Origin of the sequence: Sphingorhabdus contaminans (assembly GCF_007280415.1) — a bacterium.
Classification (GTDB): domain Bacteria; phylum Pseudomonadota; class Alphaproteobacteria; order Sphingomonadales; family Sphingomonadaceae; genus Sphingorhabdus_B; species Sphingorhabdus_B contaminans.
On the sequence record NZ_VKKU01000002.1, the window covers coordinates 1 to 115343 of the forward strand.

Below are 115343 nucleotides of genomic sequence, written 5' to 3' on the forward strand. Positions count from 1 at the left end.
CCCGCCTTGGCCGCAAGCAACGCCTGGTTTGCCGAAAAGCACAAGGTCACATTGACCATCGTCCCCTCGCCCGTCAGCGCCTTGCACGTCTTCAGCCCGTCAATCGTCAGCGGCACCTTGATGCAGACATTGTCCGCAATCTTGCGCAGTATCTCGGCCTCTTTCATCATCGTCGCATGATCAAGCGCCACAACCTCGGCGGACACAGGCCCGTCGGTCAGCGCGCAAATCTCCCGCGTCACTTCGATAAAGTCCCGGCCTGACTTTGCGATCAAAGACGGATTGGTCGTCACACCATCCAGCAATCCTGTCGCCGCCAGTTCCTTGATGTCGTCAATTTCGGCTGTGTCGGCAAAAAATTTCATGGGCAGGATACCGTTCCGGTTGCTGATGTTCCAAGCGCTATGCGTGAGATGGACAAGTCGAGTTTAGCCGATGTGCGAATGCTCAATGGTATCTGGGCTTTGGACATTTCCAAGCCTGCTTTCGCAAAACAACTAAGGGCAATGGACATTGTTTGCCATCCCTTGCCTTTTTCTGCCTGTAGTCGGGACGACACATCCATACCGGCACCTGCCGGTTTCAGGCCTGCACCATATCCTGCTATTTTGACCGGTCCTTCGCCAATCGCATCGACGCGATAATCTATTTCTATCGACACCGCGCCATTGGTTTCACGGCTCAAATCGAGTGGCGCATTCGCAGCCAACGCAACTGTCGCTTCACCCGTGCCGGTCCATAGAAACCGCCGGGAATCTTCTTGACGGTTTCGATCTACGGCAAAGCTACGCACCACGTCACCATTGGTGCCGATTCCATTGTGCAGTTTTTCGAGGTTATTTGCATCAAGGCGGTAAAAATCGAGCGACTGCGCGGTCTTGCCGCGCTCAAACCAAGTTCCAACTGGCAGTTCGGCTCCCGCGGCAAGGCCGCTGACTTCGTTCACTCGCCCTACTTTCCCCGGTTTTGCATAACTCAAACCATAGCCGTATGCGAATAGCGGGTCATAGTCTTTGTCACCAAAGTTCAGCACAAATTGCGTTGCGTACTTTGGCCAGCTAAAAGGCAATGTGCCCTTAAAGTCGCTTTTTCCGAACACAACATCGGCAACACCGCCGCCTTCCGACCCGGGCAGCCATGCTGCAATGAATGCATCCGATGCGTTGAGATGATGGTTTACCCAAAGCGGACGACCGGACAAAAATATGGCCACGGTTTTAATTCCAGCGGCCTTGTACTTTCGCAAAAGTTCAAGATTGTCTGACTTGTCGCGAAAAAGGAGATCGGGGACATCTCCCTGAAATTCGGCATAAGGATCTTCGCCAAAGATGACTACCGCTACATCGGGCTTTTCTCGATATTCGCCGTCTTTACTAAGGACGGCGTTCTGGCCGCCCGCATCCAGCAACGCTTTTCCAATTGTCGTGGCACCGGGAAATTCAGAGTCCGGTAAGCCGGTTCCTTGCCAAGACAATGTCCAGCCGCCGGACTGCTTCATGTAACTGTTGGCACCATCACCCGATACCAGGACCTTCTGCCCGGATTTAAGCGGAAGCACCGCATTCTCATTCTTCAATAAGACGAGTGATTCCCGCACAGCCTGACGCGCAATCGCACGATGCTCAGCCGCGCCGATTTTGGCGAAGTCACCTGCCAAAGGCCGCGCTGAAGGCCGACCAGCCTCAAACAAACCGGCCCGCAGTTTAACTCGAAGAATACGGGACACTGCTTCATCAAGCCGGGCCGTTGATATGGTGCCATCCTTTACTTGTGCTAGCGTATTGATCCACAGATCTTTCCAGCTGTCAGGTGCCATAAAAAGATCGAGACCCGCATTAAAGGCCGCCGGACAACTTGTCGTTTTACATCCGGCAACCTGACCATGTCCGTTCCAGTCGCCGACAGTGAATCCACCAAAGCTCAGCCTTCCCCTTAGCACATCAGTAAGCAGAGATTTGTTTCCATGCATTTTCTCACCGTGCCAGCTATTGTAACTTGCCATTACGGATTGAACGCCAGCCTCAATTGCCGGGCGATATCCGGCAGCCTGAATGTCACGCAGGTCCGTTTCGCTGCTGATATTGTCGCCCTGATCCTTGCCTCCATCCGTGCCACCATCGCCGACAAAGTGTTTAGCGGTCGCGACAATATGGGCGCCTTTCAGCCATTCCTTCGTGCCGACTTTTCCTTGCAAACCTTCAACAAGCGGCCTCGCATAACTTGCAACCACCTCAGGGTTTTCGGAATAACTTTCATAGGTGCGCCCCCATCTGTCATCCCGAACGACAGCCAAAGTCGGTGCAAAGGTCCAATCCAAACCTGTGACGCGCATCTCTACTGCGGTTACCGCACCGATTTTTCGCATCAATTCCGGATTACGCATTGCGCCAAGACCAATATTATGCGGGAATAATGTGGCACCGGTCACATTGTTATGCCCGTGTACCGCATCGCTTCCCCATGTCATGGGTATGCGTGGGAGATTACCGTTTGGACGCATGGACGCATCATAAAAGCGGTCGGCGTCGGCGAGCCATTCAGGTGCCGGTGCCCATTGTTTTCCGCCTGGAGCACTATTGCCGCCATTGAATACGGATCCGAGGTGATATTTGTACATATCTTCAGGAGTTGTGCTTGCCAAATCGCCTTGGATGATCTGCCCAACCTTTTGTTCAAGTGACATTCGACTCAAAAGGTCTTTGATTCGCGCCTCGATTGCTGGGTCTTCGGGGACTGGATTTTGCACTTTTGGCCACAACGAAGGAGTTGCCACACTACTGCGTGAACGTTCACTTTGCGCTATGACTGCAGTCGAAAACGCTGCCGTGCACAGCAATGCTGTTGCCAAAATTTTACGCATTGAACCTCTCCCGCTTCTTGTGGTAGCGCTATCACAATCGAGGAGGGCGTCAAGACCCTTGCGCAATAGCCCGCGATAGAAATGACGTGGAGAGGACCTGAATAGTATGAAGCATCACCTATTTTTTGCGGCGCTGATGGCATCGGCGATGACCGCACCTGCTCTTGCGAAGACGGACAGCCTTCCCGTCGGCCGCTGCATCAATATGGGCAATAGCCTTGAAACACCAATCGAGGGTGCATGGGGTGGCAAAAAAATAGATGCGGCGGACTTCACTCGAATCGCTAAAGCCGGATTCAATACCATTCGTCTGCCGGTACGCTGGTCAACCCGAACCGATACGGATGCTCCTTACAAAATTGATCCCAAGTTCATGACGCGCGTTAAACAAGTAGTGGACGATGCAAGGTCGGCCGGCCTGAATGTGATTCTGAATAGCCATCATTTTGAGGAAATCCATAAGGACCCTAGCGACGACAACATTGCAAAGCTTGCCGCCATGTGGACCCAGATCGCCACACAATTCGCGGATCAACCGGAAGCGCATCTCTGGTTCGAAATTGAAAATGAACCGCACAACAAGTTCAACGATAGCAACTTGTTAAAAGTGCTGACACCGGCGCTGACCGAAATCCGGAAGACCAATCCGACGCGCCCGGTCATTATCGGGGGAGAATTTTGGAGCGGAATCAATTCGCTTAAGACTTTAAAGTTGCCCGATGATCCCAATATCGTTCCAACATTTCATTACTATGATCCCTTCAACTTCACACATCAGGGGGCAAGCTGGGTAGACCCCTCGCCACCATTGGGTCGCACTTATGGTGGCCCCGAGGATCAAAAGTTATTGAGAGACGACGTCCGGAAAGTGCGCGATTACATAGCACGCACAGGAAAGACGCCCTTTATGGGAGAATTCGGCGCGCACACGACGGCTTCGCTGGATGAACGGGTAAAATATCAGAAAGCTGTCCGGGTTGCCTTTGACGAAATCGGAATTGGTATGTGCGCATGGGCCTATACGAACACCTTCCCGCTCTGGGATCAGGATAAGAAAGCGTGGGTTCCCGGCATGCGCGATGCAATGGGTCTAAAGGAATAAGTGCCAATGATTAAACCGCACTTCTTTGCAGCTTCAATGCTTGTGCTATTGTGCGATGCTCCAGTCATTGCATTCGACGACCAACCTACTGCCGAACTGCAAGCACTTGATGATGCGCTGCCTGGTAGTTTGATTAATGACCCGACAAGGCTCGATTGGCAGATTTTTGGAACCGGCCAAACAAGCAAGCCCGTTAAAGGCGAAGAAATTCCCGGCGGAAAGGCAGCTTTGAGGTTCACGGTACCAAAGGCAGGCGCAACCTTGTTTGAAGTTGGTGCAAATGCGCCCATCACTACCTCAATCAAAGCAGGAACGGACATTGTCGTCGCCTTTTATGCCCGGACCGTTACGGCCGACACAACAGATGGAAAAGGCCGCATCGGTGTCCGAGTACAGCAGAATGGCCCGCCTTACTCGGGTTTCGGCGACGCCACACTGATTATCGACAAGGATTGGAAGCTTTACGAAGTTTCGGCGAAAGCTACTGTTTCCATTCCACGAGGCCAAGCCGTTGTCGGCTTCCAATTGGCTGGCGCAAAGCAGATATTGGAAATAGGACAAACAATTGTTGTGGCGGGCGCCACATCCTTGACGGCAAGGTCCAGCAAGATGACGCAATCCGCAACAACAGATTTGCTGCCGCAACTGCAAGGCAAGGGCAGGCTCATCAATAATCCGTCCAATAAAGATTGGACCGTATACGGAACCGGTGCAACTCATACCACAATAGCTTCACCCAATATTCCGGGCACGGGGGGAACAGCACTGCGTGTCACCACGTCGGCTGCAGCACCCCATCCATATGATATCGGTGCGGCGATACCGATATTGGAAGAGATAAAAGAGGGCGATATCCTTTTGATCGGCGTATTAGCCCGCACTGCCCCAGTCGGATCCGGCGATGGGACCAGTAAGTTGGGAATTCGGGTTCAACTGAATGAGGAGCCCTACACGGGGTTCGGTGATAACGTCCTCACCTTGGGACCAAACTGGAAGTTGATCCAATTGAAGACTCAGGCATCTACAAATATCGCAACTGGCACAGGCGCTGTCGCATTGCATTTCGGCGCTGCTGCACAAGCAGTTGAAATAGGCCAAGTCTATGTACTCAATGCATCCGAGCCTGTTGCAATTAGCAATGAACAATAGTCCGGAAACACTCCATCTTCGACACGGCTCGTCCGAATGCGTAATCTGCCCCGAAATTGGCGGTACCATTGTTGCCTGGGCTGTTGATGGCCAGAACATGTTACGACGCACGGATTCACAAGCACTTCATTCGCGCGACCCGTTGCGTTTTTCATCCTTCCCGCTTGTTCCCTTTTCCAATCGGATAGGATTTGGACTTTTTCACTGGTTGGGTGAAGAAATTGAAATTGATCCCAATTTCAGTCCAGAACCCCATGCAATTCACGGCATCGGCTGGAAGTCCGTCTGGGATGCGGAAAGGATCAGTGAAGCTGAAATAGTGATGCGATATCACCACAAAAGGGACAGCCGCTGGCCTTGGTCTTTTTCTGCAACTCAACATGTGCGGTTGGATGGTGAACGTCTGTATTTGAAGCTTGAAGCGTTCAATTTATCAGAAGAGTGCGCACCACTGGCCTTCGGACACCATCCCTATTTTGATCAGCACGGTGCTTTTCTGCAATTTGACGCCAAGCATGTCCTGATGAACGACCATCTTGGGTTGCCTACCCATATGCTCTCACCCGAAGGTAGTTATGATTTCCGTGATGGAGAGTCGGTGACGGGGAAAAACATCGATCATTGCTATGCCGATTGGGGCGGCGTGGCAAAAATATTATGGAATGATCGACCGTTGGGCTTGCACATCGAATCAAACATGCCTGCGGCCGTTCTTTACATTCCGCAATATGGGGAATCATTTTGTTTCGAACCTGTTCCCCATATCAACAATTCCCTTAACCGTCCCGCAGAGGAACCGGCGATGCCGACGGTTCCATCAGGTGGGAGTTATCGTTCGCACATTACCTTGTCGGCAGTGCCGGCTCATTCCCTCTGACAACCGAAATCGGAGAGCACATGTTTCGCAAAATTCTGCCTGTTGCCCTTGCATTAGCGTCGGCCTCTTCCGCCATGGCGTTGCCGGGAAACTCGGTCGAATTCCAGTCCATTGAATATGAGGGCATTAACCCGGATGAGGATGCTCTGCCGATATCTGATGACGAATACCGCAACCCCATACTGCCGGGCTTTGCACCGGATCCGAGCATCGTCCGCGTAGGAAAAGACTTCTATATAGTGAATTCGTCATTTGGCTGGATCCCTGGCTTGCCAATTTACCACAGCCGGGATCTAGTGAATTGGACACAGGTCGGTAACGCAATTTCGGATAGCACCGACTTCAAATTGCCCACCGTCGGTATCAATCGGGGAATTTTCGCCCCAACCATACGTCACCATAAGGGTCTGTTTTACATTATCACGACGTGCATAGACTGCGGCGGAAATTTTATCATTACGGCAAAAGAACCAAAAGGTCCGTGGAGCAAACCCATTTGGCTGGACTCGGTTACCGGAATCGACCCCGATCTTTTCTTCGATACAGATGGGCGGGTTTGGATAACCAATAATGACGAACCACAGGGGCCGGCCCAATATGAGGGCCATCGCGCCCTGTGGCTGCAGCAATATGACCCCGTAAAGTCAAAAGTGGTCGGGCCACGCACGGTGCTGGTAGATCGCGGGGTAAAGCCTGACGAAAACCCGATATGGAGCGAGGGACCACATATCTTTAAAAAGGACGGATGGTATTATCTGACTGCAGCCGAAGGCGGTACATCCGACGATCACCGCCAAACCATATACAGGAGCAAAACAGTCACCGGTCCTTATACGCCTGGCCCCGTCAATCCAATCCTCACACAGCGTGATCTGGATCCGGCACGGACCCTGCCCGTTTACGCAACTGGCCATGCCGATTTTGTCAAACTTCCGGGCAACAAATGGTGGGCTGTTTTTTTGGCTACACGACCATATGAGCGCAATCTTACCAATTTAGGGCGTGAAACATTTTTGCTGCCTGTGAGCTGGAAAAATGGCTGGCCGGAAATATTGCCCAAAGGCAAGACAGTGCCATTACGGGTAAAGCGACCAGAATTGCCACGCGCACCCCAAAGGACTGATTATTCAAAATGGGTCGAAGACTTTGACTCCTCCAACCTGGGTCCTCAGTGGCTGTCGCGGCAAGCCCACACGCCTGATTGGCTTAGCCTGACTGAAAAGCCCGGAAGTCTGATATTGCGGGGAACAGGTCCGCGCTTTATCGGTCAGCGCCTGCGACACCGCGATGCCATTATTAGCACGAAAGTCGCACTTCCACCTGCTGAGCAACATGGTCGCGCCGGACTGGCTGCCATTGCCGATGAAGGACACCAGTTTTTCTTTGGTATCGAAACTTCTGCCGAAGGCCGAAAGCTAGTTGTAACGGCAACAGGCCTTAAGGGTACGGGCGGCGCGAATGTGGTGCTGTTTAGCAAGACGCTCAAGCTTGAACCCCACGCTAATGTCCGATTGAAAATCCGAATCAATGGAGCTTTGGCGGACTTTTCCTATGCCGACGATAATGGCGACTGGACGTCCGCTTTGGTGGGTGCCGATGCCCGGTTGCTGGCGACCGAATATGACATACTGCTATTCACCGGTGCGGTTGTCGGCCTCTACGCGAACGACGCTAAGATGTCGGAGGGGCATCCGATTCACGCCGTACAAAAGTAAAATCCAGCATACGATCTTCTCGTGCGGTAGCACGGCCCGACCTTTTAGCCCGGATCCGATCCACCAAGATTTCGACGGCAGCGCGCGACATATCCGCAATGGGCTGATGAATGGTTGTTAGCTCCGGCCAGATCGACAACGCGAAGTCTGTGTCGTCAAAACCGCAAATGGTTACATCCTTAGGAACATCCAGATGTCGTCGGTGCGCAACGGTGATTGCTGCGGCAGCCATATCGTCGTTGCTCGCAAATATGGCCGTTGGCGGCCGTTTCAAATCAAGCAATTTATCCGCCGCATCCAGACCGGAGCGGTAGGTAAAGAGTCCGTCCACAACCAATTCGGGATCAATTGGTATACCGGCTTCGGCCATCGCCAGTTCAAATCCCTTCAACCGCTGATGGCTGGCCTTTTGTTCTGGGTTGCCCTTAACGAAGGCGATACGCTTATGGCCCAAAGACAGAATATGTCGGGTCATGGTAGCCGCTGCCTCGACGTCGTCGATATAGACAACAGACATTTTACCCGGCGGACACCAGTTTGCGACAACGACACATGTGACATCGGTATTCTGGATGAGATCCAGCATTTTAGGTGAATCGCACAGAGGCGGTGACAAAACCACTCCATCCACGCCACTTTCGATCAATTCTGCAAAAACATCGTGGATGTCCTGTCCCTCATCGCACTGTTCAATGACGAGTTGAACATGACTTTTGCGTGCTTGCTCCAAAGTGCCGACCAGCAATCGGCTCAAATAAGCAAAGCTGGGATTTCCGTACAGCATGGCAATCCGGGTCTGTTCCGCGCCGGCCAAGGTGCGTGCCGCTAGATTGGGCGAATAATTGAGCTTTTCGACGGCCTCCATTACGGCATCGCGCGTCGAATCCTTCACATTCCGCTCGCCATTGATGACGCGCGAGACTGTCATAGGTGAAAAACCGGACTCGCGAGCTACGTCGGCAATCGTCGCTCCACCTTGCTGCGCGCGCGGTGATTTTTGGATCCTTGCCATATTCCTATCCATTCCCCCTTACATGTGACGCCATGCCACGCTTTGCGGCGCTTTTCCAGTATGATGCAATGATGCATGTCAAAGATTGACGAGTGTCGCACAATCGTTCATGGTAGCGCTAACATTAAAGGCGGCCATGATCGCAGTAAGAGGAGAGAAGCGATGAAGTTATCTGCACTCATGTTATTGCTTTGCGCGGCATCCGTGCCTGCTACAGCCATTTCATCGAGCAATGCATTTGCACAGACTGCAGTACCTGCAACGGCAACTTACAAAAATCCAAACGCACCTATTGCAGCGCGTGTAGATGACCTGCTGGGGCGGATGACTCTTGAAGAAAAAATTGCGCAGATCATAACCATCTGGGACAATAAGCCAGAAATTTTTGATGATAACGGCGAATTCGATCCGGCGAAAATGACGGCGAAATTCCCACATGGCATCGGGCAATTCGCTCGTCCATCTGATGCCAAAGGACCGGCATCACCGCGCATTGCTGCCGGGCGAAATGTGCGCGGAACCGTCCGTCTGGTGAATGCCATGCAAAAGCATGCAATAACCAAAACACGGTTGGGTATCCCTATTTTGATGCATGAAGAGGGATTGCATGGTTACGCGGCACTCGATGCCACCAGCTTCCCTCAATCGATCGCTCTGGCATCCAGTTGGGACCCCGACTTGCTGCGGGAAATCAATGCCGTCATTGGACGTGAGATTAGAGCACGTGGCGTCCATTTGGCTTTGTCGCCGGTCGTTGATGTAGCACGCGATCCGCGTTGGGGTCGGATTGAAGAAACATTTGGCGAAGATCCTTATCTGGCGGGGGAATTGGGCGTTGCCGCTGTTGAAGGATTGCAAGGTGAGAACAAGGCGTCGGTCCTGGCGCCAGATAAAGTCTTTGCGACCCTGAAACATCTTACCGGCCATGGCCAGCCCGAAAGCGGTACTAATGTGGGACCCGCTTCAATTTCCGAACGCGTCTTGCGCGAATATTTCTTCCCGCCCTTTGAACAGGTTGTGCGGCGCACGGGTATTCAAGCTGTGATGGCATCGTACAATGAGATTGATGGTGTACCCAGCCATGCGAACAAGTGGCTGCTTAAAGATGTGTTGCGAGGCGAGTGGGGCTTTAAAGGCGCAGTAGTCAGTGATTACTATGCTATCGACGAACTGGCCGGCAGACATGCTATTGCCAAAGACAAAGCTGAAGCCGCCATTCTCGCGTTGGCGGCAGGGGTCGATTCCGATCTGCCTACTGGCGCATCTTTCTCGACCTTGGCCGAGTCCGTGCGAAACGGAAAGGTATCCCAAGCCGCCGTTGATCAGGCAGTGCGCCGGATGCTAGAGTTGAAATTCCGCGCCGGTCTGTTCGAAAATCCCTATGCCGATGCGGAAGCGGCCTTAAAGATAACGAATAACGCCGAAGCTCGCGCATTGGCGCTGAAATCAGCGCAGCGTTCAATCACGTTGCTCAAAAATGATGGAACATTACCGCTTACGCTGGGCAAATCAAAACCGACAATTGCAGTTATTGGCCCCAGCGCAAATGTTGCACGTCTCGGTGGCTATTACGGCCAGCCCCCCGTAACCGTACCGATCGTGGAAGGCATCAAGACCAAAGTAGGGACAAGCGCAAAAGTCCTCTTTGCCCAAGGCGTAAAGATTACAGAAAATGACGATTGGTGGGCAGACGAAGTAAAGCTTGCCGACCCCGCTGAAAATCGCAAGTTGATTGCGGAAGCCGTGGAGACAGCAAAAGGCGCTGACCATATCATTCTCACGCTAGGCGATACCGAGCAGACGAGCCGTGAAGGATGGGCCGAAAACCATCTCGGCGATCGTGACAGCCTTGATCTGGTAGGGGAACAGCAAGAGTTGTTTGACGCACTACGTGCACTCGGCAAACCTATCACCGTTGTCCTGATCAACGGGAGGCCGGCTTCCATCAACAAGATTTCGACGGAGGCCAATGCAATTCTGGAAGGGTGGTACCTTGGCGAACAAGGCGGCAATGCAGTGGCTGATGTGCTTTTTGGCACGGTAAACCCGGGTGGTAAACTGCCCGTAACATTCCCACGAAGTGTGGGACAGTTGCCATTCACATACAATCATAAGCCAACTGCGCGCAGAGGTTATCTCTTTGCGGACAAGTCACCGCTTTATCCATTTGGCTTCGGCCTCAGCTATTCGACATTCGAATTGGGCGCACCCGTCCTGTCTAGCTCGTCCATTCCCCGCAATGGATCAGTCACAGTCACTGTATCGGTGAAGAACACCAGCAGCCGAACAGGCGATGAAACTGTTCAGATATATGTACGGGACAAGGTGAGTTCAGTTACAAGGTCTGTCATGGATTTGAAAGCCTTCCAGCGGGTCACGTTGGCGCCAGGTGAATCACGCAACGTTTCATTCACGCTTGGCACGGAGGCGTTCCATTTCTGGAATGACAAGATGGAGCGCGTTGTCGAGCCCGGCGACTTTGAGATCATGGCCGGGAACAGTTCCGCCAATGTAAAGAGCACCACGCTGACGATCACCGAATAATAGGAGATGAAGATGGATCTCACACGGCGGGAAACGCTTGCCTCCATGATCGCCATGGCGGGCGCAGTCGGATTTGGCAACGATGTGGCCTGGGCACACGATCATGGCACCGGATTACATCACGCCGCCAAGTCCAAACGGATGCGTTTCGGCTCCGCGGTCGGTGCAGGTAATGAGCTATCAGGATCTTTTCGCAATCCGCAATACGCTAAATTGTTGCAGCGTGACTGTGGCCTTCTTGTCGCGGAAAACGAAATGAAATGGCAAGCTTTGCGTCCTGGTCCGGATGCATTCAACTTTGGTCCCTTTGATGCCATTGTAGCCTTTGCAGAGGAAAATGCCCTTGCCATTCGTGGCCACACGTTGCTCTGGCACAGACCCCAATGGCAACCTGCTTGGTTGGAAACGTACGACTTCGGCGCCACCCCCATTCGCGAAGCAGAACGTTTGCTAACCACCCATGTCAGGACCGTAACCGATCGCTATCGCGGCAAAATTCTGAGTTATGACGTCGTCAACGAAACGGTGCTCGAAGATTCAACTTTGGCACAAACAGCGTTGTCCCGCGCCATAGGCGGTACCGAAACCTTGGTAGATTTAGCGTTCCATACAACGCGTGAACAGCTACCCGACGCCCAACTGGTCTATAATGACTATATGAGTTGGGAACCCGGGAATGAAAAGCATCGTGCCGGCGTATTGAAGCTGCTGGAAGGATTTAGAAGGCGCAATGTTCCTGTCGATGCACTGGGCGTGCAGTCACATATCCGGATCGACACTTACGATCCATTGACGGGTACCGGCCCCAAACAAGAGCGTGAATGGCGTCAGTTTATCGATGAAGTTATCGCCATGGGCTACGATCTTCTGATAACGGAATTTGATGTAAATGATCAGGCACTGCCGGTGGACATAGTAGCGCGCGACCAATCTGTCGCTGCTTATGCCAAAGGTTATCTTGATCTCATGTTCGATTATCCGCAGCTGAAAGATGTGCTGGCATGGGGAATGTGCGACAGTTACTCATGGCTTCAGCAGTTCCAGCCGACGCGCACCGATGGCCAGCCCAAAAGGCCCTGCCCTTATGATAGCGGGTTTAAGCCGAAGCCCTTGCATGCCGTCCTCGCCAAAGCCTTCGCATCAGCGTCCATGCGATGAAAATCTGACTGGCGACATAGCATTGGGTGGCGCGAATGCGCTTTGAACCTTCCCCGGCGTCGCGCCTTGATATCCTGCAGATTGGCATGGAGGAATCATCTCTCGTCCTGATTGACAATGTGCTTCAGGATCCTTCCTCATTGGTTCGATATGCAGTGAGTGAGGCAAAATTCGATGCCGTGGATAGCAATTTCTACCCAGGAATTCGCGCACCGATGCCGCTCGATTATGTGGAAGGCATAACCCGTGCTCTTGATCCCGTTATAAGACAGACCTACCGGATAGAAGGCGCGAAACTAGCAAGGACGGAGTGCTTTTTCTCGATCGTCACCACGCAATCCAAGGACCTGCAGCCGCTACAAAAAATTCCGCATATAGATACGGCCAATCCACTGCATTTCGCCGTAGTCCACTATCTTTTTGACACACAACTTGGCGGCACTGCATTCTATCGACAAGATAGGACCGGGTTTGAATCGGTAAGTCCTGACCGTTGGTCGCGCTGGGTCGAGGAACGAGATGCGATGCTTGCACATATCCCTGAAAATTCGGGCTATATGTCTTTATCTACGCCCGGCTATTCGCAAATTGCGCATGTCGAAGCACGCTTTGACCGGCTTATCCTTTACCCGAGCAATCTGCTTCATTCGGGCGTCATACCTCCAGACATCATCCTCAGTGATGAACCAAGCGTCGGCCGACTAACTGCAAACCTGTTCATCGCGTACCGCCGCGTATAAAAATGCCGCCGCCTTTTTCAAGGCGGCGGCTCAGGGAGGATTTAGTCAGGACAATTAGAAATTAAAACGGACAATCGCGGTGTAGCGACGGTCATTGACGTACCAACCGCGCGGTACGAGGCGGATTTCCCCGTTCTGATCTTCTACTGCAGCAGAAGTTTTCGTGACGGAGTTAAGCAGGTTGACGCCCTGGATACCGACCTTGATATTGTCTGTTACCGACCAAGTCAGCGAGGCATCCAGTTGCCCATAGGATTCCTGGAATATCGGGTCGAAGGGCGTGATCACATCGCGCAAGGTCAAGAGATAACGCGAACGCCAGTTATAGGATGCACGAGCCGACACAGGTCCAATGTCGATAAATGGCGTAATATTGAATTGATGTTTCGACAGGCCTTGCAACGGGAAGGACGAACCTCCGATTGTCGGCTGCCGACCGGCTGCAACATCCGGATCGGTCGCCGACAATGTGCTTTGCGGCACGCCCTTGCTCTTCACATAAGTATAGTTCGCCTGAATACCTAAGCCCTTTAAGAAACCGGGCAGAAAGTCATAGACCTGCTGGTAGGACAGCTCGAGACCACGGATTGTTCCTACGCGGTCGGAATTAACCGGCGATGTGATAACGGCCGAATAGGTTGAGCCATTGTTACTCAATTCTGTTCGAACAATATCGTTCGTCAACACCCCATATAGACGCTTCGCGAATACTGACGCCGTCAACTGGCCTACCTGCGAGAAATACCATTCGGCCGTAAAGTCGAAATTGTCGGAGGTGGTGGGCTTGAGTAACGGATTACCTGCTACAAAGTTGCTCTGGAATCGTGCACCTGCTGTATTGATGGCACCTGTTGGACTTACAGTAGGCACAATCGCCGAACCATCGGGATTGGTGTCGGTAATGGTGTCCAGATTTACAGGGAAGTAATTGCGGACATAGCCAAATTCCGGTGGAGCAACCCCTTTGAAATAGGCAGCCCGCAGTTGCAGTCCGTCACCCAGCTCCAATTTCGCATTGAAGCTTGGAAGTACATATTCATAATCCAACTGGACAGTGCTTGGGACGAGCGCCCCATTCAGGAAGTTGCGCGCCTGTTGCCGTTGCGCCGGGGTAATCGCACAGAAAGCACTGATTGACGCAGGCTGGCCGCTAAGCTGTGCTGCTGCGGTAGCTGAAGCGATTTGCGTCGCGCAGGATGCGTCATCCACAAATCCGGAAACACCAAATTCACGGAAACCTTGGGAATCGCGTTTGGTCTTTGAATAGCGCACGCCGATATTGCCGGTCAGTTTTGCGCCGCCTTCAAATTCATGACCGTAGCGCAGCATAGCATATGCCGCGATGTTGGTTTCGCTCTGGTCATTTATTTCGCCGGGGCGATAGGGTGTGCCCGCAATGACTCCAGGACGTGTTGCGAGCGAAGTCCAACCGCCGCCGCCGCCCGTTTGCGGACCGGCTTTCCATTCGTTTACGATATTGTTGGCATAGGCCACATAGGCATCATAGTCTTTGACCGTATTTCCGGAATAGAACAACCTGCATGAACCGTTGAGCGGGTTTTGAACGGCACCACGGAAGAAGCCATCGAAACAGAATTCTTCATAACCTTGGGGAGGTGTGCCACCGGTTCCGCCTTGGATACCATCCACATTTTCATCCAGCCACACAGGGCCTTGGTTGCCCCATTGCTCGCTAAGCACGCCCCAGTTGTATACCGAGAAACGCGCGGTTTGATCACGATCGGCATAGCGACCACCTACTCGTAATGATTTCAAAAAGCCGTCTTCCGGGAACGACAATTCTCCGTCGATTCGGAAGGCATCGCTGTTGCCATCGCTGTCCTCAAAATGGTCCATTGCCGACCGGTAGAAACTGTTAAACGGATCGGAAAAACTACGATGCGTTCCCGTATAATATGCCGGATACTCGTCGTCGTCGTTGAAGAATACGGTTCCCCCCGCGCTTCCTGGCGTTCCGGGGCACGGGATGACCGTGCAATTTTGTGGTGGTTGGAATGCAACTGTCGGGAATTTGGATCCGTTAAGTTGAATGGACGCGTCCTGATAAGTCGAAACCCAAAGCGTATTGTCGCGTACCTTCACGAATGAATCTACATGCTGATAATCGACATTAAGAGCGAAATTGTCTGTTACATCCCATTTGAAGTTGAAGGCATAATCCGATGTAACTGCACGGTTTTCATTGTCGCGGCGAATATTGTTTGATTGCAGACCTAAAATAGGAGTCCGCAGCGAACCGTCAACTTGACGGTCATCTCGCCAGCCGGTGGGTCCGGTGATTACACCGCTGGAGAACAATCCGCTGTCGTCAAATAAAATGGACGTTCCGGCTACGGCGCGGGAGTCACCGTTGCTCGCCACATTGTCAGTCGCGATTTCCATCGTCCTTTCAGTCCAAGCCTGACGGGCATCTGAGCGAAGAAACTGGAACGTCGCCTCCATGTCACCGTCATTGCTCCTCCATTGTGCGGCAGCGGCATAACCGTAACGCTCACGATCGAATTCCTGAGTTCCCAACACCGCACCACGCGGGAAAATTCCGCTGCCCCGTTGTGTCGCACCTGTGAAAGGAACAACGTCAGTCCGGGTTCCGTCGGAGTAGATCGGGCGCACGCGGAAACTCGACACCTGGAAGCGATCCGCGCGGGAGAAGAGCTGCGAATAGGAAACGCTGGCGAGCAAACCAATCTCACCAATACCCGTATCCCAAGTGTTGCTGACGACCAAAGCCCCCGTGGGCGATTCTTTTTTCGCAAAATCGCCGTAGTTCAGTTCAAGCGAACCGGCGACTACCAAACCCTTTTTGTCGAAGGGCAAGCGGGTGCGCAGGTTTACGACACCAGCAATACCACCCTCAACCCGATCGGCGGAGGGGCTTTTGAAAACATCAACGCCACCGAGCAATTCGGAAGGAACGTCGGCAAAACCGAGAGCCCGACCGTTATTTGCAGTGAAAGCTTCGCGGCCATTGAACTCAGAGCGGACATAAGTGAGACCGCGTACGACCACGCCAGAACCTTCTACCGAGAAGTGGTCGGGATCGACGCCTGCTGCAAAGCGATTGATCGAGATGCCGGGAATACGCTGGAGGGTTTCGGTAACTGACCGGTCGGGTAGTGCACCGATATCTTCGGCCGTAACCGAATCGACAATCGTATCTGAGTTCTTCTTGCGCGACTGTGCGCTTTGGAGCGACTCGCGGAAACCTGTAACAACGATGGCATCTTCGGCCGCATCACTTTGCGGTGCCGTTTCGGCAGCGTCCTGCGCAAATGCGGGCATCGAAGCCAGTGTAGCAAAAAGCGCGAGCCCTGAAGCACCAGCGCGAAGCGTGGCACGCAAATTTATGTCAGACGACAAATGTTGTGCCGCAGCAGCAGAATTCCGAATCATGAACCTCTCCCAATTCCTTGCGCCCAATTTACGGTAGCGCTACCATTATAGTGCGCAATTCTAACGGTAGCGCTACCATAATTTTTGGAGTAGTGCATATTTGTCGCTTTCGCAAGAATGAAAATGCTACGTCTTGCAGATTGCAAAGAATGACAAGGATGGAGAGGTTCAGGGTTGATATGCCAAATCGGCCGATTGAAAACATAGTCATCGTAGGCGGCGGCACCGCCGGCTGGATGACCGCTGCGGCCTTGTCGCATATGCTTTCGGGCCAGAAATTCGCGATCCAACTTATCGAATCTGAAGAGATCGGAACGGTTGGTGTGGGCGAGGCAACCGTTCCGCATATCCGTTTTTTCAATCAGAAACTTGGCTTCAATGAAGCTGACTTTATGGCTAAAACCAAAGCCACGTTCAAACTGGGAATCGAATTTTGTAATTGGGGCCGTAAAGGCGACTCGTACATTCATCCTTTCGGGGCATTTGGAGAGAGCATTGGCGGCGTAGCTTTCCACCAACATTGGTCGCGGATGCATCGGTCGACTGGCATCTATCCTATAGAAGAATATTCTTTGCCGGTCATGGCCGCGCGTGCAGGACGTTTTGCATACCCATCGGCCGATCCAGATTCGTTGCTTTCCACTTATTCCTACGCGTTCCAATTCGATGCAGGACTATATGCCAAATATCTGCGTTCTTATGCCGAAGCACGCGGCGTAAAGCGTATCGAAGGTAAAATCACAGATGTTGCGCTCGAATCCGAAAGTGGATTTGTCCAGTCCGTGCAAACCAACCAGGGCGATTCAATATCTGCCGATCTTTTTATTGATTGCTCAGGGTTCCGTGGATTGCTGATCGAAGGTGCACTGCAGACCGGGTATGATAACTGGCAGCATTGGCTACCTTGCGACCGCGCCGTTGCGGTACCCTGCTCCATCGCCGGACCGCTGACACCCTATACGCGTGCAACCGCGCAGGACGCAGGCTGGATTTGGCGTATCCCGCTGCAGCATCGTGTCGGCAACGGGCATGTCTATTGCAGCAACTATATATCGGACGATGCTGCGGCCACAGCCCTGCTGGGCCAGCTGGAAAGCGCACCTTTGGCGGCCTTGAACCAATTACGCTTCGTAACGGGTAAGCGCCGTAAACAATGGTCGAAAAATGTCGTCGCCATGGGGCTATCGGCCGGTTTCCTCGAGCCGCTGGAATCCACCAGCATTCACTTGATCCAGCTTGCAATCGGCCGCCTGCTCGAATTCTTCCCGGATAAAAGCTGGGATCCTGCGCTTGCGTCCGAATATAATCGGTTGATGGATCTGGAATATGAGCGTGTTCGCGATTTCCTCATCCTTCACTATCATGCAACCGAACGCGACGACACGCCGTTCTGGAATTATGTGCGGACGATGCCGGTTCCCGACACACTCGAACATAAAATAGAAATGTTTCGCGAGCGGGGCATTGTCGTGAACTACCGGGACGGCATGTTTCTCGATGCCAGCTGGATCGCAGTGTATCTTGGGCAGCGCATCATTCCGCAGAATAACGATCCATTAGGCAACGCAATTGCAGAAGCCGATCTGCAAGTGCAACTCGAACGCTTGCGGTCCGACTGCCGGGCTGCGGCTGAGGGACTGTCGTCCCATGCGGATTTTATACGGCAGATCGGCGCCCATGCCCATTGATAGAATTGTTATTGTTGGCGGCGGGGTGGCAGCATGGCTGTCTGCACTGGCGCTAACATTAAAGGTCACCGGCATGATCATTGTGATCGACACGGAAGGCATCGATGATTCCCTCGGTATTCCGCTCGCAATCGAGCCTACCCTTCCTTCTCTGGCCGACTTGCATGCACTCATCGAAATTGACGAAGACAATTTAGTGGTCCAAACCGGAAGTAGTTTCGGTCTAGGCAGGGCGTTGAGCAATTGGGGGCCATCCGAGGCTGTTGCCTTTCATCCCTATGGCGAGATTGGTGCAAATCTCGGTCCCGTGGCGTTCCAACATCTGATTGCGCGGATCCGGGCAGACGGGGGTACAGCAAACCTAGCAAACTATTCGGTGGCAGCACTTTGTGCGCAATCCGGACGTTTTGCCCCTTACCGAGGCAATGCGCGCTCGGTTTTGTCGACCATGTCACATGGTCTGCATCTTCAGATTGATCGCTATCGGCACTTTATCAAAAATGCAGCATTGCAAAATGGCGCATCGGTTGTTGTGGGGATTCCCGAAGAGATACATGTCGACGCGAAAAATCAGATAAGCTCGATCCGATTGTCTTCGGGTCAAATTGTAATGGGCGACTTTTTCCTCGATTGCAGCGGCCCCGCGCGGTTGGTGTCAGGCAAAATGGCAGGCTTTTCATTTGAAGACTGGAGCGAATGGCTCCCCAACAACGAAGTGAAGCAGTCTGTCACGCCTTCAACCGCCCCTCCCCCATTATATGCCCATGTGGAAGCCCATGATCAAGGGTGGCAGCGATTTGTGTCCTGCCAGGATCACGTCGAAGAGCTTTTCTTTACCCGTCGCGCGCAGATGTACGACGCAGGAGCCTATACCTTTACCAATGGCCGTATCCGCACACCGTGGACAGGCAATTGCCTGGCGATTGGTGGAGCAGCAGCAGTCATTGAGCCCATCGCATCCACGCAATTGCATCTCGCCGCATCGGCCATCTCGCGCTTGCTCGACCTGTTTCCTCACAGGCGGGACTCCTCTGTCGAGGCGATCGAATATAATCGCCGAACGATTGAGCAACTGGAAAATGCCCGCGATTATGCGATACTTCACTTCGCAAACCAGCACCAATCTAAGCATCGGTTCCCCGGGCGTCTTGCCAATCGTCTTTCTGCTTATCAAGCGAGTGGACGGGTTGCGTTATATGACGAAGAAACGTTCGAAACATGGGACTGGATTGCACTTTTCGAGACGCTCGGTATCGCCCCGCGACGATATGATGTCGTGGCAGACGGCATTTCGCGCGGCGCCATTGCCGAGCATGTCGAACGCGTGCGTTCAGTAATGTTAACAGCTGTATCAACCCTGCCCACCCAACAATCTTATCTCCATACGCGAAGGGACGATTTGGCATGAACGATGCGGGTCCCGTCCGTAACGTTGTTATTGCTGGCGGCGGAACCGCGGGCTGGATGGCTGCCGCGGCGCTTTCAAAAATGCTGCCAATGCACGAAAGCACCATCACACTGGTTGAGTCTGACGAGATCGGCATAGTCGGCGTTGGCGAAGCGACTATCCCCCCGATCAAAACCTTCAACGGCATGCTCGGTATCGATGAGAATGAATTTGTCGCGGCAACCAAGGGATCGTTCAAACTGGGTATCGAATTTGACGGATGGCAACGCGCTGGCGAAGCATATCTTCACCCCTTCGGTCCCTATGGTCACGATATCAATGGTATTAAATTCCATCATTTCTGGTTGAAGCTTCAGAAACTCGGCTTCGCTGTTCCGTTGAATGAATTTAACATGTCAGCTGTAGCAGCGCGCCATTATCGTTTTGACCGGCCGGAACATCTTCTGGCTCCCGCTGGAGCGGCGCTGGATTATGCCTATCATTTCGACGCCGGGCTCTACGCAAATTTTCTACGGGCTTACTCCGAATTACGCGGAGTTGTCCGCCACGAAGGCAAGATAGAACGCGTCGAACAAAATCCTGCGACAGGGTTTATTACTGAGTTGATTTTAGACAATGGCACCCAAATTGAAGGCGAACTGTTCATCGATTGCACGGGATTTCGGGCCCTATTGATAGAACAGTGTCTGCAAACAGGGTATGATGACTGGTCCCATTTTCTACCATGCAACCGTGCGTTAGCCGTCCCGACCGAGCGAACAGAGCCACTAATTCCCTACACGCGTTCCACAGCACGGGTGGCAGGATGGCAGTGGCGGATACCGCTGCAACACCGGACGGGGAATGGTCTCGTTTACTGCAGCAGCGAGTTGTCCGAGGATGAAGCCTCCACTATTCTAATGGAGAATCTCGATTCACAACCGCTTGCCGAACCGAGACCCCTGAAATTCACGACCGGCCGCCGCAAGCTGGCCTGGAACAAAAATTGCGTGGCCTTGGGATTGGCTGGGGGCTTTCTGGAGCCTCTTGAATCAACCAGCATCCACCTGATTCAGGCTGGCATATCAAAGCTGTTGGCGTTGTTCCCCGACAAAGATTTCAAATCACATGAACGCGATGAATATAACCGGCTAACCGCATCCCAATGGGAGCATATTCGTGACTTTCTTATTCTGCATTACAAGCTGAACGAGCGGCCCGAACAATTCTGGCGGCATTGCGCGGCGATGGATGTGCCTGAAAGCTTACGACGTAAGATCGATCTTTTTGCAGGGCGAGGCCGCCTGTTTCGCTACGAAGACGAACTCTTTACCGATACCAACTGGACCGCAGTCATGGTCGGCCAGGGCTTAGTCCCGGCAGGATACGATCCGCTGGTCGATGCCATACCCGACGGTCCGATGAAGAAGTTGCTCGCCGGTATCGGGCAATCTTTCCGCCAAGCCGCAGACAGAATGCCAACGCATGCGGACTATATCATGCACAATTGCAGGGGAGTTTGAAGTGACCGACAACCGCATTCGTAGCATCGCAATTGTCGGTGGTGGCACCGCCGGGTGGATGACCGCATCTGCGCTTTCAAAGGTACTAGGGCGTGACTATGCCAAGATCACGCTGATTGAATCCGATGCGATAGGGACTGTTGGCGTAGGCGAAGCAACCATTCCACAGATCAACATCTTCAACCGGATGCTTGGTATCGACGAAAATGATTTCGTTCGCCGCACCAAAGGCAGTTTCAAACTGGGTATCCAGTTTGTCGACTGGGGTCGTAAAGGACACACATATTTCCATCCCTTCGGTAAATATGGTGTCGACATGGAAGGTGTATCCTTCCACGCCTACTGGCAACGTCTTTATCAAAGTGGCCTCGCCCCATGGATCGATGAATATTCCATTCAGGCAAAAGCCGCCGAATGTGGGAAATTTATGCGGCCAATCGACGCTGGCAACTCGCCCCTGTCACAGATTTCCTACGCCTTCCATTTTGATGCCGGCCTATATGCCCTGTTCCTGCGCGAATATGCCGAAGCGGCGGGCGTGGTAAGGCATGAAGGAAAGATCACGCGCATTGTTCAGCATGGTGAGAATGGGTTTGTCGAGGCAGTCGAACTTGAAGATGGAAGCCGCATAGAGGCAGATTTGTTCATAGACTGCTCAGGCTTTCACGGATTGCTGATCGAAGGAGCGCTCCAGTCCGGTTATGTTGACTGGTCAAGATATCTTCCGGCCAACCGCGCCATGGCTGTACCCTGTGCAGGCAAGGAAGATATTACTCCCTACACCCGATCGACCGCGCGCGACGCTGGTTGGCAGTGGCGCATCCCATTGCAGCACCGGATCGGCAATGGTTATGTCTATTGCAGCGATTTTACCAGCGACGAAGCTGTTTACGATACTCTGCTTGCGAATCTTGATGGCGAACCACTGGCGGAGCCGAGGATCATAAAGTTTACAACCGGGCACCGGAAAAAATACTGGGTGAAGAATTGCGTAGCCATTGGCCTGGCTTCCGGCTTTATGGAACCCTTGGAATCAACCAGCATTTGGATGATCCAGAGTGGCATTGCTCGGCTGCTTTCCAATTTTCCGGACCGCAGTTTCAACCCCGTCGATATTGAGCGCTATAATCGCGTAATCACTACAGAAACAGAAGAAATCCGCGACTTCCTGATATTGCACTATAAAGCAACAGAGCGGAGCGATACGCCCTTCTGGAATTATTGTCGCACAATGGAAATCCCGGAACGGTTGGCCGAAAAGATTGCTGTATTCGAAAATAGCGGTCGTTGCTTCCGCGAGAATGAGGAACTGTTTAACGATACCAGTTGGTTCGCGGTTATGACCGGCCAACTTATGAAACCTAGGACATTCGATCCTGTAGCACAGCTACTGTCTCTGGAGGAAACACAGTCCCGCCTAAAACAAATCCAGACGGCAGTGACCAACTCGGCTGATTATATGCCCAAACATCGGGATTTTATTCGCGATAACTGCGCCGCATAAGAAAAAGGCCCGCTGTTGAGGCGGGCCTTCTTTTTCCATCGCGCAAGGAAGATCAGCCTTCCATTTGTTCCAATTCCTTGCCTGCGGTTTCCTTGATGAATGCTTTGACAAGGAAAAAGCTTATCAACGCACAGGCACCGTAGAAACTGTAGCTAATTGCCAGACCCAAGCTGGCGAGCATGATGGGAAACGCTTGAGTAATTGCATAGTTGGCACCCCATTGCGCCAGACCGCATACGGCCAGCGCACTTCCGCGAATTTGGTTTGGAAACATCTCGCCCAGCATTACCCACATGACCGGGCCCCAACTTGCGTTGAAGAACATTACATAAAGGTTGGCCGCAACCAGTGCGATCACGCCATCGCTATCCGAAAGTTGAAGCTTTCCTGCGCTGTCGAGCGTACCGTTCGAAAATGCGTAGGCCATTGCGAACAGTGTAACCGCCATTCCCAAGGAGCCAATAAGTAACAGCGGTTTGCGGCCAATCCGGTCAACAAAGGCTGCTGTGAAGAAACAGATCGCTATCGACACGACTCCCGAGCCGATGTTGATCAACAACGATTGGTCTTCCGTAAACCCGGCTGACTGCCACAAGGTGGCGCCATAATAGAAAATCACATTGATGCCGACGAGCTGCTGGAAAACTGCGAGCAATAATCCCGCCCATACAATCGGCCGAAATATCGTACCCGACGCCATGACGTCACCAAGGCGCGGGCGATGATCTTCGTTGAAGCTGGCGCGAATGTCGGCAAGCTTGCTTTCAGAAGCCGCCTGCCCGAACAACCGGCCCAGAACTGCTTTCGCTTCGGCATCACGACCTTTGGAAACCAGATAGCGCGGGCTTTCAGGTATGAAGAATAAGGCCGCTAAGAAGACTGCCGCCGGAACTGCTTGCATCCAGTACATCCAGCGCCAAGCTTCATATCCGCCCCAGAAAATCTCAGTCGATTTTCCCGCGCTGTGCGCGAGGGCGTAATTTACTACGAACGCAGCCGTGAGGCCGGTGATGATCATAATCTGTTGGATTGTCGTCATGCGTCCGCGAATATTTGCGGGCGCGACTTCCGATATATAGGCAGGTGACAGCACGCTTGCAGCACCAACCGCCATTCCGCCCATGAACCGGGCAATAACAAATATTAGCTGCTCATGCGCAAAGCCTTGGATGATAGCACCGATGAGGAACAATATTGCCGCCAACATCATAACATTGCGGCGGCCTAATGCATCCGCAAGGCGTCCGGCCAGAAAAGACCCGGCCATACATCCGAGCAGCAATGAACCAACGGTAAACCCCAATCCTTCGTCGCTGAGTTGGAAAGCTGATTTCAATCCATCCTGGGTTCCGTTGACAGCGCCGCTGTCATATCCAAATAACAAACCGCCGATCGTCGCGACGGCGACAATTGCGGCCACGAAAGGCAGATTCGTCTGCTCTCCTGACTTTTCCGTCATCAAAAACCTCTCCCGATAAGCCGGCATGCAAATTCCGGCAGTTCCCAAGTGCGCCTTATGGTAGCGCTACCGCAACAGGTGTGCAGTTAAACCGCGCTGCTGTCAATGGCGAGACTTTACGGCATTTATAAAATACAGCGCAAATCTCTCTTACGCTAATTACGTTTTCCCGGTTCACTTTTTATATTTCAACTTTTCAGAGCTTTACGCGCAGCGCTAAAAAAATGTTAGCGCTACCTTTTTTCTCCTGATAACGGTTGCAACGACGTGGGAGAGGGTTTGAGTCTATGTATTTGGGAATCGACATCGGCACGTCCGGCGTCAAAGCGGTATTGATGGATGAAGCTGGTATGGTTGTGGAAATCGCCACTGCCGCTTTGTCTGTCTCCCGCCCGCATGACCTATGGTCAGAACAGGATCCTGCCGATTGGTGGGCAGCAACCAACAGCGCCGTCAGCAACCTCGATCTAAAGAAAAGGCATGCGGTAAAGGCTGTTGGCCTATCAGGTCAAATGCATGGCGCTACTCTTCTAGGTAATGACGACAGGGCGTTACGTCCGGCGATCTTGTGGAATGACGGCCGCAGTGCTGACCAATGTGCAGCGCTGGAAAAAGATGTCCCCGATCTCGGGCAAATCACAGGTAACCGAGCAATGCCTGGATTTACCGCACCCAAGCTACAATGGGTCCGGGAGAATGAACCTGGCATATTTGCACAGATTAAGACGGTTCTCTTGCCCAAAGATTATGTCCGATTGCGCATGACAGGTGAACGCGCCTCCGACATGTCGGACAGTGCTGGCACATTGTGGATGGATGTCGGCAAACGCAATTGGTCCGATGTCATGCTGGACGCAACCGCCCTTAATCGAAGCCACATGCCCAAATTATATGAAGGCAATGAAGTAACGGGGCATTTGCGGGCTGAACTCGCGGAGGCTTGGGGCATGGCGCGTGTTCCCGTGGTCGCAGGCGGCGGTGACAATGCGGCGGGCGCCGTCGGCGTTGGCGTTGTCCGGCCAGGCGACGCATTTCTTTCGCTCGGCACATCGGGAGTTCTGTTTCTAGCAAATGGTGGCTACACGCCAAATCCCGCTGGCGGGGTACACAGTTTCTGCCATGCCTTGCCGGGTCGCTGGCACCAGATGTCAGTTATCCTGAGCGCGGCCAGTTGTGTCGACTGGACGGTCCGCTTGTGCGGATTACCCGATGCAGGCTCATTATTTGCCGCTATCGAGGCACGCGGTGAAGCGGCTTCTACTGAGGTTTTCCTGCCCTATCTTTCTGGTGAGCGCACCCCCCATAATGATCCCAATGCAAAGGGCGTCTTGTTCGGACTGACCCATGAAAGCGACGCAGCAGCAATCGGGCAGGCTGTGCTTGAAGGTGTCGCATTCGCATTCCGCGATGGTATGGATGCATTGACCGACAGCGGTGCCCACATCGACAGTATCACCGTCATCGGCGGTGGAGCAAAATCCTATTATTGGGGCAAAATCCTGAGCTCTGTTCTGGGCCGGCCGCTTGTTTACAGAGATGGCGGAGAGGTTGGACCTGCCTATGGTGCGGCGCGTCTTGCGCAGCTCGCCGACACCGGTGGTGCCGTTGAAAAAATTTGTACCGCGCCGCCCATTTTGCATGTCGAGGAACCCGACGACCGACTGGGCGCGCTTTACGCAGAACGGATGCCAAAATTCCGTTCACTTTATCAAAATCTGATGAAATCTTTTTAGGAGAAACCACCATGGCAGCCAGCTATTTTGCGGATATAGAGCCCATCAAATTTGAAGGGACAGATTCAACTAATCCACTCGCTTTCCGCTACTATGACAAGAACCGCGTAGTGATGGGCAAGACAATGGCCGAACATCTGCGGATGGCGGTTTGTTACTGGCACACATTCTGCTGGGATGGATTCGACGTTTTCGGCGCTGGAACGTTCAACCGCCCATGGCATGGCGGACCGGTCGATCAGGTACGTGCGGATCACAAACTGGAAGAAGCATTTGAATTCTTCACCCGGTTAGGCCTGCCTTATTTCTGTTTCCATGATGTCGACGTGATGGCGCAAGCCGAAACTATCGATGAGCATGTCAGCAATTTCGCGATCATGGTCGATAAGATCGAAGCCAAAATGGCTGCCACAGGTATCAAGTTGCTATGGGGCACCGCAAATATGTTCAGCCACCCGCGCTACATGGGCGGTGCCTCCACCAACCCCGACCCCGATGTTTTCCGTTTTGCAGCCACGCAGGTGCGGCATTGTATAGAGGCAACACATCGCTTGGGCGGGGCCAATTACGTGCTTTGGGGTGGCAGAGAGGGCTATGACTGTCTGCTCAACACCGACCTCAAACAGGAAAAGGCACAGTTTGGGCGCTTCCTGCAGATGGTGGTAGAGCATAAGCATAAAATTGGTTTCAAAGGGGACATCCTGATCGAACCGAAACCGCACGAACCGACTAAGCACCAATATGATTTTGATGTCGAAACCATCTACGGCTTCCTTCTCGCCAACGGGCTGGAAAAGGAGGTCAAAATGAATATCGAGGCTAATCATGCGACCCTGTCCGGACACAGTTTCGAACATGAGATCGCGAGCGCTATAAATCTCGGAATATTCGGTTCGATAGACATGAACCGGGGTGATCCTCAAAATGGATGGGACACGGACCAGTTTCCAAACGACATTCGGGAAATAACCACCGCCATGTATTACATCCTCAAAAATGGCGGGTTCCAAAATGGTGGCAACAATTTCGATGCAAAAGTCCGCCGCCAGAGTATTGACCCGGCTGACCTGTTCCATGGTCACATCGGTGGAATCGACATACTTGCGCGCAGCTTGCTCAACGCCGCCGCAGTGATCGAGGGCGGCGAAATTGAGGCTCTGGTTACAGAACGCTACGCCGGCTGGCGAAGCGCGGATGCGCAGGCAATGCTATCAGGTGGTTCATCACTTGAAGCCATTTCCGACGCCGCAGTTGCGGCCAAGATTGACCCGAAACCGCGTTCGGGCAAGCAGGAATATGTCGAAAACATCGTAAGCCGATACATCTGATCGACAAGCAGGACCGGTTAGCGAGGTTTAAACGCGACCGGTCCCAGTTTTGATCGAGGTAACGCGCCGCGGGTGACAATCAATCGCTGGATTACAACTCCGCGATCCACGGCCCAAATACGAACGCGCAGTTTACCGGCTGCTTCGGCGTGGTGTCTGGTTATGGCGACACGGATGTTATCAGCGACCGCTGTACTCCAGACATTCGCATCACCCTTCATGAGATCGGCAATGACCGGCGTACCGTCGTTGATCGAAACGGCGTAACGCAGTTCCCCAGAGCCGAGCACATCGAGCGAGGGTGACGCATAAACAGCCAGGTTGAACTCGCCGCCTGCACCCAATGCAATATCATAGTCGAGATATGGCCCTGTCGTCAGGGTAAAGGATTCGCCCGACTGTGGGAACAAAGCCACGCCTCCTGACCAATGTCCTAAGTTGGGAATTATGCGCCATTCGGTAGCACCTGCCGCACCGGTACGCGTAAATGAAGGGGCATCGATAACGATGAGTCCGTCATCCTCCAGAAACATCGCCTGGTCTTTCACGGGGATGGCACGAGGTCCGCTACGAACTTTTCGGTCTGGCCGCCATGAAACTGGGTCGGGCAACACGTCCTTTTCGGGCTGCTGCCATCCCGTATAACTAATGTGGGTCTGGCTCATCATATCCTGCCATTTCCCGTTTTCGAGTGCCTCATATCGCTGGCGTATCGCATGGTCATTCGCAAAAGCGAGCTGGGCGTCATGCATGCGGCCTTCTGCAACGGAGCGGTACATTTTGTGCAGATTCGCCATGGCTTCGATAGGGTGCTGCACCAATTGGTAGAAGGCGCTCTTATATTGCGGACTTAGCTCTCCGGCAATTTTCTGGGCACGCGCATCCATGTCGCGATATTCCGACGCGATGCGCTCTGCTTCATCATCATCGTCTGTTCGGTAATAGTAAGCATCAATCAATTCGGGTTTGCGCCGCGCATTAATCCGGCTGCTGTCGCGTAAGAGCGAGGCGATGTCTTCCGCATGTGCAGCGCCAAATTGTCGAGACGCCCAGCGGCGATAATAATGGGGGAGCACTTCCAAAGGAATTTGGTCGGGATCCCAGGCAAACTCCAGAAAAAAGCTGATCGGGAGCTCCATCGGTTTGATGTCCCCGACATTAGCAATCCAAAGTGTATCGGCACCATGGGCGCGAGCCATAGACATCTGTTCCCATACACGTTCGATCTGGGTGTTATTCAACCATTTGTAGTTGCGCGGATCGCCTACATAATCGAAGTGATAATAGACACCGAAACCACCCGCGCGGCGCTGCCCGGCTTTGGGCAACCGACGGATATTGCCCCAATTATCATCGGCAAAAAGCAGAAGGACATCATCCGGAACCTGCATTCCTTGATCATAATAGTCCTGCACTTCTTTGTATAAAGCCCACATCTGAGGCGTTTTTTCCGCAGGCAGTCCGGTCTCTTCGGCAATCATTACCCTTTGGTCCGATACAATCCTTTCCAGCAAATTTATGGCGGTTGTTTCCGACATAGGCTCGTCGCCATCGCCGCGCATACCGATAGTAACCATACGGTCCTGACCATTGGACCGGGTTATGCCGTCCCGCCAAAACCGCTGCAGAACTTTGCCATTGGTCGCGTAATCCCATTTTCCCGACTTCGCACGCTCCCACTCGACATGCGCGCGCATCATCGGTTCGTGGTGGGAGGTGCCAAGTATAATTCCCATGTCATGGGCGAGTTGGGCGCTTTGCGCGTCATCCTGCCAAAGCGACTTGCCCCACATCGCCGGCCAAAGATAATTGGCCTTTGAACGCAGCAGCAAATCAAACACCTGCTCGTAAAAATCTGCGTTCACGCCACCAAATTTTTTACGCGCCCAAGTGCCGAGCGCTGGTTCTTCATCATTGATGAAAATACCTCGATACCGCACTTTCGGGGCATCGGCTCTCCGTCCGGCCGTCACATAAAGTTGCCGCCGCTTTTGAACAGGAATGTCAGCCCACCAATGCCATGGCGACACCCCGATGCGAGCGGATATATCATATATCCCATAGACCGTACCTCGCCGGTCAGCCCCGGCAACAATCAGTGCGCGCTGAACTCCGCGCATCGGGTTGTCAACGACCTGCTGGACATAGGCCTCCCATTTCCCTTCGACCCCTGAAACGTCCAGTTTGCCTTCTTTAACCAGTGCGTCAATCAATGCACTTTGTCCGAGCGTTCCTACCAATATCGGCATGGGTCCGGCTCTTGGCGCGGGGTTTGCCGAAACGCGTGCGATATCCTTTTCTAGATTTGCGGCAGCCCGCTTGACTGCCGGATCCCCCGTAGGTTCGGCAATGACTTGTGCTGCGATACTATCTTCAACAAGGACAATCCCATCAATCTGATAATCCGAAACGACTTCCACTTGCTGCGATGGTTCTGCCTGTGCAGTTCCGCAGAACAGCAACAGCAGAACCGCCAGCAACCGGATCATTGTATCCCGATCTCAAAAGGTCCTGCTGGCAAACCGGCACTGTCGTAAAGATTACAGAGCGGCGCATCGCCCCAGCAATAACGGACGCGGTCAATGTTGCTGTCCGGTGCTTCGATTGCCACGCTTTCACCCTGAACCGCTGCTTCAGCAAAACGACAAACGCTGGAGCCTGTCGTGCAGATTTCAAACGCGATCGGGGCCAACGCACTGTGAGTTACCAATTGGCCGTCAATGCCTGCAAACTGCACCAAGATTTGATTACCTTGCCGAATGGCCGAGGTGGGGACCGGGCCGTTCGCGGTAACGGGCTGCTTGTAGATGTGGTGCCGTGCTAGACGAGCCAAACGCTGACCTACAATCTGCTTGTTTGGCGGATGGATATCGTCATTTTCCCCGACATCGATGGTAATGGCCAGTCCCGAATATTTGTCATCGCGTACTGCAAGACGCTGCGCTTCGCGTAGATCGGACCAGCCTGAATTGCCGGGCGCAGTTACTGGCTGGCCAAAATTGGGAAGTTGCACGACAAGAAATGGCAACTCGGCATTCTGGAACTTTGCCCGCCAATCCGCCATCAAGGTTGCGAGCAATTCCCGGTAAGGCTTTGCATTTCCCGCATTAGACTCTCCTTGATACCAGAGCACGCCGCGCAATCTGTAAGGCGTGAGTGGTTCGATCATTGCGTTGCCGATCGTCGTTAGGCCACCAATTGCAAGCCAAGGCGCGCGGGGAGGATCACCTGCTCCCTTGGGTGCCTTGCGGAAAAGCCAGCCGTCACCCAGGCCAATCTTGCTTCCATCTTTTAATTCCAAGCTGATGACTTCTGCAGGTCCAAACATCCCACCCATGTCCCAGCCGCTATAGATGTTGGTCACAATATCATTCTGACCGGCTTTCAACATTGCAGCCGGAACGACATAGTCGCGGTTCGTTCCCCAACCAAAGCTCTGGGCCAGCGGTTTGCCGTTCAGCCAGGTCATGTCGATCTCGTCGATCTGGCCAAGATGCAAAACAGTTCCGGACTTTGCCTGCTCCGGTGTCAATGTGAAGGATTTGCGGTACCACAGCATACCGTTGTGCTGCGCGAGTTCGCTATCGCCCCATTTCTTCCAATCGCGCATGGGCGTTGGTGCTGCTGTCCACCCCGACGGGTTCTTGTCCAACCAAGGATTTGGTTCTTGCGGAAAGCTGCTTTTCCACCATCTTTCCCAGCTTTGACCGAACGCCGTTTGGGCAAGCTTTTCATCCATCGCATAGCTGCGCAGCAATGCCACCTCCGGGCCCTTGCCTGTCTTCGCCAGGGCATCAGCACCAATCCAGGATTCGATCGCCGAGCCTCCCCATGATGCGCTGATGAGACCGACAGGCACCCCGATATGCGGCTGCAGCTCGCGCGCAAAATAATAACATGCCGCCGAGAAATCGCCTGCATTTTCAGGGTTGGCAGTTTTCCATGCCCCACCTTGCGGCAACTCGGCAACGGGTGCAGGTGAACTTGCCCTTGGAACGGTGTAAAGACGAATTTCCGGATAGTCTGCACGCCGAATTTCCGCGTCGGCATTCATTGACGCCTTTACTTGCATTTCCATATTCGACTGGCCCGAACAAAGGAAAACGTCCCCGAAACTGATATCGTCCAATTGTTGCACTGTGCCGCTGTCACTGGCGACGCTCATTTTATATGGCCCACCAGCCTTCATAGGAGGCATGGACACGCGCCATTTGCCACGGGCATCTGCGGTCGTTCGAACAGAATGATCTGCGATCGTAACAATGACAGCTTCCGACGGTTCTGCAGTACCCCAAATGTCTATTCTCTGATCTCGTTGCAAAACCGCATGATCGGTGAAAATACTGTGAAGGGCGGGCTTGGCGATCGCAGCTGGCGCTGTGGCCGAAAAGCACATCGCAGCGCAAATCGACAGATGGCATCGCGTCATAATCATGGAAAACCCTCTCTTCTCCGACTCTGTTGGTAACGCTACCATTTTCGCTTTTTGCTGTTAAGTGATTTTGAACAGGAGCAAGATGTCCGCATGGTAAACCACCCCACACCGGTAGCATTCCGTAAAAATGTGACGAGGCACATTTTCGAGGAGGAGATTCTGCCACATGGCGAGCCAATGATCCTCAAAGGATTGGTCGCCCAGTGGCCCATCGTCCAAGCGGCACGTCAATCCCATCGCCATCTGGGCGGTTATATTAAAGAATATGATAGCGGCATTGCGGTCGAAACATATGTTGGTCAGCCCGCGATGAATGGCCGCTATTTTTATAATGAAGATACGGACGGGTTTAACTACGAAAAGGGCGAGACGACATTTTCCCATATTGTCGACCAACTGCTGCTGACGGCTGACGGGCCCCCGCCATTGATGATCTATGCCGGTTCCGCACCATCAGGCGCGACGATGCCGGATTTCAACGGGCAGAATCCTATGCCGCTTCTGAACGCCAAAATTGAACCGCGTTTGTGGTTAGGTAACGCATCTCGGGTTGCCGCACATTATGACAATAGCCGAAACATCGCATGCTGCATCTCTGGCACCCGACGCTTTACTTTGTTCGCGCCTGAACAAATCCGTAATCTTTATGTTGGCCCGTTGGAATTCACCATGGCCGGTCCTCCGGCAAGCATGGTTGATTTCCACGATCCCGATTACGAGCGTTACCCGAAATTTCGCGAAGCAGAAAAAGCTGCTCTGGTTGCCGATCTGGAGCCTGGTGATGCAATATATATACCTTCGCTTTGGTGGCACCATGTCGAAGCAAGCGGTCCGCTTAACATGCTCGCAAATTATTGGTGGATGCCCTCGGGCGCAGGTCAGGCATTCGAAGCCGTGCTGTTGGCGCTGATGACCATCCGAGACCAGCCGGAGCCCGAAAAGCAGGCATGGCGTTCATTTTTTGACCATTATGTTTTCAATGCCGACGCAACACATGTTGCAGACCATTTGCCGAAAAGATGGCAAACTGTAACCGGCCCCAAGTCGCCTGGTCGGGATGAGTTTATACTAGACTATATTCGCAAACAGCTCGGTTAGCTTCCGCCAGGTCGCCCCGGCGTTCAGAGTGTCTTTATAATCCCGGAAAAATCCATTCCGCCGGAACCGTCTCGGGCAAATGCTTCGTACAGCGAGGCCGCTTTTTCGCCCATCGGCACTATGGCATCGACCGAGGCGGCCGCTTCCATCGCGAGTTTAAGGTCCTTCAGCATCAATGCTGCGGCAAAACCGCCTTGATAGCCATTGTCCGCCGGACTTTGGGGACCGACGCCGGGTACCGGGCAATAGCTGGTCATCGACCAATTCTGGCCCGATGCCTTGGACGAGATATCGTAAAAAGTCTGGAGATCGAGGCCCAGTTTTTCGGCCAGTTTGAATGTTTCGCACGTCGCAATCATGGAGGCACCCAGCAGCATGTTGTTGCATATCTTTGCCGCCTGCCCTGCGCCGCTAGCGCCAGCATGGATGACTGCTTTACCCATGGCAGCCAGTATCGGCTCTGCCCGTGCAAATGCGTTGTCCGTGCCACCTACCATGAAGGTCAATGTGCCGCCATTCGCAGCAGCAATACCGCCCGATACAGGTGCGTCGACCATTTCGTAGTCCGCGCTTTCCGCCGCTTTCGTTACCTTGCGCGCAGTGTCGACATCAATTGTGGAGCAGTCGAGGAATAACGCGCCTTGCGGGGCATGGCCGATTACATCCGCGCCATACACAGCGTCGACAATGGCTCCGTTGGGTAACATCGACACAACGGCTTCGGCATCGGCGACCGCTTCCTGCACTGTGCCGAACACAGCGCAACCATTGTCCTTTGCGCGGTCCAGAGCCTCGGGCGAAAGGTCAGATGCGCGGACTTCATGTCCGGCTTTCACAAGGTTGGCGGCCATTCCGCCGCCCATGTTACCGAGTCCGATAAATGCGACTTTCATGCAATTTACCCCATTGTCGGAATGATAAAGGCATTGGTGCCGTCCGGTGAACCATCAGGCCAACGGGCGGTAATTTTCTTGACCTTGGTCCAGAATTTGATGCCTTCCATGCCATATTGGTCGGTGTCGCCAAAGCCGGAGCGCTTCCATCCGCCAAAGCTGTGATAGGCGACCGGAACAGGGATAGGTACGTTGATACCCACCATCCCCACATTTACCCGCGCCGCAAATTCGCGCGCTGCGTGACCGTTGCGGGTAAAGATCGCAACGCCGTTTCCATATTGATGCTTGCTCGGCAGCGCGAGCGCCTCTTCAAAACTGGACGCACGCACCATTTGCAGCACTGGACCGAAGATCTCTTCCTTGTAGCTTTCCATATCCGTGGTGACATGGTCGAAGAGAGTCGGGCCGATAAAATAGCCTTCTTCATGCCCCTGCAGTTTGAAACCACGGCCATCAATAACCAGCTCACCGCCCTCGTCGACGCAGGTTTGAATCCAGCCCTCTACTTTCGCCTTGTGCTGAGCAGTGACAACCGGTCCATAATGGGCGTCGGCATCGGTAGAGATGCCCACACGCAATGCTTCAATCGCGGGAATTAGTTTTGCCTTCAGACGTTCCGCGGTATCGTCACCCACGGGGACCACAACAGGCAACGCCATGCACCGTTCACCGGCCGAACCAAATGCTGCGCCTGTAAGATCGTTGACCACCTGATCGAGATCGGCGTCGGGCATCACAATGCCGTGGTTCTTTGCGCCGCCCATGGCCTGCACACGTTTCCCCGCGGCCACACCTCGATTATAGACATAATGGGCGATGTCCGAAGAGCCCACGAAGCTGACTGCATTTATCGCCGGATGATCAAGGATGGCATCAACCATTTCCTTGTCGCCATGCACAACCTGAAAGATACCAGCAGGCATACCTGCTTCCAAGAAAAGCTCGGCCAACCGGTTTGGTACACTCGGGTCACGTTCGGAAGGCTTGAGGATGAAAGCATTGCCGACACTGGTCGCCACGGCACCCATCCATAACGGGATCATTGCGGGAAAGTTAAACGGCGTAATACCTGCGCCAATACCCAATGGTTGGCGCATCGACCAGACATCGATGCCTGGCCCTGCCCCTTGTGTATATTCACCCTTCAGCACATGCGGCAGGCCGCAGCAGAATTCGACCACCTCAAGGCCACGCTGAATATCGCCCTTGCTGTCGGCGATCACTTTCCCGTGTTCGGCGCTCAACATATGTGCAAGTTCGTCCATATGCTTCTCGATTAGCACTTTGAAATCGAACATCACGCGGGAACGACGCTGAGGATTCATTGCTGCCCACGCAGGTTGCGCTGCTTGTGCGGCGGCTACCGCGGCATCCAGCACGGACCGGTCACCCAGCACAACCTGCGCCTGAACGCCTCCATTATTGGGGTCCATGATATCGGCAAAACGCGTCCCTGCCACGCCTGCTCCGCCATGAATGAAATGATCGACCTGCCGCATATGCTTCCTCTCTCGAATTAATCCCCCACTATGTGAGCCATTCTAGAATTGCAGACAACCTGTAATATTGCTACCATCACCTGCAATTATGCAGGTCAATGACTGGAACGATTATCGCGCGTTTATCGTCGTAGCGCAAACCGGGCAAATCGCACGGGCGGCGAAGAAAATGGGCGTCGATGCCACAACCGTAGGCCGCAGGATCCGAAGGCTCGAAGGCCAGATTGGCTATACTTTGTTCGAGCAGACCCGCGAAGGGCAAGCGATAACGCAGGCTGGCGAAAAGCTCCTCAACGCCATCGAGGTGATGGCCGCGGCAGCCGATGCGGTCCAGCCAACAGCTCCAAGAGGAAGCGGTCTGAGCGGAACCTTACGGATCAGTGTTTCAGAAGGATTTGGTTCTTGGTTCCTGACCAGGCACGTCCCTCAATTTGTAGAGCGTTATCCTGAACTCCAACTTGAAATTGTTGCCAGCAGTGGCTTCCTCAGCCCGTCCAAACGCGAAGCCGATATTGCGGTTGTCCTTTCGCGCCCGAAGGCGGGACATGTGATCGCACAGAAGCTGTCCTCTTATCAGTTAAGGCTCTATGCAAGCAAAAGCTATCTGGCGCGAAACGGCCAACCGGCGCGGTTAAAGGAACTGGGCAATGAACATCATTTGATCGGTTATATCCCCGATCTCCTTTATGCGCCTGAGCTAAACTATCTGGACGATCTGGTACCCGGATTGACGCCCGATATCCGCTCGTCCAGCATCATCGCCCAACATAGGCTTGTCGCGGTAGGGGCAGGCATTGGCGTGTTGCCCTGCTTCATCGGCGACATGGATGATACACTTACTTCGATTTTTCCGGAGACCAGCATCAGCAGGAATTTTTGGTTGGTGACGCACAAGGACAACCGTTCTCTCGAGCGTATAAAGGCGGGCAAAAACTGGCTGATGCAGATCACTCGCCAAAATGCCGACCTTCTCAATCCGGCCTCTTCTGCACTTGGTGACCGTATTTGAATGTTTAGCGGCCTGTTCCGGGCGCCTCGGCGACTGCTTTTTGCCAGGCCTCAAACAACGGCGCATTTGATCCTGTCCCGAAGACATATCGGTCGGGGCGCACGAGCACGGCCTCGGCATCACGTTTATCAAGCCATTGGCTCAGTTGTTTAGCAAAGGGAGCGAGCGCCGGATCGTTAAGTCTGTCGCGCCCAATCAGCCAGTGTTCGTTGCCCAGAACTTCATCGATACGCCCTCCATTTTGCGACAAGAACTGGGGAAAATATCGACCTGCATCAGGGCTACCAGCCAAAAGGACCCCTTCCGACATCGGCGGATAGGCAGGCGGTCCATCAGGAAGTTTGCCCAGCATTCGTCCGAGCTTGAACTTCATATCGCGCAAAAGGGCAGACCATTTGTTCGTTGTGCAGACCATTCGGCCCATCATGATTGCCATGTCGATTGTCGCACGCAGATGCGGCTCACGCTCTTTCTGGTAACTTTTCAAAAGCTCCACATCAGCCCCACCCTTAACGACCGCAGCCAGCTTCCACGCGATGTTCGCGGCGTCGCGCAGGCCCGAACACATTCCCTGTCCGGCAAATGGCGGAGTCTGATGTGCGGCGTCCCCGGCCAAAAGCACCCGGCCCTTTGACCAATGTTCGGCAATGCGTGCGCGGAACGTATAAACGGCCTTGCGTTCCAAACGCACGGCGCCCCTCACATTCCAAGGTTCAAGCAACTGTTCGATGAAGGCATCGTCGCTCACCTGCTCCGCCGTTTCATTTGGCTTGATCATGAATTCCCAACGGTGCCGGCCCTCGCCCATAAGCACGCAGGTTGTCGGCCGTTCGGGGTTGCAAATCTGCAAGTTCGCCGCGGGTAGCCTCGAATAGTCGTCCACAAGCATATCGACAACCAGCCATGGCTCTTCAAAACGCAGATCATCAAACCGGATACCAGCGCCTTTTCGGACTGGCGAACGCGCACCGTCCGCACCGATGAGAAACCGCGAACGGATAGTCCGTTGACCCTCCGGTGTAGTGATATGTGCGGTTACAAAATCTCCATTGTCTTGGAATTCATCCAGTTCCCATCCGCTGTGAAATGTCGCCGTTTTCTCGCCGGCCAAGGCTCGGCGTAGCGCGGCTTCGACGCTGGGTTGATGAATCATGTTGGCGCCGGGCCAACCGCCGGGCCCTATCCTGTCCGATCCTTCAAACCGAAGGAGCAAGTCTCCTTTTGCATTGAGGAAGTCATATCGGGCAACACGCCTGCTTGTCGCCATAACATCTTCGGCAACCCCTGTTTCCTGCAGGATACGCATTCCTTCATGGTCTATGTGCGCGGCACGCGGAAGAGGATAAATGTCCGCCTCCTTCTCCAGAACAATGACCGAGACGCCGCGTTTGGCGAGCAAAACAGCCAATGTCACGCCCGTCGGACCACCGCCGACTATCAGCACATCGCAATCGAGCGCCATCGCATCAGGCTTCCGAGACCATGGTGCCTTCGATGTGACCTAATCCATCGATCTCGCAGCGCACTATATCCCCTGATTGCAAGAACTGGCGGGGATCCATTGCCGCGCCGACACCCCCCGGTGTACCGGTAAACAGACAATCACCGGGTTCCAGTGTCATACCAACAGAGAGATGTTCGATCTGGCTCCAAATGTTGAAAACAAGATGTTTGGTGTTCGATTGCTGCCGCTTTTCACCATTAACGAAACAGCGAAGGCTGAGATTATGGGGATCACCAACTTCATCAGCCGTCACAATCCAAGGCCCCATTGGCGCATGGGTATCGAAGCTTTTACCCAGCGACCATTGGGGTCCCCCATGCTGCCACATTCGCTCGGTTACGTCGTTTCCAACACAATATCCGAAAATGGCATCGGAAGCGGCATCCGCACCGATATGTTTGCCGCCCTTTCCAATGATGGCCACCAGTTCGACTTCATAATCATTGGTCATCGTCCCTTTTGCGATCTCGATATCGTCATAGGGACCATTGACGCTCGTCTGCGCCTTGGTGAACCAGACCTGTCTTTGCGGTGTTTCCATTTTGGATTCAGCGATATGGTCCGCATAATTCAACCCGATAGCGAAGATTTTACCCGGTCGCTGCACAGGCGCTTCCAGCCGCACCGACGATAGCGGAACACCCCCGCCCGTGGCGGCTTTCGCGTCAAGACCGGGCTTCAGGCTATTCCAGTTCCGGATCAAGTCGACCATCGTTCCTGGAACTCCGCTGTCGATAATCATATCGCCAACAACAATGCCGGTGCGGGTTTGGCCTTGGGCTGTATAGGTAGCAAGTTTCATATCGCGGCTCCTTTGCGGTGGCGGGTGAACATCTGTTTTACGCGGATGGAAAGGGCGGTGAAAAACGCAACGAGCGCCGGAGGCGGCGGTAACTTTCCGGCGAACATTGGATGGGGACTCCCCCATTGAACGGCGAGCAATGCGCTCATCGGCATTTTCTGTGGCGGGTCTGCGGCAGTGAACAGGTCGCCGTCCGTCCAATGCTCCAATTCATTCCCAAATGGGTCCTTCCAGTAATCGAAAATCTGGCTGCCCATGATATGACGCCCAACACCCCAGGCAGGCTTGTGCTTTTTCGCTTTCAAATGCTGGTGCCCCAACATCAGATCATCGAGACTGCTGACTTCGAATGCTGCGTGAAGCAGGCCGAGCTCGCCCGGCAATTGCGCCAGAAACAAGGTGTGATGGTCGGAAGGTTCGTCCCCGCGGTCGCACCGCATGAACGCACCTAAAGGCACGTCCGTTGCAGCCTCGATTTCGTCCGATGTCAGGAAGCCGAAGCGGTCCTTGTACCATTTTTCCGATGCACGAAAATCCCGCACTTTAAGGACCGCATGACCGATCCGGCGGACGTGGGCCGGTGCTGCTGCTAGCCGCACGGGCTTGCGTAATCGTGGCTGACTGGTCGCACTATTGCGCAAGGGTTCCACCGGAGGCGCGGTTGGCTCACTGGTCGCCTGACCCGCAACAATCTCGACACGATAGCCATCCGGGTCCGACAGCCGGACAATCTTGCCGCCCCCCGGTTCATTCAAATCCTCAACAACGACACCTTCGCAGGATGCCAGTTTCTCGAGATCCTCGACATCTGCTGCACGAAAGCCGACGGCAAGAAATTGGGATTCCCCCTTTTGTGTAACATGGACGAAAGGACGACCGTCAGCACCTTTACCATAAAGCCGGTCACCGTCTTCAAAGCAGTGCATGCCAAAATCTTCGAGAAAGGCACGCATTGCCGCCAAGTCAGGCGCGGCAAAACGCACATGCGCAATGTCCTGAATCTTCATGACCGTCACCGCAGATCCCTCCCCGACTCATAGTTGACTTTTTAGTCAAATAGTTTGCATTTGACCATTTAGTCAACTATTATCCGATCATGGCCAACCATTCCGAACCCAACAGCCTTTCTCCGCGGGCTGCACGAACCCACGCTGCGCTTGTCGCGGCCGGTTTCGAATTACTGGTCGAACGGCCGATCGATGCGATAGCGATTGACGAAGTTGTCGCGCGGGCGGGCGTCGCCAAGGGTAGCTTTTTCAATCATTTCCCAGACAAACAGCATTTTGCCGAAGCCATCGCAGCCGAGGTTCGCCTTGAACTCGAGGCATTGGTAACGCGCGCCAATTCGGCGATGACTGATCCTGTGAAGCGTATCGCAGGCGGTATGCGTGTTGCGGCCGATTTCGCGCTTAACCATCCCAAGCGGACGGCGGTCCTGCTGCGCAGTAACGCCAGTTCCACTGCGCGAGACCATCCCCTTAACAAGGGTTTGGTCGACGATTTCAAGGCAGCAGTCGATGCAGGCATGGTCCGACAGGAGGCAGCAGATAGCGGAGTGCTTTACTGGTTGGGATTGTGCCAAATACTTATGGCTAATCTTGTCGAGAGACGGTTGGAACGTCCCGATGCTGAGCGTCGGATATCCGAAATGATCGTTCTGGGCCTTACCGGGCTGGGCGTTAAAAACGCAACGGCGTCGAAACTGGCGGGTCGCTAATATGTAAGATCTAACGTGTGACGGCACCTCTCACTCGCTCACAGCTCGTCACTATCAATCGAAACTTTTCGGCCGTTGATTCGCCGATTCCGGTCATTTTTTGCTCCAAACTGTGTTTTTGAAGCTCCTGCAAATGCATAGAGTTGCTATCTTCCTGAAAATAATTGGAAGAATTTTTCACGATCATAGCATCACTATATTTACAAACCTAGTGATGCTATGTATAAGGAGCGTCAGACAGTAGAGGTCTGCAGGCCGACACTGTCCTCTTAGGACTTCAGAGATTTGGCAAGGCCGACTTAATTGCCGTTTCGCGGTGCTTAAGGATGGCATGTCAATCCAGCCCGTCATGGTTCCCCATTATTTCCATGGCGGGCTGGTCGATCCGAATGAACTTATGTTCATTCTCCTTCCTAGTGATCGTACCCACACTGGATGGCAGGATATCCCCGGATATCTGCCATCCTTTTTTTTACTCTCGATTGAGGATATCGAACATGGATTGGGAATTCGCCCTTTTGGCTGGTGCAGCACTTAACGGCTACGGCGCTTTTCAGTTTTTTCATCGGGCAATGCTGAATTCCCAAAATGCTCAAGAGCCCGCCGATTATAGGCAGTTGCAGCTGTTTGTCGCAGGAACTGCGATGACATTCGCAGTGCTATACCTCTATCTATTCTGGCATTCCTATTATGCGTGGCCGTTTCTACTTTTTGGTGCGGCACTAAAAAGCTGGGCGTTTTCTATCAGCCTTTTTCTCTATTTGAAAAAGGGTCTCAAATGGCAGATATTTGCAGAATTCGGGCTTTCGAACGGCTTTGTCGCCCTGCTTTTTTGGATTTATCTTCTTACCTGAGCTCATGCACCACGGATTGCAGCAAAGGCAATCCGCGGTGCGGCTTCCTTATGCCGGCACGTCCAACTGGCTGCCTTCCCAAGTGAGGAACTTGGTAATTTCCGGAGACGAAGGGCTGAGGGCCATCGGGCAGGTAAATCCGGGGATGATCTCGACGTCGTAAAGTTCGGCTACGGCACCATCGATACGGAACCATTCAACACAGGTTCCATTACGTATGTCGATAACCTGGATTCCACACCAAGGTTCGCTGTCCGCTTCACGCAGGCGTTGGTCGAGCGCCAGACCCTCAAAACGCTCATAACGGGGCTTGGACAAGCCGACAAAGGCGAGATCGCCATGAAAGGCGAGGCCGCGTAAAAATCCCGGGCAGAATGCGCGGGGGACAAATTTACCCTTCCCGCTCGCCGCCCCCTCAACCACGCCCAGTTCGCCTGTACCGGAGTTCAGCACCCACAACTCACCTTGATGCACGCGGGGCGAATGGGGCATGGAGAGACCATTACACACCACTTCATTGCTGCGCACATCGATGACGATGCCTCCGTCGGCACGGCGGTCGCGCCAACCGTCAATCGTGTCCGATTTGCTTACTGCGGTAACGAAGGCCGGCCCGCCAGCATCCATCGCCAGGCCATTGAGGTGGCAACGGTCTTCTTTGACGAGGTCGCTGATAAAGGGAGGCTTCCACAACATTTTGAAGCTATGCCGGGGATCCGGCGTTGCGAGACAGTTGAACTGCGTGTTGACGAAGATCAGGCTTCCATCCGCCGCAATGCCGACATCATGCGCGTCCAACTGGCCGGTATAGTGCACGCCACGCGGGACGAAGCAGGCGTCAAACAGATTGTTCACCCGCTCATGCGGCGCGAGCGGGTTTTGGAAAGACATCAACTGAAAGCCGGACGAAAGCGTCAAAGCGCCATTCGCATAGGCAAGGCCCATCGGCTTTGCCAGACCGGTCTGGTGCAAATGCGCGCCCTGGGCATTGCGGCCCAGCAGATATAAGAGGCCTGATTGGTATGAGGTGAATGCAACCGAGATGTTATGCCGTGCGAGCAGCGCGACCAGTCCTCCGGATTGTGAATATTTGACAGTGCTGGCCGCAGGCGACGAACTTTCCGAAGTCACGGGCTGCGGCCGGGCGGACGCAGCCGACTGTGCTTCTACCTGCGATTGTGTTTGCACCTGCGGCTTTGGCTGAACTTGTGTTTTCAACTTGGGTTGCGCTTGCGCCTTGGCCTGCGTCTTAGGTGCATTGGTCTTTGCTTTGGGTGTGCGAGCCATATCGGGTCTCCGTTTCCATATGCTTTGATACTGTGGCCAACAAGGCCGTCGGGGTCAGGGGTGGGAACGGGGCGAAGGGAAAGGTCCTCCGCCCCTGTTCATTATCACCAGTTAATGCGCAGTCCGGCCTTGCCGGTGCCCGCTGCAGTCTTGCGATCAAGGCCGATTTCAACATCGGCGTCAAAGAACAACTCGGTATTCTTCGCAACCGTCAGGGTCGTTCCGAGGCCAGCATCCACCCAGGTTTTTTTGGGCTCAAACTTGCCCAGATCAACGCCAGCCGTGTTCAACCGGACATCCGACCCCAGCAGGTTGTGCCACAGATTTGCCTTCAAATAGCCGCTGAACAGGCCGCCTGCAGCGTTGTACTTCTCGTCCTTGGTTGTCTTCAGACGGAAGCCGACGCGTCCGGTCAGGCTGTCTTCGATGCGGATCTTGTTGGCGATCCCGGCGCTGTCGCGGGCGTCATCAAACCGGGTCTCCCCATAGATCAGCTGCGCCTGCGTCTCGAAGGCTAGCCGGTTACCCAGCTTCAGCGATTTACCAAGCTCAACCGATCCCAGATAGGTCCGACCATCGGTTTCAAGGGTGACGCCGTTGCGTGCCGAAGCCGATGCATCAACCCAGGTGGCTTGGACGACGGCATTCGCATACCAGCCCGTGCTTCCATAATGGGTCGCGTAGAGACCGGTCAGCCAGCCCTTGCTGTCCGATGAGCCTGAACGCCGCGCCACATTGCGGAAGATGTTCTGGTCGTTTGAGCTGCCATCGGCATAGCCTGCATAGGCCCCGGTGAAGGTCGCCGAGCCGTCGCTCTTGATGCTGCGGCCAAAATCCAGACCCATTTGCAAGCCGGAGATCGAACCTGTCGACTTGATGTCCCCCAGGGTTGCGGACGACAACCGCTCACGGAAGCCCTTGCCAACAAAGCGTCCCCAAAGCCCACCGGTACCAGCGCTCTGATAACCACGCTTGGCGAGATGCTCCTGCTCGCCAACTCGCTCGTGCAACGTACCCAGGAAGGTCATGGCGATATCGTCGCTCAGACGGGCAAAGGACAGTGTCGTCGCAGCAATGTCGCTGGCGCCTACCGTACGCAGGTACCAGTCCTGATCATTGGGATCGGCAATGCCGCCCAGGAACAGATCGTAACGGAAACCACCGGCCTGCACGTCATCCCCCAGCAAAGCGAAGGCGTCACGGTCCGAAGTACCGCCGACCTGAACAACACGAATGCCGTCGCCCGTCGTCAGTCCACCAAGGCCGCCTGTGTTGTTGATCGCAAGCAGGCTGCCGCCAACGGCATTGCCAGTGATGCTGACAAAGTCGGTGGGCGAGTTGTCGCCGCCAAGCACGGTATCGAGCCGAACCTGTCCGCCATTACCTGTGAAGTTCCCTGTAACAGCCAATGTGTCACCCGCTTTGGTCGATCCTGCTGGACCGCTCAGGTTGACAAGACCTGCACTCGCCAGATTGCCGACGATGCGCGTGCGGCTGTTCCCCGCAGCGTTTCCGGCCTGCAACGTGCCATTTGCGGCAACCGTTACATTGGCGGTTGCCACCAGGCTATTACCCCCGTTCAGGGTCGTGCCGTTCGCTACATTCAGTGCACCTGCCGTTATGATGGCATCACTGAAACCGACCGTGCCCGCGTTGATGTTGATCGCTTCCCAATTGGTAACCCGGGCACCAACAAGGTCGTAATTGCCAACGCCGTTCAGGTTGAGCGTATCAACAAAACCATCGGCCGCGGACAGATTATCGCCACCGTCAAGCGCGGTAATGCCGATAAAGGCCTCGGTGCTGGCGAGCGCGAAATTGGCGGTATCGCTGCCATCGCCAAGACGTACGGTCCCGCGCAATCCTGCACCATTGGCCACGTTGAGAACGCTGTTGCCGCCGTTATTGAGGATGGCGTTACCTGACGTAGCGCTGACATCGGCCGTCGCAGCGAGATTGATCGTCGCCGTCGTTCCTGCCGCATTCGATGCCGAAATGCCCACGCCCGTTCCGCCAGCAATCTTGCCGCTCACCGAAATAGTTGTTGCGCCAGTACCAAGACTGTTGGTCGAAATGCCGCTAGCTGCACCTGTGACATCCTTGGCTGTCACTGAAAGGGTAGTACCCGTTGCAGTATTTGCTGCAACCAGCCCGTTGTCACGGCCCACCAAAGCTCCGCTGGCAACAACCGTTGTCGAACCCTTACCCCGGTTGATCACTTCTACAGCTTCGTCGCCACCGGTTGCATCCTTGACGGTCACCGACACATTCACAGTGTCTGCACCGCTTTCAACATGGACACCATCATCCACAGTTCCGGCCACACTCCCGGCCAAAGAAACAGAGGTAGATGCATCCTTGCCGTTGTTCAGAACGTTCAGGCCGTTCAATCCGCCCGCAATTTTTCCCGCAGCGTTCCCTGCCGTGATGGTCATATCCTTGGCAGCAACTCCATTGCGAACGTCAACGGCATTAAAGCCAGTACCGCCCGTAACGTTACCATTAAGTGTCACAGATGTCGCACCTTTGCCCGCGTTGTCCGCAAAAACGCCCAATTTGGTTGCGGTTACGTTGGCCGCAGCAACCGACAGATCAGTTGCATTGACACTGTTGGTAGCCAAGATACCGGCATCATTGCCGTTAATGTCACCGGTCGCGGTTACCCGGGTAAATCCGCTGCCACTATTGATTGCAGCGATACCCACCGCACCGCCGGTCACTTTTGCCGTGTTAACAATAATATTCGTGGCAAGTGCGTTGTTGCTGACATCAACACCGGTTCCGCGTGTTCCGACGACGTCACCGATCGCCGTAACGGTAGTTTCGCCGGCTCCGCCATTTTTGGCGACAATGCCATTCTCGGCCCCGCTGACATTGTTGGCGGTCAAGGTCAGTCCGTTAGTTCCAGCCTTGTTTTCAACCTGTATGCCGTCGTTGCCCACGCCAATAACAGATCCAGCGATATTGACTGCTGTCGAACCACCCACGCCCTCATTGGTTGCGAGAACACCGTTCAACCCGCCGGTGATGGTCGCCGCAGCATTTGCCGCGGTAATAACCAGATCTTTGGCAGAAGTAGCGTTAACTGCCTCAATCGCGTTGAACCCGGTACCTCCGGTCACATTGCCCTTCACCGTAAGCGATGTGTTACCGCCCGCGCCTTTATTTTCCAGTTTAATGCCGCGCTGGCCGCCAGAGACATTGTTGGCTTCGACTGTTAAGTTTTTGCTGTCTCCGACATTTTCAACGTTAATACCATCTGCCGTTGTAGCTGTAATAGCGCCGGTCGCTTTTACCGAGGTAGAACCGGAGCCGCCATTATTTGCAAATATTCCATTTGCACCCGCAAATACATCGACAGCTTCGACAGAAAGATCAGTTGTAGAAGAACTGTTGCTAACAAAGATGCCATCGCCATTCAGCCCGGCAGTGACCTTGCCGGTTGCGCGAAGAGACGTACTGCCATCGCCGTTGTTGAATGCGGATATCCCATCGTCATTTCCCGTCACATTGTTAACAACAATATTTAGATTTTCGGACCGTGAGCCATTAAATAGCCTTACGCCGTCGGCAGTTCTACCAATGATATCTCCTGCAACAGAAATAGACATCGAACCAGCACCACGATTTGCTGCGTTTATACCAGCAACTTCGCCACTGATTGTAGAACCGCCATTGTTTGCAATGATGCTTAGGCCGCTGGTTGCGTCTTTATTATCAATTTCGATCCCGTTTTCCGTAGCGCCGTCAACGTTGCCAGAAATCGAAAGTGTAGTGGAACCAGCACCTATATTGGTAAGGTCAATGCCGTTCAGCCCGCCCGACACATTATTCACGTTTACCGACAAATTGGTCGTCCCGGCTTCGTTACGCGCATTTATCCCGTCGCCTGTTGTCCCGACCACTTTGCCCGCAGCGGTGATGCTGGTCGAGCCTGTACCCTTGTTGCTGGCAAAGATGCCATTCACACCGCCAGTGATGGTCGCCGCTGCATTGGTGCCAGTGATGGTGAGGTCCTTCGCCGTAGCCCCATTGGATACATCGATCGCGTTGAACCCGGTACCGCCGGTCACATTGCCGTTCAGCGTAACTGATGTGTTGCCAGTTCCGTAATTTTTTGCACCAACACCCTCTCGACCACCCTCGACATTATTTGCCGAAATGCTCAAATTGTCGGTCGTTGCGCCATTATAAGCAAAGATGCCTACCCCACCGCCTTTCACCAAACCGGTTGCGGTTATGGATGTAGATCCGGTGCCAAGGTTATCTGCGTCAATCCCTTCGTTATCTGCTTCTACGTTGTTTGCCGAAATACTGAGGTCGCCAGCATTTCCTCGAATCACTGCAAGAATACCGTCATTCGTTACGCCTTCAACAAGCCCCGTCGAGACGATAACGGTCGAACCAGTACCTTCGTTATAGGAGTAAATCCCTTCCGTATTGCCGTTAACGTCATGCACCGTGACGCTTAGGTTACCTGCACCTTCACCTACTGAGACTTCGATGCCTTCCGCGGTTTTTCCGACAACACTGCCCTTCACATCGATAGAAGTAGTTCCACCATTCAAGCTGTTGTTGACAGCCAGAATGCCGTTCTGTTCACCCGTGATCGTAGCCGCAGCGTTTGTTCCGGTGATTTTCAAATTCTTGGCGGTGGTGTCAATTTCAGCATAAATGCCATTTCTCGTTTCCGACAAAACGGTACCATTTACTATAAGATCAATTGAACCTGTACCTTCATTAAATGTTCGAATCGCATCGGTTTTGCCCGTCACATTGTTAACTTCGGCTGTGACATTATATGCGGACTTACCATTGTAAGTACCACCACTTGCAAATAAGCCATTTCCTTCGCGACCTACCACATCGCCAGTAACGGTGATTTTTGAAGACGAGCCTTGCCCATAATTGGAAACATCAATGCCATCTTTTCCGCTGGCATTGACAGCCTGCACGGTAATATCACCTGCACCTCCGCTGTAGACAAATATACCGTCCTCATTCAGACCGGTTGCCGTTCCAGTCGACACGACGGTCGTCGCCCCCGTTCCGAAGTTGAGTGCGATAATGCCATATTGCCCCGCTTGCACATCGTGTGCCAGCACAGTCAAATTGGCTGTAGTCGACCCTGCGGCATTTTCCGCCCGGATACCATCCCCGGTCGTACCGACCACCTTGCCAGCAACGGTGATTGTTGTCGAACCGCCCTTATTGCTGTTGTTGACCGCCAAGATACCGTTTGTTCCGCCGGTAATCGTCGCCGGGAATAGCCCCGCTGCATCCGCAACAGAAGCCTCTGTCGAGACAATGGTCAGATCACCTGCGGTCGTGGCATTGGTCGCTTCAATGGCGTTAAACCCAGCACCGCCTGTCACAGTACCGCTGAGCGTCAGCGTCGTGTTGCCTGTGCCATCGTTCGTGGCATACACGCCGCGCTTCGCGCCTTGCACATCATTGGCGGTGATGCTCAAGTCAGAAGACTTCACACCATTGGTGGCACGGATCGCATCTTCACTGCCGCCACTTACAAAATTTGACACCGACACATTGGTTGCACCACCGCCCTGATGGTTCGTTACCACACCGAAAGTGCCACCGGTCACATCAATCGCACTTACCGTCAATCCGGCAGTCGAGGCTGCGTTATATACGCTTATGCCTGCCTGGTTTTGGCCATCAACGGCACCACTTGCCGTCACCGTTGTGGTGCCAGTACCCAAGTTCCGTGCCAAAATGCCAAATTCATTGCCTACGACGATTCCTGCATCAACTGTCAGGTTCTGCGCCGTTTGAGCATTATCAACCGCAATGCCGTTTGCACCGCCCGATACACCTGAGCGGACCGTTACCGATGTCGAACCAGTGCCATTATTTGTAACATTGACGCCGTCAACCGCGCCGTAAACGCGGTTCGCGTCAACCGACAGATTATAGGTACCGGCATTGTTTGTTACATTGATGCCATCCCCGGTCGTACCAACCACTTTGCCAGCAACGGTGATGGTTGTCGAACCGCCCTTATTGCTGTTGTTGACCGCCAAGATACCGTTTGTTCCGCCGGTAATCGTCGCCGGGAATAGCCCCGCTGCATCCGCAACAGAAGCCTCTGTCGAGACAATGGTCAGATCACCTGCGGTCGTGGCATTGGTCGCTTCAATGGCGTTAAATCCAGCGCCGCCGGTGACACTACCGTTCAGCGTCAGCGTCGTGTTGCCTGTGCCATCGTTCGTGGCATACACGCCGCGCTTCGCGCCTTGCACATCATTGGCGGTGATGCTCAAGTCAGAAGACTTCACACCATTGGTGGCACGGATCGCATCTTCACTGCCGCCACTTACAAAATTTGACACCGACACATTGGTTGCACCACCGCCCTGATGGTTCGTTACCACACCGAAAGTGCCACCGGTCACATCAATCGCACTTACCGTCAATCCGGCAGTCGAGGCTGCGTTATATACGCTTATGCCTGCCTGGTTTTGGCCATCAACGGCACCACTTGCCGTCACCGTTGTGGTGCCAGTACCCAAGTTCCGTGCCAAAATGCCAAATTCAGCGCCTTCAACATTTGCTGCATCGATGGTCAGACCAAAGGAACCTGGTGCGTTGGTCGCGTTGATACCATCGCGGGTCTCTCCCACAACTTTTCCGGCGACGGTGATGGTCGTCGAACCGCCCTTATTGCTGTCGTTGACCGCCAAAATACCGTTTGCGCCGCCCTTGATGGTCGCAGGGATTACACCATTGGCATCCGCAACCGCAGGCGCGGTCGAATTGATCGTTAGATCACCTGCGGTCGTGGCATTGGTCGCTTCAATGGCGTTAAATCCAGCGCGGCCGGTGACATTACCGTTCAGCGTCAGCGTCGTGTTACCCGTACCATTGTTCGTGGCCAAAACAGCGTTGCGATCCGCCAATATATTGGCAGCTTCGATTTCGAGATCCGCGCCGGTATTGACTGCCTCAATTCCTTCTTCTCCAGCAACGATCGAATTTGCGAAAATAGTGAGATTGCCAGCACCGTTGTTGACGGCATCTACGCCATCTTGCCCGGCGGCAATGGTGTTTGTTACTGCGATAGTTACGGAACCAGTGCCATCATTCTGAACTTTTACGCCGTCGGTTAGTGCGGTTATGCCTAATGCGCTGACTGAAATACTATTCGCCGTGGCCGCATTCTTCGCATAAATGCCAATACCGCTTTTTCCGTCGACCTCGGTTGCGGAAATTACAGTGTCATTAGCTCCATTATTGAGGGCGAAAATACCGTCATCGCCCCCGGACACCGATGCAACATTGATCGAAACGCCGAGCGAGTTCGCACCATTTTCGACGAATATTCCGTCACCGCTGGCGGCCTTGATTGCGCCTGCAACCGACAGAGTTGTCGCACCTGCACCAAGGTTTTTAGCATATATGCCGTGATTATCGCCTGAAATTGTAGGCACAGCTACGCCATTTACGATATCCGATACTTTTGTGGAAGTTATGGTTAGGCCGGTTCCAGCATTCGTTGCCGAAGCGGCGGTGCCGCTTGTATATTCGCCATTATAGGCAAAAATACCGTTATATCCTGCACCACCAGTAACAGTGCCGCTGACAGCGATCGTGGTGGTACCAGTTCCATAATTTCGAGCTGCGATACCGTTGTAATTGCCAGTGACATCGCCTGCACTAATCGAAATACTGCCCGCAGTTCCACCATTGAAGGCGCTAATGCCATCGAAACGGTCGGCAGTGACGGTACCGGCAACCGATATCTTCGTATCGCCGCCTCCTGAATTCTGCGCGTAAATGCCGAAACCATCGCCATCGATCGTGGCGGTCGCATTGTTGGCGGTAATGGTCAGTCCCGTTGCCGCTCCATTGTTGACAACGGAGATAGCATTTCCGGTCTTGCCTGTAACATTTGCAGCAACGATTACTTCACTTGAGCCCACACCATTGTTGGTTACATCAATGCCGTCAGTGCCGCCGGTTACATCTGCTCTTGCATCAACCGTTAAATTACGCGCTGTGGCGCCATTGGTCACTTTTATCCCATCGCCAGCAGCAGCATCAACAGCACCATATGTGGTTACAGAGGTATCATAATTACCATCGTTATTGGCGATTATGCCGCTCGTCGCCGCGTTGATGACGTTGGCTTTAATAGAAAGGCTTGAACCAGACGCCCCATTATCGGCGTTAATGCCCTGGCCGAGCAGAGAATTGACGGTCCCACTGACGGAAATGTCGATATTACCTTTTCCGTCGTTTACCGCGTTAATTCCTCTGACCCGACCGTCAACATCAGCCGCAGAGATAGAGATGCCTTTCGCGTCGCCTCCATTCTGAACGTCGATGCCGATTCCGGCTGTACCCGTCACGGCACCAGCAACCGACACCAAAGTAACGCCTGTCCCGTTATTGCGTGCATAGATTCCGCTCGCACCACCAATGATGGTGGCCGCGACATCTGTTCCTGTAATTGTCAAATCTGACGCATTCGCGCCATTTACCGCGTTAATTGCATTATCGCCTGCATCGATGCTGCCGCCAACGAGGATCGTGCTGGCACCGCCGCTATTATTATTGGTCGAAATTCCGTTTGAGCCCGCCTTCACGTCGACGGCACTGATGGATACACCTCCATTACCCGAGGTTAATGACGCCGCAATGCCATCTGATGCAGCGTCTATGACGTTGGCATTTATCGTTACGCCTTTCCCGGCTCCATTTTGCGTAACACTGATGCCATTACCCGAAGATGCCAGGATCTGGCCGAAAGATTCGACGAGCGCATAACCTTCGCCGGAATTGATGATATCTATGCCTGAGCCCGCGGTGATATCCGGGACGTTCACCAAGATATTGCCCGCACCGGTAGAGCTGGCGACTATCGAAACGCCTGAACTTAAACCATCTTCCACTTCAATGCTGTCAACGTCGACGTCGATGTCCCCCTGTCCAAAGGAAGCAAGGATATTGACGCCTGTTGTTTGGGATTCAATCGTTTGACCATTGATTGTTATACCCTGACCACCGGCGCCATCCTGCGTAACACTGATGCCCTGTCCTGCTTGCGCCAGAATTTGATCGAAGTCGGTGATCGTTACACTGCCTGTGCCGGTGTTTTGGACCACGATCCCGGAGCCTGCAGTAATGTCGGTAACACTGACATCTATATTGCCCGCACCGGTAGAGCTGGCGACTATAGAAACGCCCGAACTTAAATCATCTCCCACTTCAATGCTGTCAACATCGACGCTGATGTCGCCTTGCCCGAAGGAAGCGAGGATATCGACGCCCGATGTCTGGGATTCAATCGTTTGACCATTGATTGTTATACCCTGACCACCGGCGCCATCTTGCGTAACACTGATGCCCTGACCTGCTAGCGCCAGAATTTGATCGAAGTCGGTGATCGTTACACTGCCTGTGCCGGAATTATCGATATCGATCCCGGTGCCAGCAGTAATGTCGGTCACACTGACATCTATATTGCCCGCACCGGTAGAGCCTGCATCGATCGAAACACCAACCTGCGCTACATCAGCAACAAATTGTTGGTTTGCATCCAAAATGAACGTTCCGTCGGCGTTAACATCTACCGCAGTCACGCTGTTGGCGGTAACGTTGATATCGCCGCTACCAGCGTCCATTGCGACGTTCACACCAGACTGACCTGCAACAATTATGTTGGCATTTACGGTAATTCCCGAACCATTTCCGTATTGCGTCGCATCGACACCAAACCCGCCCGCACCCAATATCGTTCCTGTAGACTGAACGTCGATGAACCCTTGACCAGAATTGGTGAGTTGAATTCCGTTAATGGCAGAAATGTCGCCCGTAGTGATCGACAAATTTCCCGTATTTGTACCAGAAGAAATTTCGGCAACTATTCCGGTACCGCTGAACGCTTCGGTCCCCTCAACAATTAGCGCGCCCTTGACGGTGATGTTTACTCCTCCGCTGACACTGTCGCTATCGACATTGATGCCGTTGGTGTCGCCAAAAGCAGAACCCAAATCCAAGGTGATTTCACCGACATTTTCGCCCGCCACTATGCGCGCGATGCTTTTGTCCGAGGATGTAACCGCCCCCGTGACATTCACGTCAATGTTACCAGACCCGAATGTGTTGTCGATGTTCACACCAATGTTGTCGGCTTCAATCGAATTGGCATTTATAGAAACCCCGGAACCAAGGGTCGTGACGTTCACACCGTCAAGGGAATCTCCAACAATTCTATCCGCAGTGATCGAGGTAAAGCCCGAACCATTGTTGATCGCCACGATACCAGCATCACCAGTTACAAGTGCGTCGGCATTGATGGTAATGTCATTCGCATTCGGACCATTGGTCGCTTTAATCCCCGGCGCAGTCGTCCCGCCCGTCACTCCATTGGGCGCATTAATGATCAGCGAGCCATTTCCGTTATTCGTCTCATCGACAGGCACTTGAGGGTCGGTGACCGTCACCGTCACATCCTGCGCCAGCGCCTCCGACGGCAGCGCCATCGATCCACCAAAGGCAAGTGCAGCCGCCATCGCGACAACCGAAACATTCTGCAAATGACCGACGTGAGGCGCGTAGCTGGCCACCTGGCCCTTCCATTTGGTCATCCGACCCCCGCGCAACATGATGGAGGTGAAGCCTGCACGTGCTTTTGATTCGATATTCATTTGCTTTTCTTTTCCTGAACTTGGGGGTCGAAAATGACGCGGTTTAAAGATAGTAATGCTATGGTTATTAGATAGCATGACTATGTATGTCAACTTGACGCGTTCAGATGATCGCCGGAAAAGCGACGCCTTCGCGGTTTGTTATTGATGGAATGAGGAATTTTTTGAGAGGTGGGAGTGCCTGCCGAACCACTTATCGCTCGGTCGCCAAGGCACCTATGTTCAACGTCGCATTACGAAGACCCTGAAACTAGTTCAGGGTGAAGGGAGAGTAAAATATGCTCTCCCTCCCCGCAGTCAGGAGGCTATCGTGACCCTCAACCGTATTTGCGCAAATCTTTTCGCTCGACCCAGTGAGCATGGGTGCCGCTCGAAATCTTGTGCGGCAGGGCGATGCGGCAGACGGGGCCTTCGGAAAAACGCTTGCAGTCAATCAGGATGCATTCTGATGTCCCGCGGTTTTCGTCGATGATGAAACTGACCAGATAGCCGTCATCCTCGTCTTTCGCATGGGTGCGCGGGGCGAAGGGCGCTTCGCTGCCGTAGCGTCCTTCTTCCAGCATCACCTGTTCCGAGGCTCCGGTCTGCAAATCATGCTTCACAAATCCATTGAACAGGAACCAGCCCGGCTTGGACGTTGTGCTATAGGCATAGCGGTATGGAAGGCCCAGATAGCGCTGGTTCATCATGCCGAATTCGAGGATGCGGTCGTCAAGCCGTTCCTCTTTCGTTGTCCCGTCCGTCAGGTTGAAACGCCAACGGTGCAGCTTGGGTTTAAAACTATGTTCGTCCACATAAGCCATCATATGCGCATATTCGCCTGCGCTCTCGATGGGCGGCGGATAGGGATCTTCTTCGAAATAGCCGTCCAGGATGACTTCATTGCCTTCTTCATAGGCGTTGATGAAATGCAGGACGAATGTCGGATCGGCTTCAAACCAGCGAATGTCTTCAGGCTGGCCATAGCGCGGGATCAATGCAAAGCGGGAAGGCAGGCCCTCGTGCAAGCGGGTCACGTGGATATCGCGCTTCAATAATTCTTCATCCCAGAACAGCGGGAAGTCGCACAGGATGGACCAGTTCGGCGTGAACATCATATCGTGTGGAAGGCGCGGCCCCGGCAAGGGTACCGGAACATAATGCGCAAGCTTCCCGTCCGGACCGACGACGCCATAATGCATATAGGGTGCATGCTTCGAATAGTTGAAAAACAGAAGCTCGCCGGTACGTTCGTCCACCTTGGGATGCGCGGATATGCCATCCAGAGGCACCCAGGAAGCGACGCCGGACTGTTCCAATGTTTCGGGATCGAGAACATATCCCTCTCCGCATTGGTAGAACGTCGACACGGCCTTTCCTGCATGGACGATGATATCGGTGCTGGACGAATCTTTAAGACCACCATGCGCGCCAAAGCCGGGGCGTTTGGATGTGCCGGTGCGGTCCATCAACCCGCCCCAAAGGGATCCGCCCGCATCCTGTTCCGCCGCAAAGCAGCGGGTACGGACGAAACGGTTCCGGTAACTTGCCTTGCCGCCCGAAAAATCGATCTGGTGGATCATGCCGTCACCATCAAAAGGGTGGTAACGGCCAAGGGGCTGATGCAACTGGTTTTCCGAATTGCGCAGATAGACGCCGTCAATGTCGGCCGGAATGACTCCTTCGATCACGTCAAGGTCGAAGGCGGTCACCTCCTCATGCTGCGGGGTCCATGCCCCGTTTAAATAGGGGTGGTTGCTGGGCTGCAACGTCGCCTTTACCGGCGGCAACTTCTCGACGAGCATATGACAGTTCCTGACCCTAAGTCTCTCCTGCCTTTCAGCCTAGGTCAAAAGTCACACCTTGCGCAAGCGGCAGTTCGTTCGAATAATTGATCGTATTAGTGGCCCGGCGCATATAGGCTTTCCACGCGTCCGACCCGGACTCACGCCCGCCGCCGGTTTCCTTTTCGCCGCCAAATGCACCGCCAATTTCCGCGCCCGACGTGCCTATGTTGACATTGGCAATGCCGCAGTCACTGCCCGATGCAGACAGGAAGCGCTCGCATTCGCGCACATCCGTTGAAAAAATAGAGCTGGACAAACCTGCCCCCACCGCATTTTGCCGGGCTATCGCCTGATCCAAATCATTATAGCGCATCACATAAAGGATGGGTGCGAATGTTTCGCGCAGGACCGGACCGGACTGCTCGGTCATTTCCACGATCGCCGGACGAACATAGACACCATTTCCCGTCACCCGCTCGCCACCGGACAATATCCCGCCCAGCGCCTTTGCTTCTTCCAGCGCCGCCTGCATCGCGGCAAAAGCTGCCTCGTCAATCAAAGGCCCGGCAAGATGCGCGCTATCCAGCGGGTCCCCAATTGGCATCGAAGACGCAGCCGCCTTTAAGGCCGGGACGAAGCTGTCATACAGGCTGTCATGCACAAATAGTCGCCGTAAACTGGTGCAGCGCTGCCCCGTGGTTCCGAAAGCCGAAAACAGCACGCCATGTAAGGCAAGCGCCACATCCGCCTTATCGCTGATGATTGCAGCGTTATTGCCGCCGAGTTCGAGGATGGTCCGTGCAAAACGGCCGGCCGCAACCTGCCCCACATTCCGGCCCATCGCCGTGCTGCCCGTTGCGGAAATCAGCGCAATGCGCGGATCGGCAACGAGTGTGGCCCCGACGTCGCGTCCACCCTGCACCACTTGTGAAAGATGGTCCGGCGCATCGCCAAAATCCCGCACCGCCTGTTCAAATATCGCTTGTACAGCGATTGCCGTCAGCGGCGTCTTTTCCGACGGTTTCCAGATAATGCTATTGCCGCATACCAGAGCAAGCGCGGCATTCCATGCCCAGACGGCAACCGGAAAGTTGAAGGCGGAAATAACCAGGGTCGGCCCCAGCGGATGCCACTGCTCCATCATACGGTGACCGGGCCGTTCACTGGCAATTGTCAGTCCGTGCAATTGCCGTGACAGTCCGACGGCAAAGTCGCAAATATCGATCATCTCCTGGACCTCGCCCAAGCCTTCGGACAAGGGCTTGCCGCAATCGATGGTGACCAGGCGTGCAAGATTATCCTTATGGTCGCGCAACGCATTACCGAAAAGCCGCACCAATTCGCCCCGGCGCGGCGCGGGTACCATGCGCCAAGTTTTAAAGGCGGTGCACGATTGGGCAACTGCCATCTCAACCTCGGCCGGCGTTGCTTGCGCATAGGTCGCAACCTGGCTGCCATCGACGGGGCTATGCACCGGCTCTGCGCCATGCGCGGTCACGCCCAGTGTGTTTAGAAGATTTTCGACCTCATGTTGCAGGGACACTGCATTCTCCTTCGCGTCATTCCGGTGACGGCGATGCCGCCTGTCCTGCTCGCCATAGCTGCACTATGGATGCCGAAACAAGTTCGGGTTGAAACGAGCGATGGAAACTTGTGGAAGCTGCGCAAAAAGTCTAGCGAGCGGCCATCAATTGGAGACAATCTATGGCCGAAATGGCAGCTTTTAACTGGTCCGATCCGTTCAATCTTGACGGGCAGTTGACCGAAGACGAACGCATGATCCGCGATACCGCCCACGCCTTTGCACAAAGTGAGCTACAGACCCGCGTAATCGAGGCCTATCGGAGCGAGCGTGATGCCCCCGAACTATTTCCCCTCATGGGACAGACGGGTCTTCTCGGCGCAACAATTCCGGAAGAATATGGCGGTGCTGGCGCATCCTATGTTGCCTATGGCCTTATCGCGCGTGAAATCGAGCGCGTCGATTCAGGTTACCGGTCGATGGCATCGGTGCAGTCATCGCTCGTGATGCATCCGATCTATGCCTATGGTTCCGAAGAACAGCGCCGCAAATATTTGCCGGGTCTCGCGGCAGGCAAGTTGATCGGATGTTTCGGCCTGACCGAACCCGATGCAGGCTCTGACCCCGCTGGCATGCGAACCTACGCCAAAAAAGTGGATGGCGGATATGTGCTTAACGGCACGAAGACCTGGATTTCCAATGCACCCTTTGCAGATGTATTTGTCGTCTGGGCCAAATCCGAAGCGCATGGCGGCGGCATTCGCGGCTTCATTCTCGAAAAGGGTATGAAGGGCCTGTCGGCACCCAAGATCGAAGGCAAGCTTTCGCTGCGTGCCTCCACCACCGGCATGATCGTCATGGACAATGTCGAAATTGGCGAAGATGCCCTGCTTCCCGAAGTGCAAGGGTTGAAAGGTCCTTTCGGATGCCTCAACCGCGCACGTTACGGGATCAGCTGGGGGGCACTGGGTGCGGCGGAATTTTGCCTGCACGCTGCGCGGCAATATGGCCTGGACCGGCACCAATTTGGAAAGCCGCTTGCCGCCAACCAGCTGTACCAGAAAAAGCTGGCGGACATGATGACCGATATTGCGCTTGGCCTGCAGGCCAGTCTGCGGGTTGGCCGCCTCATGGACGAAGGCCAGTTTGCGCCCGACATGATCTCCATCGTCAAGCGTAACAATGTTGGCAAGGCGCTCGACATCGCCCGCGCCGCACGCGACATGCATGGCGGCAACGGCATCAGCGACGAATATCAGGTCATGCGGCATATGGTGAATCTGGAAACGGTCAACACCTATGAAGGGGCGCACGATGTCCATGCGCTGATCTTGGGACGGGCGATCACCGGCATTGCGGCGTTCTGACAAAAGAAAGGGCCGCCTGCGATATTCGCGTGCGGCCCAAGTAGATGGCTATTCAGCCAGCTAGGGAGGAAAGTGTATCTACAAAAAGACACCCCTCCCCTCTAAGCGGCAATGGTAAATATTAACTTAACGGCAATTGGCGATCCGACTGTGCGCCTGCAACTGCTCAGCAGGCGTTCATCCGCCGTCCCTCGACAGCAAAGGAAAAGGGCGCATTATCGCGGATACCCTGCGACTGGATATGGATCAGGCGCGGGGACTCCTTCCGGATTGTCGTCAAGCCCTGACCATGTCCTTTGCAGCTGTAACTGACCGTGATCGACGTCGCGCTGGATCGTACAACATAATGTTCGCATGCCGACGCGCCATGCTGGATCTGAACCAGGCGGGCAGGATCACTGACACAAATCTGGCTGACCGGTGCACCCGATGGACCACCGCCAACAGCGCGCAGTTGCCACATTCCGCGTTCGACCGATTCCAGCAAGGACAGATCGCCGCCTTGCGCGATGGCATAAGCGCCCGATGCGGTGGCAAGGGCACAAAAGCCCGAAAGAATGATGTGGGAGAATTTCATTTTCATATGCTTCTGGACCGTAAACCTTAACCAGTTTCAGCGAAGCGACCTTTTCTTTGTTACGGCTATAACAGCATTTCTTACAATAAGCACGATAGAATGTGGTATATGAACGATGAATGACTGTCGTTTTGCGACAAATGTCGCACGTCAGTTGTTGAAGCTCGCCAAACTCACGGGAAAACGGCGCGAACAGAATTCGCAGTTAACCACAATATCACCGGTTTCATCGGCCATTTCGGCACGATCTTCGGCCGGAAACTTTGCGATGACATCGCGAATATGCGTAGGATCGCACCGGCAGCCCTTGCTTAGCTTGCCGGCCTGTTCGATCCGAACCTCGTCTTCCTCGTGAAACAGCCGCCAGACGATTTCTTCCAAAGGCAGCTCGGGGTCCGCAAGTTCTTCAGGCAGGACGGTGGTTGCCAATATCTCGATATGCTCCCACTCCGGGTGGTCCAGCCGGACATGAAGGCGTTCCCTGCCTTCTTCCCCTTCTGGCAGGTGCTGCGCCAAAATTCCGCCTGCAACACAGCGTCCGCCCACATGGCCGACCGCCGCACGGATGAAGGTGGGTATTTGTTCGGACTGGACAAAATAGTTTTGCGCAGCCTCCGACAGGCAGGCACCCTCGAGCGGAACAATCCCCTGATAGCGCCCTCCGCCCTCGGCCGCGGATATGGCGCGATCAAAGGTAATCGCCAGATAGCCCGTCCCGAAAATGCCGAACAGTGTGGAATCGTGCGGAAGCGAAGCGACCGTTGCCGCGTCGAATTGCGCATATCCCCGCAGCGCACCGTCTTTATAATCACATGCAAGCAGCCTGATCGCACCCTTTTCGGTCTGGACCTGCAGGGTTAGCTGGCTTCCCTGATCCTTCAACGACGTCCCGAGCAAGGCGGTCAGGACAAGCGCTTCGGCAAGAGTCTTTTCGACCAGAGGCGGATAGGCGTGCGCCGACAGGATTTCGTTAAGCACGGAATCCAGACGCACCAGTCGTCCCCGCGCATCCCGCGCTGGAATGGAAAAGCGCAATGGCTGGTCGCTCAGGGTTTCAGGTTGCGAAGCCATCAGGATTTGGAATCCGCCGTTTGGGTCATCCCAGCAATCCGAAGCACCAAAGCAATATCGACTTTTGTGCATGCAGCCGGTTCTCAGCTTCATCCCAGATCAGCGATTGCGGGCCATCCAGAACGGAGTCGGTTACTTCTTCACCGCGGTGCGCCGGCAGACAGTGCAGAAATTTCGCGTCGGCTTTAGCCCCGGCCATCAGACGGTCATTAACCTGATAAGGCATCATGGCAGCGATCTTGTTATGGGCATGTTCCTGACCCATCGATACCCAGGTATCCGTTACCACGACATCCGCGCCGGCAACGGCCTCTGCGGCATCACGGGTGAGCGTGATCTGCGCACCTGCAGCTTGTGCCGCTTCGATGAACTGGCCGTCGCTTTCATAACCCTGCGGAACTGCGATGCGGACATTGAATTTAAAGATACCGGCCGCTTCCACGATCGAATTCAGCACATTATTCCCGTCGCCCAGCCAGGCGACTTCCAGCCCTGGCAGCGCCTTGCCCTGTTCCGACACGGTCAGCAAATCGGCGACGATCTGGCAGGGATGCGACAGGTCGGTCAGGCCGTTGATGACCGGCACGGTGGCATATTTGGCCATTTCCTCGATCTTCGCATGATCGTCCGTTCGGATCATGATAGCATCGACATAGCGCGACAGCACGCGTGCAGTATCGGCAATCGTCTCGCCGCGGCCCAATTGCATTTGCCCCGACGCCATGAAGATACTGTCACCGCCCAGTTGCTTCATCGCCATTTCGAATGACGTCCGCGTGCGCGTTGAGTTTTTCTCGAATATCATGCCAAGCGTATGCCCGGCCAGCGGTGCGTCAGCGTCCGCCTTGCCCTTCGGCCAACCGGTACGCGCGGCTTTCCTGTCCATCGCATCCGCCAGCATCGCCGCAATCGCGTCGCCGCCCGCATCCGCCAGATTCAGGAAATGGCGTATCATGCGGCTTCCGGCATTTTGTAACTTGCCGCACCTGCCGACAGTTTTTCCATGAAGATGGTGATATGGCTGTCATCGATGTTGAGCGGCGGCAATACGCGGAACGTATTGTCCCCGGCGGCCACGGTCAGAAGGCCGTGATTATCACGCAAATGGGCGACGAAAGCGCGTGTTTCGTGGGTCATCGTCACGCCGAGCATCAGGCCCTTTCCACGCACACCGGTGAAAAGGTCAGGATAGTTGCCGATAAACTGTTCCAGCGCCGCGCGCAGCTTGTCGCCGGTGGCACGGACCTGAGCCAGAAACTCGTCATTGGCGACCACATCCCAAACTGCCTGGCATGCCGCCATCGCGAAGGGGTTGCCACCATAGGTCGAACCATGTGTGCCGATGACCATACCGCGCGCTGCCTCTTCAGTGGCAAGGCACGCGCCTACCGGGAAGCCGCCACCCAGGCCCTTGGCACTCGCCATGATATCGGGCTTGATGCCATATTGTTCATAGCAATAAAGCGTGCCGGACCGCGCCACGCCGCATTGCACTTCGTCGAGAATAAGCATCAGGCCATGTTCGTCGGCCAGGGCCCGCAGACCTTTCATAAAGGCATCGGACGCGGGACGAACGCCGCCCTCACCCTGAATGGGTTCTACCAGAAATGCGGCCGTCTTCGGGCCGATGGCTGCCTTCGCACCTTCGAGATCATCAAAGTCGACATATTTGAAGCCTTCGAGCAAGGGCAGGAAGCCCTTGTGCATTTTTTCCTGATTGCTGGCCGAAATCGTCGCCATCGTGCGGCCATGAAATGCGTTCTTAAACGTGATGATTTCGTACCGATCGCTGCCCTGACTCTGATGATAGGCGCGGGCCGTCTTGATTGCGCATTCGACGGCCTCTGCACCCGAATTGGTGAAAAACACCGTATCGGCAAAGGTCGTGTCCACCAGCCGCTGGGCAAAAGCCTCGCCCTGGGGGCTGCCATACAGGTTGGATACGTGCATCAAAGTTGCTGCCTGATCCTGGATAGCCTTGGTCAGATGCGGATGGCCATGGCCGAGCAGGTTTACCGCGATGCCCGCAGCAAAATCCAGAGCGCGGCTGCCATCTTCAGAAATCAGCCAGGCACCCTCACCTCGTACCGGCCGGAACCCGCACCGCGGATAGACTGGCATCAAAGGTGTAATCGACATGGCAAATTCCTTTCATAGGTCCAAAAGGCAAAAAGCGGCCCCACGGGACCGCTTGCTTCTAAAGCGCCGCTATAAGCCTGCAAAAGGGGCAAATCAACCCACCGTGCAGGTGACATTCTAACCCAAAAGGGTGTTGATGGTGATCTGGTTCGTAAGGGTCCGATGCACGGGGCATTTCTCCGCAATTTCAATAAGCTTGGCCCGCTGCTCCGCATCCAATGGGCCTTCCAGGCGGACAATCCGGTCGATCATATCAACCGGTTTTCCATCATTCTCGCCTGCCCGCTCTTCTTTCGAATGTTCCAGAGTGACATACACTTTTTCCAGCGGCCACCCTTTGCGCTCCGCATACATTTCCACCGTAATCGAAGTGCACGCCCCCAAAGCCGACAACAGCAACTCATATGGCGTCGGGCCTTTGTCGGTCCCGCCTACCTCGGCAGGCTCACCCGCGGCCCATTCATGGATGCGCGCCTTGATCAGTTGCGCATATTTACCATCGGCGCTTTCGACAGTGGCACTCGGGTTTTCGGTCATTATTCCTTTTCCTTCTCACGCTTTGCGGCGGCAATCCGGCGGCGCAAATAGCCGAAGAGTAGCAGGTGAAACGCCAGCGAGAGCAGGACAATGATGGCTATGATCTTGGCGGCGCTCATAAAGCAGATATAGCGCTGCCTATGAAGACCGCAATGTCATGCTCAGCCCAATCCCGAGCTCAACGATCTGTGCGGCGGACATTCCACGATATCTTTATGATCGGCATGGCGACCACTCAGGGCGTTGGCCATGAAATGATTGGTATCGCGATGGTGCGCCTCGTCCGCCCTGATAATCAGGATGACGTCGCGCAAGCTGGTGCCTTCGGGTAAATTCCAGTAGCGCAGCGCGACGGCGGGTGCAGGCGGATTGGCATGGCGGCCGGAATCTATCTCCTCAAGATAGAGGGTATAGCTTAATACTGCCTCTTCCTCGAAATAGCCGACCAGGCGGTGCGCGGTGCGATCGGAAATCAGATACAGGAAGAAAAAGCCGACATAGAAGAACCACTGTACAGTCAGGATGATCATCCGTTCGAACCAGGATGGTTGCGCAATCTCAATGAAGGTCATGAGATGCATCCGCTCATTTTCGGCTTCGTCCATCAAGGTGCGGATCCATCCGCCATCATCCTGCATCAACCGCAGGGCGCGCAAATGGGTCAAGGTTGCCCCCACCATCCCCGGCACCGCCGCAACGGTTTCCAAGACTATGGCCCGATTTCCGTAACGCTTGGCAAAAAAGGTGTCTGCACCCCAGCGCAGCAACTTGGTAACGCCCAGCGCAAAACGATCAGAAAGTCCCTGCGCCTGATAGTGGTTGGACGGTGTCTCACGTACATGTGTCATGGCAATGTCCCAAGTGGATCGGACAGGATCAAGCGCCTCTTTTGGCCGCGGCGCAATTTGAATCCGAAGGGATTGAGTTTACTTTTTTGCAACCGACGCCGAGAGCGCCAAAAGCGTGTCTAGTCCTCTTGCGTGCCGGGTGCCGCTATGGCCCGCTTCAAAGCCGCACTGGGCAGATTGAGAGCGCGCAGCATGGCCCATATCTCCTCCCGCGCATTGGGCTGGGCCTTCCCAAGGTCGGGTAGCGTATCGAGGTCGAACAAGGTCAGCCCGATGGGAAACAGTTCACGATAGGTAACCCGTTCGCTCAAACCCGGAACAATCCGGAAGCCTGCGGCCGGGGCGATCTTGTCCAATGCCTGCCGCACCTTGCGCTCATTATTGGTGGCCAGACTTCGCGACCGGTTTTGCATGACAACCCAATCCAGAGGTGTCGCGCGCAACGCTATTCCCGGGTCCTTCAGATGTTCGACAAGCCGTGCGAAATTCCCAAGCGTTTTGAAATCGCCCGTCCGCGGGTCGATGTGGCCGAGCATGTCGAGGTCAATGAAGCTATCGTTGACCGGCGTGACGATTGTATCGGCCATGAAGATGGCCTTGCGCGCAATCGGCGAGTCATGTCCGCCCACGTCGATCACAATGAAACTGTTATGTATACGCGCCATGCGCAGTTTTTCGGCCAGTTCATTCTCGTTCTGCTGCGCGAGCATGATCTGTTCAGGGCCGGGCAGCTTCACGCCATATTCGCGTTCGCTTTCCTGCCGCGCCCACAGTGCGCGATGCAGCGTCAGCTGGCGCAAGTCGACATCAAGCGCCGCCACCCGTTCGCCTGCGTTGCACAAGGCAATGCAGGTATGAAATGCAGAAGTGGACTTGCCGACCCCGCCCTTTTCATTGGCGAAGACGATGATGTGCCCCTTTGGCGCGGATACAGGATATTTCATCCACGCCGGCTGTTCCGGTTCCGGCGGGATTTCAAAATTCTGATAGGCTGGCATAGGCGCCACAGGCGGTGGCGGCCATGGTTGCGCCGGAGCAGGCGGCGGCACCGCAGCTCTTGGCTTGCGACGTTTGAAGCGGTCAAATAATCCCAACTGGCCATGCCTCCGATTGCGATCCTGATAACCGGAGGAGGCATATGTTTGCCAAAAAGTCCTCCTGCATTAGCCTCATGACGCTCCCACAATATCATTTCACGAATTTTTGTTTCTAAATCAACTTACGTAACATGGCGACCAATTTTGATTATCGCCTCCGCGACTGCCCGAGACAGGAATTTCGGCAAGGCAGGAACAACACTGCACCGTAAACGTTTCATCCGACACGCGTCGAATTTAAGGGGTGGTAGTGCAACAGTTGAGCGTGGTCGTCATCGAAGACGAATATCTAATTTCATTATTGCTCAACGATATGCTCAACGACCTTGGGCATACCATCGCTGGAACCGGTAGAACGGTGGCCGAAGGTCTTGGGTGCCTAGCGTCACAAGCGCGGCCGGACCTCGCGATCCTCGATATCAATCTCAACGGAGAATATAGCTATCCAATTGCCCGGCGCTGCGTCGAAATGGAACTGCCCTTCTTTTTTGTCACAGGCTTTGCACATGATGGAATTCCGCGCGAACTAGGCGACGTCATCGTTGTCGATAAGCCCTACACGCAACACGACATTGCCGCAGCGATTGACCAGACTTTGGCGACGTATCGGGGAACCGTGAGGGCTGCACAACACAGGCTCGCGAGGTAGCGCCAATGAATGAAGACGATAAAAACATCCCCGAACATGAAGGCGGCGGCGCAGCGGGCGGAGGTGCATCCGGCATCCCGGCGGGCGATATGCTTTCCGATGAATCAACACCGATCAGCGGCGTTCCGCATCGCAGACACTGGCGTGAATCCACCATTAGCGACGACGACCTGACAGATCGCGGCGGCGTATTCTTTGCTGCCGTCGAGATGACACGCATGCCGATGATCCTGACCGATCCGCGGCAGGACGACAACCCTATCGTATTTGCAAACAAGGCTTTTCTCGACCTTACAGGCTATGAAGACGATGAAGTCATGGGCCGGAACTGCCGGTTTCTCCAGGGCGCCCGTACAGACCGGGCGATGGTCGCGGAACTGCGCGAAGCGGTAACGCTGCAACGGCCGATCAGTCTGGAGATTTTAAATTACAAGCGCGACGGCACGCCATTCTGGAACGCCATCTTCATGGGGCCGGTCTATGGTGTCGATGGCGAGCTGCTCTACTTTTTTGCGAGCCAACTTGACGTCAGCCGCCGACGCGAGGCGGAGGAGAGCCACAGGCAAGCCCAAAAGATGGAGGCCGTTGGTCAGTTGACGGCCGGTATAGCGCACGACTTCAACAATCTGCTGCAGATTGTCACGGGCAACCATGAATATCTGCTCGCCGATCTGGAGGCACCCGAGCATCGCCGCCGGCTCGAAAGTGCACAAGCAGCCGCGGAACGCGCAAGCCGGCTCACCAAACAGTTACTTGCTTTTGCGCGTAAGACCCGGCTTGATCCGAAGCCCGTCGATGTCAGCCAGGCTGTCATGGGATTTTCCGAGTTGCTTGAAGCAAGCGTGGGACCCCTTGTCGATCTCCGGCTCAATCTCAAGACCAAGCTGCCCGCCTGCCTTGTCGATCTGACACATCTGGAAACAGCTTTGTTAAATGCGGTTGTAAACGCCCGCGATGCCATGCTGCGCGGCGGGGAACTGGTCATTTCCACCGACCTTGTACATCTGAATGGCGATGCCGATGCGCGCGAATTGCCGTCGGGGGACTATGTCATCATATCGGTTACCGACAGCGGCGTTGGTATGTCGGCCGACGTTTTGGCGCGGGCGACAGAACCATTTTTCACCACAAAAGGTGTGGGGCGCGGCACGGGCCTCGGCTTGGCCCAGGTGCACGGCTTTCTGCAACAGTCGCGGGGTCGGCTGGAAATCGAAAGTACTATCGGCAGCGGCACAACCTTGCGCCTCCTCCTTCCGGTTCCTTCGGGCGAAGAGGGGCAGAGGCCCAACGTCGATCACGCGGCGGGCATCGGATATATGCGAGGCGCGGGCGAGACCGTGCTTGTCGTCGAAGATAGCGAAGATGTCCGGGTCATAGCCTGCGATTATCTTGAGGATCTCGGCTATAATGTCATCGCTGCCGAAGATGCCGATGCCGCGTTACGCATTATGGCCGACAACAGCATCGATCTGTTGTTTACCGATTTGATGATGCCGGGGTCGATGAACGGCGTTGCGCTCGCGGCCGAGGTTCAGTCCCGCTATCCTGATACGAAAATATTGCTGACGACCGGCTATAATGATGATCTGGCACGGCAGGGGGGATCAAATGCCGACGGCTTGAATGTTGTCGGCAAACCATATCGCCGGGCCGAACTTGCGGACCGGATTTACAGCGCACTTCACGGCAATCACCTTACCGAACGTCGCAAACAATCGGATTTCGGCGCGGCGGAGGCGTGACTGACAAGCCGGCCTCTGCACATATGTATGCGGCATATTCATCGCGTTGGTTCCCCGCTATTGCCCTATTATGCAGGTGGACCCGGCTTACGAAAAGGAAAGCCGAATGCGATATCTATATGTTTTCGATCCGGATGAGCGACGCTTCGTAGAGTTCCGGGACATTACAACATGTTCCGTTGATGAGCGTGAGCAGATCAGGCAGGACATGCTAAAGGCTGCCCTTTTCCCGCTGGGGGTGATGGACAGCCTTGAGGATGGGTTCCCGGATCCGGCGCCATTTGGCGTTTTCCTGGCATCCAGCCGGTTTCGCGCCGCATCGGTTTCACAACACCGTTAATCCGCGAATCCGGTGGGGTTAGCCACCGGTTTTCAAAAAATGCACAGCTTAAAACTCGCTTAGCCGCTTCGCTGGCTGCTCCTGCTGCCCCGCCTCTTCGCGGATTTCACCAAGATTGCGTTCCCGCTCACCCTTCATCGGATGCCGGTTTTTGGGATCGCGCATAAACCGCGCCCAGATGATGATGGCGATAATCAGCCCGATAATCAGAGTTCCGAAACCGAGCAAACCTGTCATGTCTGCAGTATTCATAAGTCACCTCGCAAAAAGAGGTAACAGCAAAGGTCCGTCATGGTTCCGGGGCCATGTCGACACATGCTTGGAGAAGAGCCGAACGGTCGGGAACCTTGCGTCGCGCAGATCATTCTAACTTCGACAGGGATGTTCATGCAACCATCGGAGTATTCTCATGGCTACGAAATCTGCAGCAGCTAAAAAATCACCCGCAAAAACCGCAACGTCATCACGTGCGCGGCCCAAAAGCGGTTCGCGCACTTCACGTCGGACATCCACTGCAGCAAAACGTCCCAAAGACGCGATTGCGCTGTTGAAGGCCGACCACAAAGAGGTCGATGCCATGTTCAAGGCATTTGATAAGACCGAAGACGATGCGGAAAAGCAGGAACTGGCCAATGATATCTGCAAAGCCCTGACCGTGCATGCGCAGATTGAGGAAGAAATCTTTTACCCCGCCGCCTATGACGCATTTGACGAAGAAGGCGATGATCTGGTCGATGAAGCCCAGGTCGAACATGCGTCAGCCAAGGCTTTGATTGCCGAAATATCTGCGATGAAGGTCGGCGAGCCGCTTTTTGACGCAAAGGTGAAGGTGCTCGGTGAATATATCAGGCATCATGTCGAAGAAGAGGAAACAGAAATGTTTCCCGAATGTCGCGATTCCGAAATGGACCTGAAGGCACTTGGGGAGCAGCTGCGCGTCCGAAAAGAGGAATTGATGGCAACGCTATAAGGCAGTGCCGGTGGTTGAAAACGTCTCCCCGATGGCACCACAAGGCCCGGAAAGCGGATGTTTGGCGTCTGCTTTCCGGGACTCATCCGCGGCTTTCCAAAGGAGCGTCCAACCTCGCCGTAATGTGTCCTATTCGGTACAAAAGGATAGTATGTGAACGCACATCAGGTTCCACCACAGGGCATTGAGCTGTCGCATATGGAGCCGGTAATCTGGCACCGCTTCGTCAATCCGGCAGCCGTGCTGGCCATCGCCGTTTTTCTTGGTCTGGCGCTCGCCGGTATATTTGGCGGTCAGCCCCATCCGACCCACGTTATAGAAACACCCTCGGCAACCATTACACTTCAATTTCCCGAAACTCTGCGCAATGGTGAATTTTTCGAAATGCGGGCCAGCATTACCGCCAAGCGACCCATCCAGGATCTCGGTATTGGCATTTCCCACAGTTACTGGCGCGACCTGACCATCAACACAATGTTGCCGGCCCCTTTGGAGGAAAAGTCGGAACAGGGACGCTACATGCTCACCTATGGCCCGTTGAAGGCCGGCGAAACCCTGACATTGAAATTTGACGGCCAGATAAACCCACCCTTGTTTGCAGGGACCCGTGGCCAGCTATTTGTCATGGACAGCGACGACCAACTTGCCGCTATTCCGCTCAACTTACGGGTTTTCCCATAATGGATATCGTGGCCCGTGCGAGCGTCATGTTCGTTGTTCTTTATATCTTGCTGCGGATCATGGGAAAACGCGAGATCGGGCAACTTACCCCTTTTGAACTGGTGGTGATGATCGTTCTAGGGGACCTTATCCAGCAAGGCGTCACCCACAATGACTTCAGCCTGACCGGAGCCATTCTGGCGATATCTACCTTTGCTTTTCTCGCCATCATGATGAGCTGGATAACCTATCTTTTCCCGAGAGCGGAAAAGCTGCTGGATGGTGAGCCCCGCGTCATTGTCCGCGATGGCGAACTGTTGAAAGACAATTTACGCCGCGATCGGATAACCCAGAGCGAGGTTGAATCGGAAATGCGGTTGGCCGGCATTTCCCGCATGAGCGACGTCGCATGGGCGATACTGGAACCGCAGGGCAAAATCAGCTTTATCAAGGTGGACGGTTCCGACGTTAACGTCGATAAGGATGCCGCAACCGGTTAAGAGCCCGTCATCGCAAGAGCGGCCGGGATTTGGCGAGGTCATTGCGTATCGTCGTCGCGGCAACACCTCCCTCGCCCATTGCATGGCTTATCTGGTCCAATCCGATCACGACATCTCCCGCCGCATATAGGCCCGGAACGGAAGTGCGCTGATGCGCATCGACGATGATGCATCCTAGATCATTGCAACGGGCGCCCGCCATTTTCGCCAGCATATTGTTCACATCCGATCCCAATGCAGGATAGACAGTATCGAACGACCAGTCCTCCTGGTCGCAACGCACGATCACACCTCCCCCATCGGCACTGACAATCCGTGCCGGCCCCTTTACGACCTTGATCTGCATGTCGTGGGCCTGTTGCATCATGCTATCGTCAAGCGAATGCTCCGCATCCGGGCTGATCAAGGTCACGTCCTTCGTAAACTCGCGCAGGAAAATGGCTTCGTTCAGTCCACGCTCCCCTGTCCCAATAACGGCGACATTCTTGTCTGTGACCTCATAGCCGTCGCAAATCGGGCAATAACGCAACGCCCCTGTTTTCAAGGCGCTCTCATGCAGATTTTCGGCAATATCGGGTCTGCGATTGACCACGCCGGTTGCCAGCAAGACAGTCCGGCAAGGGACTTCACCCTCGCCATAATCCACACAAAATGCGCCATTTTCGCCCGTAATGCGCGTAACATGGCCTGTTATGATTTCGGACTTATAAAGTTGCGCTTGCTGCTGCATCCTGTGCAGCAGGGCCGCACCGCTGATGCCATCGGGAAAGCCGGCATGATTGTGGGTCGTCGGAATCCAGAGGGCACGGCTGTTGCCCGCATCGACGATACGCACCCGTAGATGGAAGCGGGCGAGATAAATGGCGGCGGTCAATCCCGCAGGCCCCCCACCGACAATCAAGCAATCGAGCATAGCGGTGGCCCTTCCCATTTGTGCAAATCTTATTTCGATCCGACGGGAACCAGCAGCGCCGCGCATTTGTTTCATGGTCGTAAAGGAACATAGAATGAGCACAGACGAAAAACGCGGTCCACTTGGTGATGCCCGCCCCGATTCCGGATCCACCCGCGACATCACCCCCAGCCTGCCGCCTGAAAAACCGGAAGATCGTGAGAATGTGGGAATAGTCACCCCCGAGGATTATCCCCTGGAAGACCGCAAGAAAGCGAATGTCGCCAATCAGGACTGACGGGGTCCCATCGGCGCGAACGGAGCCATAAACAGGGCTGCGCAGCCCACGGTTATGTCGTGAGCCCGGAACCTCTGCTCCGCCCAAGGGTTCATTCCGCAAAGGGAGAAAGTTATGGCAGCGCGACCCTATTGGAAAGGCCAGCTCCGGCTGGCACTCGTATCCATTCCCGTGGAGATTTACTCTGCCACGAAAAGCGGCGCATCGGTTGCATTCCGGCAAATCCATGAACCTTCGGGCAAGCCGGTGAAGTATCTGAAGTCCGTCCCGGGCATCGGTCCGGTGGATGCCGACGACATCATCAAGGGATATGAGTATGAGAAGGGTAACTTTGTCCTTCTCGAAGAAGACGAGTTGGAGGCCGTCCGGCTGGAATCGAAAAAGACGCTGGAGCTGACTTTGTTTGTTCCCGCCATCGATATTGATGTCACCTATTATGAAAAGCCTTATTATGTCGTGCCTGCCGATGATCTGGCGAACGAAGCCTATATCGTCCTGCGCGAAGCATTGAAGCGCACGAAGATGGTCGGGCTGGGCCAGCTTGCCATGCGCGGCCGTGAATATGTGGTTTCCGTTAAACCGTGTGGCAAAGGTATGGTGATGGAAACGATGCGCTATGCGGACGAACTGGCGAAGGCGCAAAGTTATTTCAGTGAAATCCCTGCGGACAAACCCGACGCGGAACTGCTCGATCTTGCCGAGAGCCTGATTGCCAAGAAAACCGGAGATTTCGATGCGGGCGCGTTCAAGGATCGCTATATTGATGCTCTCAAAGATCTGGTCGCCCGCAAGTTGAAGGCGAAGGGACGCAAGATCGTGGCCGACGATGAACCCGACATTGCATCGGCGAAGGGCAATGTGATTGACCTGATGGCGGCATTGAAAAAATCCTTGGAAAAACCGGGGGCGAAAGGCGGTAGCGCGGCCAAATCTTCGCAGAAAAAGCCGGCATCGCGGAAACGGGCATGACCCATGGCTGTCGATCCGCTTGGCCTCTATAATCAGAAACGCGATTTCAAAAAAACGTCCGAGCCCAAAGGCAAACGGTCCAGAACCAAAGGCCAAAGCTTCGTCGTGCAGAAACATGACGCGACCCGGTTGCACTGGGATTTTCGGCTGGAAATCGACGGCGTTCTGAAAAGTTGGGCGGTCACAAGGGGACCGAGCCTCAATCCATCCGACAAACGGCTTGCGGTCCGAACAGAAGACCACCCTCTGGATTATGGCACATTTGAGGGTGTCATTCCCAAAGGCGAATATGGCGGCGGCACGGTGATGTTATGGGATCGCGGGACCTGGGCCCCGGTCCCAGGGAAAAGCGTCCATGACCTGGAAAAGGGGCATCTGCATTTCACGCTTGATGGAGAGCGGATGCGCGGGGAATGGTTGCTTGTGCGGATCAAAGGCAAGTCCGGTGAGAAGCGGGAAAACTGGCTTCTCCGCAAAATCGACGATGCCTATGCGGGAAACAGCGATGATCTGGTCGAACGCGCTCTGACCAGCGTGGACTCTGGCCGGACGATGCAGGACATTGCAGCTGGAAGGGAAGTCGCCAACCCACGCAAGGGTGTCAAAGCCGGATCGAAGGCAATGCCCGGATTTGAACCGCCGCAACTGGCAACTTTGGTGGATCATGTCCCCGATGGTGGGGAATGGATGCATGAGACAAAATTTGATGGCTATCGTGCATTGCTCGCTATCGGCGGCGGCAAAGCCAAAGTGTACACAAGATCCGGACTTAACTGGTCCGACAAGTTCCCGAAGCTGGTCGAGACCGCCGCGGCTGTTGATGCGGCAAGTGCCTTGATCGATGGGGAGATCGTCGTCCTCGACAAAAACGGAAATCCGAGTTTCGGCGCGCTGCAAGACGCAATCAAAACTGGCGATCCGGCAACGCTGTTTTTCGCATTTGACCTGCTGGCGCTGGATGGCGTGGATCTCAAAACCCTATCCAATATCGAACGCAAGGAAAGGCTGCGTCCGATCATACCGGCCGAAAGTCCTATTCAATTTGCCGAACATATATTGGGAAGCGGCGAGAAGCTTTTGGCGGCCATGTGTTCGGCAGGGCTGGAAGGCATCGTATCGAAACGCGCCGATGCGCCTTACCGCAACAAGCGCACGCACGCCTGGCTGAAAGTCAAATGCACGCTGCGTTCGGAATATGTGGTGATCGGTTGGACCGACAGCAAATCACGCAAACGCGGTCTGGGGGCGCTGCTTCTCGCCGCGACCGATGGCAAAGAACTGCGCTACGCTGGCAGGGTCGGCACAGGGTTCAGCGAAGAGACAATAGCCACATTGCGCGAGGAACTGGACGCTCTTTCCATCGAGGATCCGGCTGTTGCGGTTCCGGCGCCTGCGCGGCGGGGTGCGCATTTCGTGAAGCCGAAGCTGGTCGCGGAAATCGCTTATGGATCTCTGACCGATGACGGCATTTTGCGTCATGCCAGTTTTATCGGATTACGGCGGGACAAGAAGGCAAAGGATGTGACTGTCGAACGCGCCGCGCCGATGCCCGCGTCTGTACGGGTGAAAATCTCCAACGCTGATCGGGTGATCTTTCCGGATGCCGATATTACCAAGGGCGAGTTGGCAGAATATTACGAGGCGATGGCGGCGCTGGTTCTGGGAACCGCGGCAGAACGCCCCCTTAGTCTGGTAAGATGCCCGCAAGGACGGGCCAAACAGTGTTTTTTCCAACGTCACGGCGCGGACAATCTGGGCGATGCCATCCATACCGTGGATGTGCTGGGCAAAGACGGAAAGACACGCGCCTATATGTATATTGCGGACAAGACGGGACTGCTGGAATGTGTGCAAATGGGCACGATCGAGTTGCACGGTTGGGGGGCAAAAGCCGGTGACATTGAACGGCCGGACAGAATGATATTCGATCTTGATCCCGACCCGTCGCTGAGTTTCGATGATGTTCGCAAAGCAGCAGTCGACCTGAAAGAGCATCTTTCCGATATGGGACTGGTCAGCTACCCCATGTTGTCAGGTGGTAAAGGTATCCATGTCCTGGTGCCGTTGACGCCGCAGGCCCAGTGGCCCGACGTGACCGACTTTGCCCGTCGATTTGCCAGCGCTCTCGCAGGCGCACAGCCCGAACGCTACACAGCCACCATGTCGAAGGCCAAACGCAAAGGCCGGATTTTCATTGATTGGCTTCGGAACCAACGGGGATCGACCGCAATACTCCCCTACAGCGTTCGGGCACGGACCGGCGCGCCTGTCGCTGCACCAATTTCCTGGAGTGAAATTGGAAAGGTCGGCGGCGGCGGGCATTTCAGCCTCACCGATCGGGAAGAATTGCTCAAACGGGCGTCGGGACTGGCGCTTAAAGGATGGGGCGTCGCGGACCAGCCGCTGCCCGAATATTGAGATTTGTTTGCATAGGGTTGGAACAAAGTGCCTTCTTTTGGTTTTTGCGCGTTAGCGCAAACTGAAACAAACCAAGTCAGGTGCGCGGGAGGCACATATCGATCCTGTATCACATGCAAAAACAACTGAAGCCGCACATGGAGATCCGTCCTTTCGTCTGATCGCGGATTCAGCGCCTGTGCCTATCTGGGTGACGGGGCTTGATCGCAAACGCACATTTGTGAACAGGGCCTATGTCGACTTCCTGGGATGCAGCTATGCGGAGGCTGTCGACTTTGACTGGCGGACCATCATCCATCCGGAAGATAAAGAGCGCATCCTGACCGAATCCCTCGCAGGAGAAGCCAGCCTGCAGCCGTTCGTTCTAATCGGTCGCTACCGGCGCGGCGACGGCGCGTGGCGGTGGCTCAATTCCAACTCCAACCCGCATTGGGACGCGTCGGGTAAACATATCGGCTTTATCGGCGTGGCCCATGATATCACCGAAGCAAAAACGGCCGAGCTTGCCATCCGTGAGCGCGAGGCACAGTTCTCGGCGTTCATCAACCAGTCGACCGCCGGCTTCGGGCAGGTCGACCTGGAAGGGCGCTTCACCCTCGTCAACGATCATTTCTGCACCATCTCGGGCTGGAGCCGCGAACAGCTTATGGAAATGAGCATGTACGATATCACCCATCCCGAGGACCGCGCCCGCAATATTCCCCTTTTTGAAAGGGCTGTGCGCGACGGCACCCCCTATACGCATGAAAAACGCTACGTGCGACCGGACGGGTCGATCGTCTGGGTGAACAATTCGGTGGCGGTGATTAACAGGGAAGACGGAACGCCTTATGGCGTCCTGTCGGTCACTCTCGACGTGACGGCGCGCCGTGAATCCGATGCGGCGTTGCGGCGGGCATCGGAAAGCATGCGTCTGGCAATCGAAGGCGCGGGCATGGCGACGTGGGAAATCGACCTTGCGACAATGGAAGGCCCCTGGTCGCCGAACCGTTTCGACATGCTGGGCTATCCCAGACCTGAGTCCCATCGCGCATCACTCGAATATTGGCTGGACCGCATTCATCCGGACGACCGGGCGCGGGTCGAGGAAGCGTTCCAGAAATGCTTTAGCGACGGTGCGGCTTTCGAAATTGAATATCGGATCTTGCGGGCAGACACGGGCCAGGAACGCTGGCTGCGCAGCCATGGTTCGTTGATTGCCAAGGACCATAGCGAACATGCCCGCTTCGTCGGTGTATCCTTCGACATTACCGAAAAGAAACTCGCCGAAGTGCATCAGCAATTGCTGATCGACGAACTTAACCATCGGGTCAAAAACACTCTGGCGATTGTACAAAGCCTTGCGCAGCAGTCGGTGCGTAGCGGTTCCCTTTCCCAAGAGGCGGCAGGTGCGTTTGAGGGGCGGCTAATGGCGTTGTCGGCCGCGCACAATCTTTTGACCCATGGCTTGTGGCAGCCAACGCCGATGAAATCGATCATCGAGGCTTGTCTGGCACCATTGATGCCCACGAACCAGATTTCCATCGAAGGCCCTCTGGTCATGGTCAGCACCCGTACCGCGATTACGCTGGCGCTTGCGGTTCATGAACTGGCCACCAACGCCGTCAAATATGGCGCGCTGTCGGTACCGGAAGGACGGATCGAGATTCGGTGGACATTGTCCGAAGAACGGCTGCTGGAATTGCGCTGGCGGGAACGCAATGGCCCGCCTGTGGCGAATCCCACGCGCCGCGGATTTGGTACACGGATGATCGAACGGAGCCTGGCAGCCGAGTTCAAGGGCAAGGTCGGACTTTCCTTTGCACCCGATGGATTGATATGCACCCTGAAAGCACAATTGCCGGAGAAAATAGCGTGAACATTCTGACCGGAAAGCGGATCCTCGTCGTGGAGGACGAGGTCCTCGTCGCCATGCTGCTTGAGGATATGGTGACCCAATTGGGGGCCGATCTCGCTGGCTCCGTCTCAAATCTTGAGGACGGTTTGGCCTTTGTCGAGGACCAGGACTTCGATGCGGCGATACTGGATATGAATCTGGGCGACTATGACAGCCGTCCTATCGCCGATAGGCTGCAGTCACGCGGAATACCCTATCTCCTCGCTACCGGTTATGGCGAGAGTGCGGGTAACCCGCATGGCGTGACGATCCTGGAAAAGCCCTATGTTATCGAGCAGATCGAATTTGCACTTCAATCCTTATGGGCTTGATCTCTTTGTAACGGCCGCCTTCTATCGGCTGCCATGACTTGGAGCGTCAGCGCCTTCGCCTTCGGGTGGCGGGGAACCGGGCGGAAATTTTCCGCCGCCTCCCTGCGGATCGCTATCATAATCTTCCGGATCGCCACTGCCGCCGGCGCCTGCTCCGCTGCCTTGAACATCGCCGGTACCAGCCTTGGCGCGCTGGCCACGGTTTGATGCTGCTTCGGCATCGTCCGGAATTGAGCTTCGTTTTACGATTGCCATGAATATCCTCCTGAATAGGTCATCAGGTTGAATTCGCCGGTGCAGATAAGGTTCCGCATAAGCACGGTGAGCGGTTGCGTGAACAGTGGCGGGAATAAAATCCGCATCCGGAACTTTCCGCCAAAGTCATGCGTTCCGGCAACGTGTTGCACGATAAGACCAAAGACAGGGAAATTTCGGACCAGACCGGCGTTGTGATCAACCCGCGGGAAGCAGCAGCATTCGCAGGCCTGCGTTACATCAGCGATGACCAGCCTGGCCTTCGGCGCAAAAGATGCGGGAAAGGTTTCACCTATATCCTCCCTAGCGGTCAGCGTCTGGCCTGCAGGGACACATTGGCACGTATCCGCAAGCTTGCCATTCCGCCCGCCTATACCGATGTGTGGATCTGCCCGAAGCCCGATGGTCATATCCAGGCCACCGGCCGCGATGCCAAGGGCCGCAAGCAATATCGCTACCATGAGCTCTTCCGGGAAATTCGGGACGGCACCAAATTCGATCACATGCTGGAATTCGCCCGTGTATTGCCGGACATCCGGTCGCAGGTGGACCGTCATCTGGCCTTACGCGGCTTACCGCGCGAAAAGGTTCTGGCGACAATCGTCCAGTTGCTGGAAACAACGCTGATCAGGGTCGGCAATGCGCATTATGCGCGACAGAATAAAAGCTTCGGCCTGACCACCCTTCAAAACCGGCATGTCGAAATTACCGGCAACCAGCTGCGTTTCCAGTTCAAAGGCAAAAGCGGCAAACAATGGCGCCTGCATGTCCGGGATCGACGGATCGCAAAGATCGTCAGGGCCATACAGGAGCTGCCGGGCCAGCAATTGTTCCAATATGCGGATGACGACGGCGTGCTGCGCGAAATAACGTCGGGCGATATCAATGACTATCTGAAAGCCATATCCGGCGCAGACGTGACGGCCAAAGATTTCCGTACCTGGACAGGCACGGTGTCGGCAGCCGTCCTATTAGCCGGGCTTGAGAGCGCAGCGACCAAAACTGAGACGCAGCGCAACCTGCGATCCGCAATTGAAACGGTCGCGGGGCAGCTGGGTAACACGCCCACAATATGTCGCAAAAGCTATATCCATCCGGACATCATTGCCGGCTATCTCGATGGCACATTGACGACAGAAGCCCTGAATAAAGCGCGGGTAAAAGGTCGCCGGGCTACCGCCATGATGACCGAGGACGAACTGCGCGTGCTGCATTTTCTGAAAGCCCGCGCGGTGCCAACGCAAATGCTCTGATCATTTCCCAAATTCCCGCAGAAGATGCCATTTCTGCAGCTTTTCCGCAAAGGGCATGGTATAGGCTGGACTGCTCGACGGAAGTGCCAGCACCTTCAAATGCGAAAATACGGATGCATTTTTCATTCCCATTTTGAACGCAGTGCCGCCGTTGAACGCGACGGCCTGCAGTTCGGACAAGTTCCGCAGCAACGATGGAAGATCATTTGCCTGCGACGCGCGCAATTTGCCGTCGAGACTGCCTTCGCGCTCGGCCTTGGCCACGACATCCCATAGCGCGATACCCATTGCTTTCAGCGCAACGAGCCGCGCGTCATAGTCCAGTGATCGCAGGCTGCTGTGAAATGTTGCGTCGAGCAAATCCCAAAACTGGTTGCGTGGGTGCGCGTAATATTGCCTTCGGGCCAGTGACTGCTCGCCCGGAAGACTGCCGAGAATAAGGAGCCGGGCAGTCGGCGAGAACACAGGGGGCAGGCAGGCTTTCACGTTATATCACCGGTCAAATTCTGGACATCGAGAATCAAGGCATAGGCCAAACAGGACGCTTGCGCCGTTGTTCCTTTAGATCCGTCTACAGGCTTTGCATCCGGACAGGAAACCTTGTGGGCCCAATTGCGTTACTGTTCGGGATGCTACGCACCGCGCGTACCCTCCATCCAAAAAAGAAAGACCTTTTGCATGGCGGATAATGTTAAAACCGGCCCCTCGCGGCGAACTGTAATCGCAGCGGGTGCTGTTTCGGCGGCGGCAACGTCAATCCCTGCCTATGCGAAGCCAGCGCAACTGCCCGGCAAACCGCCTATGCGTGTTCCGGTTAGCCTGGAGGTAAACGGACAAGCTAAAAAGCTGGAACTTGATACCCGGACAACACTTCTTGATGCATTGCGGGAGCATCTGAAACTTACCGGCACAAAGAAGGGATGCGACCATGGCCAGTGCGGTGCATGCACCGTCCTTGTTAATGGCGAGCGCATCAATTCCTGCCTTAGCCTCGCAGTCCAGCATCAGGGCGACAAGGTCACAACGATCGAGGGGCTCGGCACCCCGGACAAGCTTCATGCGATGCAATCGGCATTCATCAAACATGACGGTTATCAATGCGGCTATTGCACCCCAGGACAGATATGCTCCGCCGTGGCGGTTCTGGACGAAATACGGGCAGGTATTCCCAGCCATGTCCAACTGGATGTGTCAGAACCTCCGCCGCTGTCGAATATGGAATTCCGCGAACGGATGAGCGGTAACATCTGCAGATGTGGCGCCTATTCGAACATCGCTGCGGCAATGGCCGATGTTGCAGGAGGCGGCGCATGAGGTCCTTTAGCTATGAGCGGGCCCAGACACCCGAACAGGCAGCAGCAACAGTCGCGGGGAAACCGGGCGCAAAATTTCTGGCCGGCGGCACGAACCTTCTCGACCTGATGAAGCTTGAGATCGAATCGCCTACGCATCTGGTAGATGTGCAGGACCTCGATCTTGATCGGATCGAAGAAACGGACGATGGGGGCGTCCGCATTGGTGCGCTCGTTTCCAACACTGCCCTCGCCGCGCACCGGAAAATCCGGACCGATTATGGTGTATTGACCCGCGCGATTGTCGCAGGAGCCTCCGGTCAGCTTCGTAACAAGGCGACCACAGCGGGAAATCTGTTGCAGCGAACGCGCTGCCCTTATTTTTACGACAGCAATATGGCGTGCAACAAACGGAAACCGGGATCCGGATGCGCTGCAATCGCCGGATTCTCCCGCCAGCTTGGCGTGATCGGGACTTCGGATTCCTGCATCGCAACCTATCCCGGCGACATGGCGGTTGCCCTTCGGGTACTTGATGCAACCATAGAAACGGTAACGCCTGATGGTGCGAAACGCAGCATAGCAATTGCCGACTTTCACCGTTTGCCCGGCAGCAGTCCCGAGCGCGACAATGTGTTGGAGCACGGCGAACTCATCACCCATGTAACATTGCCCAAGCCGATCGAAGGCCGGCATTTCTACTATAAGATAAGGGACCGCGCCTCTTACGCATTTGCGCTTGTTTCTGCAGCCGGGATCATAGCGCCCAACGGTGCTACGCGTGTAGCGTTTGGCGGGGTCGCGCCCAAACCATGGCGGGTTGAGGCGGCCGAAGAGGCAATATCGAAGGACCGAAAGGCTGCCACCGCACAGATTTTCTCCGGCGCCCGTCCGACAGAGGAAAATGCGTTCAAAATTTCACTGGCCGATCGCGCGCTTGCCGCCGTTATCGCAGAAGCAAGGAGCTAGGCACGATGGAATTTAACGCTCCTGCAGGTCGCAATCTGTTTGATGCATCAAAAGTCGTTGGCAAATCGACACCACGCATTGACGGGCCTCTCAAGACCACCGGACAGGCACCCTATGCCTATGAACGGCACGATGTCGTCGCGAACCAAGCCTATGGCTATATCGTCGGGTCGGCAATTGCAAAGGGCAGGATTTCGGCAATGGACGCCGAGGCGGCGCGCGCAGCGCCGGGTGTCATTGCCGTTATCCTTGCGACCGAAACAAAGCCTGTTGGCAAAGGCATGTCCAACTACGCCCCGTTGTTCGGCGGAAGCGACATTGCCCATTATCATCAGGCGATTGCATGCGTGGTCGCGGAAACATTCGAGCAGGCCCGATCGGCCGCGGCGCTAATACGGACGAGCTATGACCGTAGTGCGGGAAGATTTGATTTTCCGAAACTAGCACCAGAAGCCCCTCTTGCGAAAGACGAAGAAGGCAAGCCCGATCGCCAGACTGTGGGAGATTTTGACAGCGCATTTGCCGCAGCCGAAGTTAAGATCGATGCGACCTATACCACGCCCGACGAAAGCCATGCGATGATGGAGCCGCATGCCACCATTGCCGCATGGGATGGTGACAAGCTTACCCTTTGGACATCCAACCAGATGATCAATTGGGGCAAGGAAAGCATGGGCAAGATTTTGGGCATGGACCCAAAAAACATCCGCCTCGATTCCCCCTATATTGGCGGTGGATTTGGCGGAAAGCTGTTTATTCGGGCCGATGCCGTCGTCGCCGCCCTGGCTGCAAAACAGGCGAAGCGGCCCGTCAAGATCGCGTTGCAGCGGCCATTGATGGCGAACAATACAACCCACCGACACGCAACCATACAGCGCCTGCGCATCGGTGCCGGTCGCGATGGCCGTATTACCGCCCTCGCCCACGAGAACTGGTCGGGAAACATCAATGGCAAGGAAGGTGAAAACGGAACGCTCCAGACTCCTGTCCTCTACGCAGGTGCCAACCGCCTGATAGCCAATTATATTGCGACCCTCGATTTACCCGAGGGTAACGCAATGCGTGCGCCGGGCGAGGCCGTCGGTCATCTCGCACTGGAAGTGGCGATGGACGAACTGGCTGAAAAGCTTGGCATGGATCCGATCGAACTGCGCATCCGTAACGAGCCGAAATCGACCGTTCCCGGCAAACCTGAAAAGCGATTTTCCGACCGCAACCTCGTTCGTTGCTTACGCGAAGGCAGCACGCGGTTCGGGTGGGATCGCCGGAAAGCAAAGCCGGGCTCTGTACGTGATGGACAATGGCTCGTCGGCATGGGCGTAGCCGCCGGTTATCGCGCAGCGCCCGCGAACAAGTCGGCAGCCCGAGTCAGACTGGATGGAAACGGCGGTGTCATAGTCGAAACGGACATGACCGACATCGGTACCGGAAGCTATACGATCATCGCCCAAACCGCCGCAGAAACACTGGGCGTGCCGCTGGAAAAGGTGAAGGTGACGCTCGGTGATTCAGACCATCCTGCAGCCGCCGGTTCCGGTGGCCAGTGGGGTGCGGCCAGTTCGACCGCCGGGGTCTATGCCGCCTGCGTCACCCTGCGGCAGAAGATTGGCCAGACGCTCGGCTTTGATGGCGATAAGGCCGAGTTTGCAGGTGGCAAGATCAAGGCGAATGGCAAGTCCTTTGATCTGGCGGAAGCAGGCAAGCTGTCGGTGGACGGCGGGATCGAATTTGGCAAATTCAAGGACGACTATGATGTCGGCACCTACGCCGCCCATTTTGCGGAAGTCGCTGTAAACGCCTATACCGGTGAAGCACGGATCCGGCGCATGCTGGCGGTATGCGACGCAGGGCGCATATTGAATCCGCTTTCCGCCCGAAGCCAGGTGATTGGCGCGATGGTGATGGCGGCAGGTGCAGCCATGATGGAAGAGCTGGTCGTGGACACCCGCTTCGGCTTTTTCGTGAACCACGACCTTGCCGGATATGAGGTTCCGGTCCACGCGGACATACCGGCCCAGGATGTCGTTTTCCTGGATACGCTGGACCCGATTATTTCGCCCCTCAAGGCAAAGGGAGTCGGAGAGCTCGGAATATGCGGCGTGGGCGCAGCCATTGCCAATGCCATGTACAATGCCACGGGCGTCAGGGTGCGGGAATATCCCATCACGCTGGACAAATATTTTGAGCGGATGCCGATGCTTACCTGACCCGAAGATACAGGGTCAGACTATTATCTATTCTAACCGCAATTATACCGGCCATCCCCCACCCGAACGCGGGTGGGGGATAGTCGATCAGGAAACATCCAAGGGCCTGACGTTACTCCACCGTAACAGACTTGGCCAAATTCCTTGGTTGGTCGACATCGGTCCCTTTTGCGCAGGCCACATGATAAGCCAGCAACTGCACGGGGACTGCATAAACCAGAGGCGCGATCAGCGGGTGGACCGATGGCATTTCGATGGTGGCAAGGCAGCCTTCACCGGCTTCTTCAATCCCTTCGGCGTCCGAGATCAGCACGACCTTGCCGCCACGGGCGCGCACTTCCTGCATATTGCTGACGGTCTTTTCGAACAGCGGACCGGACGGGGCGAGCACGATCACGGGCACAGCCTCATCAATCAACGCGATCGGGCCATGCTTCATTTCACCCGAGGCATAGCCTTCGGCATGGATATAGCTGATTTCCTTGAGCTTCAGCGCGCCTTCCATGGCAAGCGGATAGTCCGGACCCCGGCCGAGATAGAGCACATCACGCGCCGGCGCGATCAGATGTGCCATTGCCGCGATATCTTCATCATGGGCAAGCGCGGCGTTCAACGCAGCAGGTGCCTCGATCAAATGGCGGACGATGTCACGTTCTTCTTCCGCCGACAGCTTTCCCTTAACCAGCGCAAGATGAGCCGCCAAAGCAGCCAGAACCGCAAGCTGGCAGGTAAATGCCTTGGTCGACGCGACGCCTATCTCCGGCCCGGCATGGGTGGGTAACAGCAGGTCGGCTTCGCGCGCCATGCTGGATGTCGGCACATTGACGACTACGGCAATGGTCTGCCCCTGTTCCTTGCAATGGCGCAACGCCGCGAGCGTATCGGCTGTCTCCCCCGATTGGGATATGAACAGGGCGAGGCCCCCTTCTTCCAGTACCGGATCGCGATAGCGGAATTCCGATGCGACATCGATGTCGACAGGAACACGGGCGAAGGTTTCGAACCAATATTTGGCGACCATCCCCGCATAATAGCTGGTACCGCAGGCAACGATGGTGATGCGCTTTACGCCGGCCAGATCAAAATCCATTTGCGGCAGGGCTACGGTTTGTTCGAGCGGACGGATATAGCTGGAAAGGGTCTGGGCAACGACGGTGGGCTGCTCAAAAATCTCCTTCTGCATATAATGGCGGTAATTGCCCTTTTCGATGGCGGCGGCCGATACGCCCGATGTCGTTACCTCGCGGGTGACAGGGTTGTTGTCCTTGTCGTAGATCTGCGCGCCTTCACGTGTCACGATGACCCAGTCGCCCTCTTCCAGATAGGCAATTTTCTGGGTCAGCGGGGCAAGCGCCAGCGCGTCGGAGCCGAGATAGGTTTCGCCGTCGCCATAGCCGACGACAAGCGGGCTGCCGAGGCGGGCGCCGATCAGGAAATCCGGAAACTGGCGGAAGGCGATGGCCAGCGCGAAGGCACCGCGCAAGCGGGGCAGCACGGCCTTTACGGCATCGGCAGGCGCCAGGCCTGCTTCGACCTGTTCGGACACGAGATGCGCGACAACCTCGGTATCGGTCTCGCTTTCAAAGGTGCGGCCACGCGCGGTCAGCTCATCGCGCAACTGCTTGAAGTTTTCGATGATGCCATTGTGCACCAGCGCCACTTCCTGTGTTGCATGCGGGTGAGCATTGCTGGTGGTCGGCGCACCATGTGTGGCCCAGCGGGTATGGGCAATGCCGATATTGCCGGGGGCATCATCGGATTTCAGGACCTGCACCAGATTGGCCAGTTTCCCTTCGGCACGGCGGCGGACCAGCTGGCCGTCGTGCACAGTGCAGACGCCGGCGGAGTCATATCCGCGATATTCCATCCTCTTCAATCCGTCGACCAGCCGGTCCGAGACAGAAGATTTGCCGACAATTCCAATAATTCCACACATGAACTTTTTGCTTTCGTTAGATTGTGTAGGGGATACGGATACCCGGCATTTCTGCAGGGAAATCCTTGATATTTCGTGTAATCAAAACCCGACCGCGTATCTGGGCCGTAGCCAGAATGATCGCATCTGGCGACTTCAATCTTGGCCGTTCACGACGCAACGCGGCTGCCCGGTGAGAAATTTCATCGTCGATTTCATCAAGGCCGAAGCGACCGAGAAACTGAAGCGCATCACGTACGATCGTGTCATTGCCTTTGGACAGGACTTCGATCCATGCCACGCGGCTGACCCACATGCGCGAACCGCTCGCTGCGATACGTGTCATTTCACGATGCGCCGGATCATGTTCCAGCAGCGCGTCGATCAGTATGTTGGCGTCCAAGCTATAGCCGCTCATACTGCATTCTTTTTATGCTTCGCCGCAGCCTTTTTCGTCAGCGCCAGATAATGCGCCCGTTCCCTGTCATCATATTCGTCAAACATATCGGGCGATTCTGCGCGCAGTTCCTCATAATCGTCGTCCCATGGACGGGTCCATTCGGCGCGCCTCTTGCGGTCATATTCGTGCAGGTCGATCTCAATGCCATGCCGCGCCCACAGGCCAAATCCGGCCTCCAGCCAATCCTTCGGCGTTTCAGCGCGATAAGCCTCGACCGCCTCCCGCAAAACGGCCGCACGCGACTTGCCCTGCTCGGCCGCAATTTGGTCGAGCCATTTGATATCTTCGTCAGGTAAATCGGCGAGGATGCGAGTCATGATATACTGATATCATATCATGATATCATGTCAAGCCGCTAGTCGACCGGATCGGATCCTTCGGGATAATGCGAAACTTCGACACGCAGCCCGTCCGGGTCCGGCATGAACAGGGCAAGAGTCCCGCCCAGCTTCTGCAAACGCGCTTCAAATCCTGCATCGGTCATATGCCGGTGCAAATCTTCCACAAATTCCCGCGACGGTGCCTGAAACCCCAGATGGTTCAGACCGGCACCATAGCGTTCATAGGGGCGCGTACCATCTTGCGCTGGCCGGAACTGGAAAAACAGGCCCCGGGCATCGTGCCAGATATCCTGTCGCTTCTCTCTGAAACCCAGTCTTGGGAGGAGGTGGCGATAAAAGGTGCGGCTGCTGTCCTCGTTCGTCCATAGAATCGTCAAATGGTCGAGCGGCAGAGTGGGCAAAGGATCGATGTTTTCCATGACAGCTATTTTGGATGCCCGGTTCGGCTTTTAAAGAAAGAAAAACTAAACGCGCTTTCTTCTTTTCTATACCGGAAAGTGCGGCACGCGGATTTTGGTCATTCACCCCGGCAATGCATAATCCAGCACGTAGAAATGCGCGCCCTGTTCGATGATGATGTCCATCGTGCCGCTAATCCCGGTCAGTTCCCCGGTCCCGGAATCGGGCACTATTTCGATCCGCAGATGCTGCTTCCCCCGATTCATGGTGCCAAAATGCTGCAGGGCAAAGCTGCCGTTCCTGCCGTCCAATGTCCCGGTGACGCGTTCCATTGCCACATAGCCTGCAGACCCGTCTGTGGGCGTACGCACGGCAACCATCTGGCCGATGCTGGTCGCCTCCAGATCGCCATGAAACGTCTTGTCGAGCGTCATCCGGCCGACATCGGCGATGTTATCGGCTTGCGGTGCCATTTTGACGTCGAATGCACCTTTTGCCTGGCGTTGCACCATCTGCTGTTCCTTTCGATCCGTGGGGGCGGTCCCGGCGGCAGGGGCCGATAGCAATGCGAGGGCCAGAAATGTCCCGTGCAAAGTCTTCACTTCTTTTCCGCCTTCTTTTTCCGCATCGTGTCATGGAACCGGTCAGCCCAGCCGGGTTTCACCAACTGTTCGGCACGCACCATGCGCAGGTCGCCATCGGCAACATCCCGGCTGACGGCGCTACCCGCGGCCACAATGGCGTCACGACCAATTTTTACCGGAGCGATCAGCGCGCTGTTGCTGCCAATGAAGGCCCCTTCGCCGATCACTGTCTGATATTTGAAATAGCCGTCATAGTTGCAGGTAATGGTCCCTGCCCCGATATTCGCGCCTGCGCCGATGGTCGCATCGCCCAGATAGGTGAGATGGTTGGCTTTCGCGCCTTTGCCCAGATGGGCCTTTTTCGTTTCGACGAAGTTACCGATCTTGGCTTTTTCTTCGAGCACCGTGCCGGGGCGCAAACGGGCAAAGGGGCCGACTTCGCATCCCGAACCGATGGTCGCCCCTTCGATATGGCAATTAGCGCGGATTTTCACATTGTCGGCGACGGTCACGCCGGGTCCGAAAAAGACATTGGGTTCGATAAGCACATCGCGACCGAGTTTGGTATCCCAGGAAAACCAGACGGTCTCAGGCGCAATCAGCGTCGCGCCATCCACCATTGCCTGCACCCGCCGCCGCGCCTGCCACTCGCCCTCCATCGCGGCCAGTTCGCCCCGGCTGTTGATGCCCGTCACGTCATAGGGGTCGGTTTTGACTACATAACAGTGCCGCCCGTCCTGTGTCGCGATGTTGACGATATCGACCAGATAATATTCGCCAGCCGCATTGTCGTTGGTAACCCGCGCCAGCAACGGAAACAGGTCCTTTGCCTTCACCGCCATCAGGCCACTGTTGCACAGCTTTGTCGCGCGCTGCGCTTCGGTCGCGTCCTTATGCTCGACCATCCATTCGATCCGGTCGTTCTGTGTGACGATCCGGCCATAGGCTTGTGTATCCTCGGGCTCGAAGCCGAGCACCACAACTGCGGGATTGTCGTCGGCATTCAACCGGTCGATCATCATCTGCATCGTCGAGGTGGGGACAAATGGCACATCGCCATAGAGAATCAGGACATCGCCATCAAAACCCGCCAATGCTGCTTCGGCCTGCTGGACCGCATGGCCGGTGCCATGTTGCGGCTCCTGCACGGCAAGTTCTGCAGACCCGGCCAACGCAGCCTCCAGCTGTTCCTTGCCGCTGCCGACGACAACGACCTTTTTGGCGGGATTTAACGCATCGACCGCATCCATGAGATGCATCAGCATGGGGCGGCCCGCGATCGGGTGCAGCACCTTGTGCAGGTCGGATTTCATGCGGGTGCCCTTGCCCGCGGCGAGAATGATTGCGGCGATCTGTGTCATGCGCCGCCTCATGCCAGCAAATTGTTGCGGTTTCCAGAACTTGCCGCCAATTGCTGTCGATATGACTCAAATTCCTTTCGACATTATCGGATTCGACCTCGACGGCACACTTGTCGACACCAGCGGAGACCTGACCGCCGCGGTGAACCATGTTCTGGAAACGGTGGGCCGGCCCTTGCTGTCGACCGAAACCGTGAAGCAACATATTGGCGGCGGTGCGAAGCTGATGCTGCAACAGGGGCTGGAGGCAACAGGCGGCATACCGGGTGATGATTTCCGTCCACTCTACCGCCAGATGCTCGGCTATTATGAAGCCAATGTCTCGGTCCATAGCCGCCCCTTCGATGGCGCGCTGGACGTGCTGGACCAACTCGACGCCGTGGGCGTGCGCTATGCGGTCGTCACCAACAAGTTTGAAAGCCTCGCGGTCAAGCTACTCACCGACCTAGGCCTTGCCCATCGCATGGTTTGCATTTTGGGTGCCGACACGCTGGGCAAGGAAAATGCCAAGCCTTCGGGTGCGCCCATTTTCGAAATGGTGAAACGCGGCCAGGCCTTAGGCAGCGGCGGCAGGGCGGCCTATATTGGCGATTCCATTTATGACGTCATGGCGGCGAAAAATGCCAATGTGCCCAGCATCGCCGTCAGCTTCGGCTTTCTACACGGCCCCGTCGAGGAAATGGGTGCAGATGCGGTCATCGACCATTTTGACGAGCTGCTCCCCACATTGCGCAATCTAGGCTGACTTGCGCCACTTCACCCACAAATGCCGGGCAAGCATCATCGGCGGCATGCGCAGCCAGTGCGACCGGATATAGAATATCAGACGCGTAAATTTATGGGTGCCCCGCCCCCAATTGTCGCGTGCGATGAGGCGGCGGACATAATGCTTGTCCTGCCGGTGCCAGCGCCGCCACGGATCCGGAATCTCCGTCCCGTAGAGCCGGTGGGAAAGACGCACAGCGCGCTCGACCGGCGCCAGCAACTGGTGCTGGGCAGCACGTCTTGCAAGTTCAGCCCAAAATACGTCGTCCGCCCATTCGTCGATCAGGCAATGAATATCCCACAAATTCCGCAAGCCACCGTCCAGTTCGCCATCGGCAAAAAGATGCGCGGCACTGTGGATCAGCATGTCCGCCGGGCTCAAAACATAAAGGCCATTCGCGAGGCAAGCCGCATCGGCCAGCATGGCGGCCGCATCCGGACGGGGTCGCGCGGTCAGGGGCAGGATCGTATGGTGCACGTCAATCATGCGATCCCGCTCTTTATGGATCAGCGGGGGCAACTCATGCATATGGTCGCGATAATAGGCATCATCATAAGCGTCGTCTTTGACCCATTCCCATCCGGCCTTTAGCAATGCCGTCTCGACCTGGGGCAAATCGCACTGCGCAACCATGATGTCGAGATCACCGATATGCCGTCCCTCGCCCGCCTTCAGGCCCGCGGCGACATAGGCCGTTCCCTTCATCAGCACGACCTTGCCGGAATAATCCACCAAAGCCCGCCGCGCACAATCCGCCTCCCACAGGGCGGAGCGGCGTTGATATTCGGCATTGACGCGGGCCTCTGCCAATATGTCGGATACAGCGTCGGGCACGGGCAGGCCCGACAATCTGCGTGCCAGCGTCCCTAACAATTGTTCGACCCGCGCTATGGTGAGCAGCGCCGTCCATCCCGCCGGATCCAGACGGGCTGTCCCTGACGGGTCGCGCAGTGCATCGACCAGGATCATGCCGTCATGGGTCATGCGCATTCCGCCCAAAGCTGGTTCACCAATGCTTCGGCCTCAATCCCGTCGCGATAGTCAATGGCGCGGGCGGGCACCGTCTGGACAAAACGCGTCAGCGTGGTGAAACCCCGTTCGCCCAAAGCGACATAATTTGTAGATGCCTGCGTCAGCCGCATGAACACCTCGCTTGGTGCCACATCGCGCACGGCAGGGTCGAAACCGAAACTCGGAAACAGCAATAGCGCAGGCTTTGCCGGACGTGCCATGTGCGCGATTGCATCCGATGGCGGAACCAGATGGCGGATATCGCCCTTCGGCGTGGCGGGCATCAAGGGACCAAATCGGCCGTCAAGCGCGGTGGCCAGCATGGCACCAATAGCCTGGTTTTTGAGGCTGATAAGCCGGGGAAAGGGCACCGCATCGCCGCTATCCAGGTCAACCAGAACAAATTCATCACCCATGAAGCGCCAGCCACGATGCCCCAGCATGGCGGCCAAAGTCGATTTGCCCGATCCCGACTGGCCTGTCATGATCAGGGCCTTGCCATCTTTTTCAACGGCACTGGCATGCAGCAACAAATGCCGCCGCCAGCCGAGCGCCATTTGCAGGTTCATGGCCATTTCCGCGGCAAGCAGCCCTTGCGCCAATGGCAACGGCGCCGCGTCGGGCAGCATATAATCGCCGTTGATCGCGACCGATTGCCGGACAAAGCGGCGCAGCAGACTAACCGGTTCCAGCCGCACGGTATAATCGGGTATCGCGGGCACCGGATAATCCCGGTACAATTCCGCCAACTGGTCCAACGGACGTTTCCATTGCGAGCCGATCCGAAAAGCGGCTGGCCCTACCTGAACCCTGAATTCATGCATGGCATCGCTCGACAAGTCCGAGGTCGGCCAGTTCATTCAGCCGTGCGGCAATGATGTCCAAAGCCTGCGTGCCGTCAAAATCGAATTCCGCCGCCAAACGCTGCGCCACCTCGTCGGCGGTCAGGATGTCCGAACCCATTGCGGCCAGTATTTCAGGGGCCGGCTCCGCCACGAAATGGGTGATGCCCGACCGGCGCTGATATACCAAAGTCAGCGAATCCAGCGGCGTAACCAACATCTGGTCCGCCGGTTCCGCTCTGTATTTTTGGCTTTGTGACGCCGTCATGGGCGCATTGGGTAAAGCCCCAGCGTTAAAATTCAATGTTTAGGGTCAGAACCTAGCGCGACATTTGCAGGCTGGCGTAGCAGGTGAACCCGCTCTGTCCGCTTTGCAGACGGCGGATATAATTTACATAGGCCTGGCTCTGTTCATAGCTGGTGCCGGGCAGACTGCGGCCACGCAGGGCGGCCTTTACCTGATCGCCGGTGAATTTCTGACCGGTTGCCGGGAACGAACCCGGTGTATCGCGTGGAACAAGCTTGCCATAGCTGTCGATATTCATGCCGGTTCCGTGCGGGCCGGGAACCGGAATTTCGCAGTTCATGACCGATGCCGCGGACTGTGCCAGTGCAGGCCGCACCGATACAATGGCCGATGCAGTAGCCGCACCAAGCATCAGCGCGCGACGACGGCTCGTTGGGCTGTTCAACGGATTGGGGCTTTTTGCGTCATCTTCCATATTTTTGGCCTAGCATATTATGTCCGCAATTCCAGTCGCCACGCTTGCACGACAGGACAGCGTCTATATGTGGGACATTATCCGCGGCAAAAGCTAATAGATGGTTTAGCGCGAAGCGGGAACGGGAACAGGTGTTTGAATGGGGATAGTGTGAATAGCTGGTTATCACCCCGGGTTCTTTTCGCCGTTGCGCTTGCCGTCATCGGTGCCGTGATCGCAGGGCAATTGCACGGCGAGGTTGAGCGCATATTGGTGACGCTGATTTCCATGCTGATTGCGCTGTTCGTTGCCGCCGATCCGCATGATCCGGATAATGAAGCTCCGGTGCTCACACCTGCGCAGTCCTTTATCGATCCGGGCGCTATCACCAGCCATCCCCAGTTGCAGTCTTTTATCGACGCGTCGAACGACGCGATCCTGATCGTGGAAAATTCCCGGGTCACTGCCGCCAACCAGTTTGCGCGGCAATTGCTGGGCGTCAATATTGTCGGGCAGAATGTGCGCATCGCCTTTCGGCATGCCGGTGCGATCGAGCGCCTGACCGATCCCGATGCGCAGCATACCGGGCATCCGATTCGCCTGACCGGCATCGGCCAGCAAAGCCAGATGTGGGATATGCGCATCCAGTCAATCGGGCCGGGGCAGAAAATGGTGCACCTCGCCGACCGCAGCGGCGCGCAGGCCGCAGAACAGATGCGCGTCGATTTTGTCGCCAATGCCAGCCATGAACTGCTGACCCCGCTTGCCGCCGTCAAAGGCTTTATCGAGACGCTGGATGATCCTGCCGCTGCCGACGATCCCGAAACAAGGGGGCGCTTTTTGGGGATCATGGCAAAGGAAACCGACCGGATGCAGGCGCTGGTCCGTGACCTCATGTCGCTGTCGCGTATCGAAGCGGAAAAATATGACCCGCCGCAAACGCCGGTCGACTTTGCGCAGATTGTCATGGAAACCGTCGATCATCTGCGCGCCAGCCAGAAAGAGCGCGGGAGCGACATTGTTCTCGATATCACGATCGATAACTCGCCCGTCATGGGTGATGCGGGGCAGTTGCGGCAGCTTGCCAGCAATATCATAACTAACGCCATGAAATATGGCCGTCCCGCCACCCCGATTACCGTCACCTTGGCGCAATCGCGGTCGGGCGCGATGCTTACCTTTGCCGTGGTCGATCAGGGGGACGGAATCGCGCCCGAACATTTGCCGCGCCTGACAGAGCGTTTCTACCGCGTCGATTCGGGCCGCAGCCGCTCGGTCGGGGGAACTGGTCTCGGATTAAGTCTGGTAAAACATATTGTCGACCGCCACCGCGGACATCTGGAAATCCGCAGCACTGTCGGAACAGGGACCAGCGTGTCGGTATTGTTACCGATCGCCCCAGACACTGTCATATAAGTGTCACACAAGAGTCATTTATCGGCCATCTACTGAAGCTATTTGCGCCACCGGGCATGGGTTCGCCATGATAGTTCCAATCGAGGGAAACAGGTAAATGATGAAGAAAATCTCGCTTATCGCCATCAGCGCGCTCGCGCTTGCGGCATGTAATGACCAAGCCAGCACCGGCGGTGCAGCGGGCGGATCGCGCCAGGAAATCCGTATTGTCGGTTCGTCGACCGTTTTCCCTTTTGCCAAGGCTGCTGCTGAAGCATTTGCCAAGGCCGACAGCTCGCGCAAGTCGCCGGTTCTCGAATCGACCGGCACCGGCGGTGGCATGGAACAGTTCTGCAAAGGCGTCGGCGCGGAAACGCCCGACATCACCAACGCGTCGCGCCGCATCAAAAAGAGCGAGTTTGAAAACTGCCAGAAAAATGGCGTGAAGGACATCATCGAAATCCAGGTCGGCATTGACGGCCTTGCGCTTGCACAATCGAACAAGGGCACGAAGTTCGCCCTGTCGACCGCCGACGTTTACAAGGCACTGGCGGCCAATCCGTTTGGCAAGCCGCAGACCGCAAAGCTGTGGTCGGACGTAAACCCGTCGCTTCCCAAGCTGCCTATTTCGGTTTTCGGCCCGCCCACAACATCGGGCACGCGCGATTCCTTTCATGAACTGATCATGGAAGCAGGCTGCAAGACCGACGCTGCCACCAAGGCATTGAAGGACACCGACGAAGACAAGTTCAAAGCGATCTGCACCGAAATCCGCACCGATGGCGCATTCAAGGAGCAGGGCGAAAATGATAACCTGATCGTGCAGAAGCTGGACGCCAACCCCAATATGGTCGGCATCTTCGGCTACAGCTATATGGAAGAAAATGCGTCCAAGGTGCATGGCATCACGATGGACGGCGTCAACCCCACCATCGCCACCATCTCGGACGGCACCTATCCCGGCGCACGCAAGATGTACATCTATGTGAAAAAGGCACACATCGATAAAATTCCGGGCATCAAGGAATTTGTCCTCGAATTTCTGAAAGGTGGTGCCGTTGGCGGATATCTCACGAAATTGGGCATGATTGCGTCCACCGATGCCGACTATAAAAAGGCTATGGACGCTGCCAACGGCCTAAATGCCATGGACGGCGCAGATTTGAAATAAATCTGCAACATTCCTCGCGTCTATGGGCATGGATCGAATCTCTATTTGATCCATGCCCAGTGTTTTTGGTGCGTAATTTTCTCAATTTTCCGGCCTTTGGGCCGAAGGGGGCTAGGTTAGGTATATGACTGGAACGGCGTTGCTCTTCCTTGTCCTTGGCCTCGGGTTGGTGGCGTGGATCGTCGGGCGTGCGCGCGCGGCGACATTTGTGCGCGCCGCAAAGGGCGGTCCGCGTGGCCAGGTGAACAGCCTGCCTTCCTATCATGGCTGGTTTGTTGCGGTATGCGCCGTCGTCCCTGCCGTGCTTTTCATGTTTATCTGGCAATCAATTTCGCCCGCGCTGGTCACCAACATGGTCCTGTCCGCACCGGCCGCGTCCGACTTGCCACAAGACGGATTTTCGAGGGCGGCAATTCTGTCCGAAGCCCGCGCCATCGCGCAGGGGCTGCAGACAACCGCGTTCCAGGCACAGAGTGAAAAGCTCGCGCCGCTCTATAAGGACGCCTTATCCTATTATAGCTGGATCGGCATGGCGGGCACACTTGTGTTGCTATTTGCCGGCGGTGCCTTTGCCTTTACCCGCCTGAAACCGGATTTCCGCGCCCGTAACAAGGTTGAGCGACTGGTCATGGTCGGGCTTCTGTTTGCATCCCTGATCGCCATCATCACAACGCTTGGCATCTTTGCCTCGCTGATCTTTGAATCCTATCAGTTTTTCTCGATGGTATCGCCGTTCGAATTCCTGTTCGGCACCGACTGGAATCCCAAAAGCGTCGTCACAGCGGGCGCCGATAATGGCTATGGCGCCATTCCGCTTTTTTGGGGCACCATCTTCATCGGCGCGATCATCGCCATGCTGGTTGCGATCCCGTTAGGATTGATGAGCGCGATTTTCCTGACCCAATATGCCTCGTCCAATGTGCGCAAATGGATGAAGCCGATCCTTGAAATCCTCGCCGGTGTGCCGACTGTCGTCTACGGCTATTTCGCGGCGCTGACGGTTGCGCCTACGGTCCGTGACTTCGCGGTCATGCTGGGCGTCAGCAATGCCGCATCGGACAATGCGCTTGCCGCGGGCATTGTGATGGGCGTGATGATCATTCCGCTCGTCTCGTCCATGTCGGACGACAGCATCGCCGCCGTGCCCAATGCGATGCGCGACGGCAGCCTTGCCATGGGCGCCACCAAGAGCGAGACGATCAAGCAGGTGTTGCTTCCTGCCGCGCTGCCCGGCGTGGTCGGCGGCGTCCTGCTTGCGGTCAGCCGTGCAATTGGCGAAACCATGATCGTGGTGATGGCCGCCGGCTACACCGCCAATCTGACCGCCAACCCGTTCGACACCATCACCACGGTTACCGTGCAAATCGTGGCACTGCTGACCGGTGACCAGGATTTTGGCAGCCCCCACACCCTGGCGGCTTTTGCGCTGGGTCTGGCGCTGTTCGTCACTACCTTCTTCCTCAACTATGTCGCTCTGCGCGTGGTCAAACGCTATCGTGAAGCTTATGAATAACGCCACCATCGACCCCACCCCCACCGACTGGAACGGCGCGGTGATGCAAAAGCGCATCGCCAAACGCTATGCCGCCGAACGCCGGTTCAAGGCGATGGGCTTCATTGCCGTTGCGCTGTCGACCCTGTTCCTGGCCTTTCTGCTGTTCACCATGCTGGGCCAGGGGCTGCGCGGTTTCCAGCGGACGGAAGTTGCCGTCGAATTTGATTTCCCGGCCCTGACATCGGGCGCGACCGCCGCGTCGATTACCGGACCCAATGCCGACACGACGCTGAATTCGATGGATATCCCCGGCATTGTCGAGCTGGCCGTCAGCCAGCAATATGGCGATCAGGGAAGCGAATTGCTGACATCGGCGGCTGCCGCCAACGTGCGCCAGATGCTGGCCGACAATCCCCAACTGGTGACCGCAAAACAGACCCTGTGGCTGCCCGCCGAATCCCGTCTTGATGTCGCCTATAAGCGCAAAGGCGAACCAGCGTCTGAAAAAACGGTTGCCGCGCTGGAGCAGAAGGATGCCTTGCGCAGCGGTTTCAACTGGACCTTCCTGACCGGTGCGGATGCGACCGACCCGTCGGCGGTGGGCATCTGGGCCGCGTTCAAAGGGTCGTTGATGACCATGGCGATTACCCTGCTGCTTGCCTTTCCGGTCGGTGTTTTTGCCGCGCTCTATCTCGAAGAATATGCGCCCAAGAACAAGCTGACCGACATGATCGAGGTTTCGATCAACAATCTTGCCGCTGTTCCCTCAATCATCTTTGGCTTGCTGGGCCTTGCGGTGTTCCTGACCATGTTCGGTATGCCGCGCTCCTCGGCATTGGTGGGCGGTCTGACCCTGGCGCTGATGACCATGCCGGTCATCGTGATCGCCGGCCGCAACGCCGTCAAATCCGTCCCCCCATCCATCCGGGAGGCCGCGCTTGGCATTGGTGCATCGCCGGTGCAGGTGGTATTCCACCATGTCCTGCCGCTCGCCCTGCCCGGCATTTTGACCGGTACCATTATCGGCATGGCACGCGCACTTGGTGAAACGGCGCCCTTGCTGATGATTGGCATGCGCGCCTTCATTCCGTCGCCACCGCAGGGTTTCACCGATGCGGCCACCGCATTGCCGGTGCAGATCTATCTGTGGTCGGATGAAGTCAACCAGGGCTTTGTCGAAAAAACCAGTGCCGCGATCATCGTGCTTCTGATATTCCTGCTGGGGATGAACGCCCTCGCTATTTACCTGCGCAACCGTTTCGAAACGCGCTGGTAACAGATAAGAAAAGGACGCCATTGTGGCCGAAACAACCGCCAACCCGAAGATATCGACCCGCAACGTCAACGTCTATTATGGCGAGAAAAAAGCGATCGATAATGTGTCGATCGACGTCGACATGGACAATGTCACGGCCTTTATCGGCCCGTCGGGATGCGGCAAGTCGACCTTTTTGCGGTCACTGAACCGGATGAACGACACCATCGTCGGCGCTCGGGTGGAGGGCAATATCCTCCTCGATGGTCAGGATATCTACGCCTCGTCCATGGATGTGGTGCAGTTGCGCGCGCGCGTGGGCATGGTGTTCCAGAAACCCAATCCTTTCCCCAAATCCATTTACGACAATGTCGCCTATGGTCCGCGCATCCACGGCCTTGCTGCCGGTAAGGCGGAACTCGACCAGATCGTTGAAAGCGCACTGACACGCGCGGGTCTTTGGGGCGAAGTAAAGGATCGCCTCGGCGACAGCGGCACCGCCCTGTCAGGTGGACAGCAACAGCGTTTGTGCATTGCCCGCGCCATCGCCGTCGATCCGGAAGTCATCCTGATGGACGAACCCTGTTCCGCGCTCGATCCCATTGCGACGGCGCGTATCGAAGAATTGATCCACGACCTTCGCGGCAAATATGCGATCATCATCGTGACCCATAATATGCAGCAGGCTGCGCGCGTGTCGCAGCGGACCGCATTTTTCCATCTGGGCAATTTGATCGAATTCGGCGAGACTTCCGAAATATTCACCAATCCGCGCGAAGATCGTACTAAGGATTATATTACCGGCCGTTACGGCTAAAGGATCGCAGATATGAGCACTGGCACGAAGCACACTGTTACCGCCTTTGACGATGATATGGACGAAATCCGCGGCCTGATCGCGGAGATGGGTGCGCGCGCGGAGTCTGCGGTCAAGGCCGCGATGAAGGCCCTGGGCGAACATGATACGGAATTGGCCGCGGCGACCCGCGCCGAGGACAAGATTATCGACACACTCGAAACCGAAGTGGAAAAGCTCGTCGTACGGACGATCGCACTTCGCGCGCCTATGGCGGACGATCTGCGCGAACTGATCGCTGCGCTTAAAATGTCCGCGGTTATTGAGCGTATCGGCGACTATGCCAAGAATATCGCAAAGCGCGTCCCCCAGATGGAAGCCAAATCGGCGCTTGCCGGCAATGAACAGCTTGTCCGCATGGGGGAAATCGTCGTCGAGATGATCCGGACCGCAATGGATGCTTATGCGAAGCGTGACATTGATCTGGCCCGTGCGGTAACCGCGCGCGATGATGATGTGGACCAGTTGAACAAAGACCTGTTCGTCGACTTCGTCGCTTATGTTGCAAAGAATCCGAAAATGGCGACCGAAGTTGCCCATTTGCTGTTCACCGCCAAAAATCTCGAACGCATTGGCGACCACACAACGACCGTGGCGCAGATGATTTACTTCACCGAAACCGGCGAAAATCTGCCCGACGCCTGATAGGAAGAGTGCGATATGCCCAAGGCACAACTGCTATTGGTTGAAGATGACAGTGCACTGGCCGAACTGGTCCGCTGGCATTTCGAACGTGAAGAATTTGACGTAAGGCACACCGGCGACGGCGAGGAAGCGTTGCTGATGGCGCGCGAACATGCCCCCGATCTGGTCCTGCTCGACTGGATGCTGGAAAATCTGTCCGGCATCGAGGTTTGCCGTCAACTGCGCAAGACCGACAACACCGCCAATGTTCCTATCATCATGTTGACGGCGCGCGGCGAAGAAGATGACCGTATCCGCGGCCTTGAAATCGGCGCGGATGATTATGTCACCAAACCGTTCAGCCCGCGCGAACTGGTCGCCCGTGCCAAGGCCGTGCTGCGCCGGGTGCGCCCCGCACTTGCCGGGGAGTCGCTCCGTTTTGGCGATGTCGAAATGGACACCGTTGCCCACAAGGTAAAACGCGGCAACAAACAGGTGCCGCTGGGCCCGACCGAATATCGGCTGCTTAAGCATTTCCTTGAATATCCGGGCCATGTGTTTTCCCGCGAACGCCTGCTCGACAGCGTTTGGGGCCATGACAGCGATATCGAAATCCGCACCGTCGACGTGCATATCCGCCGCCTGCGCAAAGCCCTCAACGAAGGCTTTGACAGCGATATCATCCGGACGGTGCGATCGGCAGGTTACTCGCTGGATCAGGACGCGGTTTAAAACCGCGTTCCCTTTAAAACTCGATCTGCATCCGGGCGGCCAGAACGTCTACAGAGTAATCGCGTTCGTCCACGGGAACCGTGGAAAGCGGATCGACCGTCGCAGCCAGAGGTCCGCCTTCGACATTGACGCGTCCATAGTTCACCATGAAGCGCAGATAGTCGATCGGATACCAGTTCAATCCCAGTAGATAGCTGGTCTGCGTTCCGCCACGGCCCAGGCGGCTGTTCAACGCAGCAAGCGTCGAAGTACCGGTGGCAAAATTGTTGGTTACGCCATTTTTCAGGGCATCGTCATCGAGATCAAGATAATCGAAACGCGCCGCAATCTGGAACGCACCCAAACCACCCTTGGTAACGGGGTTCTTGATCTTCGGCCGGCTCCATACGCCGAGCTTGTTGTTATATCCGCGTGTTTCACCGGTCAGGAATGTACCAATTTCCGCATAGGCACCAAAAAAGCCCGGATTTTCGGTAGGAACGACGGCAATATTGCCACCTGAAAACGCATCAAGACCCGTGGCAACATCGCCCGCCTTATAGGCATTGGTCTTCAGCCATTGCGCTTCGCCGCTGATGTAAAATTGCTTGAAGATGGCGGCCGCCTCCAGACCGATGATCTGGTCGCTCTTTGCGGCAAAGCTGCCGGTGTCGACGAAACGGATATCGGTCAACTGGCTGCCAGGGCGCGCACGATAACGGGCAAGCTGGTTTGTCGATGGGGACAGCAGTGATGCCGAAGTGGCGCCTGCATTGTTGGAGGTAAAATCGCGATACTGGTAAGTCGCGCCCAAATGCAGTTGCGTATCGCCAATTTTGGGGGTGAAGTGGATGCGGGTCGCCCCAATCCAGCCGTCATTATCCAGACTGCTGTCGATGGCATGGCCCGCAAACAGGCCAGCTTCGACAAAGAAATCATTGCTTTTGTTATGCCACGCCACGGCAGCGCCCAACCGGCGTGCGTTGATGAAAGCATCGTTGAAGCTGTTGCGCTCAATGAAGGTCACATTGTTGGAACTAGAAATCTGCTCCATGCTGTTCAGCGATTCAAAATTGCCGACGCGGACCACGATGGGCGCGTTTGCCGGATTATAGGTCAACCAGACATCGCCAAAGGCTACGCCGCTATTCGCAAAGTCAGCCTCCACCTTATAGCCCAGATTTCCGGGGATTGTCCCCTCCATTCCCAGCCGGACGCGGCGTACACGTGTTGCAAATCCGAGATTTCGGCTTTCAAGCGCGCCGGGTTCGCTCACAGCGCCAGCGTCGATATGGATTCGCCCGCGCGGCTTGAAGCTCCAGCCGCCATCGGCAGTGGTTTCGGGTGCTCCCTTCCACTTTACTTCGGCAACAGGCTTTTTCTGCACTGCGTCGACTTTGGCTGCAATTGCCGCAAGCTGTTCTTTCAGCGCCGCCACCTCGGCGCGCAGGGCTTCGACCTCGGCATTGCTGTCCTGCGCCTGGGCCGGTGCAGCGACTAACGCAGCGGATATCAATGCGGTGCTCGCCAGCCAACGTGTTGCAGTCATCTTAAATTCCCTCGATCCGAATTAGGTGTGACGCCTAGACAACAATTATATTACTTTAGAGTGACTCAAAAATTTCTCTTTTGTGACAGTCCACAGTTGATTTGCTTTACGCTTGCGTAAACGTAAACATCATGCCAAGGCTTGCCCCGCATTGGCGTGCTTCGGCCGCCTTATTCATGGAGATTGATTATGACCATCAGCTTTAAAGACAAAGTCGCTATTGTGACCGGAGCGGGCGGCGGATTGGGTAAGGCCTATGCTCTGGAACTCGCAAAGCGCGGTGCCAAGGTGGTCGTGAACGATCTGGGCGGCGCGCGCGATGGCACCGGAACATCCGACGCAGCAGCGCAGGTCGTTGAAGAGATCAAGGCTGCGGGCGGCGAAGCGATGGCCAATGGTGGCAGCGTTACCGAATATGAGCAGATGGTCGAAATGGTTGCCAAGGCGAAAGAAGCCTGGGGCGGCGTCCATATCCTGATCAACAATGCCGGTATCCTGCGCGACAAGAGCTTTGCCAAGATGGAAATGCCCGATTTCAATCTGGTGCTTCAGGTCCATGTCATGGGTTCGGCCAACTGCACCAAGGCCGTTTGGGACACGATGCGCGATCAGGCCTATGGCCGCATCCTGATGACCACATCGTCGACCGGTCTGTACGGCAACTTTGGCCAGGCCAACTATGGCGCTGCAAAGCTGGGCCTTGCCGGTCTGACCAAGACCCTGCATCTGGAAGGCGCGAAATATAATGTCCGCGTGAACTCGATCGCACCGGTCGCCGGAACCCGCATGACCGAGGATATTTTCCCCGAGGGCCTGTTCGCACAGTTCACCCCCGAAAATGTCGTTCCCGCCGCGCTGTACCTCGTCAGCGAAGATGCACCGACCAACATGATCATCGGCGCCGGTGGCGGCGGATATCATGCGGCCTATGTCACCATGACCCCGGGCGTCGCCCTGCGCGAGGACGAGCGTACCGTCGAAGGCTTTGCCGCCGCATGGGACAAGATCATCGACCGCACCGGCGAAACCGTCCCGCAATCGGGTGGCGAGCAGTCGATGGCCGTTATGAAGGCATTGCAGGCACTGGGTTAAAACCCGTCCGCATAGGAATAAAGGGGCCCGGACGATGTTCCGGGCTTTTTTATGTCGCAACCAGTTTCATCAGCTTGCGTTCGACCGGTGCCAGCACGGGGCCGAGCTCATGCCCGCGCTTCAGGACGGCACCGCCCTCGCCGACCAATACCCACTGCCCCTGCTTGTTGCGCAGATCGGGCCGCTTTTCGATGCGGTATTCTGGGCGTTCGGTCGCGCGGCGGAAGGCGCTGAAGATCGCGGCGTCGCGACCGAGATCGATGGCATAATCACGCCAGTTGCCCGCCGCGACCATGCGGCCATAGAGATTGAGGATCTGGGACAGTTCGGCGCGGTCAAAGCCGACCTGGTTGAGGCGGTTGGCAACGGGGAAAGGTGTAATGACCGAGCTCAAGCGCCCTTTGCCTCCTTGGTGGAACGGCGCTTTGCCGGCACAGGGGTGGCTGCCGCAGCGTCGCGTTCGGCCATCAGTTCCGCAACCTTTTTGCGCAGCGTTTCAATCTCGCATTGCATGATTTCCAGGCTTTGCGTCGCCGGATCGAACATTTCCCGGCACGGTGTGCCATAGGGCATGAAATCCTTGGCGTAGGTTTCGGCCTTTACCAGTGTCGACCGCGCTTTCTGGCCGATCATGGTGGCGCCCGCAGGCACATCATCCGTCACCACTGCCGCAGCACCGATACGCGCGCGTTCACCCACGGTAATCGGTCCCAGGATCTGCGCACCGGAACCGATGATTGCATTGTCCAAGATGGTCGGGTGCCGCTTGCCAGCCGCGCCATTGGTAGGGTTCGTCCCGCCCAGCGTGACATTCTGGTACATGGTCACATTGTCGCCGATTTCGGCGGTTTCGCCGATCACGCTAAAGCCATGATCGATGAAGAAGTTGCTGCCGATCTTCGCGCCCGGATGGATATCGATGCCGGTCATGAAGCGCGAAAAATGGTTTACCAGCCGCGCAAGGAAAAACATGTGCCCCAGAAACAGCCAGTGGGCGACACGGTGGTAGGCGACGGCCCAGACGCCGGGATATAACAGAATCTCCCACCGCGAACGTGGCGCGGGATCACGGGCCTTTATCGAGTCCAGATATTCGATGAGATTTGAAATGAACATATGCGTCCCTGCCCTCTGCTATCCGGAGCCTTTCGTCAAAGTTAGGCGATATGTTACATGATTTCCAGTGCTGCGGCCGAAATTGCACCGAAAAAGCTGGTTTAAATCGGTAAAAGCGATTATTGGCCCCGAACTAATCACAAGGTTCGATAAATGAGCACCTATCTTCCTACTCTGAAACAGCTTCAATATCTGGTCGCACTCGAGGAGCATGGCCATTTCGGCAAGGCGGCCGATTCCTGTTTCGTCACCCAATCCACCTTGTCGGCCGGTATACGGGAGCTGGAATCGCTGCTGGGCCTGATGCTGGTCGAGCGGACCCGGCGCGTGGTACGCTTTACCCCGCTGGGCGAAAAGATGGTCGCCAAGGCGCACCGCATATTGCGCGAAGCCGAAGAACTGGCCGAAATGGCGCGCTCTGCCGGAAAGCCGCTCGCCGACGATCTGCGGATGAGTGTTATCCCGACAATCGCACCCTTTTTGCTGCCCAAATTGCTGCCCGCCTTGCGCAAGCAATATCCGGACCTCAAACTCTATCTGCGCGAAGAAGCGAGCGCGGCTGCGGTCGAAGCGCTGCATCACGGGGTCGTGGACTGCGTCCTGATGGCCCTGCCCTTTGCCGCCGGTGATGTGGAAAAGGCCAAGCTGTTCGACGACGGTCTGTTCGTTGCCTTTCCCAAGGACGACCCCCGCGACCCGCCGGAAAGCATCACGCCCGATCTGATCGACGAGAGCCGGCTGCTTCTGCTGGTGGATGGCCATTGCCTGAAGGACCATGCGCTGGCGGCGTGCAACCGGCCGGAATTGCGGGCATCAGCGACCATGCTGGGGACGTCCTTGCATACTCTGGTGCAAATGGTCGACAATGGCCTTGGGCTTACACTGATACCGGAGATGGCGGTCGATTCCGGTCTGCTGCATGGAACCGATGTGCAGGCCCGCCCTCTAAACGCCGATCATGCAACCCGGGAAATCGCGCTGGTCTGGCGCACCAACAGCCCCCGCCGCGAAGAGTTTGAAATGCTCGCCGCAGCCTTACGGGACTTGCGCAAAAACTAGGCCGTGAACTCATAACTATCGTCGTCGAGGTTTGAGGCCATTTTGCTCAGGGCAAGGAAGGAAGCCGCCGGGATATAGATATATCTCAAGGCTTTCTGACGCAGCCATGGGCAAAATGGGTCAAATCCTTCGGGACGACAAAATGGCTTCGATCTCGAACCAAAATGCGCTTGCAGGCAGAATAACTGCCTGACAGCGCGCATTTTGCCCCGATATCTTCGCCATTTTGACGCCTCGACGACGATAGTTATGAGTTCACGGCCTAGGCCGAGGCGCTGGGACGTGCGGAAACGCGTTCGTGCCATGCCTTCAGCGCTTCCGCCTCATCCGGTATCGGCACGCCGATAAATTGCCCGAAATCCAGCGTGCTCAGCAGGGCGATGTCCGCCATCGAATAGCTGTCGCCTGCCAGATAAGCGGTCTTACGCAGCGCGGTGTCGAACACCATCATCGCCGCATGCGCCAGCGGCCGGTTGCTTTCGCCAAATTCGGTATATTGCTGCTTCACCACCCGCGCGGTCAGCGGGTGGGTGTGGATCCATATATTGCGTATGGCGCTCCCATAGGTGAGCTCCACCCGGCGAATCCACATTTCGATCTCCGCAATATGCGCAGGATCGGTGCCGAACAGGGGCGGATCAGGGTGCAGCGCCTCGAAATAGCGGCATATCGCGATGGTCTCGCCAATCATCCGGCCATCGTCCAGCTCAAGCACTGGAAGCTGTCCGGCAGGATATTTGGCGACAAAATCTGCCGACTTATGCTCCCCGGCGAGGATGGAGAGCGATTGCATCGGCACCGACAGCCCTTTTTCGGCGAGATATATCCGCACACGGCGCGGGTTGGGCGCAGGGCTAGGGGCATCATATAACAGCATCATTCTCTCCATTTGTCGGCGCGGGCATCATCTGTGCCCTTTGCCTCCACCCACAGCGCGCTTCCGTCACCAAGATGTTCTTTTTTCCAGAAGGCAGCGTCTGTTTTCAGACGGTCGATCAAAAAGGCGCAGGCATCCAGCGCTTCCGCTCGATGTCCGGCCGCGGTGGCGACGATGACGACCTGCTCCCCCACGGCGATTTTGCCGACACGGTGGATCACCACGCAGCCAAGCAGGGACCAGCGCGCCATCGCCTCGTCTGCAAGCGCGTCCAGATTGCGCTCGGTCATGCCGGGATAATGCTCAAGCTCCAGCGCCACCACGCCCAAATCCGCACGGGCAATGCCGGTAAAGCTGGCGAGCGCGCCGCCGCCTAAATGTTCGAGCAGGTCGAGCGCCTGCGATGTGCGGATAGGGTCGGCGGTGATCGCAACCTTTTTCATCCGCCCGTCACCGGCGGAAAAATCGCTAGCTCTTCATGATCCGCAAGCGCGGCATCGGCGGCGACCATCTGCTGGTCCAGTGCAAAGCGCAGGCGGGACGGATCGGCAAAGGCCGCAGCATATCGCGCGTCACAGCTTTCGAGCCAGGCGATACAGTCCTGTACGGTACGTACGTCTGCGGGAACGGCGCGTTCCTCGCTATCGACACCGACAGCCTCGCGGACACGGGCGAAATAGACGAACCGCATGGCGTTCAATCCATATGCTTGATGCCGACGCGCAGATAATCCCAGCCGGTAATCATGGTCAAAATGGCAGCAACCCACAACAGGGCCAGTGCGGCCTGTTTCAGGAGTAGCCAGTCCGGCAGCGCCCCTGCCAATATGATCCCGCCCAGCGCCACAAGCTGAAAGGTCGTCTTCCATTTGGCGAGCTTGGATACCGGCACCGAAACCTGCAATCCGGCGAGAAACTCGCGCAGACCCGACACGATCATTTCACGCAGCAGGATGATGAGTGCGGCGATCACGTGCCAGCCATCCACATCGCGCGTAAAGACGACCATCAATATGACGGCAGCAACCATGATCTTGTCGGCAATGGGGTCGAGAAACACACCCAGTTTCGATACGGTCCCCTGCGCACGCGCCAGATAGCCGTCAAAATAGTCGGTAATGCCCATCAGACAGTAGAGAATGAACGCAAAGGCGTAATCGAGCGGCACCGGCTGCGTCCCCAGATGCTTGGCCCCTGGCCACAGCAGGAACACCAATATGGGAACGGCCAATATGCGGGACAGGGTCAGGATGTTGGGCAGGCTCAGCATGATATACCGATAGCCTTCTATTTTTACAAAATCACGTGGCGATTTCGTTTCATCGACAAAAGCGCTTTGCCCCGTCCGATCCGGCGGCTAAGGCACCTCAAACGAAGAGAGGTTTTCGCAAATTATGTCGACATCCATGTCGTTGCTGAAACAGCGACGGTTCCTGCCGCTATTCGTGACCCAATTGCTGGGCGCATTTAACGACAATCTTTTCAAAAACGCGATGGTTCTGTTCGTCGTCTATGGCGTCTACAATAATGAACAGGCCGAAGCCTTGTTCAGCGCGGTCGCAACCGCCGTGTTCATCATCCCCTTTTTCCTGATGTCCGCGCTCGCGGGGCAACTGGCCGATACGCGGGACAAGGCGAAGATAATCCGGATCGTGAAATTCTGCGAAATCCTGATCATGATTGTCGGCGGCATCGGGCTTGTCATGGCCTGGCTGGGCTTTGCGGTCAGCCTGATTGCCATTCCGCTGATGATGCTCGCCCTGTTTGCTATGGGCATCCATTCGACCTTTTTCGGGCCGATCAAATATGCGATTCTGCCGCAGCATCTGAAAGAAGATGAGGTCCTGGGCGGCACGGGTCTGGTCGAGGCCGGAACCTATATCGCGATTTTGCTCGGCACGATTTTGGCAGGCATTATCGATGTGGAATGGGCGGCGCTGGGCGTCGTTGTCACCGCCATCATCGGCTATCTGACCGGCCGGCAGGTTCCCCCTGCCCCGCCCGAGCATGAAGAAACCGGCGTGGACTGGCACATTTTGCGCTCCTCCATCAACCTCGTCAAAAGCACGATGCACATCCGCAAGCTCTATCTGGCGATCGCATCGATCAGCTTTTTCTGGACCATTGGCGCCGTTCTGTTCATCCAGTTTCCGCCGCTTGCCAAAAATGTGCTGGGCGCGGACAAGGAAGTTGCCAGCCTCTTCCTTGCGATCTTTTCCATCGGCATTGCCATCGGCTCGGTCGCGATCAACCGCATGTTAAAAGGACAGGTATCGGCGCGTTATGCACCCGCCTGTGTCCTTGTCATGGCCCTGTTTGTCGTCGCCTTCTTCCTTGTCTGCAAGAATTGGCACGTCATTGGCGAGGGCGAATTATACAATATTGCAGGCTTTGTGGCCCATCCCGATGCCATCGCGCTGCTCTTCACATTGTTGGGAATTGCCATATCGGGCGGCATGTTCGTGGTGCCGCTTTACGCCTTTTTGACGACCACCGTGCCCAAGGACCAGACGGCGCGCACGGTTGCGGCCAATAATATCGTCAATTCAGGGGCGATGGTGATCGGCTCGCTGATCGCCTTGGGGTTGAGCGCAGCAGGCGTCAGCATTGTAAACCAGCTTCTGCTGGGGGCCGCCATGTGCCTGATATCCGCCTGGCTGGCGCAGCAACTGCACAAGGCATGTGATTAAAAGACAGGAATTTTTCGGTTTCCCGTCACCCTGAACTTGTTTCAGGGTCCATTTTTCAGCCCTTCCGGAAGGCTAAGGGTCTGGCGCCATAGGAGGGATCGGCTGCGCTTTAGCTGGCGCAAAGGGGGCTGCTGCGCGATAGACCCTGAAACAAGTTCAGGGTGACGGTATTATCAAGTCGATTGTGCCGTGAAGCAGGCACCCCTTACCAATTCAGAAGATGAAGCTGCTGATCGCCACAAAGAATGCGCTGAAGCTCAGCATGAACAGATGCGTATCTTCCTTGCGCCACCAGCGCGAAGGCTGCTGCATGGCGAGCGTGTTATCAAGGACGGGCGGCGGCAGCATCCGGCGGAAGGGATGGCGGGCGGCTTCGTTGCGACAGACGAGTTTTCTTTTCAACATGGTCAGACGTTAACGTTTTGTTAGGGATAATGGCCATGCGCAAAAATGGTTAACTCCGGTGCCTCGGGCGACTGTCCCGAACTGTTACAATTCTTCATTTCCCGTTAACCAAGCACAGCCGCGAAAAACAGCATATTAGGTCTGCCGTCCCCGCTTCAGGGTTAGGAAATGCCCGTTTCAGCGGGGGGTAAAAGATGCTTCAAAAAAGATTTCAAATTGCTGTGGCAACCCTTCTATAGAGGGGTCGGGCAAGACCCTTACGGATGCGGCAGCGCAACCATGACGGGTCGTTTCCGGGGGAGGAATTTACGATGCATATTCAGGGGAAAACCGCGCTTGTAACAGGCGGAACGGACGGGATCGGGCTTGAGATTGCGCGGCTTCTGCAGCGCAAGGGGGCGACCGTCATCGTCTGCAGCCGGCGGGAGGAATTGCTTGCCTCTGCCCGGAATGAGGGCTTTGAGGCGATCCAGGCCGATCTGTCACATGCGCAGGGATGTCTGGATCTGGTCAAGGCGCTTGACGGCCGACCACTCGACATTCTGGTGAATAACGCAGGGATGAGCGGGAATTTCGGGCCGGGCGAACCCCTTGATCTCGCCCTGACCGACCGCGCCTTTTTCCTCAATCTGAACGCGCCGATCCATTTGATCGGCCATTTGTTGCCCGGTCTGTTGGCCCGGCCAGAGGCGACCATTGTCAACGTGACCTCGGGCCTTGCCATTGCACCGCGGGCCGGCGGCCCCGTCTATTGCGCGAGCAAGGCGGGCCTGCGCAGCTTTACGCAGGCGCTGCGGCACAATTTGCGGGATTCCAATGTCCATGTGATCGAGGCATTGCCGCCCGTGGTCGACACCGCGATGACGCGCGGGCGGCTTGGCGGAAACAAAATGTCCGCACCCGATTGCGCGGCCCAGATTGTTGATGCCATCGAAAGCAACAGCGCGGAAGCCAATGTTGGCATGGTGAAGCTGCTGAAGCTGGTCTATTCGATTTCGCCGGCGCTGGCGCGCAGGATAATGATCAAATTTTAAAGATCAGCATTCGACAACATTGACGGCGAGGCCGCCAAGGCTGGTTTCCTTATATTTGGAACGCATATCCTCGCCGGTCTGGCGCATGGTTTCGATTACGGCGTCCAGACTGACAATATGCGCGCCGTCCCCCTGCAGCGCCAGATAGGCGGCGTTGATCGCCTTGATCGCGCCCATGGTGTTGCGTTCGATGCAGGGGATTTGCACCAGCCCGCCAATGGGATCGCAGGTCAGGCCAAGATTATGTTCCATACCGATTTCGGCGGCATTTTCGACCTGCGCATTGGTTCCGCCCAATGCCGCCGCCAGCCCCGCCGCCGCCATGGAGCAGGCAACGCCCACTTCGCCCTGACAACCCATTTCCGCCGCCGAGATTGACGCGTTCGTCTTGTAGAGAAAGCCGATCGCGGTCGCCGTCGTCAGCAAAAGGCGGCTGCCCTCTGGCGTGGGGTTGGCGGTGAAAACCTCATAATATTTGAGCACCGCCGGAATGACGCCCGCCGCACCATTGGTAGGTGCGGTCACGACACGGCCACCGGCGGCATTTTCCTCGTTCACGGCAAGCGCCCACAGGCTGACCCATTCGAACACCGTCGACGGATCGCTGCGCGGGCCGCGGGCGAGCAAGCGTTCGTGCAGGCATTTCGCCCGCCTCTTCACATTCAGCCCGCCCGGCAGGACGCCGTCATTGGCCATGCCCCGCGCCACGCAGTCCAGCATCGCGGTGCGCACGGCGTCGATGAAGGCATGGGTTTCATGGCGATCGCGCCAGGCCGCCTCATTGGCTTCGACAATGGCGCCGAAATTCAGGCCCGTCGCCTCCCCCAGCGCCAGCAACTCTTCGCCCGAGGCAAAGGGATAGGTCAGGGTAAAATTCGCCCGCACCGCTTCGGCCCCCTCGCGCGATATTGCGCCGCCGCCGATCGAGAAATAGGTTTCGGTATATTCCGACCCGTCGCCATAGGTCGCAGTAAACCGCATTGCATTGGCGTGACCCGGCAGAAACTCCCCCTTGCGGAACAGCAGGTGGTGCGTTTCGACAAAGGGGATATCCACACGGCCCGCCAGCCGGAGCCGGTCGTTCTGGCGAATATCGGCGACAAGGCCCGCAATCGCGTCGGGGCATACGCCTTCGGGGCTGTGCCCGGCCAGCCCCAGCAGAATCGCCGTATCGGTCGCATGGCCATGCCCTGTCAGCGCCAGCGATCCATAAAGCGCGCAGACCACCTGCCCCACATCGGGCCGCTCCAGCGCACGTTCCGCAAAATCCCGCGCCGCGCGCATCGGCCCTACGGTATGCGAACTCGATGGCCCGATACCGATGGTGAACAAATCCGTGATGCTGAAATTTTGGGTCATCTGACGCTACGGCATGTAGAGCAGATGGTTGCAATTGCAATTATAAATGGTGCCCCCCGGACGGACGCAGTCCGGCCATCGACGAAAGCGGGGCAGTATCTGAACGGAGAGAAGATGGTGCCCCAGGCCCGACTCGAACGGGCACTCCTTTCGGAACAGGATTTTGAGTCCAGCGCGTCTACCAATTCCACCACTGGGGCACAGCTTGTCGGGGCGGACCCTTCAAAGCGGAGGCCCCTCTAACCGAGCCTCCGTCCGGATGCAAGTGCATCCTTATTTCTTTAATTCCTTGGCCAGGGTCTTGTGCGTCGCCTTGCCATAAGGCGCCTTGAAGCCGCCAATGCCCGCGACATCAACGCCCGTCTGGCGATAGACGGCGCGCATATGGCTGAAGGTTTTGAAGCCGTCCTGCCCATGGTAATTGCCCATGCCCGACGGCCCGATACCGCCAAAGGGCAGGTCTTCCATCGCATTGTGGAAGACCACATCATTCACCGTCACACCGCCGGAAATGGTGCGTGACAGGACGCGCTCTTCCTCTGCCTTGTCGCTGCCGAAATAATAAAGGCCGAGCGGCCGGTCATGGGCGTTCACATAATCAATGGCCTCGTCCATCGACGAATAGGTCATCACCGGCAGGATCGGGCCGAAGATTTCCTCCTGCATCACCTTCATTTCGTCGGTCACGTTGCGAACAATGGTCAGCGGCATCTTGTTGCCATTGGACGATGCAAAATCTTCCCCGGCAGGGTTCACCTCGATCAGTTCCGCGCCTTTGTCCCGCGCATCGGCAAGATAGCCCTGCAACCGCTCATAATTGCGGCCATTCACGACCGAGGTGTAATCGTCATTGTGCAGCAGCTTGGGATATTGTGCCGCCACACCCGCTTTCACCGCATCGATCACATCGGTTTCCTGATCCGAAGGCACGAGCAGATAATCGGGCGCAAGGCAGATTTGCCCTGCGTTCATCATCTTGCCCAGCGCGATGCGTTCGCCCGCCTTTTTCTTGTCGGCGCTGCGGCCAACGATGGTCGGTGACTTGCCGCCAAGCTCCAGCGTCACCGGCACCAGATTGTCCGCCGCCGCGCGCATGATATGCCGGCCGACGCCCGTCGCGCCGGTGAAGATCATATGGTCGAACGCCAGTTTGGAAAAGGCCATGCCGACTTCGGCATCGCCGGTGAAGACGGCCATTTCCTCTTCGGCGAAATATTTGGGCACGATTTCCTCAAACAGGGCCGATACCCGCTCGGTATATTCGGATGGCTTGATCATTGCGCGGTTGCCCGCGGCAAGGATGCCGGCCATCGGCACCATCACCATGCCCACGGGGAAGTTCCACGGGGCAACGACACCGACCACGCCCTTGGGCTGATAGATCACCTCCGCCTTCGCACCCAGCAGGCCGAGCGGAAAGGTCGGCTTGCGCTTTTCACCCCTGGCCCAGCTTTCAAAATGCTTCTTCGCATGCTTCATCGCGCTGACCGAAGGCATGATGTCGGTCATCAGCGTCTGTTCACGGCTGCGGTGGCCAAAATCGGCGGAGACGGCCTTTGCGAAATCCTCCGCATGGTCGATCAGCAACGCAATCGCCCGGTCAATACGGTCGCGGCGCACCGACAGCGGCTCGGGCAACGCCGCGGTGAAGCTCGCACGCTGCTTTTCCAATATGGCCTGCATGGACTTGGTCATCACTCTCTCCTCGATCAGGTTCCGCTGTTAATCGATTGATTAACGGCAAGGCAGGAGAATGCAACGGATTAGAACCTATTTTGGCGCGAGCAATCCGACCCGTCCGGCGGCCACAACACTGGAGAGTAAATAGCCGCCCGAAAACAGGGCAATAATCGCGGTCGGCGTCGGAGCCGGGGCAAGCCCGGTCATCGCAAGACAGCCCCATGGGACAAGTACAAGCCACAAACCGCAAAAGCAGATATAGCTGGCATCAAGAGACAGCTTCATCATCATCTCGTCGTAAAGATGATGGTCGCGGATCCAGATGGCGGCAGCAAACACCAGAGAAAGCAACATCGCCCCTGCCCCCATCCAGGCCGGTATCATGTTGCCTTCACCGGCCACAACCAGAATGATCTGCGCGGCACCGAATGTCAGAAGCGTAAGGCTGGAGCTCAGCAATAATCGCCGCTGTTCGCGCAAGTCTTCCTCATCGCTGACGTTCAGCATCTTCGCACCCATTTTCGGTACGAGGCTGCCCGCCAGTACGATCAGGCCGGTCATCACATAAATAAAGCCTATCGCCGCCAATATCAGCCGGTCCGTACCCAAAGTGTTGAGCGCGAGAACATGGTTGAGCGCGATCATGCCGGTTCCACCTGCAATCCCGCCGCCAATCATCTGCAGCATAAACTTTTTAGCTTTGCCTGGCTCAGCCATCATTTCTCCAGTCATTCTGCGTCCTCCTGCGGTTGCCAATGGTCAATGAAAATGTCGCTTACGGGCATCCCGAACAGTTTCGACATGCGCAGCGCGAGCGGAAGGCTGGGGTCATATTTGTCGGTTTCGACCGCGTTGATCGTCTGCCGCGAAACACCCAGTTTGCGCGCCAGCTCACCCTGACTCCAGCCCTTGGCCTCACGAATTTCCCGTAATCGACTTTCCAATTCACCAGCCCTTCCTGTAAAGAGCTCTTTACAGGACATGAGCCGGCCTGTCAAGAGCTCTTTACAGGGCCCTTTTGCACCAAGGCGCATTGCAAGCAGGGGGCGTAGCATTTATGAAAGCGCCAGCTTCTCTCTCCAAAAAAGGATTCTGCCATGTCCACCGATCCCGTCGTCATCCTGTCTTATGCCCGCACGCCCATGGGCGGTATGCAGGGCGTGCTTGCCGATGTGGCCGCGACCGATCTGGGTGCGACCGCGGTCAAGGCTGCTGTGGAGCGTGCCGGTGTCGACGGCGCGGATATTGAGCGTATCTATATGGGCTGTGTCCTGCCCGCCGGACTGGGCCAGGCGCCCGCACGCCAGGCGGCGCTGAAGGCCGGTCTTCCCAAGTCGGTTCAGGCCACCACCGTCAACAAGGTGTGCGGATCAGGTATGCAGACCGTCATCATGGGCAGCGAAGCCCTCGCCGCAGGATCGGTCGACTATGTTATCGCCGGCGGCATGGAAAGCATGACCAACGCCCCCTATCTGCTGAAAAAGCACCGCAGCGGCGCGCGCATCGGCCATGACACCGCCTATGACCATATGTTTCTGGATGGCCTTGAAGATGCCTATGAAGCCGGCCGCGCCATGGGCACCTTCGCGCAGGACACCGCCAACGAATATCAACTGACGCGTGAGGCGCAGGACAGTTACGCGATTGAATCGCTCCGCCGGTCGCAGGCGGCAATCGCCGATGGCGCGTTCAAGGACGAAATCGTCGCGGTTACCGTTGCCACCCGTAAGGGCGATGTTGTGGTCGATACCGACGAGCAGCCCGGCAAGGGCATGCCCGACAAGATCCCGGGCCTGCGTCCCGCCTTTGCCAAGGACGGCACCATCACCGCTGCGACTAGCTCGTCCATCTCCGACGGTGCCGCCGCCCTCGTCCTGACACGCCAGTCCGTGGCTGAGGCAAAGGGGCAGACCCCTGTCGCCCGCATCGTTGCCCATGCCGCCCATGCACAGGAACCGGCCGCCTTCACCACGGCCCCTGTTGGCGCGATCACCAAATGCCTTGAAAAGGCCGGATGGACGGTCACCGATGTTGACCTGTTCGAAGTCAACGAAGCGTTCGCCTGCGTCGCGATGTTCGCGATGCACGACCTTGGCATTCCGCATGACAAGATCAACGTCCATGGCGGCGCAACCGCACTGGGCCATCCGATCGGTGCATCGGGCGCACGCATCATCACGACGCTGATCGCCGCGCTGAAGCGGCATGGCAAGAAGCGCGGCGTCGCATCGCTCTGCATCGGCGGTGGCGAAGGTACGGCTCTGGCCGTCGAACTGATCTGATACAATTTGCGACACTAATATCCTGATTCTGAACGGCTTGTTTTCGAGCCGTTCAAACGCTGTCTCCTAAAAAGGGAACAACAGACGCCGAAAGGGGTTTGTTGTTTTCAAGGAGACAGACAATGAAGAATAAGATCTTGATATCGCTCGCAGCTGTCGCCGCCACCCTCTCCCCCATGGCGGCGCAGGCCCAGACGCGCGAACTGCAACGTGACCGGCAGGACATTCGCGAAGAAAAGCGTGAACTGGAACAGGCCAAGCGTTACGGTGACCGCGGCGACATCCGTGAGGAACGCCGCGAATATCGCGACGCGAAGCGGGAATATCGCGAAGACTGGCGCGACTATCGCCAGAAGAATCGCGATGTCTTTCGCGGAAGCCGGTTCAATGCACCATTTCGTTACCGCGCCTTTAGCGACGGCGTCAGCATAGGGTCATCCTATTACGCGCCGCGTTACCGGGTCAGTAACTACCAGAATTATCGACTGCCGCGCCCCGGCCGTTACCAGACCTATGTGCGCCATTATAATGACGTGCTGCTGGTAAATGTCCGCACGGGACGCGTCGTTCGCGCCTATCGCGGTTTTTACTGGTAACATTTCATCCTCCCGGGATGTTGCCGGTAAAGCTGGGCCGTCGGAGCAATCCGGCGGCCCTTTGCTTTTGGGGCAAGGCGCGCTACCCAAGGTGCCATGAACATAGTTTTTGTCCTTTTCGATAATGTCACCCAGCTCGACTTTGCAGGACCGGTACAGTTCCTGTCTCGCTTACCGGGTTCCACCGTCCAGATTGTCAGCAAGGATGGCGGGCCTGTGACAACCGACTGCGGTTTTTCGATTCTCCCCAATGCGAGCTTTGCCGACTGCGGTCCGGCGGACATATTATGTGTACCCGGCGGGCATGGCGTGCGTCAGGCCGTCGGCGACGCTGCGCTGGTCGAATTTGTCCGGCAGCAGGGTGCGCAGGCCAAATGGGTCACCAGTGTGTGCACAGGTGCCTTCATTCTGGGCGTGGCGGGGCTGCTTCAGGGCCGGCAAGCGACCTGCCATTGGGCCTATACCCAATTGCTGCCGCTGGTGGGCGCGACACATAAGGCAGCGCGTGTGGTGCGCGACGGCAATGTCGTGACGGCAGGCGGTGTGACATCCGGCATCGATTTCGCACTTGAACTGATCGCGCTGATTGCCGGTGAAGATGTCGCCCGCACGGTGCAACTCTCCCTCGAATATGACCCCGCACCGCCTTTTGAAGGCGGCACCCCCGAAACCACATCGCCCGACATCCTGCACAACCTGCGCGCCCGCGTCTACGACAAAGCCGCCGTCCAGTTGGAAGAGGCCTTGAGGGATGGCGGGGTCAAGCTGACCGGCGCATAGCGCGCACCGTCATAGAAATTACACACCGTCACCCTGAACTTGTTTCAGGGTCCATCGTGCAGCGTCGACCTGAGGGCGAAAGATCGAGCAACCGTGCGTTCCGGTTTGGCTTACCACGACATGTGCGGGACAGGGCGGATAGATAGACCCTGAAACAAGTTCAGGGTGACGGCTTTCACGGTTGCGTTCTACGGGGACTGTCCCCTTGGGAACTCCCCCAACATTCACAACTTAACCGCCCGCTTAAATTCCCTCTGGACGAACCCGCTCCGCGCGCATAGCGTCCGGAGTCGGGAGAGACATTATGATCAAAAAGCTTGGGCTGGTTGCCGCTGCGGCGGCGCTAATGGTGATGACGGGTTCGTGCCAGAATAAGGACGGACCAACCGACGTCCCCGGTTTTGCCGCCATTGACGGCGAATATCTGAAAACCGGCGGGGATGGTTCCAACTGGGCCATGACCGGCTTTAGTTATAACGAACAACGCCACAGCCCGCTGACACAGATCAATGCAGATAATGTGAAAGATCTGGGCATTGCCTGGTTTGCCGATCTGCCCGATGCGCGCGGACAGGAAGCGACACCGGTTGTGGTCGATGGCAAGATGTTCGTGTCGACCGCATGGTCCAAAGTGCTCGCTTTTGATGCCAAGACCGGAAAGCCGTTATGGAGCTTTGATCCCGAAGTCGACAAGGCGCGCGGGGTGAAGGCCTGCTGCGATGTCGTCAACCGCGGCGTCGCCTTCTGGAAAGGCAGCGTCTTTGTCGGCACGATTGACGGCCGTCTGATTTCGCTCGATGCGTCAACCGGCAAACAATTGTGGAGCGCACAGACGCTTGATCCCAAATCAAACGGCACCATCACCGGCGTTCCAAGGGTCGTCAAAGACAAGGTGGTCATTGGCTTTGGCGGTGCGGAATTTGGCGCGCGCGGCTATGTCACCGCCTATGACGCCGACACCGGCAAACAGGTCTGGCGTTTCTACACCACACCCAATCCCAAAGGCGAACCCGACGGCGCGGCGAGCGACGAAATCCTGAAAACGTCAGCGATCAAGACATGGAGCGCCAAGCCCAAAAAGGGTGACTGGCGTGAAAGCGGCGGCGGCGGCACGGTATGGGACGCGATTGTCTATGACGCCGAACTGGACCAGCTTTATCTGGGCGTCGGCAATGGCAACCCGTGGAACCATGGCGTGCGGTCCAATGGCGAAGGGGACAATCTGTTCCTGTCATCCATCGTCGCCCTGAAACCCGATACCGGCGAATATGTCTGGCATTATCAGGAAACACCGGCGGAAAGCTGGGACTATACGGCGACACAGCCGATCATCCTCGCCACGGAAAAACGCGACGGCAAGGATGTGAAGGTTCTCTACCACGCGCCGAAAAACGGCTTTTTCTTCACCATCGACCGGGTGAGCGGAAA

At 55.8% G+C, this 115343-nt stretch carries 98 protein-coding genes and 1 tRNA gene (1 of these 99 running past the window's edge); 49 read left to right on the plus strand and 50 right to left on the minus strand.

The window, feature by feature from the left end; all coding sequences use genetic code 11:
- Nucleotides 1-365 (minus strand): transaldolase family protein (locus tag FOM92_RS08200; protein WP_281285587.1); only part of this gene is annotated, 365 nt, incomplete at its 3' end.
- A complete protein-coding gene (locus FOM92_RS08205) occupies nt 362-2683 on the minus strand; it encodes a glycoside hydrolase family 3 protein (protein WP_281285588.1) in 2322 nt (773 codons plus the stop codon). The genes FOM92_RS08200 and FOM92_RS08205, both read right to left, overlap by 4 nt.
- 283 nt (nt 2684-2966) lie before the next feature.
- Here FOM92_RS08205 and FOM92_RS08210 point away from each other — a divergent pair, with 283 nt between their 5' ends.
- The 4 genes from FOM92_RS08210 to FOM92_RS08225 are packed head-to-tail and all read left to right on the plus strand — an operon-like array spanning nt 2967 to nt 7703.
- Entirely contained in the window at nt 2967-3962 is a 996-nt protein-coding gene (locus tag FOM92_RS08210; protein ID WP_246087227.1) for a glycoside hydrolase family 5 protein, read from the plus strand.
- Between the two features lie 6 nt (nt 3963-3968).
- Entirely contained in the window at nt 3969-5111 is a 1143-nt protein-coding gene (locus FOM92_RS08215) for a hypothetical protein (RefSeq protein ID WP_143776393.1), read from the plus strand.
- Complete coding sequence (locus tag FOM92_RS08220; protein ID WP_170226827.1) at nt 5101-5988, plus strand: aldose epimerase family protein; 888 nt, start codon at nt 5101-5103, stop codon at nt 5986-5988. The genes FOM92_RS08215 and FOM92_RS08220 overlap by 11 nt, the downstream gene beginning before the upstream one ends.
- 20 nt (nt 5989-6008) lie before the next feature.
- Nucleotides 6009-7703, plus strand: a complete 1695-nt coding sequence (locus FOM92_RS08225) for a glycoside hydrolase family 43 protein (RefSeq protein ID WP_143776395.1) — start codon at nt 6009-6011, stop codon at nt 7701-7703.
- Here the strand turns inward: FOM92_RS08225 and FOM92_RS08230 are convergent.
- Nucleotides 7660-8715, minus strand: a complete 1056-nt coding sequence (locus FOM92_RS08230) for a LacI family DNA-binding transcriptional regulator (protein WP_143776396.1) — start codon at nt 8713-8715, stop codon at nt 7660-7662. The two genes, FOM92_RS08225 and FOM92_RS08230, sit on opposite strands and share 44 nt — an antisense overlap.
- 162 nt (nt 8716-8877) lie before the next feature.
- On the opposite strand from FOM92_RS08230, the gene FOM92_RS08235 reads away from it, so the two are divergent.
- The 3 genes from FOM92_RS08235 to FOM92_RS08245 are packed head-to-tail and all read left to right on the plus strand — an operon-like array spanning nt 8878 to nt 13157.
- Complete coding sequence (locus FOM92_RS08235) at nt 8878-11259, plus strand: glycoside hydrolase family 3 N-terminal domain-containing protein (RefSeq protein ID WP_143776397.1); 2382 nt, start codon at nt 8878-8880, stop codon at nt 11257-11259.
- Between the two features lie 12 nt (nt 11260-11271).
- Entirely contained in the window at nt 11272-12417 is a 1146-nt protein-coding gene (locus FOM92_RS08240; RefSeq protein ID WP_246087228.1) for an endo-1,4-beta-xylanase, read from the plus strand.
- Nucleotides 12418-12452: 35 nt separating this feature from the next.
- Nucleotides 12453-13157 carry a DUF6445 family protein gene (locus FOM92_RS08245; protein WP_143776399.1) on the plus strand — a complete coding sequence of 235 codons (705 nt, stop codon included), beginning with the start codon at nt 12453-12455 and terminating at the stop codon, nt 13155-13157.
- Between the two features lie 54 nt (nt 13158-13211).
- On the opposite strand, the gene FOM92_RS08250 is transcribed toward FOM92_RS08245, so the two are convergent.
- Complete coding sequence (locus tag FOM92_RS08250; protein WP_143776400.1) at nt 13212-16571, minus strand: TonB-dependent receptor; 3360 nt, start codon at nt 16569-16571, stop codon at nt 13212-13214.
- Between the two features lie 179 nt (nt 16572-16750).
- Here FOM92_RS08250 and FOM92_RS08255 point away from each other — a divergent pair, with 179 nt between their 5' ends.
- From FOM92_RS08255 to FOM92_RS08270, 4 genes are read left to right on the plus strand one after another with little or no spacing between them, the layout of a single operon-like run.
- Nucleotides 16751-18259, plus strand: a complete 1509-nt coding sequence (locus FOM92_RS08255) for a tryptophan halogenase family protein (RefSeq protein ID WP_143776401.1) — start codon at nt 16751-16753, stop codon at nt 18257-18259.
- The gene (locus tag FOM92_RS08260; RefSeq protein ID WP_170226828.1) at nt 18249-19667 is read left to right on the plus strand and encodes a tryptophan 7-halogenase; all 1419 of its coding nucleotides are present in this window, start codon (nt 18249-18251) and stop codon (nt 19665-19667) included. Before FOM92_RS08255 ends, FOM92_RS08260 begins: the two co-directional genes overlap by 11 nt.
- Nucleotides 19664-21169: a tryptophan halogenase family protein gene (locus FOM92_RS08265; RefSeq protein ID WP_143776403.1), complete on the plus strand. Its 1506-nt coding sequence runs from the start codon at nt 19664-19666 to the stop codon at nt 21167-21169. Before FOM92_RS08260 ends, FOM92_RS08265 begins: the two co-directional genes overlap by 4 nt.
- 1 nt (nt 21170) lies before the next feature.
- Nucleotides 21171-22673: a tryptophan halogenase family protein gene (locus FOM92_RS08270; RefSeq protein ID WP_143776404.1), complete on the plus strand. Its 1503-nt coding sequence runs from the start codon at nt 21171-21173 to the stop codon at nt 22671-22673.
- A 52-nt stretch (nt 22674-22725) separates the two neighbouring features.
- Here the strand turns inward: FOM92_RS08270 and FOM92_RS08275 are convergent, their stop codons facing one another.
- Nucleotides 22726-24132: a sugar porter family MFS transporter gene (locus FOM92_RS08275; RefSeq protein ID WP_143776405.1), complete on the minus strand. Its 1407-nt coding sequence runs from the start codon at nt 24130-24132 to the stop codon at nt 22726-22728.
- 287 nt (nt 24133-24419) lie between these two features.
- On the opposite strand from FOM92_RS08275, the gene xylB reads away from it, so the two are divergent.
- Together xylB and xylA are read left to right on the plus strand one after the other, a co-directional pair.
- Nucleotides 24420-25865, plus strand: coding sequence for a xylulokinase (gene xylB / locus FOM92_RS08280; RefSeq protein WP_143776406.1), 1446 nt, complete (start codon nt 24420-24422; stop codon nt 25863-25865).
- A gap of 11 nt (nt 25866-25876) precedes the next feature.
- Nucleotides 25877-27193 (plus strand): xylose isomerase, encoded by a 1317-nt coding sequence (gene xylA, locus FOM92_RS08285; RefSeq protein ID WP_143776407.1) that lies wholly within the window; start codon nt 25877-25879, stop codon nt 27191-27193.
- Nucleotides 27194-27210: 17 nt separating this feature from the next.
- On the opposite strand, the gene FOM92_RS08290 is transcribed toward xylA, so the two are convergent.
- Both FOM92_RS08290 and FOM92_RS08295 read right to left on the minus strand, forming a co-directional pair.
- Complete coding sequence (locus FOM92_RS08290; protein WP_143776408.1) at nt 27211-29682, minus strand: glycosyl hydrolase 115 family protein; 2472 nt, start codon at nt 29680-29682, stop codon at nt 27211-27213.
- Nucleotides 29679-31358 (minus strand): sialate O-acetylesterase, encoded by a 1680-nt coding sequence (locus FOM92_RS08295; RefSeq protein WP_170226829.1) that lies wholly within the window; start codon nt 31356-31358, stop codon nt 29679-29681. The genes FOM92_RS08290 and FOM92_RS08295 overlap by 4 nt, the downstream gene beginning before the upstream one ends.
- A gap of 360 nt (nt 31359-31718) precedes the next feature.
- On the opposite strand from FOM92_RS08295, the gene FOM92_RS08300 reads away from it, so the two are divergent.
- Nucleotides 31719-32726 (plus strand): cupin-like domain-containing protein, encoded by a 1008-nt coding sequence (locus FOM92_RS08300; RefSeq protein ID WP_143776410.1) that lies wholly within the window; start codon nt 31719-31721, stop codon nt 32724-32726.
- A gap of 23 nt (nt 32727-32749) precedes the next feature.
- Here FOM92_RS08300 and mmsB read toward each other — a convergent pair whose 3' ends face one another.
- Together mmsB and FOM92_RS08310 are read right to left on the minus strand one after the other, a co-directional pair.
- A complete protein-coding gene (gene mmsB, locus FOM92_RS08305) occupies nt 32750-33619 on the minus strand; it encodes a 3-hydroxyisobutyrate dehydrogenase (protein WP_143776411.1) in 870 nt (289 codons plus the stop codon).
- 5 nt (nt 33620-33624) lie between these two features.
- A complete protein-coding gene (locus FOM92_RS08310; RefSeq protein ID WP_143776412.1) occupies nt 33625-35121 on the minus strand; it encodes a CoA-acylating methylmalonate-semialdehyde dehydrogenase in 1497 nt (498 codons plus the stop codon).
- Between the two features lie 88 nt (nt 35122-35209).
- Here FOM92_RS08310 and FOM92_RS08315 point away from each other — a divergent pair, with 88 nt between their 5' ends.
- Nucleotides 35210-36130: a LysR family transcriptional regulator gene (locus tag FOM92_RS08315; RefSeq protein WP_143776413.1), complete on the plus strand. Its 921-nt coding sequence runs from the start codon at nt 35210-35212 to the stop codon at nt 36128-36130.
- Between the two features lie 4 nt (nt 36131-36134).
- Here the strand turns inward: FOM92_RS08315 and mhpA are convergent, their stop codons facing one another.
- From mhpA to FOM92_RS08330, 3 genes are read right to left on the minus strand one after another with little or no spacing between them, the layout of a single operon-like run.
- The gene (gene mhpA, locus FOM92_RS08320) at nt 36135-37592 is read right to left on the minus strand and encodes a bifunctional 3-(3-hydroxy-phenyl)propionate/3-hydroxycinnamic acid hydroxylase MhpA (protein WP_143776414.1); all 1458 of its coding nucleotides are present in this window, start codon (nt 37590-37592) and stop codon (nt 36135-36137) included.
- Between the two features lie 4 nt (nt 37593-37596).
- Nucleotides 37597-38436, minus strand: coding sequence for a fumarylacetoacetate hydrolase family protein (locus FOM92_RS08325; RefSeq protein ID WP_143776415.1), 840 nt, complete (start codon nt 38434-38436; stop codon nt 37597-37599).
- The gene (locus FOM92_RS08330) at nt 38433-39443 is read right to left on the minus strand and encodes a VOC family protein (RefSeq protein ID WP_246087343.1); all 1011 of its coding nucleotides are present in this window, start codon (nt 39441-39443) and stop codon (nt 38433-38435) included. Before FOM92_RS08330 ends, FOM92_RS08325 begins: the two co-directional genes overlap by 4 nt.
- 89 nt (nt 39444-39532) lie before the next feature.
- On the opposite strand from FOM92_RS08330, the gene FOM92_RS08335 reads away from it, so the two are divergent.
- A complete protein-coding gene (locus tag FOM92_RS08335; RefSeq protein ID WP_143776417.1) occupies nt 39533-40153 on the plus strand; it encodes a TetR/AcrR family transcriptional regulator in 621 nt (206 codons plus the stop codon).
- 497 nt (nt 40154-40650) lie between these two features.
- Nucleotides 40651-41007, plus strand: coding sequence for a hypothetical protein (locus FOM92_RS08340; RefSeq protein ID WP_143776418.1), 357 nt, complete (start codon nt 40651-40653; stop codon nt 41005-41007).
- Nucleotides 41008-41055: 48 nt separating this feature from the next.
- Here FOM92_RS08340 and FOM92_RS08345 read toward each other — a convergent pair whose 3' ends face one another.
- The 4 genes from FOM92_RS08345 to amaB form a co-directional block, all read right to left on the minus strand.
- Nucleotides 41056-42294 carry a TIGR03032 family protein gene (locus FOM92_RS08345; RefSeq protein ID WP_143776419.1) on the minus strand — a complete coding sequence of 413 codons (1239 nt, stop codon included), beginning with the start codon at nt 42292-42294 and terminating at the stop codon, nt 41056-41058.
- 104 nt (nt 42295-42398) lie between these two features.
- Nucleotides 42399-52964, minus strand: coding sequence for a hypothetical protein (locus FOM92_RS08350; protein ID WP_143776420.1), 10566 nt, complete (start codon nt 52962-52964; stop codon nt 42399-42401).
- Between the two features lie 317 nt (nt 52965-53281).
- Nucleotides 53282-54748, minus strand: coding sequence for a carotenoid oxygenase family protein (locus FOM92_RS08355; protein WP_143776421.1), 1467 nt, complete (start codon nt 54746-54748; stop codon nt 53282-53284).
- 34 nt (nt 54749-54782) lie between these two features.
- On the minus strand, nt 54783-56273 hold the full coding sequence (amaB, locus tag FOM92_RS08360) for an L-piperidine-6-carboxylate dehydrogenase (protein ID WP_143776422.1): 1491 nt from the start codon (nt 56271-56273) through the stop codon (nt 54783-54785).
- A gap of 161 nt (nt 56274-56434) precedes the next feature.
- Here amaB and FOM92_RS08365 point away from each other — a divergent pair, with 161 nt between their 5' ends.
- Nucleotides 56435-57619 (plus strand): acyl-CoA dehydrogenase, encoded by a 1185-nt coding sequence (locus FOM92_RS08365; protein WP_425473376.1) that lies wholly within the window; start codon nt 56435-56437, stop codon nt 57617-57619.
- Nucleotides 57620-57785: 166 nt separating this feature from the next.
- On the opposite strand, the gene FOM92_RS08370 is transcribed toward FOM92_RS08365, so the two are convergent.
- The 7 genes from FOM92_RS08370 to FOM92_RS08400 form a co-directional block, all read right to left on the minus strand.
- Nucleotides 57786-58196 carry a DUF3617 domain-containing protein gene (locus FOM92_RS08370; RefSeq protein ID WP_143776423.1) on the minus strand — a complete coding sequence of 137 codons (411 nt, stop codon included), beginning with the start codon at nt 58194-58196 and terminating at the stop codon, nt 57786-57788.
- Nucleotides 58197-58346: 150 nt separating this feature from the next.
- On the minus strand, nt 58347-59267 hold the full coding sequence (gene hslO / locus FOM92_RS08375) for an Hsp33 family molecular chaperone HslO (protein ID WP_143776424.1): 921 nt from the start codon (nt 59265-59267) through the stop codon (nt 58347-58349).
- Nucleotides 59268-59292: 25 nt separating this feature from the next.
- Complete coding sequence (argF, locus tag FOM92_RS08380) at nt 59293-60222, minus strand: ornithine carbamoyltransferase (RefSeq protein WP_143776425.1); 930 nt, start codon at nt 60220-60222, stop codon at nt 59293-59295.
- Complete coding sequence (locus FOM92_RS08385) at nt 60219-61406, minus strand: aspartate aminotransferase family protein (RefSeq protein WP_143776426.1); 1188 nt, start codon at nt 61404-61406, stop codon at nt 60219-60221. The genes argF and FOM92_RS08385 overlap by 4 nt, the downstream gene beginning before the upstream one ends.
- A 117-nt stretch (nt 61407-61523) precedes the next feature.
- The gene (locus FOM92_RS08390; RefSeq protein WP_143776427.1) at nt 61524-61943 is read right to left on the minus strand and encodes an OsmC family protein; all 420 of its coding nucleotides are present in this window, start codon (nt 61941-61943) and stop codon (nt 61524-61526) included.
- A gap of 161 nt (nt 61944-62104) precedes the next feature.
- Complete coding sequence (locus tag FOM92_RS08395) at nt 62105-62791, minus strand: alternative oxidase (RefSeq protein ID WP_143776428.1); 687 nt, start codon at nt 62789-62791, stop codon at nt 62105-62107.
- A 119-nt stretch (nt 62792-62910) separates the two neighbouring features.
- Nucleotides 62911-63885 (minus strand): division plane positioning ATPase MipZ, encoded by a 975-nt coding sequence (locus tag FOM92_RS08400; protein ID WP_143776429.1) that lies wholly within the window; start codon nt 63883-63885, stop codon nt 62911-62913.
- A 253-nt stretch (nt 63886-64138) separates the two neighbouring features.
- On the opposite strand from FOM92_RS08400, the gene FOM92_RS08405 reads away from it, so the two are divergent.
- The 3 genes from FOM92_RS08405 to FOM92_RS08415 all read left to right on the plus strand — a co-directional run bounded on the left by FOM92_RS08405 (nt 64139) and on the right by FOM92_RS08415 (nt 66619).
- On the plus strand, nt 64139-64537 hold the full coding sequence (locus FOM92_RS08405; RefSeq protein ID WP_170226830.1) for a response regulator: 399 nt from the start codon (nt 64139-64141) through the stop codon (nt 64535-64537).
- 5 nt (nt 64538-64542) lie between these two features.
- Nucleotides 64543-66279 carry a histidine kinase famiy protein gene (locus tag FOM92_RS08410; RefSeq protein ID WP_143776431.1) on the plus strand — a complete coding sequence of 579 codons (1737 nt, stop codon included), beginning with the start codon at nt 64543-64545 and terminating at the stop codon, nt 66277-66279.
- A 106-nt stretch (nt 66280-66385) separates the two neighbouring features.
- On the plus strand, nt 66386-66619 hold the full coding sequence (locus FOM92_RS08415) for a hypothetical protein (RefSeq protein WP_143776432.1): 234 nt from the start codon (nt 66386-66388) through the stop codon (nt 66617-66619).
- A gap of 48 nt (nt 66620-66667) precedes the next feature.
- On the opposite strand, the gene FOM92_RS08420 is transcribed toward FOM92_RS08415, so the two are convergent.
- Nucleotides 66668-66871 carry a hypothetical protein gene (locus tag FOM92_RS08420; RefSeq protein WP_143776433.1) on the minus strand — a complete coding sequence of 68 codons (204 nt, stop codon included), beginning with the start codon at nt 66869-66871 and terminating at the stop codon, nt 66668-66670.
- 157 nt (nt 66872-67028) lie between these two features.
- Here FOM92_RS08420 and FOM92_RS08425 point away from each other — a divergent pair, with 157 nt between their 5' ends.
- From FOM92_RS08425 to FOM92_RS08435, 3 genes are all read left to right on the plus strand, one after another.
- Nucleotides 67029-67589, plus strand: coding sequence for a hemerythrin domain-containing protein (locus FOM92_RS08425; RefSeq protein ID WP_143776434.1), 561 nt, complete (start codon nt 67029-67031; stop codon nt 67587-67589).
- Between the two features lie 153 nt (nt 67590-67742).
- Nucleotides 67743-68270 carry a hypothetical protein gene (locus FOM92_RS08430; RefSeq protein ID WP_143776435.1) on the plus strand — a complete coding sequence of 176 codons (528 nt, stop codon included), beginning with the start codon at nt 67743-67745 and terminating at the stop codon, nt 68268-68270.
- A complete protein-coding gene (locus FOM92_RS08435) occupies nt 68270-68749 on the plus strand; it encodes a DUF421 domain-containing protein (protein WP_143776436.1) in 480 nt (159 codons plus the stop codon). Before FOM92_RS08430 ends, FOM92_RS08435 begins: the two co-directional genes overlap by 1 nt.
- Nucleotides 68750-68756: 7 nt before the next feature.
- Here the strand turns inward: FOM92_RS08435 and FOM92_RS08440 are convergent, their stop codons facing one another.
- Complete coding sequence (locus FOM92_RS08440; RefSeq protein ID WP_143776437.1) at nt 68757-69662, minus strand: NAD(P)/FAD-dependent oxidoreductase; 906 nt, start codon at nt 69660-69662, stop codon at nt 68757-68759.
- 94 nt (nt 69663-69756) lie between these two features.
- Here FOM92_RS08440 and FOM92_RS08445 point away from each other — a divergent pair, with 94 nt between their 5' ends.
- From FOM92_RS08445 to FOM92_RS08465, 5 genes are all read left to right on the plus strand, one after another.
- Nucleotides 69757-69939, plus strand: coding sequence for a hypothetical protein (locus tag FOM92_RS08445; protein ID WP_143776438.1), 183 nt, complete (start codon nt 69757-69759; stop codon nt 69937-69939).
- 114 nt (nt 69940-70053) lie between these two features.
- Nucleotides 70054-70908, plus strand: coding sequence for a non-homologous end joining protein Ku (gene ku, locus FOM92_RS08450; protein ID WP_143776439.1), 855 nt, complete (start codon nt 70054-70056; stop codon nt 70906-70908).
- 3 nt (nt 70909-70911) lie between these two features.
- Entirely contained in the window at nt 70912-73326 is a 2415-nt protein-coding gene (gene ligD / locus FOM92_RS08455; protein WP_143776440.1) for a DNA ligase D, read from the plus strand.
- Between the two features lie 160 nt (nt 73327-73486).
- The gene (locus FOM92_RS08460) at nt 73487-75184 is read left to right on the plus strand and encodes a PAS domain-containing protein (protein WP_281285622.1); all 1698 of its coding nucleotides are present in this window, start codon (nt 73487-73489) and stop codon (nt 75182-75184) included.
- Nucleotides 75181-75534 carry a response regulator gene (locus tag FOM92_RS08465; RefSeq protein ID WP_170226831.1) on the plus strand — a complete coding sequence of 118 codons (354 nt, stop codon included), beginning with the start codon at nt 75181-75183 and terminating at the stop codon, nt 75532-75534. Before FOM92_RS08460 ends, FOM92_RS08465 begins: the two co-directional genes overlap by 4 nt.
- Nucleotides 75535-75555: 21 nt before the next feature.
- On the opposite strand, the gene FOM92_RS08470 is transcribed toward FOM92_RS08465, so the two are convergent.
- Nucleotides 75556-75789 (minus strand): hypothetical protein, encoded by a 234-nt coding sequence (locus tag FOM92_RS08470; RefSeq protein ID WP_143776443.1) that lies wholly within the window; start codon nt 75787-75789, stop codon nt 75556-75558.
- 128 nt (nt 75790-75917) lie between these two features.
- Here FOM92_RS08470 and FOM92_RS08475 point away from each other — a divergent pair, with 128 nt between their 5' ends.
- The gene (locus FOM92_RS08475) at nt 75918-77042 is read left to right on the plus strand and encodes a DNA topoisomerase IB (protein WP_143776444.1); all 1125 of its coding nucleotides are present in this window, start codon (nt 75918-75920) and stop codon (nt 77040-77042) included.
- Here FOM92_RS08475 and FOM92_RS08480 read toward each other — a convergent pair whose 3' ends face one another.
- Nucleotides 77043-77507 carry a DNA-deoxyinosine glycosylase gene (locus FOM92_RS08480; RefSeq protein ID WP_246087229.1) on the minus strand — a complete coding sequence of 155 codons (465 nt, stop codon included), beginning with the start codon at nt 77505-77507 and terminating at the stop codon, nt 77043-77045. It abuts the gene before it with no gap.
- 213 nt (nt 77508-77720) lie between these two features.
- On the opposite strand from FOM92_RS08480, the gene paoA reads away from it, so the two are divergent.
- From paoA to paoC, 3 genes are read left to right on the plus strand one after another with little or no spacing between them, the layout of a single operon-like run.
- Nucleotides 77721-78356: an aldehyde dehydrogenase iron-sulfur subunit PaoA gene (paoA, locus tag FOM92_RS08485; RefSeq protein WP_143776446.1), complete on the plus strand. Its 636-nt coding sequence runs from the start codon at nt 77721-77723 to the stop codon at nt 78354-78356.
- On the plus strand, nt 78353-79303 hold the full coding sequence (locus FOM92_RS08490; protein WP_143776447.1) for an FAD binding domain-containing protein: 951 nt from the start codon (nt 78353-78355) through the stop codon (nt 79301-79303). The genes paoA and FOM92_RS08490 overlap by 4 nt, the downstream gene beginning before the upstream one ends.
- 5 nt (nt 79304-79308) lie before the next feature.
- On the plus strand, nt 79309-81510 hold the full coding sequence (paoC, locus tag FOM92_RS08495) for an aldehyde oxidoreductase molybdenum-binding subunit PaoC (RefSeq protein ID WP_143776448.1): 2202 nt from the start codon (nt 79309-79311) through the stop codon (nt 81508-81510).
- Nucleotides 81511-81622: 112 nt separating this feature from the next.
- On the opposite strand, the gene glmS is transcribed toward paoC, so the two are convergent.
- The 6 genes from glmS to glmU all read right to left on the minus strand — a co-directional run bounded on the left by glmS (nt 81623) and on the right by glmU (nt 86570).
- Nucleotides 81623-83446, minus strand: coding sequence for a glutamine--fructose-6-phosphate transaminase (isomerizing) (gene glmS, locus FOM92_RS08500; RefSeq protein WP_143776449.1), 1824 nt, complete (start codon nt 83444-83446; stop codon nt 81623-81625).
- 16 nt (nt 83447-83462) lie between these two features.
- A complete protein-coding gene (locus FOM92_RS08505; RefSeq protein WP_143776450.1) occupies nt 83463-83843 on the minus strand; it encodes a PIN domain-containing protein in 381 nt (126 codons plus the stop codon).
- Entirely contained in the window at nt 83840-84202 is a 363-nt protein-coding gene (locus tag FOM92_RS08510) for a ribbon-helix-helix protein, CopG family (protein WP_143776451.1), read from the minus strand. The genes FOM92_RS08505 and FOM92_RS08510 overlap by 4 nt, the downstream gene beginning before the upstream one ends.
- A 38-nt stretch (nt 84203-84240) precedes the next feature.
- Entirely contained in the window at nt 84241-84645 is a 405-nt protein-coding gene (locus FOM92_RS08515; protein WP_211347381.1) for a VOC family protein, read from the minus strand.
- Nucleotides 84646-84747: 102 nt separating this feature from the next.
- Nucleotides 84748-85227, minus strand: coding sequence for a DUF3224 domain-containing protein (locus FOM92_RS08520; protein ID WP_211347382.1), 480 nt, complete (start codon nt 85225-85227; stop codon nt 84748-84750).
- The gene (gene glmU, locus FOM92_RS08525; RefSeq protein ID WP_143776452.1) at nt 85224-86570 is read right to left on the minus strand and encodes a bifunctional UDP-N-acetylglucosamine diphosphorylase/glucosamine-1-phosphate N-acetyltransferase GlmU; all 1347 of its coding nucleotides are present in this window, start codon (nt 86568-86570) and stop codon (nt 85224-85226) included. Before glmU ends, FOM92_RS08520 begins: the two co-directional genes overlap by 4 nt.
- Nucleotides 86571-86631: 61 nt before the next feature.
- Here glmU and FOM92_RS08530 point away from each other — a divergent pair, with 61 nt between their 5' ends.
- Nucleotides 86632-87315, plus strand: coding sequence for an HAD hydrolase-like protein (locus FOM92_RS08530; protein WP_143776453.1), 684 nt, complete (start codon nt 86632-86634; stop codon nt 87313-87315).
- On the opposite strand, the gene FOM92_RS08535 is transcribed toward FOM92_RS08530, so the two are convergent.
- The 4 genes from FOM92_RS08535 to FOM92_RS08550 form a co-directional block, all read right to left on the minus strand.
- Complete coding sequence (locus FOM92_RS08535) at nt 87307-88320, minus strand: nucleotidyltransferase domain-containing protein (protein ID WP_143776454.1); 1014 nt, start codon at nt 88318-88320, stop codon at nt 87307-87309. The genes FOM92_RS08530 and FOM92_RS08535 overlap by 9 nt on opposite strands.
- Nucleotides 88317-89207, minus strand: a complete 891-nt coding sequence (locus FOM92_RS08540) for an HprK-related kinase A (RefSeq protein ID WP_246087230.1) — start codon at nt 89205-89207, stop codon at nt 88317-88319. The genes FOM92_RS08535 and FOM92_RS08540 overlap by 4 nt, the downstream gene beginning before the upstream one ends.
- Nucleotides 89164-89409: an HPr-rel-A system PqqD family peptide chaperone gene (locus tag FOM92_RS08545; protein ID WP_170226832.1), complete on the minus strand. Its 246-nt coding sequence runs from the start codon at nt 89407-89409 to the stop codon at nt 89164-89166. Before FOM92_RS08545 ends, FOM92_RS08540 begins: the two co-directional genes overlap by 44 nt.
- A 100-nt stretch (nt 89410-89509) precedes the next feature.
- Complete coding sequence (locus tag FOM92_RS08550; protein ID WP_143776457.1) at nt 89510-89911, minus strand: hypothetical protein; 402 nt, start codon at nt 89909-89911, stop codon at nt 89510-89512.
- 150 nt (nt 89912-90061) lie between these two features.
- Here FOM92_RS08550 and FOM92_RS08555 point away from each other — a divergent pair, with 150 nt between their 5' ends.
- From FOM92_RS08555 to phoB, 7 genes are all read left to right on the plus strand, one after another.
- Nucleotides 90062-91306, plus strand: coding sequence for an ATP-binding protein (locus tag FOM92_RS08555; RefSeq protein ID WP_143776458.1), 1245 nt, complete (start codon nt 90062-90064; stop codon nt 91304-91306).
- A gap of 97 nt (nt 91307-91403) precedes the next feature.
- Nucleotides 91404-92456, plus strand: coding sequence for a substrate-binding domain-containing protein (locus tag FOM92_RS08560; protein ID WP_342778176.1), 1053 nt, complete (start codon nt 91404-91406; stop codon nt 92454-92456).
- A 124-nt stretch (nt 92457-92580) separates the two neighbouring features.
- Nucleotides 92581-93969 carry a phosphate ABC transporter permease subunit PstC gene (gene pstC, locus FOM92_RS08565; protein ID WP_143776459.1) on the plus strand — a complete coding sequence of 463 codons (1389 nt, stop codon included), beginning with the start codon at nt 92581-92583 and terminating at the stop codon, nt 93967-93969.
- Nucleotides 93962-95227 (plus strand): phosphate ABC transporter permease PstA, encoded by a 1266-nt coding sequence (gene pstA, locus FOM92_RS08570; RefSeq protein WP_143776460.1) that lies wholly within the window; start codon nt 93962-93964, stop codon nt 95225-95227. Before pstC ends, pstA begins: the two co-directional genes overlap by 8 nt.
- A gap of 22 nt (nt 95228-95249) precedes the next feature.
- Nucleotides 95250-96023: a phosphate ABC transporter ATP-binding protein PstB gene (pstB, locus tag FOM92_RS08575; protein WP_246087231.1), complete on the plus strand. Its 774-nt coding sequence runs from the start codon at nt 95250-95252 to the stop codon at nt 96021-96023.
- A 12-nt stretch (nt 96024-96035) separates the two neighbouring features.
- Nucleotides 96036-96707 (plus strand): phosphate signaling complex protein PhoU, encoded by a 672-nt coding sequence (gene phoU / locus FOM92_RS08580; protein ID WP_143776462.1) that lies wholly within the window; start codon nt 96036-96038, stop codon nt 96705-96707.
- A gap of 15 nt (nt 96708-96722) precedes the next feature.
- Complete coding sequence (gene phoB / locus FOM92_RS08585; RefSeq protein ID WP_143776463.1) at nt 96723-97418, plus strand: phosphate regulon transcriptional regulator PhoB; 696 nt, start codon at nt 96723-96725, stop codon at nt 97416-97418.
- A 13-nt stretch (nt 97419-97431) separates the two neighbouring features.
- Here phoB and FOM92_RS08590 read toward each other — a convergent pair whose 3' ends face one another.
- Complete coding sequence (locus FOM92_RS08590) at nt 97432-98946, minus strand: OprO/OprP family phosphate-selective porin (RefSeq protein WP_143776464.1); 1515 nt, start codon at nt 98944-98946, stop codon at nt 97432-97434.
- A 189-nt stretch (nt 98947-99135) separates the two neighbouring features.
- Here FOM92_RS08590 and FOM92_RS08595 point away from each other — a divergent pair, with 189 nt between their 5' ends.
- The gene (locus tag FOM92_RS08595; RefSeq protein WP_143776465.1) at nt 99136-100038 is read left to right on the plus strand and encodes an SDR family NAD(P)-dependent oxidoreductase; all 903 of its coding nucleotides are present in this window, start codon (nt 99136-99138) and stop codon (nt 100036-100038) included.
- A 49-nt stretch (nt 100039-100087) separates the two neighbouring features.
- On the opposite strand, the gene FOM92_RS08600 is transcribed toward FOM92_RS08595, so the two are convergent.
- Nucleotides 100088-100432 (minus strand): DUF2794 domain-containing protein, encoded by a 345-nt coding sequence (locus FOM92_RS08600; RefSeq protein WP_143776466.1) that lies wholly within the window; start codon nt 100430-100432, stop codon nt 100088-100090.
- On the minus strand, nt 100429-101154 hold the full coding sequence (gene epsC, locus FOM92_RS08605) for a serine O-acetyltransferase EpsC (protein WP_143776467.1): 726 nt from the start codon (nt 101152-101154) through the stop codon (nt 100429-100431). Before epsC ends, FOM92_RS08600 begins: the two co-directional genes overlap by 4 nt.
- A gap of 153 nt (nt 101155-101307) precedes the next feature.
- Here epsC and FOM92_RS08610 point away from each other — a divergent pair, with 153 nt between their 5' ends.
- Nucleotides 101308-102213, plus strand: coding sequence for a hydrogen peroxide-inducible genes activator (locus FOM92_RS08610; protein ID WP_143776468.1), 906 nt, complete (start codon nt 101308-101310; stop codon nt 102211-102213).
- A gap of 262 nt (nt 102214-102475) precedes the next feature.
- Here the strand turns inward: FOM92_RS08610 and FOM92_RS08615 are convergent, their stop codons facing one another.
- The 4 genes from FOM92_RS08615 to pgsA are packed head-to-tail and all read right to left on the minus strand — an operon-like array spanning nt 102476 to nt 104359.
- Nucleotides 102476-103093 carry a glutathione S-transferase family protein gene (locus FOM92_RS08615; protein ID WP_246087232.1) on the minus strand — a complete coding sequence of 206 codons (618 nt, stop codon included), beginning with the start codon at nt 103091-103093 and terminating at the stop codon, nt 102476-102478.
- Complete coding sequence (locus FOM92_RS08620; protein ID WP_143776469.1) at nt 103090-103533, minus strand: molybdenum cofactor biosynthesis protein MoaE; 444 nt, start codon at nt 103531-103533, stop codon at nt 103090-103092. Before FOM92_RS08620 ends, FOM92_RS08615 begins: the two co-directional genes overlap by 4 nt.
- On the minus strand, nt 103530-103781 hold the full coding sequence (gene moaD, locus FOM92_RS08625) for a molybdopterin converting factor subunit 1 (RefSeq protein WP_143776470.1): 252 nt from the start codon (nt 103779-103781) through the stop codon (nt 103530-103532). Before moaD ends, FOM92_RS08620 begins: the two co-directional genes overlap by 4 nt.
- A 5-nt stretch (nt 103782-103786) precedes the next feature.
- Nucleotides 103787-104359 carry a CDP-diacylglycerol--glycerol-3-phosphate 3-phosphatidyltransferase gene (pgsA, locus tag FOM92_RS08630; RefSeq protein WP_143776471.1) on the minus strand — a complete coding sequence of 191 codons (573 nt, stop codon included), beginning with the start codon at nt 104357-104359 and terminating at the stop codon, nt 103787-103789.
- Nucleotides 104360-104483: 124 nt separating this feature from the next.
- Between pgsA and FOM92_RS08635 the strand changes: the two genes are divergently transcribed.
- The gene (locus FOM92_RS08635; RefSeq protein WP_143776472.1) at nt 104484-105779 is read left to right on the plus strand and encodes an MFS transporter; all 1296 of its coding nucleotides are present in this window, start codon (nt 104484-104486) and stop codon (nt 105777-105779) included.
- A gap of 213 nt (nt 105780-105992) precedes the next feature.
- On the opposite strand, the gene FOM92_RS08640 is transcribed toward FOM92_RS08635, so the two are convergent.
- A complete protein-coding gene (locus tag FOM92_RS08640) occupies nt 105993-106184 on the minus strand; it encodes a hypothetical protein (RefSeq protein WP_170226833.1) in 192 nt (63 codons plus the stop codon).
- Nucleotides 106185-106447: 263 nt separating this feature from the next.
- Here FOM92_RS08640 and FOM92_RS08645 point away from each other — a divergent pair, with 263 nt between their 5' ends.
- The gene (locus FOM92_RS08645; RefSeq protein ID WP_246087233.1) at nt 106448-107218 is read left to right on the plus strand and encodes an SDR family oxidoreductase; all 771 of its coding nucleotides are present in this window, start codon (nt 106448-106450) and stop codon (nt 107216-107218) included.
- Between the two features lie 3 nt (nt 107219-107221).
- On the opposite strand, the gene FOM92_RS08650 is transcribed toward FOM92_RS08645, so the two are convergent.
- The 5 genes from FOM92_RS08650 to FOM92_RS08670 form a co-directional block, all read right to left on the minus strand.
- Nucleotides 107222-108577: an L-serine ammonia-lyase gene (locus FOM92_RS08650; protein ID WP_143776474.1), complete on the minus strand. Its 1356-nt coding sequence runs from the start codon at nt 108575-108577 to the stop codon at nt 107222-107224.
- A gap of 115 nt (nt 108578-108692) precedes the next feature.
- Nucleotides 108693-108777, minus strand: a tRNA-Leu gene (locus FOM92_RS08655).
- 73 nt (nt 108778-108850) lie between these two features.
- Complete coding sequence (locus FOM92_RS08660) at nt 108851-110272, minus strand: coniferyl aldehyde dehydrogenase (protein WP_246087234.1); 1422 nt, start codon at nt 110270-110272, stop codon at nt 108851-108853.
- Between the two features lie 75 nt (nt 110273-110347).
- A complete protein-coding gene (locus FOM92_RS08665) occupies nt 110348-110989 on the minus strand; it encodes a hypothetical protein (RefSeq protein ID WP_143776475.1) in 642 nt (213 codons plus the stop codon).
- Nucleotides 110986-111201 carry a helix-turn-helix transcriptional regulator gene (locus FOM92_RS08670; protein ID WP_143776476.1) on the minus strand — a complete coding sequence of 72 codons (216 nt, stop codon included), beginning with the start codon at nt 111199-111201 and terminating at the stop codon, nt 110986-110988. Before FOM92_RS08670 ends, FOM92_RS08665 begins: the two co-directional genes overlap by 4 nt.
- A gap of 153 nt (nt 111202-111354) precedes the next feature.
- Between FOM92_RS08670 and FOM92_RS08675 the strand changes: the two genes are divergently transcribed.
- From FOM92_RS08675 to FOM92_RS08690, 4 genes are all read left to right on the plus strand, one after another.
- Nucleotides 111355-112539, plus strand: a complete 1185-nt coding sequence (locus FOM92_RS08675) for an acetyl-CoA C-acyltransferase (protein ID WP_143776477.1) — start codon at nt 111355-111357, stop codon at nt 112537-112539.
- Between the two features lie 122 nt (nt 112540-112661).
- Nucleotides 112662-113135, plus strand: a complete 474-nt coding sequence (locus tag FOM92_RS08680; RefSeq protein ID WP_143776478.1) for an RcnB family protein — start codon at nt 112662-112664, stop codon at nt 113133-113135.
- 96 nt (nt 113136-113231) lie between these two features.
- Complete coding sequence (locus FOM92_RS08685; protein ID WP_143776479.1) at nt 113232-113915, plus strand: DJ-1/PfpI family protein; 684 nt, start codon at nt 113232-113234, stop codon at nt 113913-113915.
- Nucleotides 113916-114219: 304 nt separating this feature from the next.
- Nucleotides 114220-115343: the 5' portion of a PQQ-dependent dehydrogenase, methanol/ethanol family gene (locus tag FOM92_RS08690; protein WP_143776480.1), read on the plus strand. The gene runs 1066 nt beyond the window's last position; 1124 of the gene's 2190 nt are visible here — the first part of the coding sequence; the start codon lies at nt 114220-114222; its stop codon lies beyond the right edge, outside the window.

Coding starts and splice junctions, on each gene's coding strand:
- FOM92_RS08205 (WP_281285588.1), bottom strand. CDS start 2,683: ATGTCACTTGAACAAAAGGTTGGGCAGATCATCCAAGGCGATTTGGCA.
- FOM92_RS08210 (WP_246087227.1), top strand. CDS start 2,967: ATGAAGCATCACCTATTTTTTGCGGCGCTGATGGCATCGGCGATGACC.
- FOM92_RS08215 (WP_143776393.1), top strand. CDS start 3,969: ATGATTAAACCGCACTTCTTTGCAGCTTCAATGCTTGTGCTATTGTGC.
- FOM92_RS08220 (WP_170226827.1), top strand. CDS start 5,101: ATGAACAATAGTCCGGAAACACTCCATCTTCGACACGGCTCGTCCGAA.
- FOM92_RS08225 (WP_143776395.1), top strand. CDS start 6,009: ATGTTTCGCAAAATTCTGCCTGTTGCCCTTGCATTAGCGTCGGCCTCT.
- FOM92_RS08230 (WP_143776396.1), bottom strand. CDS start 8,715: ATGGCAAGGATCCAAAAATCACCGCGCGCGCAGCAAGGTGGAGCGACG.
- FOM92_RS08235 (WP_143776397.1), top strand. CDS start 8,878: ATGAAGTTATCTGCACTCATGTTATTGCTTTGCGCGGCATCCGTGCCT.
- FOM92_RS08240 (WP_246087228.1), top strand. CDS start 11,272: ATGGATCTCACACGGCGGGAAACGCTTGCCTCCATGATCGCCATGGCG.
- FOM92_RS08245 (WP_143776399.1), top strand. CDS start 12,453: ATGCGCTTTGAACCTTCCCCGGCGTCGCGCCTTGATATCCTGCAGATT.
- FOM92_RS08250 (WP_143776400.1), bottom strand. CDS start 16,571: ATGATTCGGAATTCTGCTGCTGCGGCACAACATTTGTCGTCTGACATA.
- FOM92_RS08255 (WP_143776401.1), top strand. CDS start 16,751: ATGCCAAATCGGCCGATTGAAAACATAGTCATCGTAGGCGGCGGCACC.
- FOM92_RS08260 (WP_170226828.1), top strand. CDS start 18,249: ATGCCCATTGATAGAATTGTTATTGTTGGCGGCGGGGTGGCAGCATGG.
- FOM92_RS08265 (WP_143776403.1), top strand. CDS start 19,664: ATGAACGATGCGGGTCCCGTCCGTAACGTTGTTATTGCTGGCGGCGGA.
- FOM92_RS08275 (WP_143776405.1), bottom strand. CDS start 24,132: ATGACGGAAAAGTCAGGAGAGCAGACGAATCTGCCTTTCGTGGCCGCA.
- xylB (WP_143776406.1), top strand. CDS start 24,420: ATGTATTTGGGAATCGACATCGGCACGTCCGGCGTCAAAGCGGTATTG.
- xylA (WP_143776407.1), top strand. CDS start 25,877: ATGGCAGCCAGCTATTTTGCGGATATAGAGCCCATCAAATTTGAAGGG.
- FOM92_RS08290 (WP_143776408.1), bottom strand. CDS start 29,682: ATGATCCGGTTGCTGGCGGTTCTGCTGTTGCTGTTCTGCGGAACTGCA.
- FOM92_RS08295 (WP_170226829.1), bottom strand. CDS start 31,358: ATGAGCGTCGCCAGTGACAGCGGCACAGTGCAACAATTGGACGATATC.
- FOM92_RS08300 (WP_143776410.1), top strand. CDS start 31,719: ATGGTAAACCACCCCACACCGGTAGCATTCCGTAAAAATGTGACGAGG.
- mmsB (WP_143776411.1), bottom strand. CDS start 33,619: ATGAAAGTCGCATTTATCGGACTCGGTAACATGGGCGGCGGAATGGCC.
- FOM92_RS08310 (WP_143776412.1), bottom strand. CDS start 35,121: ATGCGGCAGGTCGATCATTTCATTCATGGCGGAGCAGGCGTGGCAGGG.
- FOM92_RS08315 (WP_143776413.1), top strand. CDS start 35,210: ATGCAGGTCAATGACTGGAACGATTATCGCGCGTTTATCGTCGTAGCG.
- mhpA (WP_143776414.1), bottom strand. CDS start 37,592: ATGGCGCTCGATTGCGATGTGCTGATAGTCGGCGGTGGTCCGACGGGC.
- FOM92_RS08325 (WP_143776415.1), bottom strand. CDS start 38,436: ATGAAACTTGCTACCTATACAGCCCAAGGCCAAACCCGCACCGGCATT.
- FOM92_RS08330 (WP_246087343.1), bottom strand. CDS start 39,443: ATGAAGATTCAGGACATTGCGCATGTGCGTTTTGCCGCGCCTGACTTG.
- FOM92_RS08335 (WP_143776417.1), top strand. CDS start 39,533: ATGGCCAACCATTCCGAACCCAACAGCCTTTCTCCGCGGGCTGCACGA.
- FOM92_RS08340 (WP_143776418.1), top strand. CDS start 40,651: ATGGATTGGGAATTCGCCCTTTTGGCTGGTGCAGCACTTAACGGCTAC.
- FOM92_RS08345 (WP_143776419.1), bottom strand. CDS start 42,294: ATGGCTCGCACACCCAAAGCAAAGACCAATGCACCTAAGACGCAGGCC.
- FOM92_RS08350 (WP_143776420.1), bottom strand. CDS start 52,964: ATGAATATCGAATCAAAAGCACGTGCAGGCTTCACCTCCATCATGTTG.
- FOM92_RS08355 (WP_143776421.1), bottom strand. CDS start 54,748: ATGCTCGTCGAGAAGTTGCCGCCGGTAAAGGCGACGTTGCAGCCCAGC.
- FOM92_RS08365 (WP_425473376.1), top strand. CDS start 56,435: ATGGCCGAAATGGCAGCTTTTAACTGGTCCGATCCGTTCAATCTTGAC.
- FOM92_RS08370 (WP_143776423.1), bottom strand. CDS start 58,196: ATGAAATTCTCCCACATCATTCTTTCGGGCTTTTGTGCCCTTGCCACC.
- hslO (WP_143776424.1), bottom strand. CDS start 59,267: ATGGCTTCGCAACCTGAAACCCTGAGCGACCAGCCATTGCGCTTTTCC.
- argF (WP_143776425.1), bottom strand. CDS start 60,222: ATGATACGCCATTTCCTGAATCTGGCGGATGCGGGCGGCGACGCGATT.
- FOM92_RS08385 (WP_143776426.1), bottom strand. CDS start 61,406: ATGTCGATTACACCTTTGATGCCAGTCTATCCGCGGTGCGGGTTCCGG.
- FOM92_RS08390 (WP_143776427.1), bottom strand. CDS start 61,943: ATGACCGAAAACCCGAGTGCCACTGTCGAAAGCGCCGATGGTAAATAT.
- FOM92_RS08395 (WP_143776428.1), bottom strand. CDS start 62,791: ATGACACATGTACGTGAGACACCGTCCAACCACTATCAGGCGCAGGGA.
- FOM92_RS08410 (WP_143776431.1), top strand. CDS start 64,543: ATGAATGAAGACGATAAAAACATCCCCGAACATGAAGGCGGCGGCGCA.
- FOM92_RS08415 (WP_143776432.1), top strand. CDS start 66,386: ATGCGATATCTATATGTTTTCGATCCGGATGAGCGACGCTTCGTAGAG.
- FOM92_RS08420 (WP_143776433.1), bottom strand. CDS start 66,871: ATGAATACTGCAGACATGACAGGTTTGCTCGGTTTCGGAACTCTGATT.
- FOM92_RS08425 (WP_143776434.1), top strand. CDS start 67,029: ATGGCTACGAAATCTGCAGCAGCTAAAAAATCACCCGCAAAAACCGCA.
- FOM92_RS08435 (WP_143776436.1), top strand. CDS start 68,270: ATGGATATCGTGGCCCGTGCGAGCGTCATGTTCGTTGTTCTTTATATC.
- FOM92_RS08440 (WP_143776437.1), bottom strand. CDS start 69,662: ATGCTCGATTGCTTGATTGTCGGTGGGGGGCCTGCGGGATTGACCGCC.
- FOM92_RS08445 (WP_143776438.1), top strand. CDS start 69,757: ATGAGCACAGACGAAAAACGCGGTCCACTTGGTGATGCCCGCCCCGAT.
- ku (WP_143776439.1), top strand. CDS start 70,054: ATGGCAGCGCGACCCTATTGGAAAGGCCAGCTCCGGCTGGCACTCGTA.
- ligD (WP_143776440.1), top strand. CDS start 70,912: ATGGCTGTCGATCCGCTTGGCCTCTATAATCAGAAACGCGATTTCAAA.
- FOM92_RS08470 (WP_143776443.1), bottom strand. CDS start 75,789: ATGGCAATCGTAAAACGAAGCTCAATTCCGGACGATGCCGAAGCAGCA.
- FOM92_RS08475 (WP_143776444.1), top strand. CDS start 75,918: ATGCGTTCCGGCAACGTGTTGCACGATAAGACCAAAGACAGGGAAATT.
- paoA (WP_143776446.1), top strand. CDS start 77,721: ATGGCGGATAATGTTAAAACCGGCCCCTCGCGGCGAACTGTAATCGCA.
- FOM92_RS08490 (WP_143776447.1), top strand. CDS start 78,353: ATGAGGTCCTTTAGCTATGAGCGGGCCCAGACACCCGAACAGGCAGCA.
- paoC (WP_143776448.1), top strand. CDS start 79,309: ATGGAATTTAACGCTCCTGCAGGTCGCAATCTGTTTGATGCATCAAAA.
- glmS (WP_143776449.1), bottom strand. CDS start 83,446: ATGTGTGGAATTATTGGAATTGTCGGCAAATCTTCTGTCTCGGACCGG.
- FOM92_RS08505 (WP_143776450.1), bottom strand. CDS start 83,843: ATGAGCGGCTATAGCTTGGACGCCAACATACTGATCGACGCGCTGCTG.
- FOM92_RS08510 (WP_143776451.1), bottom strand. CDS start 84,202: ATGACTCGCATCCTCGCCGATTTACCTGACGAAGATATCAAATGGCTC.
- FOM92_RS08515 (WP_211347381.1), bottom strand. CDS start 84,645: ATGGAAAACATCGATCCTTTGCCCACTCTGCCGCTCGACCATTTGACG.
- glmU (WP_143776452.1), bottom strand. CDS start 86,570: ATGACACAGATCGCCGCAATCATTCTCGCCGCGGGCAAGGGCACCCGC.
- FOM92_RS08530 (WP_143776453.1), top strand. CDS start 86,632: ATGACTCAAATTCCTTTCGACATTATCGGATTCGACCTCGACGGCACA.
- FOM92_RS08535 (WP_143776454.1), bottom strand. CDS start 88,320: ATGACCCATGACGGCATGATCCTGGTCGATGCACTGCGCGACCCGTCA.
- FOM92_RS08540 (WP_246087230.1), bottom strand. CDS start 89,207: ATGAACTGGCCGACCTCGGACTTGTCGAGCGATGCCATGCATGAATTC.
- FOM92_RS08545 (WP_170226832.1), bottom strand. CDS start 89,409: ATGTTGGTTACGCCGCTGGATTCGCTGACTTTGGTATATCAGCGCCGG.
- FOM92_RS08550 (WP_143776457.1), bottom strand. CDS start 89,911: ATGGAAGATGACGCAAAAAGCCCCAATCCGTTGAACAGCCCAACGAGC.
- FOM92_RS08560 (WP_342778176.1), top strand. CDS start 91,404: ATGATGAAGAAAATCTCGCTTATCGCCATCAGCGCGCTCGCGCTTGCG.
- pstC (WP_143776459.1), top strand. CDS start 92,581: ATGACTGGAACGGCGTTGCTCTTCCTTGTCCTTGGCCTCGGGTTGGTG.
- pstA (WP_143776460.1), top strand. CDS start 93,962: ATGAATAACGCCACCATCGACCCCACCCCCACCGACTGGAACGGCGCG.
- phoU (WP_143776462.1), top strand. CDS start 96,036: ATGAGCACTGGCACGAAGCACACTGTTACCGCCTTTGACGATGATATG.
- phoB (WP_143776463.1), top strand. CDS start 96,723: ATGCCCAAGGCACAACTGCTATTGGTTGAAGATGACAGTGCACTGGCC.
- FOM92_RS08590 (WP_143776464.1), bottom strand. CDS start 98,946: ATGACTGCAACACGTTGGCTGGCGAGCACCGCATTGATATCCGCTGCG.
- FOM92_RS08595 (WP_143776465.1), top strand. CDS start 99,136: ATGACCATCAGCTTTAAAGACAAAGTCGCTATTGTGACCGGAGCGGGC.
- epsC (WP_143776467.1), bottom strand. CDS start 101,154: ATGTTCATTTCAAATCTCATCGAATATCTGGACTCGATAAAGGCCCGT.
- FOM92_RS08610 (WP_143776468.1), top strand. CDS start 101,308: ATGAGCACCTATCTTCCTACTCTGAAACAGCTTCAATATCTGGTCGCA.
- FOM92_RS08615 (WP_246087232.1), bottom strand. CDS start 103,093: ATGATGCTGTTATATGATGCCCCTAGCCCTGCGCCCAACCCGCGCCGT.
- FOM92_RS08620 (WP_143776469.1), bottom strand. CDS start 103,533: ATGAAAAAGGTTGCGATCACCGCCGACCCTATCCGCACATCGCAGGCG.
- moaD (WP_143776470.1), bottom strand. CDS start 103,781: ATGCGGTTCGTCTATTTCGCCCGTGTCCGCGAGGCTGTCGGTGTCGAT.
- pgsA (WP_143776471.1), bottom strand. CDS start 104,359: ATGCTGAGCCTGCCCAACATCCTGACCCTGTCCCGCATATTGGCCGTT.
- FOM92_RS08635 (WP_143776472.1), top strand. CDS start 104,484: ATGTCGACATCCATGTCGTTGCTGAAACAGCGACGGTTCCTGCCGCTA.
- FOM92_RS08640 (WP_170226833.1), bottom strand. CDS start 106,184: ATGTTGAAAAGAAAACTCGTCTGTCGCAACGAAGCCGCCCGCCATCCC.
- FOM92_RS08645 (WP_246087233.1), top strand. CDS start 106,448: ATGCGGCAGCGCAACCATGACGGGTCGTTTCCGGGGGAGGAATTTACG.
- FOM92_RS08650 (WP_143776474.1), bottom strand. CDS start 108,577: ATGACCCAAAATTTCAGCATCACGGATTTGTTCACCATCGGTATCGGG.
- FOM92_RS08660 (WP_246087234.1), bottom strand. CDS start 110,272: ATGACCAAGTCCATGCAGGCCATATTGGAAAAGCAGCGTGCGAGCTTC.
- FOM92_RS08665 (WP_143776475.1), bottom strand. CDS start 110,989: ATGACTGGAGAAATGATGGCTGAGCCAGGCAAAGCTAAAAAGTTTATG.
- FOM92_RS08675 (WP_143776477.1), top strand. CDS start 111,355: ATGTCCACCGATCCCGTCGTCATCCTGTCTTATGCCCGCACGCCCATG.
- FOM92_RS08680 (WP_143776478.1), top strand. CDS start 112,662: ATGAAGAATAAGATCTTGATATCGCTCGCAGCTGTCGCCGCCACCCTC.
- FOM92_RS08685 (WP_143776479.1), top strand. CDS start 113,232: ATGAACATAGTTTTTGTCCTTTTCGATAATGTCACCCAGCTCGACTTT.